Annotated in this window: 87 protein-coding genes, 4 pseudogenes and 1 riboswitch (1 of these 92 running past the window's edge); of the genes and pseudogenes, 33 read left to right on the top strand and 58 right to left on the bottom strand. The window is 73.0% G+C overall.

Annotated elements, in window-relative coordinates; translation table 11 throughout:
* Both HOY81_RS04880 and HOY81_RS04875 read left to right on the top strand, forming a co-directional pair.
* A protein-coding gene (locus HOY81_RS04880; protein WP_237318490.1) for a type II toxin-antitoxin system Phd/YefM family antitoxin crosses the window boundary here: on the top strand, positions 1–278 show its 3' portion. Its footprint begins 16 nt before the window's first position; the window shows 278 of its 294 coding nt (coding positions 17–294); its start codon lies beyond the left edge, outside the window; it ends in the stop codon at positions 276–278.
* A 183-nt stretch (positions 279–461) separates the two neighbouring features.
* Entirely contained in the window at positions 462–1,304 is an 843-nt protein-coding gene (locus HOY81_RS04875) for an isocitrate lyase/phosphoenolpyruvate mutase family protein (RefSeq protein ID WP_237318488.1), read from the top strand.
* Between the two features lie 49 nt (positions 1,305–1,353).
* Here HOY81_RS04875 and HOY81_RS04870 read toward each other — a convergent pair whose 3' ends face one another.
* The 6 genes from HOY81_RS04870 to HOY81_RS04845 all read right to left on the bottom strand — a co-directional run bounded on the left by HOY81_RS04870 (position 1,354) and on the right by HOY81_RS04845 (position 6,287).
* Positions 1,354–2,064 carry a 1-acyl-sn-glycerol-3-phosphate acyltransferase gene (locus HOY81_RS04870; RefSeq protein ID WP_237318486.1) on the bottom strand — a complete coding sequence of 237 codons (711 nt, stop codon included), beginning with the start codon at positions 2,062–2,064 and terminating at the stop codon, positions 1,354–1,356.
* Positions 2,065–2,236: 172 nt separating this feature from the next.
* Positions 2,237–2,392: a hypothetical protein gene (locus tag HOY81_RS04865; RefSeq protein ID WP_237318484.1), complete on the bottom strand. Its 156-nt coding sequence runs from the start codon at positions 2,390–2,392 to the stop codon at positions 2,237–2,239.
* Between the two features lie 98 nt (positions 2,393–2,490).
* A complete protein-coding gene (locus tag HOY81_RS04860; RefSeq protein ID WP_237318482.1) occupies positions 2,491–3,441 on the bottom strand; it encodes a cytochrome c oxidase assembly protein in 951 nt (316 codons plus the stop codon).
* A gap of 119 nt (positions 3,442–3,560) precedes the next feature.
* Complete coding sequence (locus HOY81_RS04855) at positions 3,561–4,289, bottom strand: type 1 glutamine amidotransferase (RefSeq protein WP_237318480.1); 729 nt, start codon at positions 4,287–4,289, stop codon at positions 3,561–3,563.
* 19 nt (positions 4,290–4,308) lie between these two features.
* Entirely contained in the window at positions 4,309–5,547 is a 1,239-nt protein-coding gene (locus HOY81_RS04850; protein ID WP_237318479.1) for a MurT ligase domain-containing protein, read from the bottom strand.
* 95 nt (positions 5,548–5,642) lie between these two features.
* The gene (locus tag HOY81_RS04845) at positions 5,643–6,287 is read right to left on the bottom strand and encodes a TetR family transcriptional regulator (RefSeq protein WP_237318477.1); all 645 of its coding nucleotides are present in this window, start codon (positions 6,285–6,287) and stop codon (positions 5,643–5,645) included.
* 169 nt (positions 6,288–6,456) lie between these two features.
* Between HOY81_RS04845 and HOY81_RS04840 the strand changes: the two genes are divergently transcribed.
* The 3 genes from HOY81_RS04840 (at position 6,457) to HOY81_RS04830 (ending at position 9,698) form a co-directional block, all read left to right on the top strand.
* Positions 6,457–7,686: an acyl-CoA dehydrogenase family protein gene (locus tag HOY81_RS04840; protein WP_237318475.1), complete on the top strand. Its 1,230-nt coding sequence runs from the start codon at positions 6,457–6,459 to the stop codon at positions 7,684–7,686.
* Between the two features lie 26 nt (positions 7,687–7,712).
* Positions 7,713–8,534: a hypothetical protein gene (locus tag HOY81_RS04835; RefSeq protein ID WP_237318473.1), complete on the top strand. Its 822-nt coding sequence runs from the start codon at positions 7,713–7,715 to the stop codon at positions 8,532–8,534.
* A 237-nt stretch (positions 8,535–8,771) separates the two neighbouring features.
* Positions 8,772–9,698 (top strand): helix-turn-helix transcriptional regulator, encoded by a 927-nt coding sequence (locus tag HOY81_RS04830; RefSeq protein ID WP_237318471.1) that lies wholly within the window; start codon positions 8,772–8,774, stop codon positions 9,696–9,698.
* 94 nt (positions 9,699–9,792) lie between these two features.
* Here the strand turns inward: HOY81_RS04830 and HOY81_RS04825 are convergent, their stop codons facing one another.
* From HOY81_RS04825 to HOY81_RS04815, 3 genes are all read right to left on the bottom strand, one after another.
* Complete coding sequence (locus HOY81_RS04825) at positions 9,793–10,494, bottom strand: class I SAM-dependent methyltransferase (RefSeq protein ID WP_237318469.1); 702 nt, start codon at positions 10,492–10,494, stop codon at positions 9,793–9,795.
* Positions 10,495–10,683: 189 nt separating this feature from the next.
* Positions 10,684–11,487, bottom strand: a complete 804-nt coding sequence (locus HOY81_RS04820; protein WP_237318466.1) for an SAM-dependent methyltransferase — start codon at positions 11,485–11,487, stop codon at positions 10,684–10,686.
* A gap of 241 nt (positions 11,488–11,728) precedes the next feature.
* A complete protein-coding gene (locus HOY81_RS04815; RefSeq protein ID WP_237318464.1) occupies positions 11,729–12,244 on the bottom strand; it encodes a lytic polysaccharide monooxygenase auxiliary activity family 9 protein in 516 nt (171 codons plus the stop codon).
* Positions 12,245–12,548: 304 nt separating this feature from the next.
* On the opposite strand from HOY81_RS04815, the gene HOY81_RS04810 reads away from it, so the two are divergent.
* Genes HOY81_RS04810 through HOY81_RS04800 form a run of 3 tightly spaced genes read left to right on the top strand, consistent with a single transcriptional unit; the run spans position 12,549 to position 15,751 of the window.
* Positions 12,549–13,067, top strand: a complete 519-nt coding sequence (locus HOY81_RS04810; protein WP_237318573.1) for a toxin-antitoxin system, toxin component — start codon at positions 12,549–12,551, stop codon at positions 13,065–13,067.
* A gap of 6 nt (positions 13,068–13,073) precedes the next feature.
* Positions 13,074–14,240, top strand: coding sequence for an MAB_1171c family putative transporter (locus HOY81_RS04805; RefSeq protein ID WP_237318462.1), 1,167 nt, complete (start codon positions 13,074–13,076; stop codon positions 14,238–14,240).
* Complete coding sequence (locus tag HOY81_RS04800) at positions 14,240–15,751, top strand: FAD-dependent monooxygenase (protein WP_237318460.1); 1,512 nt, start codon at positions 14,240–14,242, stop codon at positions 15,749–15,751. The genes HOY81_RS04805 and HOY81_RS04800 overlap by 1 nt, the downstream gene beginning before the upstream one ends.
* Positions 15,752–15,804: 53 nt before the next feature.
* Here HOY81_RS04800 and HOY81_RS04795 read toward each other — a convergent pair whose 3' ends face one another.
* From HOY81_RS04795 to HOY81_RS04785, 3 genes and pseudogenes are all read right to left on the bottom strand, one after another.
* On the bottom strand, positions 15,805–16,002 hold the full coding sequence (locus HOY81_RS04795) for a hypothetical protein (protein WP_237318458.1): 198 nt from the start codon (positions 16,000–16,002) through the stop codon (positions 15,805–15,807).
* Between the two features lie 53 nt (positions 16,003–16,055).
* Positions 16,056–16,217, bottom strand: a pseudogene (locus HOY81_RS04790) (glycosyltransferase); the annotation flags it as partial.
* Between the two features lie 98 nt (positions 16,218–16,315).
* On the bottom strand, positions 16,316–16,912 hold the full coding sequence (locus HOY81_RS04785; RefSeq protein ID WP_237318456.1) for a TetR/AcrR family transcriptional regulator: 597 nt from the start codon (positions 16,910–16,912) through the stop codon (positions 16,316–16,318).
* A gap of 211 nt (positions 16,913–17,123) precedes the next feature.
* On the opposite strand from HOY81_RS04785, the gene HOY81_RS04780 reads away from it, so the two are divergent.
* A complete protein-coding gene (locus HOY81_RS04780) occupies positions 17,124–18,008 on the top strand; it encodes an NAD(P)-dependent oxidoreductase (protein WP_308340953.1) in 885 nt (294 codons plus the stop codon).
* Positions 18,009–18,433: 425 nt separating this feature from the next.
* Here the strand turns inward: HOY81_RS04780 and HOY81_RS27720 are convergent.
* The 7 genes and pseudogenes from HOY81_RS27720 to HOY81_RS04745 all read right to left on the bottom strand — a co-directional run.
* Positions 18,434–18,913 (bottom strand): annotated as a pseudogene (locus HOY81_RS27720) (TetR/AcrR family transcriptional regulator); the annotation flags it as partial.
* A gap of 230 nt (positions 18,914–19,143) precedes the next feature.
* Positions 19,144–20,733 (bottom strand): phosphoglycerate dehydrogenase, encoded by a 1,590-nt coding sequence (gene serA, locus HOY81_RS04770; RefSeq protein ID WP_237318454.1) that lies wholly within the window; start codon positions 20,731–20,733, stop codon positions 19,144–19,146.
* 321 nt (positions 20,734–21,054) lie between these two features.
* Entirely contained in the window at positions 21,055–22,053 is a 999-nt protein-coding gene (gene ilvC, locus HOY81_RS04765) for a ketol-acid reductoisomerase (protein WP_237318452.1), read from the bottom strand.
* A 61-nt stretch (positions 22,054–22,114) separates the two neighbouring features.
* Complete coding sequence (gene ilvN, locus HOY81_RS04760; protein WP_237318450.1) at positions 22,115–22,639, bottom strand: acetolactate synthase small subunit; 525 nt, start codon at positions 22,637–22,639, stop codon at positions 22,115–22,117.
* A gap of 20 nt (positions 22,640–22,659) precedes the next feature.
* Entirely contained in the window at positions 22,660–24,516 is a 1,857-nt protein-coding gene (locus tag HOY81_RS04755; RefSeq protein WP_237318447.1) for an acetolactate synthase large subunit, read from the bottom strand.
* A gap of 238 nt (positions 24,517–24,754) precedes the next feature.
* Positions 24,755–27,865 carry a bifunctional diguanylate cyclase/phosphodiesterase gene (locus HOY81_RS04750; RefSeq protein WP_237318569.1) on the bottom strand — a complete coding sequence of 1,037 codons (3,111 nt, stop codon included), beginning with the start codon at positions 27,863–27,865 and terminating at the stop codon, positions 24,755–24,757.
* A gap of 591 nt (positions 27,866–28,456) precedes the next feature.
* Positions 28,457–29,440 (bottom strand): 2-hydroxyacid dehydrogenase, encoded by a 984-nt coding sequence (locus HOY81_RS04745; protein WP_237318445.1) that lies wholly within the window; start codon positions 29,438–29,440, stop codon positions 28,457–28,459.
* 81 nt (positions 29,441–29,521) lie between these two features.
* Here HOY81_RS04745 and HOY81_RS04740 point away from each other — a divergent pair, with 81 nt between their 5' ends.
* From HOY81_RS04740 to HOY81_RS04730, 3 genes are all read left to right on the top strand, one after another.
* Positions 29,522–30,517, top strand: coding sequence for an aldo/keto reductase (locus tag HOY81_RS04740; protein ID WP_237318443.1), 996 nt, complete (start codon positions 29,522–29,524; stop codon positions 30,515–30,517).
* Between the two features lie 112 nt (positions 30,518–30,629).
* Positions 30,630–31,808 carry a sorbosone dehydrogenase family protein gene (locus tag HOY81_RS04735; RefSeq protein WP_237318441.1) on the top strand — a complete coding sequence of 393 codons (1,179 nt, stop codon included), beginning with the start codon at positions 30,630–30,632 and terminating at the stop codon, positions 31,806–31,808.
* A 98-nt stretch (positions 31,809–31,906) separates the two neighbouring features.
* The gene (locus tag HOY81_RS04730; RefSeq protein ID WP_237318439.1) at positions 31,907–32,146 is read left to right on the top strand and encodes a DUF6191 domain-containing protein; all 240 of its coding nucleotides are present in this window, start codon (positions 31,907–31,909) and stop codon (positions 32,144–32,146) included.
* A 158-nt stretch (positions 32,147–32,304) separates the two neighbouring features.
* Here HOY81_RS04730 and HOY81_RS04725 read toward each other — a convergent pair whose 3' ends face one another.
* The 16 genes from HOY81_RS04725 to HOY81_RS04650 form a co-directional block, all read right to left on the bottom strand.
* On the bottom strand, positions 32,305–34,656 hold the full coding sequence (locus HOY81_RS04725) for an MMPL family transporter (RefSeq protein ID WP_237318437.1): 2,352 nt from the start codon (positions 34,654–34,656) through the stop codon (positions 32,305–32,307).
* Between the two features lie 160 nt (positions 34,657–34,816).
* Positions 34,817–36,085 carry an AAA family ATPase gene (locus HOY81_RS27655; RefSeq protein ID WP_237318435.1) on the bottom strand — a complete coding sequence of 423 codons (1,269 nt, stop codon included), beginning with the start codon at positions 36,083–36,085 and terminating at the stop codon, positions 34,817–34,819.
* Positions 36,086–36,307: 222 nt separating this feature from the next.
* On the bottom strand, positions 36,308–37,816 hold the full coding sequence (gene gatB / locus HOY81_RS04715) for an Asp-tRNA(Asn)/Glu-tRNA(Gln) amidotransferase subunit GatB (RefSeq protein ID WP_237318433.1): 1,509 nt from the start codon (positions 37,814–37,816) through the stop codon (positions 36,308–36,310).
* A gap of 15 nt (positions 37,817–37,831) precedes the next feature.
* A complete protein-coding gene (locus HOY81_RS04710; RefSeq protein ID WP_237318431.1) occupies positions 37,832–38,077 on the bottom strand; it encodes a hypothetical protein in 246 nt (81 codons plus the stop codon).
* Positions 38,074–39,573 (bottom strand): Asp-tRNA(Asn)/Glu-tRNA(Gln) amidotransferase subunit GatA, encoded by a 1,500-nt coding sequence (gene gatA / locus HOY81_RS04705; RefSeq protein ID WP_237318429.1) that lies wholly within the window; start codon positions 39,571–39,573, stop codon positions 38,074–38,076. The genes HOY81_RS04710 and gatA overlap by 4 nt, the downstream gene beginning before the upstream one ends.
* 5 nt (positions 39,574–39,578) lie before the next feature.
* A complete protein-coding gene (gene gatC, locus HOY81_RS04700; RefSeq protein ID WP_237318427.1) occupies positions 39,579–39,875 on the bottom strand; it encodes an Asp-tRNA(Asn)/Glu-tRNA(Gln) amidotransferase subunit GatC in 297 nt (98 codons plus the stop codon).
* 192 nt (positions 39,876–40,067) lie between these two features.
* Positions 40,068–42,173, bottom strand: a complete 2,106-nt coding sequence (locus tag HOY81_RS04695) for a bifunctional diguanylate cyclase/phosphodiesterase (protein ID WP_237318425.1) — start codon at positions 42,171–42,173, stop codon at positions 40,068–40,070.
* A gap of 245 nt (positions 42,174–42,418) precedes the next feature.
* Positions 42,419–44,602 (bottom strand): NAD-dependent DNA ligase LigA, encoded by a 2,184-nt coding sequence (gene ligA / locus HOY81_RS04690; protein WP_237318423.1) that lies wholly within the window; start codon positions 44,600–44,602, stop codon positions 42,419–42,421.
* A gap of 15 nt (positions 44,603–44,617) precedes the next feature.
* Complete coding sequence (locus tag HOY81_RS04685) at positions 44,618–45,652, bottom strand: methionine synthase (RefSeq protein ID WP_237318422.1); 1,035 nt, start codon at positions 45,650–45,652, stop codon at positions 44,618–44,620.
* The gene (locus HOY81_RS04680; RefSeq protein ID WP_237318420.1) at positions 45,649–46,338 is read right to left on the bottom strand and encodes an SDR family oxidoreductase; all 690 of its coding nucleotides are present in this window, start codon (positions 46,336–46,338) and stop codon (positions 45,649–45,651) included. Before HOY81_RS04680 ends, HOY81_RS04685 begins: the two co-directional genes overlap by 4 nt.
* Before the next feature lie 34 nt (positions 46,339–46,372).
* Positions 46,373–47,266 (bottom strand): MurR/RpiR family transcriptional regulator, encoded by an 894-nt coding sequence (locus HOY81_RS04675; protein ID WP_237318418.1) that lies wholly within the window; start codon positions 47,264–47,266, stop codon positions 46,373–46,375.
* A 207-nt stretch (positions 47,267–47,473) separates the two neighbouring features.
* Positions 47,474–48,682, bottom strand: a complete 1,209-nt coding sequence (locus tag HOY81_RS04670) for a M20/M25/M40 family metallo-hydrolase (RefSeq protein ID WP_237318416.1) — start codon at positions 48,680–48,682, stop codon at positions 47,474–47,476.
* On the bottom strand, positions 48,679–49,443 hold the full coding sequence (locus HOY81_RS04665) for an amino acid ABC transporter ATP-binding protein (RefSeq protein ID WP_272892355.1): 765 nt from the start codon (positions 49,441–49,443) through the stop codon (positions 48,679–48,681). Before HOY81_RS04665 ends, HOY81_RS04670 begins: the two co-directional genes overlap by 4 nt.
* Entirely contained in the window at positions 49,440–50,402 is a 963-nt protein-coding gene (locus HOY81_RS04660) for an amino acid ABC transporter permease (protein WP_237318414.1), read from the bottom strand. The genes HOY81_RS04665 and HOY81_RS04660 overlap by 4 nt, the downstream gene beginning before the upstream one ends.
* 2 nt (positions 50,403–50,404) lie before the next feature.
* A complete protein-coding gene (locus HOY81_RS04655; protein ID WP_237318412.1) occupies positions 50,405–51,352 on the bottom strand; it encodes an ABC transporter substrate-binding protein in 948 nt (315 codons plus the stop codon).
* A gap of 115 nt (positions 51,353–51,467) precedes the next feature.
* Complete coding sequence (locus HOY81_RS04650; RefSeq protein ID WP_237318410.1) at positions 51,468–52,037, bottom strand: TIGR00730 family Rossman fold protein; 570 nt, start codon at positions 52,035–52,037, stop codon at positions 51,468–51,470.
* A 55-nt stretch (positions 52,038–52,092) separates the two neighbouring features.
* On the opposite strand from HOY81_RS04650, the gene HOY81_RS04645 reads away from it, so the two are divergent.
* Positions 52,093–54,042: an NAD(P)-binding protein gene (locus HOY81_RS04645; RefSeq protein WP_237318564.1), complete on the top strand. Its 1,950-nt coding sequence runs from the start codon at positions 52,093–52,095 to the stop codon at positions 54,040–54,042.
* A gap of 66 nt (positions 54,043–54,108) precedes the next feature.
* Here the strand turns inward: HOY81_RS04645 and HOY81_RS04640 are convergent, their stop codons facing one another.
* Complete coding sequence (locus HOY81_RS04640) at positions 54,109–55,599, bottom strand: methyltransferase domain-containing protein (protein ID WP_237318562.1); 1,491 nt, start codon at positions 55,597–55,599, stop codon at positions 54,109–54,111.
* 557 nt (positions 55,600–56,156) lie between these two features.
* On the opposite strand from HOY81_RS04640, the gene HOY81_RS04635 reads away from it, so the two are divergent.
* Positions 56,157–56,633 (top strand): Dps family protein, encoded by a 477-nt coding sequence (locus HOY81_RS04635; protein WP_237318408.1) that lies wholly within the window; start codon positions 56,157–56,159, stop codon positions 56,631–56,633.
* Positions 56,634–56,765: 132 nt separating this feature from the next.
* Here the strand turns inward: HOY81_RS04635 and HOY81_RS04630 are convergent, their stop codons facing one another.
* Entirely contained in the window at positions 56,766–57,833 is a 1,068-nt protein-coding gene (locus HOY81_RS04630) for a hypothetical protein (RefSeq protein ID WP_237318407.1), read from the bottom strand.
* Positions 57,834–58,084: 251 nt separating this feature from the next.
* Here HOY81_RS04630 and HOY81_RS04625 point away from each other — a divergent pair, with 251 nt between their 5' ends.
* The gene (locus HOY81_RS04625) at positions 58,085–59,272 is read left to right on the top strand and encodes a cysteine desulfurase family protein (RefSeq protein ID WP_237318405.1); all 1,188 of its coding nucleotides are present in this window, start codon (positions 58,085–58,087) and stop codon (positions 59,270–59,272) included.
* Positions 59,273–59,472: 200 nt separating this feature from the next.
* Here the strand turns inward: HOY81_RS04625 and HOY81_RS04620 are convergent, their stop codons facing one another.
* Positions 59,473–60,096, bottom strand: coding sequence for an N-acetylmuramoyl-L-alanine amidase (locus HOY81_RS04620; protein WP_237318560.1), 624 nt, complete (start codon positions 60,094–60,096; stop codon positions 59,473–59,475).
* Between the two features lie 231 nt (positions 60,097–60,327).
* Here HOY81_RS04620 and mnmA point away from each other — a divergent pair, with 231 nt between their 5' ends.
* Positions 60,328–61,500, top strand: a complete 1,173-nt coding sequence (gene mnmA, locus HOY81_RS04615; RefSeq protein WP_272892354.1) for a tRNA 2-thiouridine(34) synthase MnmA — start codon at positions 60,328–60,330, stop codon at positions 61,498–61,500.
* A 139-nt stretch (positions 61,501–61,639) separates the two neighbouring features.
* Here the strand turns inward: mnmA and HOY81_RS04610 are convergent, their stop codons facing one another.
* Positions 61,640–62,488 (bottom strand): thioesterase family protein, encoded by an 849-nt coding sequence (locus HOY81_RS04610; RefSeq protein ID WP_237318403.1) that lies wholly within the window; start codon positions 62,486–62,488, stop codon positions 61,640–61,642.
* 205 nt (positions 62,489–62,693) lie between these two features.
* On the opposite strand from HOY81_RS04610, the gene HOY81_RS04605 reads away from it, so the two are divergent.
* Together HOY81_RS04605 and HOY81_RS04600 are read left to right on the top strand one after the other, a co-directional pair.
* Positions 62,694–64,169: an aldehyde dehydrogenase family protein gene (locus tag HOY81_RS04605; protein WP_237318401.1), complete on the top strand. Its 1,476-nt coding sequence runs from the start codon at positions 62,694–62,696 to the stop codon at positions 64,167–64,169.
* A 96-nt stretch (positions 64,170–64,265) separates the two neighbouring features.
* Complete coding sequence (locus HOY81_RS04600) at positions 64,266–64,871, top strand: trimeric intracellular cation channel family protein (protein ID WP_237318399.1); 606 nt, start codon at positions 64,266–64,268, stop codon at positions 64,869–64,871.
* 216 nt (positions 64,872–65,087) lie between these two features.
* On the opposite strand, the gene HOY81_RS04595 is transcribed toward HOY81_RS04600, so the two are convergent.
* From HOY81_RS04595 to HOY81_RS04565, 7 genes are all read right to left on the bottom strand, one after another.
* Positions 65,088–66,308, bottom strand: a complete 1,221-nt coding sequence (locus HOY81_RS04595) for an ABC transporter ATP-binding protein (protein WP_237318397.1) — start codon at positions 66,306–66,308, stop codon at positions 65,088–65,090.
* A 14-nt stretch (positions 66,309–66,322) separates the two neighbouring features.
* Complete coding sequence (locus HOY81_RS04590; protein ID WP_237318395.1) at positions 66,323–67,441, bottom strand: ABC transporter ATP-binding protein; 1,119 nt, start codon at positions 67,439–67,441, stop codon at positions 66,323–66,325.
* Positions 67,438–68,436: an ABC transporter permease gene (locus HOY81_RS04585; protein ID WP_237318394.1), complete on the bottom strand. Its 999-nt coding sequence runs from the start codon at positions 68,434–68,436 to the stop codon at positions 67,438–67,440. The genes HOY81_RS04590 and HOY81_RS04585 overlap by 4 nt, the downstream gene beginning before the upstream one ends.
* A gap of 115 nt (positions 68,437–68,551) precedes the next feature.
* Positions 68,552–70,309: an ABC transporter substrate-binding protein gene (locus tag HOY81_RS04580; RefSeq protein WP_237318392.1), complete on the bottom strand. Its 1,758-nt coding sequence runs from the start codon at positions 70,307–70,309 to the stop codon at positions 68,552–68,554.
* A 68-nt stretch (positions 70,310–70,377) separates the two neighbouring features.
* The gene (locus HOY81_RS04575) at positions 70,378–71,385 is read right to left on the bottom strand and encodes an ABC transporter permease (RefSeq protein WP_237318390.1); all 1,008 of its coding nucleotides are present in this window, start codon (positions 71,383–71,385) and stop codon (positions 70,378–70,380) included.
* A gap of 366 nt (positions 71,386–71,751) precedes the next feature.
* On the bottom strand, positions 71,752–72,552 hold the full coding sequence (locus HOY81_RS04570; protein ID WP_237318387.1) for an enhanced serine sensitivity protein SseB C-terminal domain-containing protein: 801 nt from the start codon (positions 72,550–72,552) through the stop codon (positions 71,752–71,754).
* Between the two features lie 95 nt (positions 72,553–72,647).
* Positions 72,648–73,424, bottom strand: coding sequence for an enhanced serine sensitivity protein SseB (locus tag HOY81_RS04565; RefSeq protein ID WP_237318384.1), 777 nt, complete (start codon positions 73,422–73,424; stop codon positions 72,648–72,650).
* Positions 73,425–73,671: 247 nt separating this feature from the next.
* Between HOY81_RS04565 and HOY81_RS04560 the strand changes: the two genes are divergently transcribed.
* Complete coding sequence (locus HOY81_RS04560) at positions 73,672–74,412, top strand: hypothetical protein (RefSeq protein ID WP_237318382.1); 741 nt, start codon at positions 73,672–73,674, stop codon at positions 74,410–74,412.
* 138 nt (positions 74,413–74,550) lie between these two features.
* Here HOY81_RS04560 and HOY81_RS04555 read toward each other — a convergent pair whose 3' ends face one another.
* A complete protein-coding gene (locus tag HOY81_RS04555; protein ID WP_237318380.1) occupies positions 74,551–75,195 on the bottom strand; it encodes an AAA family ATPase in 645 nt (214 codons plus the stop codon).
* Positions 75,196–75,350: 155 nt separating this feature from the next.
* Positions 75,351–75,447: riboswitch (glycine riboswitch) on the top strand.
* A gap of 147 nt (positions 75,448–75,594) precedes the next feature.
* On the opposite strand from HOY81_RS04555, the gene gcvT reads away from it, so the two are divergent.
* From gcvT to HOY81_RS04530, 5 genes and pseudogenes are all read left to right on the top strand, one after another.
* The gene (gcvT, locus tag HOY81_RS04550; protein WP_272892353.1) at positions 75,595–76,773 is read left to right on the top strand and encodes a glycine cleavage system aminomethyltransferase GcvT; all 1,179 of its coding nucleotides are present in this window, start codon (positions 75,595–75,597) and stop codon (positions 76,771–76,773) included.
* A gap of 121 nt (positions 76,774–76,894) precedes the next feature.
* Entirely contained in the window at positions 76,895–77,275 is a 381-nt protein-coding gene (gene gcvH / locus HOY81_RS04545) for a glycine cleavage system protein GcvH (RefSeq protein ID WP_237318379.1), read from the top strand.
* Between the two features lie 29 nt (positions 77,276–77,304).
* The gene (gene glyA, locus HOY81_RS04540; protein ID WP_237318377.1) at positions 77,305–78,579 is read left to right on the top strand and encodes a serine hydroxymethyltransferase; all 1,275 of its coding nucleotides are present in this window, start codon (positions 77,305–77,307) and stop codon (positions 78,577–78,579) included.
* 79 nt (positions 78,580–78,658) lie between these two features.
* Positions 78,659–80,041 (top strand): L-serine ammonia-lyase, encoded by a 1,383-nt coding sequence (locus HOY81_RS04535; protein WP_237318375.1) that lies wholly within the window; start codon positions 78,659–78,661, stop codon positions 80,039–80,041.
* Positions 80,042–80,266: 225 nt separating this feature from the next.
* Positions 80,267–80,769 (top strand): annotated as a pseudogene (locus tag HOY81_RS04530) (tyrosine-type recombinase/integrase); the annotation flags it as partial.
* 46 nt (positions 80,770–80,815) lie between these two features.
* Here HOY81_RS04530 and drmC read toward each other — a convergent pair.
* From drmC to HOY81_RS27650, 6 genes and pseudogenes are all read right to left on the bottom strand, one after another.
* Positions 80,816–81,577: a DISARM system phospholipase D-like protein DrmC gene (drmC, locus tag HOY81_RS04525; protein WP_237318373.1), complete on the bottom strand. Its 762-nt coding sequence runs from the start codon at positions 81,575–81,577 to the stop codon at positions 80,816–80,818.
* A 3-nt stretch (positions 81,578–81,580) separates the two neighbouring features.
* Positions 81,581–83,497 carry a DUF1998 domain-containing protein gene (locus HOY81_RS04520; protein WP_308340952.1) on the bottom strand — a complete coding sequence of 639 codons (1,917 nt, stop codon included), beginning with the start codon at positions 83,495–83,497 and terminating at the stop codon, positions 81,581–81,583.
* Entirely contained in the window at positions 83,494–87,255 is a 3,762-nt protein-coding gene (gene drmA, locus HOY81_RS04515) for a DISARM system helicase DrmA (protein ID WP_237318371.1), read from the bottom strand. The genes HOY81_RS04520 and drmA overlap by 4 nt, the downstream gene beginning before the upstream one ends.
* Positions 87,245–91,450, bottom strand: coding sequence for a DNA methyltransferase (locus HOY81_RS04510; RefSeq protein ID WP_237318368.1), 4,206 nt, complete (start codon positions 91,448–91,450; stop codon positions 87,245–87,247). Before HOY81_RS04510 ends, drmA begins: the two co-directional genes overlap by 11 nt.
* The gene (drmD, locus tag HOY81_RS04505; RefSeq protein ID WP_308340951.1) at positions 91,447–94,686 is read right to left on the bottom strand and encodes a DISARM system SNF2-like helicase DrmD; all 3,240 of its coding nucleotides are present in this window, start codon (positions 94,684–94,686) and stop codon (positions 91,447–91,449) included. The genes HOY81_RS04510 and drmD overlap by 4 nt, the downstream gene beginning before the upstream one ends.
* A gap of 247 nt (positions 94,687–94,933) precedes the next feature.
* A pseudogene (locus tag HOY81_RS27650) lies at positions 94,934–95,075 on the bottom strand (IS982 family transposase); the annotation flags it as partial.
* Positions 95,076–95,152: 77 nt separating this feature from the next.
* Here HOY81_RS27650 and HOY81_RS04495 point away from each other — a divergent pair.
* Complete coding sequence (locus HOY81_RS04495; protein WP_237318366.1) at positions 95,153–98,791, top strand: amino acid adenylation domain-containing protein; 3,639 nt, start codon at positions 95,153–95,155, stop codon at positions 98,789–98,791.
* 353 nt (positions 98,792–99,144) lie between these two features.
* A complete protein-coding gene (gene rox, locus HOY81_RS04490) occupies positions 99,145–100,602 on the top strand; it encodes a rifampin monooxygenase (RefSeq protein WP_237318549.1) in 1,458 nt (485 codons plus the stop codon).
* A 67-nt stretch (positions 100,603–100,669) separates the two neighbouring features.
* On the opposite strand, the gene HOY81_RS04485 is transcribed toward rox, so the two are convergent.
* The 4 genes from HOY81_RS04485 to HOY81_RS04470 form a co-directional block, all read right to left on the bottom strand.
* The gene (locus HOY81_RS04485) at positions 100,670–102,433 is read right to left on the bottom strand and encodes a ricin-type beta-trefoil lectin domain protein (RefSeq protein WP_237318364.1); all 1,764 of its coding nucleotides are present in this window, start codon (positions 102,431–102,433) and stop codon (positions 100,670–100,672) included.
* A 452-nt stretch (positions 102,434–102,885) separates the two neighbouring features.
* The gene (locus tag HOY81_RS04480; protein WP_237318362.1) at positions 102,886–103,128 is read right to left on the bottom strand and encodes a DUF6480 family protein; all 243 of its coding nucleotides are present in this window, start codon (positions 103,126–103,128) and stop codon (positions 102,886–102,888) included.
* Between the two features lie 22 nt (positions 103,129–103,150).
* Positions 103,151–103,687, bottom strand: a complete 537-nt coding sequence (locus tag HOY81_RS04475; RefSeq protein ID WP_237318547.1) for a Dps family protein — start codon at positions 103,685–103,687, stop codon at positions 103,151–103,153.
* Between the two features lie 259 nt (positions 103,688–103,946).
* Positions 103,947–104,714 carry a DUF1206 domain-containing protein gene (locus HOY81_RS04470; protein WP_237318545.1) on the bottom strand — a complete coding sequence of 256 codons (768 nt, stop codon included), beginning with the start codon at positions 104,712–104,714 and terminating at the stop codon, positions 103,947–103,949.
* A gap of 365 nt (positions 104,715–105,079) precedes the next feature.
* On the opposite strand from HOY81_RS04470, the gene HOY81_RS04465 reads away from it, so the two are divergent.
* Positions 105,080–106,246, top strand: a complete 1,167-nt coding sequence (locus HOY81_RS04465) for a phospholipase D-like domain-containing protein (RefSeq protein ID WP_237318360.1) — start codon at positions 105,080–105,082, stop codon at positions 106,244–106,246.
* 158 nt (positions 106,247–106,404) lie between these two features.
* Entirely contained in the window at positions 106,405–108,819 is a 2,415-nt protein-coding gene (locus HOY81_RS04460; RefSeq protein WP_237318359.1) for a hypothetical protein, read from the top strand.
* Positions 108,820–108,826: 7 nt separating this feature from the next.
* Here the strand turns inward: HOY81_RS04460 and HOY81_RS04455 are convergent, their stop codons facing one another.
* Entirely contained in the window at positions 108,827–109,327 is a 501-nt protein-coding gene (locus HOY81_RS04455; protein WP_237318357.1) for a GbsR/MarR family transcriptional regulator, read from the bottom strand.
* A gap of 332 nt (positions 109,328–109,659) precedes the next feature.
* Here HOY81_RS04455 and HOY81_RS04450 point away from each other — a divergent pair, with 332 nt between their 5' ends.
* The 5 genes from HOY81_RS04450 to HOY81_RS04430 all read left to right on the top strand — a co-directional run.
* Positions 109,660–110,172 carry a hypothetical protein gene (locus HOY81_RS04450; protein ID WP_237318355.1) on the top strand — a complete coding sequence of 171 codons (513 nt, stop codon included), beginning with the start codon at positions 109,660–109,662 and terminating at the stop codon, positions 110,170–110,172.
* 124 nt (positions 110,173–110,296) lie between these two features.
* Entirely contained in the window at positions 110,297–111,040 is a 744-nt protein-coding gene (locus tag HOY81_RS04445) for a 4'-phosphopantetheinyl transferase superfamily protein (RefSeq protein ID WP_237318353.1), read from the top strand.
* Positions 111,041–111,192: 152 nt separating this feature from the next.
* Positions 111,193–112,692 carry a PfaD family polyunsaturated fatty acid/polyketide biosynthesis protein gene (locus HOY81_RS04440; protein ID WP_237318350.1) on the top strand — a complete coding sequence of 500 codons (1,500 nt, stop codon included), beginning with the start codon at positions 111,193–111,195 and terminating at the stop codon, positions 112,690–112,692.
* Positions 112,693–112,717: 25 nt separating this feature from the next.
* Complete coding sequence (fabD, locus tag HOY81_RS04435) at positions 112,718–113,584, top strand: ACP S-malonyltransferase (protein WP_272892351.1); 867 nt, start codon at positions 112,718–112,720, stop codon at positions 113,582–113,584.
* 31 nt (positions 113,585–113,615) lie between these two features.
* Positions 113,616–115,343 (top strand): SDR family NAD(P)-dependent oxidoreductase (locus HOY81_RS04430; protein WP_237318348.1); only part of this gene is annotated, 1,728 nt, incomplete at its 3' end.

The following is a 115,343-nucleotide window of genomic DNA, read 5'->3' as shown; positions in this document are numbered from 1 at the left end:
CGGTGACGCAAGCCCGCGCCGAGCTTGCCGAGCTGATCAACCGGGTGGTCTACGGCGGCGAGCGCGTCGTCGTCACCCGGCACGGGCGGCCCCTGGTGGCCCTCGTCTCCGCCGCCGACCTGGAAGGACCCGAGGAGCCGCGGGAGCCCGGGGAAGACGAGGTGATCAGCACGGTCTCCCAGGCCCGGCGCCCGCCGTCCGCCGCCGGCGAACGCCGTCGGTTCGGCACCGCCGCCGAGCACCGGGACTCCGACGAGGGACGGCCCGGCCGCTGGTGAGGCACGCCGGGCGGCGTTCCTCGGCGTTCCTCAGCGACTCAGCGGTTCTCCGCGCGCCGTCCCGCCGCGGCGACCGGACCTCCCGGGTTCCCGTTCCCGCGGTGCGGCCGGGGTCGCGCCGCCCCCTGCCGGTGGGGCCTGCGAGGATGAGCCGGCGCAGGGACGACGACGAGGAGGCTGCGGATGACGGGGACGACGGGGGCGACGGGGCGGCGCTTCGAGGAACTGCACCGGCAGGACGGGGCGTTCGTGCTGGCGAACGCCTGGGACGCGGGAACCGCGCGGCTGCTGGCGGAGCTCGGGTTCGCCGCGCTGGGCACCACCAGCGCCGGGCTGGCGCACGCGCTGGGCCGGCCGGACGGGGCGAACGCCGTCGGCCGGGACGAGACGCTGGCGAACGCGGCCGCGATCGCCGCCGCCACGGAGCTGCCGGTCTCGGCGGACCTGGAGAGCGGCTTCGGCGCCACCCCGGGTGAGGTGGCGGAGACGATCCGGCTCGCCGCGGCGGCCGGGCTCGCCGGCGGGTCGGTGGAGGACGCGACGGGGCGGCCCGGGGAGCCGGTACGGCCGCTGGAGGAGGCGGCGGAGCGGGTGGCCGCCGCGGCCGGTGCCGCCCGGTCCCTGCCGCAGCCCTTCGTGCTGACCGCGCGGGCCGAGAACTTCCTGCACGGCCGCCCGGACCTGGAGGACACCGTCCGCCGGCTGCAGGCCTACGAGGCCGCGGGTGCCGACGTGCTCTTCGCTCCGGGACTCCCCGACGCCGAGGCGATCCGCACGGTCGTCGGCGCGGTGAACCGGCCCGTCAACGTGCTGATGGGCGGGTCCGGGCCCCGGCTGAGCACGGCGGAGCTCGCCGCGCTGGGCGTGCGGCGGATCAGCGTCGGCTCCGCACTGGCGCGCACCGCGACGGCGGCCGTCCGGGACGCCGCGCGGGAGATCCTCACCGAGGGCACCTTCGGCTTCGCCCGGTCCGCGCCCACGGTCCGCGACGTCAACGCCGTGATGGGGCAGGACCGCACCGCCTGACCTCCTCGGCCGCGCGGGGCCCGGAAGCGCGCGGGGCCGGTGCGGGTCCCTAGGCGGGGCCCGCCGCGCCCCCGCCGTGCTTCCGGGCCTGGGCCGCCTTCGCCTCGGGCGCGTACAGATCGACGTACTCCTGCCCGGACAGCCGCAGGATCGCCTGCATGATCTCGTCCGTGACGGCCCGCAGCACCACGCGCTCCTCCGCCAGGCCCGCGAAGCGGGAGAAGTCCAGCGGCTCCCCGAAGCGGATGGTCACCCGGCCCGGGCGCGGCAGCCGCCGCCCCGGCGGCTGGATCTCGAAGGTGCCGACCATCGCGCACGGCACCACCGGCACGCCGGCCCGCAGCGCCAGCACCGCCACCCCGACACGCCCCTTGTAGAGCCGTCCGTCGTGCGACCGGGTGCCCTCCGGGTAGATGCCGAGCAGCTCCCCGCGGCGCAGCACGCCCAGCCCCTCCTCGATCGCGGCCTGCCCGGCCGCCCGGCCGGAGCGGTCCACCGGGATCTGGCCCGCGCTGCGGAAGAACGCCGCGGTCAGTCGCCCCTTGAGGCCGGGGCCGGTGAAGTACTCCCGTTTCGCCAGGAAGGTGATGCGGCGCCGCAGCACCGCGGGCATCAGGAAGTGATCGGAGAAGGAGAGGTGGTTCCCCGCCACGATCGCCGCGCCCTCCGCCGGCACCCGCTCCACGCCCTCGATCCGCGGCCGGAAGAGGACCCGCAGCAGCGGGCCCAGCAGCACGTACTTCAGCAGGTGGTAGAACACACCGGCTCCTCCCGCCCCGCCCGGGCCTCGTCTCCTCGCGGGCACTCCCGCCGCCGGGGCGCGGACCGCGGTGACGCCGGGTCAGTCCGGCCGCCCTAGGGGTGTCTACCCGCTGTACGGCCCGGCAGGCTCCCCCCTTCCCGGGGCGGCCGCCCCGGGGCCTGCGGAGTTCTCATCCGCGGGCCACCACCACCCCCAGGGTCGTCAGCCCCAGCACGACCCAGGCGAACCAGAGCCAGCCGCTGCCACCCAGCGCCACCGTGTACGCCGTGACGACCACCAGTGCGGTCACCGTGCTCACCGTCATGACCTTCGCGGACCCAGGCATGGCGCATCCTCCTCCCCGTGGCGCCGCGCGGTGGCCCGGCGGGGCCCCGCGACGGGCCGTGGTCAGGTCTCCATGGTCACCGGCCGGGCCGGGAAACGCTACCGCCCGCGGGCCTGCAGCGACGCCAGGTACGCGTTGTACGCGGCGAGCTCCTTGTCCCCGTCACGGTCCGCCGCCCGGTCGGTCGCCCGCGCCCGGCGCTCCTCGGAGACGTACCACTGGAAGACGAGCGCCACCAGCACCACCACGGACGGGATCTCGCTGAACGCCCAGGCGATCCCGCCGGCCGCGTTCTGGTCGCCCAGCGCGGTGACGCCCAGCGACTCCGGAGGATGCGCATACGTGCCGATCAGCGGCTCGGTCGCCATCATCAGAGCGATCCCGAAGAAGGCGTGGAACGGCATGCCAGCGAAGAGCTCCAGCATGCGCAGCACATACCCCGGCCGGTGCGGGCCCGGGTCCACGCCCATGATCGGCCAGAAGAACACCAGCCCCACCACGAGGAAGTGCACCATCATCAGCCGGTGCCCGGCCGCCGACCCCATGAGGAAGTCGAAGAGGGGGGTGAAGTACAGCCCGTAGAGGCTGGCGATGAAGAGCGGGATGGTGAACGCCGGGTGGGTGACGACCCGGAGGTACCGGCTGTGCAGCAGCCTCACCAGCAGCTCCCGCGGCCCCGTGCGGCCGCGTCCGGCCGCCGGCAGCGCCCGCAGGGCCAGGGTCACCGGAGCGCCCAGCAGCATCAGGATCGGCGAGAGCATACTGATCACCATGTGCTGCACCATGTGCACGCTGAAGAGCACCATGCCGTACTCGTTCAGCCCGGTGCACATCACCAGCGCCACGGTCAGTACACCCAGCGTGAAGCCCACCGCCCGGCCCAGCGGCCAGGCGTCGCCGCGCCGCCGCAGCCGGAGGACCCCCCAGCCGTACAAGACCAGCGCCAGCACGCAGCCGGTCAGGAAGTACGGCTCCGCGGAGAAGGCCAGCCCGCGCCCGAGGGTGAACGGCGGCAGATCCATCGTCATGCCGTGTCCGCCGTGATCCATCCGCACTCTCCCGGTTCGCGCCGATCCGCCCGCACCAGGGTAGAACCGCCCGGTGCGGCGGACGCGCGCGGGGCGGGCCGGACGCCGTGGCGGGCCGCCCGGCGGCTGTCAGGCGGCTGTCAGGCGGGCTCGGTGGCCGCGGCGATCCGCTCGCCGCGCAGCGCCTCGTACCAGCGGTCGTCGACCGGCGGCAGCGCGTTCACGTCCAGGGCCAGCTTGATCAGCAGATCCGCGATCTGCGGATTGCGGGCCAGTACCGGCCCGTGCATGTAGGTGCCGAAGACCGTGTCGTGCCAGGCGCCCTCGGTGCCGTCGCCGGTGCCGTTGCCGTGCCCCAGCCGGGTGCGGGCCAGCGGGCGGGCGTGGCCGCCGAGGTGGGTGACGCCCTGGTGGTTCTCGAAGCCGGTGAGTTGCGGCAGCCCGAGGTGCTCGTCGATGTCGCCGAGCACGTCCCCGACGCACCGCTCGCCCTCCCCGCGGGTGCTGGTCACGTCCAGCAGCCCCAGGCCCTGGCTCTGCTCGCCCAGGTCGTTGACGAACTCGTGCCCGAGGATCTGGTACCCGGCGCAGACCGAGAAGACGATCGCTCCGTTGTCCACCGCGCGGTTGAGGCCGCCGTCGCGCCGCAGCCGTTCCGCCGCGAGCCGCTGCGGGCGGTCCTCGCCCCCGCCGATGAGGTAGATGTCCCCGGAGGTGGGCAGCTGCTGGTCCGAGCGCACGTCCTGTCGCTCGACCTGGAGGCCGCGCTGCCGCGCGCGCCGCTCCACCACCAGGGCGTTGCCCTGATCGCCGTACGTGCTGAGCAGGTCAGGGTAGATCCACACCAGCCGAAGGCCACGGTCACTCATGCTGTCTTCCCTCCGCGGGTCAGTTGCCGACGACGCGGCGCAGGTCCTGGAACGCCGTGTAGTTCGCGATCGCCTCGATGCGCCCCGGCGGGCACATCCGTACGGCCTCCTCCGGGCCCTGGCAGACCTGGAAGTCGACCCCGGCGACCTCGAGCCGCACCGCCAGGTCGAGCCGCCGGTCGCCGATCACGCAGATCGGGTGCCCGGCCAGCCGGCCGTAATCCACGTCCCAGAGCCACGAGGTGTCCGTGCCGTCCGCGCTCCGCGCGTTCACCGAAAGGATGACGGGGGCGGGTGGCGGGTCGATCAGCGAGAACGTCTCCAGCCAGCCGGCCGGGTTCTTCGCCAGCAGCAGCCGGACGTCGCGGTCCTGGTACTGCACCACGTCGTAACGGCCCGCCACCGCGGTGACCGCGTACATCCGCTCCAGCGCCACCTGCGGGGCCACGCCGAAGGCGGCGGCGACCGCGGCCGAGGTGGCGGCGTTGGCCTTGTTCGCCCGGCCGGGGAGCTGGAGCCGGATCGGCCACGCCGAGCCGTGCGGGTCCAGCACCTGGTCGCCGGAGAGCGCCCAGGTGGGCACCGGCCGGCGGAAGCCGCACTCGCCGCAGAACCAGTCGTCGCCCGGGCGCTGCATCACGCCGCCGCAGGCCGGGCAGGACCAGGCGTCGTCCTTCCACTCCTGGCCGGCCGCCACCCAGACCACGTTCGGCGAGTCGGAGGCGGCCCAGACGATCAGCGGGTCGTCGGCGTTGGCGATGACGACCGCCTTCTGCCCGGCCAGCCCCTCCCGCCAGCGCTCGGCCAGCATCCGGGTCTCGGCGGCGCGGTCGAGCTGGTCGCGGGAGAGGTTCAGCAGGGCGATGGCCTTGGGGGTGACGTCCCGCGCGACCGTGGCCAGATACTTCTCGTCCACCTCGATGACCGCGTACTGCGCCTCGGAGCCGCCGGCCAGCGCCGAGGTGATACCGGCGGGCATGTTCGCCCCCAGCGCGTTCGAGACGACGCCGCCCGCGGCGCGCAGTGCCTCGGCGATCAGCCGTGTCGTGGTGGTCTTGCCGTTCGTCGCGGACACCAGGATCACGTCCAGGTGCCGGGCCAGCCGCGCCAGCAGGTCCGGATCGAGCCTGAGGGCCACCTTGCCGCCGATCACCGAACCGCTGCCGCGCCCCGCAGCGCGCGACATGGCCGCTGCGGCCCTTCCCGCCGTCACGGCCAGCTTCGCCCGCGGCGACAGCGGCTCCGCGTTGCCTGCCATCGTTGTGGATCCTCCTTGCCCTCGGTCGCGGGGCAAGCCTATCGAGATCCCGGCCGCCTTCCGCACGCGCGGCACCCCTCGCGGAGCGTGCCGCGTCAGAACACCGGACCGCCCGTGCGGTCGCCGGCCGCCGCCAGCCGCCCCCAGAGCAGGTCCGTGAGGTGGGCGACCAACGCGTCGCGGGGGAGCGGTCGTTCACGCAGCCACCAGTCGCCGGCCGCGTGCATCATCCCCACGATGCCGTGGCCCCACACCCGGGCCACCTCGTCGCCGTCCGGGCCGAGGTCGACCCGTTCCGCGACGACCTCCGCAAGCTCCTCGCCCAGCCGCCGCAGCAGCGGCGCCGAGTGCTGACCGACGTCGAAGCCGCGCTCGCTGCCCGCACCGCCCTCGGCCGGGTGCATCAGGAAGCGGTAGACCTGCGGGCGGGCCTCGATCGCGGCCAGATACGTGTCCAGGGTGTTCGCCACCCGCGCCCGGCGGTCGCCGGGGGCGTCCAGCGCGCCGCGCAACGCGTCCAGCAGGGCGTCGGTGTGGCGGGCGGCCAGCGCCCGGTACAGCCCGCCCTTGTCGCCGAAGTGGCGGTAGAGGATCGGCTTGGTGATCCCCGCCTCGGCGGCGATCGCGTTCATGGAGGCGCTGGGGCCGTCCCGGAGCACCACCCGGTCGGCCGCCTCCAGCAGCTCGCGGCGGCGCCGCTCGGCGGCGCCGAGCCGGTCGTCCTGCCGTGTGGTTCCCATGCCTGCCTCCCACCCCTGGCGCTCGCGTCCCCCCTGCGCAACGTAACACCCCGCCCGCACCGGCGCCGGGCCGAGGGAGAGGAGTTGACACGGCTTACTGGCGGGTAACAGACTGCCGAGGTTACCGCTAGTAACTTACCGCTAGTGACGCATGTGGGAAGGGTCTGTCATGCCGGAGTTCGCGCTCGACCTCAACGAGGACCAGAAAGCCGTACGCGACTGGATCCACGGCTTCGCGGCCGACGTCATCCGGCCCGCCGCCGCCGAGTGGGACGAGCGGGAGGAGACCCCCTGGCCCATCATCCAGGAGGCCGCCAAGATAGGTCTCTACTCGCTGGACTTCTACGCCCAGCAGTACTTCGACCCCACCGGGCTCGGCATCCCCATGGCCATGGAGGAGCTGTTCTGGGGTGACGCGGGCATCGCCCTGTCCCTCGTCGGCACCGGCCTCGCCGCCGTCGGCGTCCTCGCCAACGGCACCGAGGAGCAGATCGGCACCTGGGTCCCGCAGATGTACGGCGACGCCGACGACGTGAAGGTCGCCGCGTTCTGCTCCTCCGAGCCGGATGCGGGCTCGGACGTCTCCGCCATGCGCACCCGCGCCGTCTACGACGAGGCCAAGGACGAGTGGGTGCTCAACGGCACCAAGACCTGGGCCACCAACGGCGGCATCGCCTCCGTACACGTGGTGGTGGCGGTCGTCGACCCGGAGCTGGGCACCAAGGGACACGCCTCCTTCATCGTGCCTCCCGGCACCCCCGGGCTCAGCCAGGGCCAGAAGTTCAGGAAGCACGGCATCCGCGCCTCGCACACCGCGGAGGTCGTCCTGGAGGACGTCCGGGTCCCCGGGCACTGCCTGCTGGGCGGCAAGGAGAAGCTGGACGAGCGCCTGGCCCGCGCCCGGGAGCGTGCCCGGAAAGGCGGGAAGGGGAGCGTGAAGAACGCCGCCATGGTCACCTTCGAGGCCTCCCGCCCCGCCGTCGGCGCCCAGGCCGTGGGCATCGCCCGTGCCGCCTACGAGATCGCCCTCGACTACGCCAAGACCCGGGTCCAGTTCGGCCGCCCGATCCTCGACAACCAGGGCGTGGCCTTCCAGCTCGCCGACATGCGCACCCGGATCGACGCCGCCCGGCTGCTGGTGTGGCGGGCCTCCTGGATGGCCGCGGCCGGCAAGCCCTTCGACTCCGCCGAGGGCTCCATGTCCAAACTCTTCGCGGGCGAGACCGCCAAGACCGTCACCGCCCAGGCCATGCAGATCCTCGGCGGCAACGGCTTCACCCGCGAGTACCCGGTGGAGCGGATGCACCGGGACGCAGCGATCTACACGATCTTCGAAGGCACCAGCGAGATCCAGCGCCTGGTGATCGCCCGCACCGTCTCCGGCGCCACCGTCCGCTGAGGTCCGTGCCCGGTTACGCTGCCCGTGTGACAGCGCGTGAGCAGCCCGGGCCGGACGGCACCGGCGCCTCCGGCCCGGACGGCGCCCCGGCACCGCAGGAGCCGGCGCTGACCGCCGCCCAGCGCCGGGCGGTCCGGGACGCCGACCCGGGCACCGGCGCCGTGCACGCCGCCGCCTCCACGCTGCGCCGGCTGGAGCGGCTGGGGCTGGCCCGGGCGTACGGGCGCGTCGGCGCCCACTACCTGACCGCCGCCGGTCGCGACCTGCGCGACCGGCTGCTCCGCCCGCCGCCCGGCTCCGCCGCGCCACCGCCCCGAGCCGGCTTCACCCCGGCCACCGGGGACGGCCCGCCTGGGGACGGCCCGCCTGGGGACGGCCGGGCAGACGAGAGCGCGGGCGGGCAGCACGCAGCGGCGGCCGCCCGGGCCTGGGAGGCCCTGCTGGAGATCCGCCGGGTGACCGGCGAGTCCCCGGAACGGCTGCCGCGCCCGCTCGGCGTGCCGGCGCCCTGGGAACGCGCCCGGCCGGTACACGCCGTCGCCCTGGCCCTGGAAGCCGCCGGGCTGCCGCCCTCGGCCGTGCACCCCACGGGGCGCCGGGTGCGTACCGGATACCGGGTCACCGAAGGCGACACCCCCGGCACCGCCCGCGTCGAGTGGCGCTACGCGGCCGGCGCCGCCCCGGACGGCGACCGCACCGACGACGCCCGCCGCCGGCTCGACACCTGCGCCGGCGTGCTCGGCGACCGCGGCTGGGACACGGAGCGTTACCTGGGCGCCGCGCGGCGTCCCTACCTGCTCGCCGTGCCCCGCCGGCCGGGCCGGTCCGCCGCCCCGGGCGGTAGGTGACACCCCCGGCGGCAGGTGACACGCCCGGAGTACTGACAACGCGCGCGAGGGTCCTTACCGTTGTGGGGAGGCCCGGAACGCCGGACTCCGGGAAATCCCCGGGGGCACGGGCCGGCGCCTCCACGCGAGGCCTGACACGCGCGGCCGCCCCCGCGGCCCCGGCCCTCCGCACGCCGGACCACGCCACGCTCAGGCCGTACCGTGGAGCGCGCGGCGTTTCGGACGGAGAGCGAGCACATGCGGAGTACACAGCAGCGCACCAGCGGCGACCCGCCGGCGGTGCTCCCGGAACAGCGGCGGGCCGGCCCGGCCGTCCCGCGGATGATCCTGGGCGCCCGGCTGCGGGCCCTCCGGGAGAGCCAGTACATCACCCGGCAGGAGGCCGCCGAGGCCATCCGTACCACCCACGCCCACATCGTCCGCCTGGAGCTCGGGCGTGCCGGGTGCCGGCTCCGGGACGTCTCCGACCTGCTCACCATCTACAGCGTCTCCGACGAGGCGGAGCGCGCCGTGCTGATGACCCTCGCCGAGCAGGCGAACCGTTCCGGCTGGTGGGACGCGTATCTGGACGTCGTACCGGAGTGGCTGCACACCTACCTGGGCCTGGAACAGGCCGCGGACGTGATCCGGAGCTACGAGGCGCAGTTCGTCCCCGGCCTGCTGCAGACGCCGGGATACGCCCGGGCCGTGGTGGAGCTCGGGCACGCCGGGGCCCCGGAGGCCCAGGTGCGGCGCCGGGTCGAGCTCCGGATGCGCCGGCAGCAGATCCTGCACGACCCGCGCCCGCCGTACCTGTGGGCGGTCATCGACGAGGCCGCGCTGCGCCGCCCGATCGGCGGTACCGCCGTCATGCGGGCCCAGCTCGAGCACCTGATCGCGATGAGCAGCCTGCCCCATGTGACCGTCCAGGTACTGCCCTTCCACGCCGCCGCCACGGTCGCCACCGGGGGCCCGGTCACCCTGGTGCGGCTCCCCGACCACGGTCTCCCGGACGTGGTCTACCTGGAGCAGCTGATCAGCGCCCACTACCCGGAGGATCCGGAGGACATCGAGTTCCACCGGCACGTGGTCGACCGGCTGGTCACCGCGGCCGAGCCCGCGGCCCGCACCCCGGCCCTGCTCCGCCGCATCATGCGCGAGGGACTGGAGGCCGGTACGGAGTGAGGCCTGCCCCAGGCGGCGGGACGGCACCGGTGTCCCGCCGGCCGGTGCGGGGCCGCGTGACGGGCGGTGCGAGGCCTGCCGGCCGGCACCGGTCTCAGAAGGCGCGGAAGTCCTCGAAGGACGGCTCGAACGAGGGGTCCGGCAAACGAAAGGCCTTGCAGCGAGCGCCTCGTCGGCCTGGAGGCCCGGCGCCGATCCCCTCGGCAGGGAAGGCGTCGGGTATCACTGACCATCCGAGGTTCCGCTCGTAGTAGTGCACGGCGGTGTGCACCGGTGGCCACCAGTCGTCGTCGATGACGATCAGGCCCCCGGGCCGGACGACCTTGCGCAGGAAGTAGAGGTCGACGAAGACCTCGTGGAAGCGGTGACTGCCGTCCACGAAGGCGGCGTCCGCGACGAAGCCCTCCCTCACCAGTTGCGGAAGCGCGAGGGAGGAAGGCGTGACCATGAGCGTGGCGATGGCATCCAGTCCGGCCGAGCACAGCAGGTCCCAGCCGGCGTTGAAGAATTCGGACTCCTGGAACGGGTCGATGATGACGTGCCGGGGGTTGGGGCGATCGGTGGTTGCCAACGCCTCGCCCACGGCGAGCGCAGAACCGGCGTAGGCGAGACCGACCTCGACGACCGTCTCGGCCCCCTCTGCGATCATCACGTCGCGAAGCTGGTCGCAGTGCTGCTCGGGCACCGTGACGGTCTCGAAGTCTCCCTCCTGAGCCCGCGTGCGGGGCGGACCGTCCCGAGCGAGTCGCCGGCGTACCTCGCGGACCTGCGCCGCACGTGCACCTGTGGTGGTCACCCTGGCATCCCTTCGCTGCGACAGCACCTCGATCCTCACCCCCCGACGGACTGTGCGACGAGTGCCGCACGCGGGGCGACACGGCAGACCGGCGTGCGGCCGGGCACCGAGGCGCCGCAGGCACGGCGGACCGGTTGCGTGAGGAAAGGGCAACGGGCCGGCACCCGGGTGTTCCGCCGGGCGACGGCGTCAGGGCTTGCGCGCCACTCCCGCGGCCAGCGACACACCGGGCGCCTCCGCGTCGCCGGGCTGCCGCCACAGGTCGGCCCGTACGACCCCCGGCTCCACCAGCTCCAGTCCGTCGAAGAACCGCGCCACCTCGGCGCGGGTACGGCCCACCACGAAGATGCCGCTGCTGCGGTAGAGCCGGGTGACGGCGTCCCGCACCTCCGGGTCCCGCTCCGGCGCACCGTGCGAGAGGGCCAGGTAGCTGCCCGGGGCCAGGGCCTCCGTCAGCCGGGACACCAGCCCGTACGGGTCCTGCTCGTCCGGTACGAAGTGCAGCAGCGCGTTGAGCGAGAGCGCGACCGGCTCCGTCAGGTCCAGCGTCGCGTGCAGCTCGGGAGCGTTCAGGATGCTCTCCGGGTCCGTGACGTCGCCGTGCAGGTAGGCGGTGCGGCCCTGCGGGGTCCCGTTCATCAGGGCACCGGCGTAGTTCAGCACGATCGGGTCGTTGTCCACGTAGACCACCCGGGCGTCCGGCACGGCCTGCTGGGCGATCTGGTGCAGGTTGGGCTCCGTGGGGATGCCCGTGCCGATGTCCAGGAACTGGCGCACGCCCGCCTCGCCCGCCAGCCAGCGGGTGGAGCGGTGCATGAAGGCGCGGTTGGCCCGGGCCCACGCCCGCACCCCGGGCCATACGGCGAGCACGCGTTCGGCGGCCTCGGCGTCGGCCTCGTAGTGGGTCTTGCCGCCCAGGTAGTAGTCGTACATGCGGGCCGAGTGCGGCCTGCTCGTGTCGATGGTGACGGCCTGGTTCTCTTCCCCCGGCATGCCGGTCTCCCTCCGTGTGTCCCGCGCTTCCGCGTCCGTCGCCGTGCTCACCCGGGCCGCGGGAGAGGGGCCGTCGCGCACGACGAGGATAGCGCTCCCGCGGCGCACGGGACGCGTCACCCGGTCTCCGCCGAACCCTCAACCCGCTTCTGATGCACGGAAGTTGCCGGACCTGGACGGTCCCCCCGCGGTGCCGCCGCACGCGGCGCCGCGGGGGACCGGGCCGGGGTGGCCGGGAAGGTCAGCGGACGTTGACGTCGATGCAGGCGTAGAACGCGTTGGCGGTGTCGGCGATGTTCCAGACGGCCAGTACCTTCTGCCGGCCGGTGTGGGAGCCGAAGTCCACCCGGTGGTGGACGGTCGAACCGGGCTGCGCACCGCCGTCGTCGAACTCCGCGATCTTGGCGCCGTTGGCGAAGTACTGCCAGGTGCTGGTGGCGTGCCGGGCCGTCAGGCGCCAGGTGAAGGTGGTGGTGCGGTTGACGGAGGTGACCCGCCATCCCTTGCTGTCGTCGTCGAGTTCGGAGAAGCGGGCGTTGCCGCCGCTGCAGCTCCGCAGGCCCTTGGGGCCCTCGACGCTCTGCGGTTCCCACTTGATGGGGCCGCACGGCACCGACCCGTCGGCGCACTGGGTCTGGCGGCTGGGCGGTGAGGACACGTAGCCGTGCGCGCTGGCGGTGCCGGCCGGCAGGCTCACCGCGACGAGCGGGGCCATTCCGGCCCCGATGACGGCTGCCAGCTTCCTCTTTGTGAGCATGTCAACTCCTCGCAGGTGGAAACCGTCGCCGAGGTGGGGAGGCGACGATCCCTCGGATGTGGGGGCTGGCGAGGGCGGAGGCTCCGCCGGAGCGAGGGTCGTCACCGGCCGCTGACGTGCACGTGTGCGGACGGTGACGGGGCCGGGAAGCCGGTTCCGCGCTCACCATTAGTCTAGACCTTAGCGCTTGTCCGGACGCGGTCAAGGACGGGGCGGCCTTCACCACCTGTCACGGCCCTGCTACCTTGCGACGTGACATGTCGGCGAGCCTGGCGGGTGACCACCGGTGACGAGGGGCAGGGAGATGCGCCGCCTCTGCGGCGAACTCGTCTCGGGGCTCGAGGGCCAGAGCTGGTCCGCCCCGCGCGACCTGTTCGGCGCCCTGTGCGCAGCCATGGGCCGGCGGCGCGAGCGGCCCGTGCACCTGCGCACCACCGCCTTCCCGCCCGGCACCGCCAGCGGTCTGTTCCTGGCGCTCCCCGACCGCGATCTGGTGGTGGTGGAGGAGCACACCCCGCCCGACCACCAAGTGGTCATCCTCGGCCACGAGTTGTGGCACATGCACGCCGGGCACGGCGGCCATGCGGCCGGCGGGGCCGCCGCGGCCGCCCGGCCGCTCGCCGGGGGAGCGGACCTGACCACGGTGGTCCGCCGGGCCGCCGCCCGTACCCACTTCGCGGAGAACGAGGAGTGGGAGGCCGAGCGGTTCGGGCTGCTGCTGGGCAGCGCCTGCCGCCCCCTGCTGGACGGCGGGCCGCCCCGGGGCGAGGGCCCGGTCGGGCGCATCGCGGCCTCCCTGTGCTACCGCAGCCTGCTCGGCTGACCGCCCGTGGAGGGACTCGACTTCTACATCCCCGCCGCGGTGGGCGGCGCCGCCTTCCTCTTCCGGCTGCCCGCGCTCGTCCGCCGCCGGCACGACCCGCTGCTGCGCTCCGTCGGCGGACTGCTGCTGGTCGCCTCCGCGGTGTTCGTCTTCGCCGCACCTCCCACCATCGCCTGGGTCAACCGCGTCACCGGCGTCCCCAACATCTCCGCACCGCTGGTCTACTGCCTCCTCACCGGCTTCTGCGCCTCCTGCCTGGTGCTCATCATCAACTGGCGCGGCGGCGACGCCGCCTCCCGCCGCCGCGCCACCCGCTGGTGCACCGGCGTCTACGCGGCGGTCATCGTCGCCCTCGCCGTGCTCTTCGCGCTCGCCGACGCCCCCGAGGAACGGCTCCGGGACCTCGACACGTACTACGCGACCACCCCGTTCATGCGCGAGATGATCGTGCTGTACCTGGTGGCGCACACCGCTGCCGTGCTGGTGACCACCGTCCTCTGCTGCCGCTGGTCGCGCCAGATCCACGGCTGGCTCCGCAGCGGCATCCTGCTGCTCACCGCCGGATACCTGCTGAACCTCGGTTACGACGGCGCCAAGTTCGCCGCGGTCGCAGCCCGCTGGGCCGGACGGGACTGGGACTGGCTCAGCACCGGGCTGGCGCCCCGCCTGGCCTCGCTCTCCGCGGTGCTCATCGGGATCGGGTTCGTCCTGCCGCTCGCCGGGCAGCGCGCCTCGCAGCGCCGCCGCGCCCGGGTCGCCTACCGCCGGCTCGGACCGCTGTGGCGGGAGGTGCGGCACGCCGTGCCGGGCAGCACGCCCGTACGGATGTCCCGCTGGTCCCCGCCCCAACTGCTGCTCACGCAGCGCACGTCGGCGATCCACGACGGCATGCTGCTGCTCGCGCCGTACTTCGACACCGCCGTACGTGACCGGGCGCACGCTGCTGCCCTGCGGCACGGCGCTCGGGCCGAGGAGGCCGCGGCCATCGCGGACGCGGCGCTGACCGTCGCCGCGCTGCGCGCCCGCAGCCGGGCCCCGGACGAGGCGGCCCGCGCCGGCCCCGTACCGGCCCGCGAGTCCCCCTTCGATCTGGTCCGGATGTCGGAGGCGCTGAGCCACCCCGTCGTCGCGGACGTCCGCCGGCGAGCGTCCCGCCAGGAGAGTGCCCCGTGATGAGGAAACCGGTCAGCGACACAGGACGGGCCGTGGTGGTCGGCGGCGGCTTCGCGGGCGTGCTCGCGGCCGCCGCCCTGGCCTGCCGGGTGCGGGAGGTGGTGGTCGTCGAGCGGGACGTGTACCCGCAGGGCCCGGGCCCCCGCAGAGGTGTGCCGCAGGCCCGCCACGTCCACCTGCTGTGGTCCGGCGGCGCCCGGGCGCTGGAGGAACTGGTACCCGGGGTGACGGACGACCTCCTGGCCGCCGGCGCGCGGCGGGTCCCGCTGCCGCGGGACATGGTGGCGCTCAGCCCGCGCGGCTGGTTCCGCCGCTGGCCCGCCTCGCACCTGCTCTACCTGTGCAGCCGCGACCTGCTGGACTGGACGATCCGGCGCCGGGTGCTGGCCGACCCCCGCATCCGGGTCCGGGAGGGCACCGAGGTGCTGGGACTGGCCGGCGACGCCCGGCGGGTGACGGGCGTCCGGCTGCGCGCCCCGTCCGGGGAGGAGTCGCTGCTGACGGCGGACCTGGTGGTGGACGCGGGCGGGCGCGGCTCACGGGCGCCCGTGTGGCTCGCGGCCCTCGGCGCCGGGCGGCCACGGGAACGCCGGGTGGACACCGGACTGGTGTACGCCAGCCGCGTCTACCGCGCCCCGGCCGGTACCGAGGACTTTCCCGTGGTCAACGTGCAGGCCGACCCGCGGGCCGGGACGCCCGGCCGCGCGGCGGTCGTCGCTCCCGTGGAGGGCGGGCGCTGGCTGGTCACGGTCGGCGGCACCCGCGGCGGCGAACCCACCGCCGACCCGGAGCACTTCGAGACCTTCGCCGCCGGCGCCCGGCACGGCGTGGTGGGCGCCCTGGCCCGGAACGCCGAGCCGCTGTCGCCGGTGGTGCTCTGCCGCAGCACCGTCAACCGGCGCCGGTACGTCGAGCGGCTGCGCGGCCGGCCGCGCGGCTTCGTGGTCCTCGGGGACGCCGTGGCCGCCTACAACCCGGTCTACGGCCACGGGATGTCGGTCGCCGCACAGGGCGCGCTGGCGCTGCGCCGCGCCGTACGTGCCGGGCGGGCTGGCGCCCCCGGCACGGCACGGCGCGCCCAGCGGGGGATCGCCCGGCCGGTCTCGGTGGCCTGGGATCTGGCGACCGGGCAGGACGTGTTCTACCCGGGGGCGGCGGACCGCCCGCCCTCCCTTTGGGAACGGCTGCTCGCCCGGGCGGTGGACCGGCTGCTCTACGTCTCGACCGGTTCCGGGCTGGTGGCGCGGGTGGTGACGGACGTGATGACCCTGGAGCGGCCTCCGGCGGTGCTGCTCCGCCCGGACGTGGTGTGGGCACTGCTGCGGGGGCCGCGCCTGCCGCAGCTCTCCGGGCCGCCGCTGACGGCGGAGGAGTGGGCCGCGGCGGGCGTCTCCGGAGCGTCCGCCGCGGACTCGGCCGGCGCCGGCGCGACCCGCGCCGCCCCGCCCGTACCGGCACCCGGCGGCCCGGCCGGGACCCCCGGCGGCACCGGGGCCCGGGGCGCGCCCTGAGCCCGCTCGCCGTGCGGCAGCCGGGCACAAGCCGGAGGGCCGGGTGGACGCCCTCAGCCGCGCGTGAGCCGGTCGACGGCCGCCAGTACGGGCGCGACGCCGTCCTCCGCGCGGAGCCGCGCGGCGAGTGCGGCCGCCCGCCGCCGGTAGGCGGGCCGGGCGGTGACCTCCCCGAGGCTCGCCGCGAGGTCCCCGGCGGTGAGCCCTGAAGAAGGCGTCGAACCGGACGGGGAGCGGCACCGGGGGGACACCGGCACGGAGGGTGGCGGCCGCGAGCGGAGTGCAGCAGCGCGTACGGGCCGACGGGCAGCGGGTGGAGGGGCACCCCCGCCGCGCGGGCGAGCGGGGCGAAGCGGTCGTGGGCGACGAGGGTGACCTCGTGGCCGGCGTACGACAGGACCTGGGCGAGGCCGGTGAACGGGGCGACGTCGCCGTACGAGCCGGCGGTCCTCAGGGCGACGCGCAAGGCCGCGGTATGGCCGCCGGCGCGGCGACGCGAGGCGCGGCGCGCGGGGCGGGCCGCGGGAGCCGCCCAGAAGGGCCCCTGGCCGCGCGGGCCCGGGGTCAGGGCCGGGCAGGCACCGCCGCGTCCAGCAGCGGAGCCAGCTCCTCCGCCACGGTGGTCAGGGCACGGACGTCCCGCTCGGCCCGGGCGATGATCAGCGCGCCCTCCAGCGCGCTGATCATCAGGGTGGCCAGCGCCTCGGACCGGGCCGGCGGCACCCCCGTGTCCCGGAGGGCCGCGGCCACCGGTCCGGTCCAGCAGGCGAACGCGGCCGCGGAGGCCTCCCGGGCGGAGGCGGTGCCCTCCGCGCAGTCCACCGTGGCCGCCGCGACGGGGCAGCCCCCGGCGAAACCGGTGTCCCGGAACTCGTCGGTCCACTGGCGCACCATCGCGGCGAAGAGCCCGCTGGGCGAGGGCTCCGGCAGCTCGGCCAGGAAGCGGGCGACGCGCTTCCCGGCGTAACGTCCGGCCCAGGCCACTGCCTCGTTGACGAGCTGCTCCTTGCCCCCGGGGAAGTAGTGCTGGAGCGAACCGCGCGGGGCCCCGGCGTGCGCGGCGACCTGCCGCATGCCCGTCGCGGTCGCGCCCTGGCGCCGGATGAGCTGGGCCGCGCTGAAGACCATCCGCTCGCGCGGTCCCCGTGCGGATGCGGCCATGTGTGCGTCCTCCCGCCGAACGGCCCGGCCGGGCCCGTCCTCTCGTCCCCGGCGGCGCCCCAGCGTAGCGGCGTGGGGAGCCCTGCCGGCGGGCCGCGCGGTCGGGACGTCCCGGCCACCTCCTATGACAGTCGTCATAGGTCCAGGCTACTATGACGTACGTCATAGTCGGTCGGGGTGCGGAGGCGCACCCCGGAGAGGGCGGTGCACGGTGACCACGGTGGGATTCCTCGGCCTCGGCGTCATGGGGCAGCCCATGGCCCTCAACCTCGCGCGCGCCTGCACCCCGCTGGTGGTCTGGAACCGCACGCACTCCAGGACGGGGCCGCTGCGCGCGGCGGGCGCCGAGGTGGCCGACGGCCCCGGTGAGGTCTGCGCCCGGTCCGGGGTGGTGCTCACGATGCTCGCCGACGGCGCCGCGACCGACGCCGCGCTGGGCCGCGGCACCCCCGCGTTCGCCGACCGGGTCGCGGGCCGCACCGTGGTGCACATGGGCACCACCTCGCCCGGCTACTCCGGTGGCCTCGAGGCCGACGTCCGCGACGCCGGCGGCCACTACGTCGAGGCTCCCGTCTCCGGCTCCCGGGCACCGGCCGAGACCGGCCGGCTGGTGGCCCTGCTGGCGGGCGAGGACGAGGCCGTGGCACGGGTGCGGCCGCTGCTGGCCCCGATGTGCCACACCACCTTCGCCTGCGGGCCGGTCCCGCACGCGCTCCTGATGAAGCTGTCCGTGAACCTCTACCTGATCAGCCTGGTCACCGGCCTGACCGAGGCGTTCCACTTCGCCGGCGGGCACGGACTGGACCCCCGGCTCTTCCTCGAGGTGCTGGACGCGGGGCCGATGGCCAGCGGCGTCTCGCGGATGAAGGCGCCCAAGCTGCTGTCCGGCGACCTGTCGGTGCAGGCTGCGGCTGCGGACGTGCTGAAGAACAACGAGCTGATCGCGGAGGCGGCCCGGGCGGCTGCTGTGGCCTCGCCCGTGCTGGACGCCTGCCACGCCCTGTTCCGGGAGACGGTGGAGCTCGGCCACGGCGCGTCGGACATGGTGGCCGTGCTGCGGGCGCTGGAGGCCCGTACGGACCGCGGCGCGCGCTGAGCGGGCGCCGGTGCGGGCCCGGCGCCCGCCCCGGGCCGGGGTGTGCGGGGGGCGGCCGGGTGCGCGCGGCGGGGGCCCGCCACGCCGCCCCGACGACTTCCGGTGGCCCCGGCGGCGGCATTCGGGGGCAGCGGACCGGAGCCGGCGGGGCGTCCGCGCCCGGGAGGTGCGCCGGCCTCGGGAGCGGCGGCGCCCCCGGCCCGCGCCTCCTCGCGCCCCGCGCCGGACGCCTCGCCGGTCCGCGCGGCGGACTCGGCGACCGGCTCCTCCGGGGGTGCGCCGGCCATCCGGCGCCGGATGCGGCGGAACCGGCCGACGCCGATGGCCGGTCCGGGGAGCCGCTGTGCGCGCGGCCAGGCGGCGGACGGGCGCAGCCCGTCGATGTAGATCTCGAGCTGGCGGTGGGCGAGTGCGCCGTCCTCGGGCAGCCGCGCACCCGGCAGCGGCCGGGTGAGCCTGATGATCATGAAGACGACATCACCCGGGACGACGTCCTGCCGCACCAGCGCGGCGCTCTGCGCCTCGCGGAGCATCTCCTCCAGCGGCTCCGCCGCGTCGTCGGCCCGGCGCAGGACGTCGTCGACCTCGATGCGCCCGAAGAGCGAGGGCATCACCGCACCGATCTTGAGGTCCAGTGCGGCGTGCATGAAGCGGCGCAAGGCCTCGAACGGGTCCGGCTCGTGCTCCGCCGCCGAGCGGGCGGCGGCGTGCAGCTCGCTCAGCGTGTGCACGGCGACGGCCTGCACGAGGTCCTCGCGGCGGGGGAAGCGCCGGTAGAGCGTGGCGACGCCCACCCCGGCCCGCCGGGCGATCGCGTCCAGCGGTGCGTCGGGGCCCTCGTGCACGAAGATCTGCCGGGCGGCACGCAGGATCTGTTCGCGGTTGTGCTGGGCGTCGGCCCGCATCGCCCACCTCCGGGAGGGGTCGGTCCGGTCAGGTGGAGTCTTTTTCTCCACCTGGATTCCACGGTAGGCGGAGAAGTGGAGAGAATTCATCCGTCTGACCGGAAGTGAGAGAGACCGGCGCACCCGCCCCTCACATCGGCCGTCCGCCGCCGGCGACGCCCCCGCATGCGCAGAAGGGCCCGGCCCGGCGCAGTGCCGGACCGGGCCCCTGGCCCGTGCGGTGCGGGTGTTCAGTCCGTCAGGTTGACGCTGCGCGCGGAGGTCGCCCCCACCTCGCCCGCGATCTCCGTCAGCACCGGAGCCGGGATGGTGTCGTCCACGGTGAGCGCCACCAGCGCCTCACCGCCCACGGTGGTACGGGAGACCTGCATACCCGCGATGTTGATGCCGGCCTCGCCGAGGATCCGGCCGAGCGTGCCGACCACGCCCGGACGGTCGCTGTAACGCAGGAAGGCCATGTGCTCCGCGAGGGCAAGGTCGACGTCGTACTCCCCGACGGCCACGATCTTCTGCTGGTGCTTGGGGCCGGTCAGGGTCCCGGAGACCGAGACCTCCTCGCCGCTGCCGAGCGTGCCGCGCACCGTGACGACGTTCCGGTGCTCGGGGGACTCGCTGGAGGTGGTCAGCCGCACCTCGACACCGCGCTCCTGGGCGAAGAGCGGTGCGTTGACATAGCTGACCGTCTCGTCCACGACGTCCTCGAAGACGCCCTTGAGCGCGGACAGCTCCAGCACCTTCACGTCGTGCTGGGTGAGCTCGCCGTACACCTCGACGTCCAGCCGGACGGCGACCTCGCCCGCCAGCGCGGTGAAGATCCGGCCCAGCCGCTCGGCCAGCGGCAGCGCGGGCCGCACGTCCTCGGCGATCACGCCGCCCTGGACGTTGACCGCGTCCGGGACCAGCTCGCCGGCGAGCGCCAGACGCACGGAGCGGGCGACCGCGATACCGGCCTTCTCCTGGGCCTCACCCGTCGAGGCGCCCAGGTGCGGGGTGCACACCACCTGGTCGAACTCGAAGAGCGGCGAGTCGGTGCAGGGCTCCGTGGCGTAGACGTCCAGACCCGCGCCGGCCACCCGCCCCTCCTTGAGGGCGGCGACCAGCGCGTCCTCGTCGACGATGCCGCCACGCGCGGCGTTGACGAGCCGGACGGACGGCTTGACCTTGTGCAGCGCCTCGTCCCCGATGAGGCCCAGGGTCTCCGGGGTCTTCGGCAGGTGCACGGTGATGAAGTCCGACACCTCCAGCAGCTCGTCCAGGGAGAGGAGCTTGACGCCCATCTGCGCCGCCCGGGCCGGCTGGACGAACGGGTCGTAGGCCACCACCTTCATCCCGAAGGCGGACATGCGCTGGGCGACGAGCACACCGATCCGGCCCAGGCCGACCACGCCCAGGGTCTTCTCGGAGAGCTCCACACCGGTGTACTTGCTGCGCTTCCACTCGCCGTTCTTGAGCGCGGTGTTCGCCTGCGGGATGTTCCGGGCGGTGGCGACCAGGAGGCCGCAGGCCAGCTCGGCGGCGGTGACGATGTTGGAGGTGGGGGCGTTGACGACCATGACGCCGGCCTTGGTGGCGGCCGGCACGTCGACGTTGTCCAGCCCGACGCCGGCACGGGCGACGACCTTGAGTCTGCCGGCGGCGGCGATCGCCTCGGCGTCCACCTTGGTGGCACTGCGCACCATGATCGCGTCCACGTCGGCGATGGCGGAGAGCAGCTCCGCGCGGTCGGCGCCGTTGCACTGCCGGATCTCGAAGTCCGGGCCCAGCGCGTCGACAGTGGCGGGCGAGAGTTCCTCGGCGATGAGTACGACGGGCTTGCTCACTTGAGTCTCAGTCCTCACTTGTCCTCTACGGACGGCCGCGTCCCGACGGCCGAAGGCGGTGGAGGTTGGCAGCCGCGTAAGACACACGACGCTGTGAGCCTGTGACGCGCTTCTGTCCGCAGTGTAGCCACCGGGAAGCCGTGCGCACCGCCCTTCGCGGGGATTGATCACCCGTGTGTGTACGGGCACGCCGCACCCGGGCGGGCCCGGGCACGGCCGGCCGCCGGGGCGGGCAGCCGCGGCAGCCGCCCCGGGCCACGGCGGCACGGTGCCGCCGCCGCGGTCCGGGGCGGACGGGGGCGCCGGGGCGCCCCCGCGCCGTCAGGCCTCCTCGTCGACCCAGCTCATCAGCTTGCGGAGCTTGCGGCCCGTGGTCTCCAGCAGGTGGTCGCCGTCGGCCTTCTTGTACTCGTTGTACTTCGGCAGACCGGCCTTGTACTCCTTCATCCAGTTGTCGGCGAAGGAGCCGTCCTGGATGTCCCCGAGGACCTTCTTCATCTCGGCCTTGGTCTGGTCCGTGATGATCCGCGGGCCGGTGACGTAGTCGCCCCACTCCGCGGTCTCGGAGACCGACCAGCGCATCTTCTCCAGGCCGCCCTCGTACATGAGGTCGACGATCAGCTTGAGCTCGTGCAGACACTCGAAGTAGGCGATCTCCGGCTGGTAGCCGGCCTCGACCAGGGTCTCGAAGCCCGCCTTGACCAGGGCCGAGGCTCCGCCGCAGAGCACCGCCTGCTCGCCGAAGAGGTCCGTCTCGGTCTCCTCGGTGAAGGTCGTCTTGATCACCCCGGCGCGGGTGCCGCCGATGCCCTTGGCGTAGGACAGGGCCAGCTCGAAGGCCTTGCCGGTGGCGTCCTGCTCGACGGCCGCGATGCACGGCACGCCGCGGCCCTCCTCGTACTGACGGCGGACCAGGTGGCCCGGGCCCTTGGGGGCGACCATGCACACGTCGACGCCGGCCGGGGGCTGGATGAAGCCGAAGCGGATGTTGAAGCCGTGGCCGAAGAAGAGCGCGTCGCCGTCCTTGAGGTGGGGCGCGATGGACTCCTCGTAGACCGTGGCCTGGACCGGGTCCGGCACCAGGACCATGATGACGTCGGCCTCCTTGACGGCCTCCGCCGGGGTGGTGACCCTCAGGCCCTGCTCCTCGGCCCGGGTCCGGGACTTCGAGCCCTCGTGCAGGCCCACCCGGACGTCGACGCCCGAGTCGCGCAGCGACAGCGCGTGGGCGTGGCCCTGGCTGCCGTAGCCGAGGACCGCGACCTTGCGGCCCTGGATGATCGAGAGATCGGCGTCGTCGTCGTAGAACAGCTCGGCCACTTCGGGAATCTCCTTGTTTCAGTGTGGTGCGCCCACCGTAGGGGCGGGCCCGGGGGAAGGGTCAGGCGGTGCGGTCCAGCGCCCGCAGGGAGCGGTCGGTGATGGAACGCGCGCCGCGCCCTATGGCGATCGTGCCGGACTGGACCAGCTCCTTGATGCCGTACGGCTCCAGCATCTTCAGCATGGCCTCGAGCTTGTCGCTGCTGCCGGTGGCCTCGACGGTGACCGCCTCGGGCGAGACGTCGACCGTCTTGGCCCGGAAGAGCTGGACGATCTCCACGATCTGCGAACGAGTCTCGTTGTCGGCGCGCACCTTCACCAGGACCAGCTCCCGCTGGACCGCGGAGCCGGGCTCCAGCTCCACGATCTTCAGCACGTTGACGAGCTTGTTGAGCTGCTTGGTGACCTGCTCCAGCGGCAGGTCCTCCACGTTCACCACGATGGTGATGCGGGAGATGTCGGGGTGCTCGGTGACGCCGACGGCGAGCGAGTCGATGTTGAAACCGCGGCGGGAGAACAGCGAGGCGATCCGGGCCAGGATGCCGGGGGTGTTCTCCACCAGGACGGAGAGGGTGTGCTTGGACATCTTCGCGGGTGCTCCGATCCTCAGTCGTCGCTGTCGCCGAAGTCGGGCCGGACGCCGCGCGCCGCCATGACCTCGTCGTTGGAGGTGCCTGCCGCGACCATCGGCCAGACCATGGCGTCCTCGTGGACGACGAAGTCGACGACGACGGGCCGGTCGTTGATGGAGTTGGCCTGCTCGATCACCGCGTCGAGCTGCTCGGGGTCCTCGCAGCGGATCCCCACGCAGCCCATGGCCTCGGCCAGCTTGACGAAGTCCGGGACCCGGGTGCCGCGGGCCGGCTCCTCCCCGTCGCCGTCGTGCAGCCGGGTGTTCGAGTAGCGCTGGTTGTAGAAGAGGGTCTGCCACTGCCGGACCATCCCGAGGGCGCCGTTGTTGATGACGGCGACCTTGATCGGGATGTTGTTCAGCGCGGCCGTGGCCAGCTCCTGATTGGTCATCTGGAAACAGCCGTCGCCGTCGATCGCCCAGACCGCGCGGTCCGGCATGCCGACCTTGGCGCCGAGGGCGGCCGGCACGGCGTAGCCCATGGTGCCGAGACCGCCGGAGTTGAGCCAGGTGGCGGGCTTCTCGTAGTCGATGTAGTGCGCGGCCCACATCTGGTGCTGGCCGACGCCCGCCGCGTAGACGGTGCCCTCCGGGGCCCTCTCACCGATCCGCTGGATGACCTGCTGCGGGGAGAGCGAGCCGTCCTCCGGCAGGTCGTAACCGAGCGGGTACGTCTCCCGCCAGCGGTTCAGCAGCTCCCACCATTCGGCGTAGCCCGCCGTACGGCCGGCCGCCTGCTCCGCCTGGACGGCGACGATCAGGTCGGCGATGACCTCGCGGGCGTCCCCCACGATGGGCACGTCGGCGGCGCGGTTCTTCCCGATCTCCGCCGGGTCGATGTCCGCGTGGACGATCCTGGCGTACGGGGCGAAGGAGTCCAGCTTGCCCGTCACGCGGTCGTCGAAGCGGGCGCCCAACGCGACGATCAGGTCGGACTTCTGCAGCGCGGTGACGGCCGCCACCGTGCCGTGCATGCCGGGCATGCCCAGGTGCTGCGGGTGGCTGTCGGGGAAGGACCCGATGCCCATCAGCGTGGTGGTGACGGGGGCGCCGGTGAGCTCGGCCAGCACCTTGAGCTCGGCCGTGGCGCCGGCCTTGAGCACGCCGCCGCCCACGTAGAGGACCGGGCGGCGGGCCTCGGTGACCAGCCGGGCGGCCTCCCGGATCTGCTTGGCGTGCGGCTTGGTCACCGGGCGGTAGCCCGGCAGTTCGAGCTGCGGCGGCCAGGAGAAGACCGTCTGCGCCTGGAGGGCGTCCTTGGCGATGTCCACCAGGACCGGGCCGGGACGGCCGGTGGAGGCGATGTGGAAGGCCTCCACGATGGTCCGGGGGATGTCGGCCGGGTCGGTGACCAGGAAGTTGTGCTTGGTGATCGGCATCGTGATGCCGCAGATGTCGGCCTCCTGGAAGGCATCGGTGCCGATCGCCTTGGAGGTGACCTGTCCCGTGATCGCGACCAGCGGCACCGAGTCCATGTGCGCGTCGGCGATCGGGGTGACCAGGTTGGTGGCGCCGGGGCCCGAGGTCGCCATGCAGACGCCGACCTTGCCGGTCGCCTGGGCGTAGCCGGTGGCGGCGTGACCGGCGCCCTGCTCGTGGCGGACCAGCACGTGACGGACCCGGGAGGAGTCCATCATCGGGTCGTACGCCGGCAGGATCGCTCCTCCGGGGATGCCGAATACGGTGTCGGCGCCGATCTCCTCGAGAGAACGAATGAGGGACTGCGCACCCGTCATGTGCTCGGTGGCGTGCGCCGGTCCGCCCGGCTGCTGCTGTCCGGCGCGGGGGGCCCGCGGCTGCGGTTTCGGGGCCCCGGTGGCCTGCTCGGTCATCGGCTGTCTCTTCTCGGAGAGTGAGGGTTGACGCTCGTCGTGGGCTGTTTGTCAGGTATGTGGCGAGTTGCGACCAGGTGCTGGTGCAACAAAAAACCCCCCGTGCCCGTGGGCAAGCGAGGGGAGCGCGCCGCTGGAGTCGCGGGGCCGGAACGGCCCCGGGTCAGCCGACGCGCTGTCCAAGTACGAGAATTCGGGTGCGCATGGCAATGACCATCCTCCGGGCGCGCTGTGAGTGTCAAGTGGGTGGGACGGAAGTCTCACTATGTGAGCGCAATGGCGGATGGGCGACCGCGTCCGGACCGGTGGTACCGCCTCGACGCACCGGCAGCGCGCCGGCGGCCACCATCGGGCGCCCCGCCCCGCCGTGCTCCGGCACCGGGCCGCTCCCCGCGGAGCCGCCCGCGGTCCCGGCCGGCACGGGCCCCGCAGGCGCCGGCCCGGCCGGGGCCCCCGCGCCTCCCGCTCCGGCCGGCACACCCGGACCCGCCGGACCCCCGGGAACCCGCCCCACCGGGAGCTGGCCTCCCGGTGTCCCGCTCCGCTGGGCGCGGGCCGCCGTGACCGGGCCGGCCTGCACCGGCACACCCGGCATCGGGTAGCCGCCCCGGCCGAGCGCCCGCCGCAGCCGGTGCTCGTCGAGGGCACCGGAGAAGGCGGCGCCCAGCGCGTGCGTGCAGCCCAGGGCGCGCAGCACCGAGACCTGCTCCGGCAGGTCGACGCCCTCCGCGACGGAGGAGAGCCCGAGCTCCTCGGCGATCCGCAGCAGCCCGGCCGTGATGGTGCGCAGCCGGGCCGACTCGGCGATCCCCTCCACCAGGCCGCGATCCAGGCAGAGCACGTCCAGCGGCAGGCGGCGCAGCGCGGCGAGGGCGGCGCCCCCGCTGCCGAAGCCGTCCAGGGCGATGCCCACGCCCAGCTTGCGCAGCAACGTCAGCCGCTCCTCCAGCTCGTCCAGCGGGATGTCCGGGTCGCTCACCGAGAGCTCCAGCACCAGCGCCTCGGGGGCGAGGCCGTGCCGGGACAGCAGGGCCTCCACCTGGCCGGGGCCGGCCGTCCCCTCGGCGAATCGGCGCGCGGAGAGGCGCACGGTCACCGGGACGTCGAGCCCGGCCTGCCGCCGCCGGGCGGCCTGCTCGACCGCCTCCTCCAGCAACCAGCCCCCCATCCGGGCCACCTGCTCGGCGGGCAGCTCGCCGCCTGGTGCGCCGTCCGCCCGGAGGAACTCGGCGGGCGTGAAGAGTATCCCCTGCGGTGACCGCCAGCGGGCCTGGGCGGCGACCGAGGTGATGCGGCCGCCACGCAGCTCGACGACGGGCTGGTGCAGCAGGGCGAACCTGCCGTCCCGCAGGGCCCCGCCCAGCCGGGTGGCCGCCTCGGCCTGGCGCACCACGTCCTCCTGGAGCTGGGGGGCGTACACCTCGACGCGGTTCTTGCCCCCCTTCTTGGCGCGGTACATGGCGAGGTCGGCGTTGCGCAGCAGCGTCGCGGGCGAGATGCCCGGTTCGGCGAAGGCGATGCCGATGGAGGCGGCCACCCGCGCCTCGGCGCCCTGGACCCCGTACGGCTCGGAGAGGGTCAGCCGGAGACGGTCGGCGATCTCCCGTACCCGCTGCTCGCGCTCCTCGGGGCCGCGGGCCTCCGGCGGGCCGTCGCCCAGGATGAGGGCGGCGAACTCGTCCCCGCCGAGCCGGGCGGCGGTGTCCCCGGCACGCACCGAGCGCCGCAGCCGGTGCCCGGCGGCCACCAGCAGTTCGTCGCCCGCCTGGTGTCCGATGGTGTCGTTCACCGCCTTGAAGCCGTCCAGGTCGATGTAGAGCACGGCGGCTCCCGCGTCGGCGCCACGGCGCCCGGAGAGCGCCTGCCGGACCCGCTCGGTGAAGAGCGCCCGGTTGGGCAGGTCGGTCAGCGGGTCGTGTGAGGCGTTGTGCTGGAGCTGGGCCTGGAGGCGCACGCGTTCGGTCACGTCGCGGCTGTTGAAGATGAGGCCGCCGTGGTAGCGGTTCACGGTGGACTCCACGTTGAGCCAGTGCCCCCTGCCGTGCCGGAAGCGGCACTCGATACGGGTGGACGGCTCCGTGTCCGGCGGCGCCGCGAGGAAGCGACGCAGTTCGTGCAGCACCCGCGCCAGATCCTCGGGGTGGATCAGGGAGGCCAGCTCCGAGCCGACGAGCTGGTCGCCCTCCCGGCCGTAGACGCCGACGGCGGCCGGGGAGACGTAGCGCAGCACGCCGGAGGGCGCGGCGATCATGATGACGTCGCTGGAGCCCTGCACCAGGGACCGGAAGTGGCTCTCCTTCTGGGCGAGCTCCTGGGTCAGCGTGATGTTGTCCAGCAGCATGATGCCCTGCCGCACGACCAGTGCCAGCACCACCGTGCAGCCGGTGAAGAGCACCACGCGGTCGACGGCGTGCCCCACCAGGGAGGTGTGGATGACGCCGAGGGTGCACACCGCGGCGGCGAGGTAGGGCGTGAGCGCGGAGAGCGAGCCGCTGATCGGCCGGCTGTGCGGCGGCGCCGGCGGGCCGGCCGCCGCGGGCCGGTCCCCGGCGGCGTACGGGTCGGGGAGGCTGCGCACCCGGCCCACCCAGGGCGCGTACGCGAGCAGGATGGAGCCGGCGAACCAGCCGGCGTCCAGCAGATGCCCCGACCGGTAGCTCTCGCGCAGCAGCGGCGAGGTGAACAGCGCGTCGCACAGGACCGTCAGCGCCAGGGCGCCGATCGCGGTGTTGATCGCCGGGCGGTCCGCGGAGGACCGCCGGAAGTGCAGCGCCAGCACCATGCTGACCAGCACGATGTCCAGCAACGGGTAGGCCAGGCCGAGTGCGGCGTACGCCACCGGTTCGCCCTGCCAGGAGCCGTGCGCGAGCGCCAGCGACCAGGAGAGCGTGAGCAGCGAGCCGCCGATCAGCCAGGCGTCCAGGGCGAGGCAGACCCATCCGGCCCGGGTCACGGGGCGTTTGGCGAGCACCAGCAGCCCGATGATGGCGGGCGGTGCGAAGAGCAGGAAGCAGAAGTCCGCGGCGGAGGGCTGCGGCACCGGCTGCCGCAGCACCACCTCGTACCAGCCCCAGACGCCGTTGCCCAGGCCGGCCATGGCGGAGGAGACGCCGAAGAGGAACCAGGCGGGCCGGAACCGGCTGCCGCGCTGGGTGCGCGCATACCACAGGCAGGAGCCCGCGGCGAGCAGGGCGGCGGCGCTCAGCCCGAAGTCGCCCATGACACGGGCGAGCACCGGGGAGCCCCAGCCGACGGCGGCACCCGCGGCGTATCCGCCGCACACCACGGTGACCAGCAGCCGGGCCAGCGTCCCCGCGCGACGCTCGGCGGGGCCGCCGGGCCGCAGCATCGCTCCGGGGCGGGCCCAGCAGTTCCCCGGCTGGGCCGCGCCCGGGGCGCTCATCGCGCCCTCCCCGGAGCACGGGGCGGGCGCCGGCTCGGCCGGTGTATCCGGTGCGCCGCACGCGTCCGGCGGGTCAGGTGGGTCGTCTGGGCCGGGTGGGTCGTGTGGGTCAGGTGCTTCCGGTGGATGCAGCACACTGCGTGCCGCATTCGGCGGTTCGTCCATTGGCCGCGCATTCGCCCGTCGCCCCCCTCGTGTCCTGGTTTCGCCCCCCGTCGGGACGATACACCAGGATGGTCACTCAGGGACATAGTTCCGATACAGAACGTGACGACCTGGAAAGATACTCGTTCTCCGGCTTTCTCCCCGGCCTTCGCCGGGGTTTTCCGGGCGCGTGGGGGCGCCCTGCGGGGCCGAAGACGCCCCGGGCGCCGCCCGGACTCCGCGCGCGCCCGTCCGAAGCCGTCAGCCCCGGCGGCCCCTCGGTGCAGTCTCAGCGCCCCCTCAGCGCTCCCTCAACACTCCCTCAGTGGATCTCAGTGCTCAGTGCTCCCTCAGCGTTCCGTGGGCGTTCCTCAGCGTTCCCTCAGCGTTCCGTCAGCGCCCCTGGGTGCCGGCCACCGCGACCACGTGCTCCACCGGCTCCCCGGCCGCCCAGCGGGTCAGCTGGGCCCGCAGCAGCCGCTTGGCACGCGGCAGGAAAGCCGAGGTGGGGCCGCCCACATGGGGGCTGATGAGCACACCGGGCGCGCGCCAGAGCGGGTGACCGGGCGGCAGCGGTTCCGGATCCGTGACGTCCAGCGCCGCCCGCAGCCGGCCCGTCGCCACCTCCGCCAGCAGCGCCTCGGTGTCCACCACTCCCCCGCGGGCCACGTTGACCAGCAGGCCGCCGTCCCGCATACGGGAGAGGAACTCCGCGTCCGCCAGTCCGCGGGTCTGCTCGGTGAGGGGCGTGCACAGGATCACGACGTCGGCGCGCGGAAGCAGTTCCGGGAGCGCACCCAAGCCGTGCACCGGCCCGCGGTCGGCCTCGCGCGCCGTGCGCGCCACCCGCAACACCTCCGCCACCTCGAACGGGAGCAGCCGGTCCTCCACCGCGCCGCCGATCGCCCCGTAGCCCACGATCAGCACCGTCCTGTCCGCCAGTGCCGGGTGTGTTCCCGGCTCCCAGCTCTCCCGCTGCTGCGCCCGTACGAACTCCGGAATGCGGCGGAGCGAGGCCAGCGTGAGGGCCAGCGCGAGCTCCGCCGTGCTGGCGTCGTGCACGCCGCGGGCGTTGCACAGCACCGTCCCGGCGGGCAGCCCCGGTACGGCGGGCGCGACGTGGTCGATGCCCGCGGTCAGCGTCTGCACGACCCGCACCTGCGTCATGTGGCGCAGCGGTCGTACGGCGACCTCGGCACCCTTCATGTAGGGCACGACGTAGAACGCGCACCGCTCCGGGTCGGCGGGGAACCCGGCGGCGCCGTCCCAGAAGCGGTATCCGGGTCCGACGGGGAGACCGTCGATCTCGTCGGGCGGTACCGGAAGCCATACGTCGGTGGCCGGCGGCAGGCCGGAGGCCGGAGATGCGGAAGCCATGGCCAGAGGCTATGCGAGGCGGGCCGGTGGCGTCCCGGCGGCACCCGCTAGTTTGGGGGCGTCAGGAGGGAGCTCGTCCAGGTGGAGCGCAGGAGAATCGGTGCGGCGGCCCTCGAGGTGGGGGCGATCGGCCTCGGCTGCATGCCGATGAGCTGGGCGTACTCCGCCTCGGAGCAGGACGGCGAGTCCTCGCTGCGGGCGGTGCACGCGGCGCTGGACCGGGGCGTGTCGCTGCTCGACACCGCCGACATGTACGGCCCGTTCACCAACGAGCTGCTGCTCGGCAGGGTGCTCAAGGAGCGGCGTGCGGACGCCTTCGTGTCCACCAAGTGCGGACTGCTCGTCGGCGACCAGCACATCGTCGCCAACGGCCGCCCCGGCTACGTCCGGCGGGCCTGCGACGCCTCGCTGCGCCGGCTGCAGACCGACACCATCGACCTCTACCAGTTGCACCGCGCCGACCCCGAGGTGCCCGTCGAGGAGACCTGGGGGGCCATGGCGGAGCTGGTCTCGGCCGGGAAGGTGCGGTCGCTGGGCCTGTGCGCCATGGGGGCGCGGGCCGACCGGAGGGCCGGCGCCGCCATCCACGAGGCGACGCTCCGCCAGCTCGACCGGGTGCAGCAGGTCTTCCCGGTGAGCAGCGTGCAGGCGGAACTCTCGGTCTGGTCGCCGGAGGCGCTGGAGGGGCTGCTGCCGTGGTGCGAGGCCCGCGGGGTGGGCTTCCTGGCCGCGATGCCGCTGGGCAACGGCTATCTGACGGGCACCCTGACGACCGGCGGCGGCTTCGAGCCGGAGGACGTACGGGCCCGCCACCCCCGGTTCACCGCCGAGATGATGGCCGCGAACCAGCCGATCGTCGCCGGGCTGCGCCGGGTGGCGCAGCGGCACGGCGCGGCCACCCCGGCGCAGGTCGCGCTGGCCTGGCTGCTGGCGCAGAGTCCGCTGGTGGTGCCGGTGCCCGGTACCAAGAAGGAGCGCTGGGCGGCGGAGAACGCCGCGGCGGCGGACCTGCTGCTCACCGCGGAGGACCTGCGGGAGATCGCCGCTCTGCCGCCGGCCCGGGGCTCCTGGGACTGAGCGGTCCCGGGCCGGCGCCGGACCGGTACGGCGCCACGGGCGGCCACGATGTGATGTGCTGGAGAGCGAGCCATCGGCCGGTGGCGGAACCGGCGACTCCGGGAGGACGATCGTGCGCCACTTCTCCAGGCGGTCCGTACGGGCGGCCGTCGCGAAGGGCACGGCTGCCGCGCTGGCCGCCGTGGTCTGCGCGGCGGGCTGCACGTCCGGCGGTTCCGGGGAGCCGGAGGGGGAGACGACGTCGCCGCGGCCCTCGGGCTCCGCCCCGGGAGGGACCGGGTCGCCGACAGCGCCACCGGACGAGGGCCGCGTGCAGGTCCGGGAGACCGTCACCGAGGACCTGGAGTCGCCCTGGGGGCTCGCGCCGCTCGCCGGCGGCGATCTGCTGGTCTCCTCCCGCGACACCGGCGACATCGTCCGGGTGGACACCGGGAACGGCGAGCAGACCGAGGTCGGCTCGGTACCGGGCACCGACCCCGGCGGCGAGGGCGGGCTGCTGGGCATCGCCCTCCCACCGGACGACGACCGCACCCTCTACGCCTACGTCACCACCGCCTCCGACAACCGCGTCGTCCGGATGCGCTACGACCCGGACGAGCAGCCCGGCGACCAGTTGAGCGCGCCGGACACCGTCTTCAAGGGCATTCCCAAGGGCACGATCCACAACGGCGGCCGGATCGCCTTCGGGCCGGACCGGATGCTCTACGTCGGCACCGGCGAGACCGGCGACCGCGGGCTCTCCCAGGACGACGACTCCCCGGCCGGCAAGATCCTGCGCATGACCCCGGACGGCGAGCCGCCCGGGCACGGCAACCCCGACCCGGACTCGGTCGTCTACTCCAAGGGCCACCGCAACGTGCAGGGGCTCGCCTGGGACGCCGAGGAGCGCCTCTGGGCCTCCGAGTTCGGCCAGGACACCTGGGACGAGCTCAACCTCGTCAAGCCCGGCGGCAACTACGGCTGGCCGGAGGTGGAGGGCAAGGCCGGCCGCGAGGGGTTCACCGACCCGGTGGCCCAGTGGCGCCCGGCGGAGGCGTCGCCCAGCGGCATCGCCACGGCGAAGGGCTCGGTGTGGATGGCCGCGCTCCGCGGCGAACGGCTGTGGCGCGTCCCGCTGCGCGGCACGGAACTCTCGGCCGAGCCCCAGGCGTTCCTGGAGGAGCGGTACGGACGGCTGCGCACGGTGGTCTCCGCCGGTCCCGGCGAGGTCTGGCTGGTGACCAGCGAGACGGACACACGGGGGACCCCGGAGAGCGGTGACGACCGTATCCTGAGGCTCACGGTGCGCTGAGGGAGGACGCCGGACCCCGGAGCACCCCGCGGGACGGCACCCGTCGTCCGGCACCGTCGTTCTGCCCCGAAGGGGGTGGGGGGAAGGAACTCGCGACCATGCTCGACCTGAGCCAGGAACTGTTCAACCCCAGCGCCAAACACACCGAGGACGAGCGGCAGCGGCTGGATCACACCCGGATGGTCGAGGGCGACCACGGGCCCGGCTGCGGGCCGGTGGACCTGGACTCCGGGACGGTGGTGATCGCCTCGCAGACCGACGCGGTGCTGCCGCCGCGGCCGCGGCCGGAGGAGGACTCCGCGACCACCGCGGACCCGGGGGACGCCGGGGACGCCTGACCCGCCGGGGCACGCCGACAACCGCGGGCACGCGAGGGGGCCCGCCGGGCAAGGAGGCACCGGGCCACCCGGGTCGCCGGGGATTCGGCGACCCGGCGGCTCCAGGCCGGGCAGCAGCCGGGCGAGGCCAGCCTCCCCGGGCTGCGGGCATGGGGGTCTTACGGCCGGGTCTCGGATCCCCGGACGGCGGCGGGGCCGCGGGCCCCGGTGGGCGAGGGGTGCTGCGGCGGAACCGCCGGGGAGGCCTCCGGAGCCGCCGCCCCGGGCCGCGCGGCGGCGTGTGCGCCGACCGCCGCGGAGGCCGGTGCCGGAGCCGGCGCGGCTGCGGGCGCGGGTGCGGGTGCGGGTGCGGCGGCCGGCGTCTCGATGCCGATGCGCGGCAGCCGGCGCTCCACCCAGGCCGGGAGCCACCAGTTGGCGCCGCCCAGCAGGTGCATCAGGGCCGGCACCAGCAGGGTGCGGAGCACGTACGCGTCCAGCGCCACGGCGGTGGCCAGACCGATCCCGAACATGGCGATGATCCGGTCCCCGCTGAGGACGAAGGCGCCGAACACGGCGATCATGATGGCGGCCGCGCAGTTGATCACCCGGCCGGTCTCCGCCAGGCCCACCCGGACGGCCCGCCGGTTGTCGCCGGTCGCCCGCCACTCCTCGTACATCCGGCTGACCAGGAACACCTGGTAGTCCATGGAGAGGCCGAAGAGCACCGCGATCATGACGACCGGCAGGAAGGGCTCGACGGGTCCCGCACCGCCGAGCCCGAGCAGGCCGCTGCCCCAGCCCCACTGGAAGACGGCCACCACCACGCCGAAGGAGGCGGCCACCGCCAGCACGTTCATCAGCGCCGCCTTGAGCGGTATGCCGACGCTGCGGAAGGCGAGCAGCAGCAGGGCGCACCCGAGAGCGACGACGGTCGCCAGGAAGGCGGGAAGCCGGTCCAGGACGGCGGCGGCGAAGTCGTCCTGCCCGGCCGTGGGCCCGCCCACGTGCACCCGCAGCGGGCGGTCCGCGACCGCTTCGGGCAGCACGTCGGTGCGGAGCCGCTCCACCAGCCGCGAGGTGGCCCCGTCCTGCGGCCCGGTCTCCGGTACGACCGTGACGGCGCCGACCTCCCCGCTGCCGTTCACCTCCGAACCGGTCACCCCGGCGACGCCCGGCACCTCGCGCAGCGTGCCGGTCAGTTCGCCGAAGGCCAGCTTCCCCGCTGCGCCGTCGAGCTCGGCGACGAGCGTCAACGGGCCGTTCACCCCGGGCCCGAAGCCCTCGGCCAGCAGGTCGTACGCCTGCCGGCCGGCGGACCCGGCGGGCTGGTCCGCCGGGCCGGGGGTGCCCAGCCGGAGCCCCAGCACGGGCAGCGCCAGGGCGAGCATGACCGCGGCGGCCAGCGCGCCCAGCAGCCGGGGGCGCCGCTCGACGAAGGCGGACCAGCGGGCGGCTCCGGTGGTGCCCTCCTCGGCGGCCGGGTCCGCCGCCCGCCGGCGCCGCTCGCGGCGGCTCAGCGCCCGCCGCCCGATCGCCCCCAGCAGGGCGGGCAGCAGGGTGACCGAGGCCAGCACCGCCAGCAGTACGGTCAGCGAGCCGGCCACCGCCACGCCGAACAGGAAGTCCAGGCGCAGCACCAGCATGCCGAGCAACGCGATGCAGACGGTCACGCCCGCGAACACCACGGCCCGCCCCGCGGAGGCCAGGGCGCGCTCGGCCGCCACGGCGACCGGCAGGCCCTCCTTCAGCCCGCGGCGGTGCCGGGTGACGATGAAGAGCGCGTAGTCGATGCCGACCCCGAGCCCGATCAGGGTGCCGAGCATGGGTGCGAAGTCGGCGACGGTGGTGACGTGCCCGAGGAGCTGGATGCCGAGATAGCCGGTGCCCACGCTGACCAGCGCGGTCACCAGCGGCAGCAGCATGGCGGCGAACGAGCCGAAGGCGAAGAGCAGCACCGCGGCGGCGGCCAGCACGCCGACCGCCTCGCTCACCCGGGCGGAGCCGCTGCCGGCCTCCGCGAGGTTCAGGCCGCGCCCGCCGAGTGCGACCTCTAGCCCGGGCACGTCCCCGCGGGCCTCGCGGGCGAGGCCGCGCACCGCGGCGACCTGGTCCTCCGGCAGGTCCTCGACGGGCCCCCGGAAGTGCAGCCGGGCGTAGGCGGTGTGCCCGTCGTCGCTGATCAGACGGGCGTCGCCGGATCCGTACGGGCCGGTGACCCGGGACACCGCGGGTTGCCCGCCGAGGTCGGCCAGCAGCCGGGTCATGCGCTGCTCGACGCCGGCCTCCCGTACGCCGTCCGGGGTACCGGCGGACCGCCACACCACCGTGCTGCTGTCACCTGCGCGGTCCGGGAAGCCCTCGGCGAGCAGCGTGGCGGCCCGGCCGGACGCGGTCTCGGGGACGGCGTAGTCGTTGGAGTAGGCGCTGCCGGCGGCGGTCGCGGCCGCCGCGGTGCCCGCGAGCGCCACCAGCCACAGCACGGCGACGAGGAGTCGGCGGCGGAGACACCACCGGGCGAGAGCGGCCATCGGCTTCCCTGACGGATCTGCAGTTCGTGGATCTTTCAGGGAGCGCGCCCCCCGGAGGACATGTGCTCACCCGCGCACACGTCCGACGTACTCTGGCACGTCGGGGAGATCGTTTGCAGTTCTCGTGTGCGTTCTCACATGCGTCCGCCGCCGGCCGGTCTCACACGGTGAGCCGCTGCATGCCGTCCAGCATCCGTGTGATCTGCTCGGCCGAGAGGGTCTCCCCCGGGTCCTCGCCGGGGCGCTGTTCCCGCAGCGGGTGGGCCCGGGTCACCATCGACTCCACCTGGTGCTTGTGGTCGGTGTGCGGCGTCTGCTCCAGGAACACCAGGTTGCCCGCCGTCTCGTGGCGCAGCGCCGAGAGCAGCGCCGGGGACTGGGTGGCGACGAGGAGCTGACGGAAGCCGCGGACCCGGGTGGCGCGCTCGGCCATGTCCGCGTAGCCGTCGATGCCCCGCCGCAGCCGGCCCACCAGCCCGACCAGGGTGGTCGGGTGCAGCCCGTTCTCCGGTTCCTCGACGGCCAGCACCCCGGCGCGCCGCTCGTCACGCCAGGCCGCCAGCAGCGCCAGCGTACGGAGCGTGCCGCCGGAGAGCAGGGCCGGCGAGGCCCAGCCGGTGTGGCCGAGGCGGACGTCGAAGTCGTACTCGCCGCGCCGCTCGTCGAAGAGCGGCCGGATGCCGGAGGTCTCCGGGAGCAGTGCGGTGAGGTCCTCCTCCAGCGGGTGCCGCTCGGTGTGGCCGAGCCGGTGCAGCACCGCGGCCAGGTTCGCCCCGTCGGCCTGCAGCGGCTCCAGTTCGCTGCCGGCGGAGGGGCGGCGCATCGCGGCCGGGTCCAGCGCCAGCGGCTGCCAGGTCTCGCACTCCCGGTGCAGCAGCGCGAGCAGCTCGCCGTCGCCGGCGCCGGCCGGGTGCTCCGCGTCGTCCAGGCTGACCCAGTCGGTGCCGGTGCGGCGCAGGAAGCGCTCGCGGGCCTCGGTCATGGCCGCGCTCAGCTCCTCCGGGATGCCCTGCCGGCGCATCCAGCCCGTGCGCTCCAGGCTGCTCACCCACACACTGCCGCGCAGCAGCGGCGCCGCGCCCAGCGAGCGGGGAGCGCCGCTCTCCCGCTCGATCTCCAGCCAGACGACCACGGGCAGCGGCCCGTCGGCGGAGGGCACGATCATCCCGACCTTGATGCTGATCACGGTGGCCGTGTGACCGCGGCCGCCGGTCTCGGCGTGGTGGAAGAGGGGGAGCGGCGCGTGCGGCGTGTCGGCGCCCGGCGTGGCGGGGAAGCCGCTCCGGACGGTGCGGCGGACGAGGTCGAGCGCCTCCAGCAGATTGGACTTGCCGGAGCCGTTCCCGCCCACGAGCACCGTGCACGGGCGCACATCCAGTTCGAAGTCCAGAAAGGACTTGAACCCGTCGATCTCGATCCGAGTGATCACGTCGCCCACCTTCCTCGCGGAACAGCCTGGTCGTACGGGGCCACGCTAGCGACCGCGACCCGCATCCGTCCCGGGTACGGGCGCAGCCGCGCCGTACGCGCCCCGGAGCGGCGCCCGCACGGCACGCGCACCGCCCGGTGTGCCCTGCCGGGCCCCGGAGACGCGCCGAGGGGCGGTCCCGGAAGCCGGGACCGCCCCTCTCCGTACCCGCAGGGTACGCGTTCAGCCCTGAACGCCCAGCTTCTCCAGGATCAGCTCCCGGACCCGGGCCGCGTCGGCCTGGCCGCGGGTGGCCTTCATGACCGCGCCGACCAGGGCGCCGGCCGCGGCCACCTTGCCGCCGCGGATCTTCTCGGCGACGTCCGGGTTGCCGGCGATCGCCTCGTCCACGGCGGTGCCCAGCGCGCCCTCGTCCGAGACGACCTTGAGGCCCCGCTTCTCCACCACCTCGTCCGGGCTGCCCTCGCCGGCCAGCACGCCCTCGATGGTCTGCCGGGCCAGCTTGTCGTTGAGCGAGCCCTCCGCGACCAGCGCGCAGAGGCGGGCCACCTGCTCGGGCGTGATGGGCAGGTCGTCCAGCTCGGCGCCCGTCTCGTTCGCCCGGCGGGCGAGCTCGCCCATCCACCACTTGCGCGCCTGGTCGGCCGGCGCGCCGGCGTCGATGGTGGCGACGATCAGGCCGACCGCGCCGGCGTTGAGCACCGACTGCATCTCGTGCTCGGAGATGCCCCACTCCTCGCGGAGCCGGTTGCGCCGCACCCGCGGCAGCTCCGGCAGCTCGGCACGGAGCTTCTCCACCCACTCGCGGGAGGGCGCGACGGGCACCAGGTCGGGCTCCGGGAAGTAGCGGTAGTCCTCCGCCTCCTCCTTGACCCGGCCGGAGGTGGTGGAGCCGTCCTCCTCGTGGAAGTGACGGGTCTCCTGGACGATGGCGCCGCCGTCGTCCAGCACCGCGGCGTGCCGCTGGATCTCGAAGCGCGCGGCGCGCTCGACGGAGCGCAGCGAGTTGACGTTCTTCGTCTCCGAGCGGGTGCCGAAGACGGTGCTGCCGTGCGGGCGCAGCGACAGGTTGACGTCGCAGCGCATCTGGCCCATCTCCATGCGTGCCTCGGAGACGCCGAGCGCCCGGATGAGCTCCCGCAGCTCCGCGACGTAGGCGCGGGCCACCTCGGGCGCCCGCGGCCCGGCACCCTCGATCGGCTTGGTGACGATCTCGATGAGCGGGATGCCCGCCCGGTTGTAGTCCAGCAGCGAGTGCGAGGCGCCGTGGATACGGCCGGTCGCGCCGCCGACATGGGTGGACTTGCCGGTGTCCTCCTCCATGTGGGCGCGCTCGATGCCGACCCGGAAGACCTCCCCGTCCTCGAGCTGGACGTCCAGGAAGCCGTCGTGGGCAATCGGTTCGTCGTACTGCGAGGTCTGGAAGTTCTTCGGCATGTCCGGATAGAAGTAGTTCTTCCGGGCGAAGCGGCACCACTCGGCGATCTCGCAGTTCAGCGCGAGGCCGATCCGGATCGCGGACTCCACGCCGGTCGCGTTGACCACCGGGAGCGACCCGGGGAGACCGAGGCAGGTGGGGCAGGTCTGGGTGTTCGGCTCGGCGCCGAGCGCGGTGGAGCACCCGCAGAACATCTTCGTCCGGGTGCCGAGCTCCACGTGCACCTCGAGCCCCATCACGGGGTCGTACCCGGCCAGGGCGTCCTCGTACGACACCAGTTCAGTGACGGTCACGGGAATTCTTGCCTCTCAGTCGTCCGCGAGGACATCGTCCGCGTCCAGGCGCCGCAGCTCCCGTACGAGCAGTGCGATGCCCGTGACGATGCCGGCGGCCGAGACGGCCACATCGAGCAGTTGCAGGGTGTCGCCCTCCTGGCGCGCCTTCTTCGCGCGCTTCACGGTGCCGACGGCACCGAAGAGGGAGCTGGCGATGGAGATGTACATGCCGGTCCTGGACTTCTTGAAGCCCTTGGCCTTCTGCAGCTTTCCGCTCACAGCGACGGTGCCTCCTCGAGCAACGGGTGTCCCCAACGTGCCTGGAAGGCGGCCTCGACGGCCGCACCGACACGGTAGAGCCGGTCATCGGCCATGGCGGGGGCGATGATCTGGAGCCCCACCGGAAGCCCGTCCTCCGGCGCGAGGCCGCACGGCAGCGACATGGCCGCGTTGCCCGCGAGGTTGGACGGGATGGTGCACAGGTCGGAGAGGTACATCGCCATCGGGTCGTCCGTACGCTCCCCGATCGGGAAGGCGGTCGTCGGCGAAGTGGGCGAGACCAGCACGTCCACGCTCTCGAAGGCCCGCGCGAAGTCCCGGGTGATCAGCGTCCGCACCTTCTGCGCCGAGCCGTAGTACGCGTCGTAGTAGCCCGAGCTCAGGGCGTAGGTGCCGAGCATCACACGGCGCTTCACCTCCGGGCCGAAGCCCTCCTCCCGGGTCAGCGAGGTGACCTCCTCGGCGGAACGGGTGCCGTCGTCGCCGACCCGCAGGCCGTACCGCATGGCGTCGAAACGCGCCAGGTTGGAGGAGCACTCGCTCGGCGCGATGAGGTAGTAGGCGGGCAGCGCCTTGGTGAAGACCGGGCAGGACACCTCGACGACCTCGGCGCCCAGCTCGCGCAGCAGCTCCACCGACTCGTCGAACCGCTGCATCACCCCGGCCTGGTAGCCCTCGCCGCGGAACTCCTTCACCACGCCGACCCGCAGGCCCCGCACGTCCGCCTGCCGGGCCGCGCCGACCACGTCCGGCACCGGCTGGTCGACGGAGGTCGAGTCCAGCTCGTCGTGCCCGGCGATCACCGAGTGCAGCAGGGCCGCGTCCAGCACGGTACGGGCGCAGGGGCCGCCCTGGTCCAGCGAGGAGGAGAAGGCGACCATGCCGTACCGGGACACCGCGCCGTACGTCGGCTTGACGCCGACCGTGCCGGTCATGGCGGCGGGCTGCCGGATGGAGCCGCCGGTGTCGGTACCGATGGCGAGCGGCGCCTGGAAGGCCGCCAGGGAGGCGGAGGAGCCGCCGCCGGAGCCGCCGGGGATGCGGGTCAGGTCCCACGGGTTCCCGGTGGGGCCGAAGGCGCTGTTCTCCGTGGAGGAGCCCATCGCGAACTCGTCCATGTTGGTCTTGCCGAGGACGACCACGTCGGCCTCCCGCAGCCGCCGGGTCACCGTGGCGTCGTACGGGGGCAGCCAGCCCTCGAGGATCTTCGAGCCGACCGTGGTCGGCTGCCCCTCGGTCGTGAAGATGTCCTTCAGCGCCAGCGGCACGCCCGCCAGCGGGCCGAGCTGCTCGCCGCGCTCGCGCTTCTCGTCCACGCGGCGGGCCGCGGCCAGCGCGCCCTCGCGGTCGACGTGCAGGAAGGCGTGCACCTTCTCGTCGACCGCTTCGATACGGGCCAGGTGCGCCTCGGTCACCGCCTCGGCGGTGACCTCGCCGCCGGCGATCCGCGCCGCGGTCTCCGCGGCCGTCAGCCTGGTCAGGTCGCTGTCGCTCATGGCGGTCACTCCTCCCCCAGGATCTGCGGCACCTTGAAACGCTGCTGCTCCTTGGCGGGGGCGCCGGAGAGCGCCTGCTCGGGGGTCAGGCTCGGACGGACGTCGTCCGGGCGCATGACGTTGGTCAGCGGCAGCGGGTGGGAGGTGGGCGGCACGTCCTCGTCGGCGACCTCGGAGACGGCGGCGACCGCGCCGATGATGGCGTCGAGCTGTCCGGCGAAGTGATCGAGCTCTTCGTCCTTCAGCTCCAGACGTGCCAGCCGGGCGAGGTGGGCGACCTCCTCGCGCGTGATGCCAGGCATGCGGATCCTCAAGGTGGGTGATGGTCGGTTGCGGCTTCTGCCCAATCCTATGGCGCGGCGCACCCGCGGTGCGAAACGGTTCGCGAGGGGCGCGGGTGAGGCGTGGGTGGGGCAGGGGGCGGTGCGGCCTGCGGCAGGGGTGGTGGACGCGGCCGGCGCCCGCCCCGGTCCCAGCCCCGGCCCGCGTCCCGGTCAGATCACCGGCTGGTCGGCGCTCTCCTCGGCGGGGGCGGGCACCGCGGGGATCTCGTGGGGCGAGCGCCCGGCCTGGCGGGACCGCAGCCAGGCGGTGGCCTCGGCGGCCGGCATGGCCGCGGCCACCAGCCAGCCCTGCACGGCGTCGCAGCCCAGGTCGCGCAGCCGCTCCCAGGTCTCGTCGTCCTCGACGCCCTCCGCCACCACCAGCAGCCCGAGCGAGTGCGCCAGGTCGACGGTGCACCGCACGATCTCCGCGTCCTCCGCGTCCACCGCCAGCCGGGCCACGAACGACCGGTCGATCTTCAGCTCGCTCACCGGCAGCCGCCGCAGGTGCACCAGAGAGGAGTACCCGGTGCCGAAGTCGTCGAGGGACATCTTGACGCCGTGCCCGGTGAGCGCGGCGAGGGTGTCCGCGGCCCGCTGCGGGTCCTCCAGCAGCACATGCTCGGTGATCTCCAGTTGCAGCGCCCCCGCCGGCACGCCGTGCCGGGCCAGCCGGGCGGCGACGGCCCCGGCGAAGCCGGGGCTGCGCACGTCGCGCGGGGAGACGTTCACCGCGACCGGGACGGTGAGCCCGGCGGCACGCCACCGGGCGACCTGGCCGAGCGCGGTCTCCAGCACGTACTCGGTGAGGCGCGGCATGAGGCCCGAGGTCTCGGCGATGGCGATGAACTCGTCCGGCGGCACCCGGCCGCGCTCCGGGTGCACCCAGCGGACCAGCGCCTCCAGACCGCAGATCCGCCCGTCGAAGCCGACCTTGGGCTGGTAGTGGAGTTCGACCTCCGCCGCGTCCAGGGCGCGGCGCAGGTCGGCGAGGAGACCGAGCCGGTCCGGGGTGTTGCCGTCCCGGGTGGCCTCGTAGACCTCGACGCCCGTCCGGTCCCGCTTGGCCTCGTACATCGCGACGTCCGCCCGGCGCAGCAGCCCCTCGGCCGAGCGGGCGTGGTCCGGGAAGACGGCGACGCCGGCGCTGGCCTCCAGCACCAGCGTCAGCCCGTCCAGGTCGAGCGGCGAGCCGAGCGCCGCGACCAGGGTGCGGGCGACCCGCTGCGCGCTGGTCGGCGAGTCGCACGCCGGGAGCAGCACCGCGAACTCGTCGCCGCCCAGCCGGGCCGCCTCCGCCTCCCTCGGGAGGGCGGTGCGGAGCCGGTCGGCTATCTGGAGCAGCAACCGGTCCCCGGCGAGGTGCCCGAGGGTGTCGTTGACGGAGCGGAAGCGGTCGAGGTCGATCAGGACGAGCGCGGAGCGCCCGCCGCGCCGGTCGGCGTGCTCCAGGGCGGCCCAGGCGCGTTCCATCAGCCACAGCCGGTTGGGCAGCCCGGTGAGCGGGTCGCGGAGCTGCTCCTCGGCGCGGACCCGGGCGATCCAGAGCGTGGAGTCCAGGGCGATCAGCGGGACCGCGAAGAGCGGCAGCAGCAGCGGCCGGTGCACGGCGACGACCACGATGAGCGGGGAGATGCCCAGCAGGGCGACGGCGACGAGCACCTGGCGCAGCAGCGCGGTACGCAGCGCCCGGTCGAGGCCGCGGCTGCGGCGGGCGAAGCAGTACCACAGCAGCAGCCGGGTGATCAGCAGATAGGCGCAGGCGGCGCCGACCACCTCGGGGACGGCGTAGAGGTTCCAGGAGCCGGGCTCCCAGGGGCGCTCCACGGAGGGGCGGGTGCCGACGGCGGCGAGCGCCAGGGCCGCGCCGCCGATGCCGATGATGTCGATGGCGCCGTGCACCAGCGCCTGCCGCCAGCGGTGCCGCCGCGCCGTGCCGACGAGCATGACCACGGCCAGCGAGACCAGCACGGCCGGCACCCAGCCGTAGAGCAGCAGGATGGAGAGGGTGAGCGCGGCGCCGGAGCCGGTACCGCCCCACCAGCGGTCCCGGCCGAGCGCGACCAGGTGGCCGACGACGACGCCGGTGAGGACCGCGAAGGACCAGCCGACCGTACCGGCGGGGAAGAGCGCACGCCCCTGGTCCAGCACCCGGAGCACGCCGGTGGCGAGCGCGGCGCCCGCGACGGCGACGACGGCCAGGGGCAGCCCGGGAACCCGGAACGACAGGAGCCGGTGCAGCCATGACGCGGCGTCGGCACCGCGGGATTCCTGCATGCCCGTCCCTCTCACAAACCGTCAGCGCCTGGCGCCGCCACGACAGGCTCACATGTCAACAGTAGGGCGCGGATGGCTGCGAGGGGCACCGATCGTTCGGGGTTGCCTCAATGCCGTCCGGATGCGCCGGCCCATCTGGTATGCGCCGTACGGGTGGTGTGCGCCGGTTTCCCGAACTGCCCGCGGGGGCAGACGAGTACGCGGGACGGACCGCGCTGTACCGGCTCTCCGCCCTCCTGGCTGCGCTATTCGGGTGGCGTGAGGGCGGCCTCGCGGGCGGCGTCCGGTCCGCGCTCCAGCAGGACGGTGAGGCCGTCGTCGTCCAGAATGGGCACCTTCACCTGCACGGCCTTGTCGTATTTCGAGCCGGGGTTGTCACCCACTACGACGAATCCGGTCTTTTTCGACACCGAACCCGTCACTTTTGCGCCACGCTGCTGGAGCGCCTCCTTGGCGGCGTCCCGGGTGTACGAGCTCAGGGTCCCGGTGACGACCACGGTGAGGCCCTCCAGCGGGCGCTCCGCCTCCTCGCCTGCCGGCTGCTCCTCCTCCATGCGGACGCCCGCGGCCCGCCAGCGCTCGACGATCTCCCGGTGCCAGTCCTCCGCGAACCAGTCCTTCACCGAGGCCGCGATGGTCGGTCCCACGCCCTCCGTCGCCGCCAGCTCCTCCTCGCCGGCCTCGGCGATCCGGTCCAGCGAGCGGAACTCCCGCGCCAGCGCCTCCGCGGCGACCGGGCCCACGTGCCGGATGGAGAGCCCGGTGATGATGCGGGCGAGCGGCCGGCTCTTGGCCGCCTCGATGCTCTCCAGCAGGGCCAGGGTGTTCTTCTTCGGCTCCCCCTGCTGGTTGGCGAAGAAGGTGACCACCTTCTCCTCGCCGGTCTTCGGGTCCCGCTTGGGCAGGCCGCTGTCCGGGTCCAGCACAGGGGACCGGATGGGCAGCAGCTCCTCCACCGTCAGGTCGAAGAGGCCGCCCTCGTCCCGCAGCGGAGGCTCGGCCGGCTCCAGCGGCTGGGTCAGCGCGGCCGCCGCGACATAGCCGAAGTGGTCGATGTCCAGACTCTTGCGGCCGGCCAGATAGTAGATCCGCTCGCGGAGCTGTGCCGGGCAGAACCGGGCGTTGGGGCACCGCAGGTCGATGTCGCCCTCCTTCATGGGGCGCAGCTCCGTGCCACAGTCCGGGCACGTGGAGGGCATGACGAACTCCCGTTCGCTGCCGTCCCGGAGGTCGGCGACCGGACCGAGGATCTCCGGGATGACGTCCCCCGCCTTGCGGAGCACCACGGTGTCGCCGATCAGCACGCCCTTGGCCTTCACCACCTCCTGGTTGTGCAGGGTGGCGAACTCGACCTCGGAGCCCGCGACGGTGACCGGCTCCACCACCGCGTAGGGCGTGACCCGGCCGGTGCGCCCGACGCCCACCCGGATGTCGACCAGCCGGGTGTTCACCTCCTCGGGGGGGTACTTCCAGGCGAGGGCCCAGCGCGGCGCCCGCGAGGTGGAGCCGAGCCGGCCCTGGAGCGGGATCTCGTCCAGCTTGACGACGACGCCGTCGATCTCGTGGCCCACGGAGTGCCGCCGCTCGCCGTACTCCGCGATGAACTCCCGCACGCCCGTCAGCCCGTCCACCACCCGGGTGTGCCGGGAGACCGGCAGCCCCCAGGAGCGCAGCCGCTCGTACGCCCCGGAGAGCCGGTCCTCCGGCAGCCCCCGGTGGGCGCCGACGCCGTGCACCACCAGGCGCAGCGGGCGCCCCGCGGTGACCTTGGGGTCCTTCTGCCGGAGCGAACCGGCGGCGGCGTTGCGCGGGTTGGCGAAGGGCTTGTCCCCCGCCTCCACCAGCCGGGCGTTGAGCTCCTGGAAGCCCTCCATCGGGAAGAACACCTCGCCCCGGACCTCCACCAGCTCCGGCACCCCGTCCCCGGAGAGCCGCTCCGGGACGTCGGCGACCGTCCGCACGTTCGGCGTGATGTCCTCGCCGGTGCGCCCGTCGCCCCGGGTGGCGGCGCGGGTGAGCCGGCCCTGCTCGTACGTCAGGTTGACCGCGAGGCCGTCGATCTTGAGCTCGCAGAGGAAGTGGTGGTCCACCCCCTCCAGCTCGCGCGCGATGCGCTCGCCCCAGGCGTCCAGCTCCCCGTCGTCGAAGGCGTTGTCCAGGGAGAGCATCCGCTCCCGGTGCGCGACCTCGGCGAAGTCCGTCTCGTACTGGCCGGCGACCTTCTGGGTGGGCGAGTCCGGGGTGCGGAGCTGCGGATGCTCCTCCTCCAGGCCCTCCAGCGCGCGCAGCAGCCGGTCGAACTCGGCGTCGCTGACGACCGGCGCGTCCTTGACGTAGTACCGGAAACGGTGCTCCTCGACCTGCTCCGCGAGCCGGGCGTGCCTCTCCCGGGCCTCCGCGGGCACCTGCGCCTGCTCTTCGCCAGCCACCGTCTCGTCCTCCCGTTACTCTGGGTCGTCGGCGAGTACCCCCGCCGCCCGGACGCAGTGCTCGAGCGCGGCCCGGGCGTACGCCGGCGAGGCACCCGCGAGCCCGCACGCCGGAGTGATCACCACCGACTCCGCGAGCAGCCCCGGGGACAGCCCGAGCCTGCGCCACAGCGTCCTGACACCCCCGACGCTACCCGCCGGGTCCGACAACGGCGTGGATCCGTCCCCGGCCCCCGGAAGCACACCGGCGAAGAGCGCCGTACCGGCCTCCACCGTCTCACCGATCGCCTCGTCATCACGCTCGGTGAGCAGTGCGAGGTCGAAGGAGATCCCCGCCGCCCCGGCGCGGCGCAGCAGCCCGAAGGGCACGCCGGAGGCGCAGCAGTGCACCACCACCGGCCCGTCGTGCATCGCCACCAGCTCCCGCAGCGTCCCCTCGGCCACCTGCCGGTCCACCGCCGGATGGCTGCGGTAGCCGCTGGCGGTGGGCACCCGTCCGGTCAGCACCGCCGGCAACCAGGGCTCGTCGAGCTGGAGCACCGGCTCCGCCCCGGGGACGCGCCGGCGCACCTCCGCGAGGTGGGCGCGCAGCCCCTCCGCCAGGGAGGCGGCCAGGTCACGGCAGGCGCCCGGGTCGCCGAGCATGGCCTCGCCGCCACGCCGCTGGAGCGTGGCGGCCAGGGTCCACGGGCCGACGGCGGAGACCTTGAGCGGACCGCGGTGGCCCTGGGCGAACTCCTCCAGCGCGTCCAGGTCCTCGCCGAGCCGGGAGCGGGCGCGGCGGGTGTCCCGGCCCGGCCGGTCGGCGATCCGCCACCCGCTCGGCTCCAGCTGTGCGTACAACTCGGCCAGCAGGCCCGCGGTGCGCCCGGTCATGTCCGCGCCGGGGCCGCGTGCCGGGAGCTCCGGCAGGAACGGCAGCGCCTCCAGGATGCCGGTGACCGTGCGCGCGGCCTCCCGGGCGTCCTCGCCGGGCATCGAGCCGACGCCGGTGGCCGCCGCGGCGCCCCAGGGGTGCCGGGCCGGCCCCGCGCCCGTCCCCGCGCTCATCCGGACGGCCGCACGGAGAGGTCGGTGACCTCGGCGTCGCGCGGCAGGTCGAGGGCGGTCAGCACGGTCGTCGCGACCGACTCCGGGTCCATCCACCGGTCCGGGTCGTAGCTCTTCCCCTCCTGCCGGTGCACCTTGGCCTGCATGGGCGTGGCGGTGCGGCCGGGGAAGACCGAGGTGACCCGGACGCCGTTGCCGCTCTCCTCCCAGCGCAGCGCGTCGGCCAGCGCCTTGAGCCCGTGCTTGCTGGCGGCGTACGCACCCCATTCGGCGTTGGCCCGCAGCCCGGCCCCGGAGTTGACGAAGAGCACATGGCCGCCCGCCGACCGGAGCTGCGGCAGCAGCAGCCGGGTCAGCTCGGCGGGCGCGACCAGGTTGGCCTCCAGGGTGGCGTGCCACACCTTCGGGGTGAGGTCGCCGATCCGCCCGAGGTCCACCACCCCGGCGATGTGGTGCAGCGAGTCCAGCCGCTCGGGGAGCTCCTGGTGGCTCAGGGCCCAGGAGAGCCGGTCCGGCACGGCGAGGTCGCCGACGAGCGTACGGGCGCCGGGGAAGGCGTCCGCCAGCTCCCTGGCGCGGCCCGCGTCCCGGGCGAGGAGCCAGAGGGTGTCACCGCGGTCCTGGAGACGCCGGGCGACGGCGGCCCCGATGCCGCTGCCCGCGCCGGTGATCAGATGTGTCGCCATGGGTTCATGGTCGCACCCGGCGGCACGCGCCCGGTCAGTGGAGCCCCAGTGCGCGGGCCGCCGCCTCGCCGGCCCGCATGTGGTCCTGTGCCGCCTCGCCGCGCTCCGCCAGCACTCCGGTGACCAGGGTCTCCACCAGCGCCAGGGCCGGGACCATGCTGTCGTACGGCGTGGTCGCGGGAGCCTGGGTGGGCAGCACGACGTCGGCCACCGCGGAGATCGGGGACAGCCAGCCGTCGGTGACCAGCACGACCTTGCCGTGCCGCTCGGCGACCAGCCGGGCCAGGTCGAGCAGCGGCTGCTCGTACCGCCGGAAGTCGAAGACGACCAGCACGTCGTGACGGCCGCCGGAGGCCAGCTCCGCGCTCCGCTCCACCGGGTGCTCGGGTAGCAGCCGCACGCCCGGGCGCAGTTGCAGCAGGTGCAGCCCGAGATAGCGGGCGTGCAGGCCGCTGAACCGGCCGCCGGTCAGCAGCAGCCTGCGCCGCGGGTCGGCCAGCAGGTCGACGGCGCCGCGCAGGTCGTCCGGGGGCAGCGCGGCGTAGGTCGCGTGCAGCGCCCGGGCGAGCGTGGACGGCGCGGCGGAGAGCAGCTCTTCGGTGCCGGTCTCGCCGCGCTCGGCGAAGCCGGTGGCGGTGTAGAGGGCCAGCGGCGAGGCTTCCCGCTGCTCCAGCTCCTCGCGCAGGGCCTGCTGGAACTCGGGGAAGCCGCGGAAGCCGAGCCGGTGGGCGAACCGCACGACCGTGGGGGCGCTCACCCCCGCGCGTTCGGCGATGCGGGCGACCGTCTCGAAGCCGGCGGAGGGATAGCCGGAGAGCAGCACCCTGGCCACCCTGCGCTCGGCCGGGGGGCACTCGCCGAGCCGCCGGCGTATGGCGTCCGCGATGCCCGCCACGCGCCCGCCGTGCGGCGGCCCCGTCTCGGTCAACACTCACTCCTCACTGCTCCGGGGCGGCGCCGCCCCGGAGCGAGCCTACTCGGCGGCCCCGGCCGGCGCGCAGGCGCCGCTCGTCACCGTCCCGGCGACGCCGCCGGGACGACGGGGTGGTGCCGCGGCCCGCCGCGGGGAGCCGGCCGGGGCCGCGGCACCGTCCGGACCACCGCAGGGAGGTCGCGGTGGTCCGGAGAACACGGGTCAGCGCGGCGGTTCCGCGCCCAGCCGGGCGAGCAGGGCCGCCAGCAGGGTGCCCCGGGGCACCACGCTGGTCAGGTCCAGCCATTCCCCCGGGCTGTGGTCGCCGCCGCCGACCGGGCCCAGCCCGTCCAGCACGGGCAGGCCGGCGCCGGCCGCGAAGTTGGCGTCGGCGACCCCGCCGGTGGCGGCCGCCCGGGTACGGATGCCCAGCCCGGCCGCGGTCCGCAGCGCCTCCTCGGCCAGCGCGACGGAGGCGGGGGTGCGTTCCATGGGTGGGCACTCCTCTCCCGCCGTCACCTCCGCCGCGGTGCCCGCCACGGGCGTACGGGCGGCCACCCGGGCGACCTCGGCCCGGGCGGCGGCGAGCCCGGCCCGGGTGGCGGCCCGCAGCTCCACGTCGAGGACGGCCTCGTCGCACACCACGTTGGTACGCGCCCCGGCCCGCACCCGGCCGACGTTGACACCGACACCGTCGATGCGGCCGTTGAGTTCCTGGAGCCCGACCACCAGATGGGCCGCTGCGAGCGCCGCGTTGGCGCCGCGCTCCGGCTCGACTCCGCTGTGCGCGGCCCGGCCGGTCACGGTGATCCGCAGGTCGACCACGCCCTTGCGCTCGCCGACCAGGTCGCCGTTCTCCCGGGCGCACTCCAGGCACAGCCCGGCGTCCGCCTCCGCGGCCAGGGCCTCCGTGACGGGGCGGCTTCCGGGCGAGCCGATCTCCTCGTCGGGGGTGCAGAGGAAGACCAGCTCCGCCCAGTCGTCGGCGCCCAGGTCGCAGAGGGCGCCCACGGCGGCCAGGCCCAGCAGCAGACCGCCCTTGTCGTCACACACACCCGGGGCGTAGGCGCGGTCGCCCTCGCCGCGGAAGGGCCGGGCGGCGGCCGTGCCCCTCTCGTAGACCGTGTCGAGGTGCGCCATCAGCAGCAGCCGGCGGCCGGACGGGCGGCGCCCGGGGCGGCGGGCGACCAGCACCCGCCCCACGGGGGCCGCGAGGTCCGGCACGGGTACCGGCTCGTGGCGGACGGTGAAGCCGAGCGCCCGCAGCCGCTCCGCGGCCAGGCGGCCGACGGCGTCGACCCCCTCGGGGTCGTGGGAACCGCAGTCGACGGCGGTCATGCGCCTCAGGTCGGCGAGGAACGCGGGGTAGCGGGCGCGGACCGCCGCACGCAGCAGCTCGGGGGAGACGCGGGAGTGGGGCGGGGCGCTCACCGGACCTTGCCCAGGAACTCGCGGGTGCGTGTCTCGGCGGGCCGGGTGAGGACCTCCCGCGGGTCCCCGGCCTCCACCACCACCCCGCCGTCCATGAAGACGGCGGTGTCGCCGACCTCGCGGGCGAAGCCGATCTCGTGGGTGACCACGATCATCGTCATGCCGTCCGCCGCCAGGCCGCGCATGGCGTCCAGCACCTCGCCGACCAGCTCGGGGTCGAGGGCGGAGGTGGGCTCGTCGAAGAGCATGAGCTGGGGGCGCATGGCCAGGGCGCGGGCGATCGCCACCCGCTGCTGCTGCCCGCCGGAGAGCTGTGCCGGGTACTTCCCGGCGTGGCCGGCCAGGCCGACCCGGTCGAGGAGGGCGTGGGCGCGTTCGCGGGCCGTCGCCTTGGTCTCCCCGGCGACACGGACGGGCGCCTCCATGACGTTCTCCACCGCGGTCATGTGCGGGAAGAGGTGGAAGCGCTGGAAGACCATGCCGATGTGCCGCCGCTGGCCGGCGATGTCGCGCTCCCGGAGCTCCCGCAGCACCGGGCCGCGGCGCCGGTAGCCGATGCGCTCGCCGGCCACGGTGATGCTGCCGCCGTCCGGGCGCTCGAGCCGGTTGACGCAGCGCAGGAACGTGGACTTGCCGGAGCCGCTGGGGCCGAGCAGGCAGCACACCTGGCCGGTGTCCACGGTCAGGTCGATGCCCCGGAGCACCTCGTGGCGTCCGAAGCGTTTGCGGACGCCCTCGGCGACCACCATGGGTGCGGTCATGACGCTGCTCCCCCCTGGGATCCCGCCGCCCCGGGGCGGAGGCGTACGGCCAGCAGGCGGCGGAACGGGGAGTCGGCGACCCCGGCGCCGCGGCCGAACCGCCGCTCCAGCCAGGCCTGCGGCACGCTCAGCGCGGAGACCAGCACCAGGTACCAGAGGGCGGCCACCAGCAGCAGCGGGATGACGTTGTAGTTCTGTGCGTAGATGTCCTGGATGTTGGACATGAGGTCGTGGCCCGCGATCACGGAGATCAGGGCGGTGGTCTTGAGCATGGTCACGGTGTCGTTGCCCATCGGCGGCACGATGACCCGCATGGCCTGCGGCAGGACGATGCGGCGCAGCGTCAGGCCGGGGCGCATGCCCAGCGAGTGGGCGGCCTCGGTCTGCCCCTTGTCGATGGACTGGATGCCGCCGCGGATCACCTCGGAGGCGTAGGCGACCTCGTTCAGGCCGAGGGCCAGCAGGGCCGCCACGGTGGGCGTGACGAGCTGGGAGGTGGGCGCGGACCAGAAGGTGACGCCGGTGAACGGGATGCCGATCATCACCTGCTCGTAGAAGGCGCCGAGGTAGCCCCAGAAGATGATCTGCACGAGGATCGGGGTGCCGCGGAAGGCCCACACGAAGAGATAGGCCAGCGTGGAGAGCACCGGATTGTCCGACAGCCGCATCACGGCGACCACGGTGCCGCCGATCTGCCCCATCACCATGGCGGCCGCGGTCAGCCAGATCGTGGTCCACAGGCCGCTGAACACGCTCGGGTGAAAGAGGTACTCCCCGACCGTGGGCCAGTCCAGGTTGGGGTTCTTGCCCAGGGACCAGAGCGTTCCGCCGGCCGCCACCAGGGCGACCGCGGCGGCGGCCCAGCGCCCCCAGTACCGCACGGGGACGATACGCGGTTCCTCGCCGGCGGCGGGTCCGGTGACCTTCCCGGGCGGGGAGGCGGTGGTCTGCGGGGCCATGCTCAGTCCACCGCCGCGTTCTGGGTGGCCTTGTCCAGGCCGATGGCGGAGACCCCGTACTTCTCCAGGATCCTGTCGTACACGCCGTCGTCCATGAGCTGCTGGAGCGCCGCCTGGATGGCGTCGGCGAGGCCGTCGTGGCGGCGGGAGACGCCGATGCCGTTGGGCGAGGCGTTGTAGCCGCCCTTCGCCTCCGGGTCCTCGACCAGGTCGAAGGTGTCGCCACCGCCCACGGTCTTGGCGATGTAGCCGGCGGCGGGTTTGGTGATGACGGCGGCGTGGGCCTTGCCGCTGCTGACGGCGAGCTGGGTGTCGGAGTCCTTCGGGTAGGTCTGCAGCGAGATCCGCGGCTTTCCGGCGCTGCGGCACTCGGGCTGCTGCTCCTCGACGAAGTCGGCCTGGTTGGTGGCCGCCTGGGCGGCGACCTCCAGCCCGCACAGGTCGAGCGCGGTGGAGACCTTCTCGGGGTTGCCCTCCTCGACCAGGATGCCGGTGCCGGAGACCGAGTAGTCGACGAAGTCGAGCACCTTCTGGCGCTGCTTGTTGTCGGTCATCGCGGACATCGCGACGTCGTACTTGCCGGCCTGGATGGCGGGGATGATGCCGTCGAACTTCTGCGGGCGGAAGTCGAACTCGACGCCGAGCTTGGCGCCCAGAGCCTGGGACAGGTCGAAGTCGAGCCCGGTGATCTCCTTGCTGCCCTCCTTCACGAACATCTCGAAGGGCGGGTACGGCACGTCCGAGGCGACCCGCACGCGGCCGGCCTCCTTGATCGCCTCCGGAAGGGTGTCGTGCAGCTCGGGATCGGCTCGCACGGTGACCCCGGCGACCCGTACCGGCCCCCCGGAGGCCGCTTCGGCCTTCGTGTCCGCCGAGCCGCAGGCAGTGAGCGGGGCGCCGAGCAGCAGAGCTGTGCCGAGCGCCACCGTGGTCCGCGTCGTTGTGTGCATGGTCGTCACCTCGAAGACCTCGATGGGGGTAACGGACGTTACACACCGCGCACCGAGATGCATAGACGTAACGCACATGACATTGCGGCAGGGGCGCCGGCCCCGCGACGGCGGCTCAGCCCTCCAGATGTGCCACCGCGGCGGCCGGGTCCGGGGCGAAGGCGACCAGTCCGCTTAGCGGCACGGGCAGGAAACCCTCGGCGTCCATGCGGGCGAGCTGCGCCTGGAGACCGTCGTAGAAGCCCGCCGTGTTGAGCACCACCACCGGCTTGCCGTGCATCCCGTGCTTCTTCAGCTCCAGGATGTCGGTGGCCTCGTCCAGCGTGCCGGTCCCGCCGACCAGCACGGCGACGGCGTCGGCGTGTTCCAGCAGCAAGGCCTTGCGCTCCGCCAGCGTGGGGGTGACGATCATGCGGTCGGCGTTCGCCCGCGCCTTGTGGTGGAGGAAGTCCACGGAGATCCCGACGAGGCGGCCGCCGGCGTCCTGCACACCGTCCGCGATCACCTTCATCAGGCCGACGTCGGAACCGCCCCAGACCAGGGTGTGGCCGCGCTTGCCGATGAGCCCGGCGAACTCGCGGGCAGCCGTCGTGTAGACCTCGTCCAGCTCGGCGGCGGAGCAGAAGACGCAGACGTTCAGGGACTTCCTGGGCTTCAGGGGGGAGGCACTGTCCGTGGTGACCATGGACGGCAGCGTAGGCGGCGGGGACCGGCACGGGAACGGCGAGCCGCGACCGCACATGATCGTCTGCGGGGACAACGCGCTGGCCCAGCGGCTCACCCGGGAGCTCGCGGGCGTCTACGGGCAGCGGGTCACCGTGGTGCTGCCCTCGCTGCGCGGCGGCGACCACGGCCCGCAGATCGCCGCGCTCATCGGGGCGCCGGGGCTCTCCGTGCGGGCCGTCGAGGCGCGGGTACCGGACGAGACGGCGCTGCGGGACGCCGGCGTGGAGCACGCCGCGGCGCTGGCCCTCACCTCCGGGGACGACCAGCTCAACATCCACGTCGCGCTGCGGGCCCGCCGGCTCAACCCGCGGCTGCGGCTGGTGATCCGCATGTTCAACCGCACCCTGGGCGGCTACCTGGAGAACCTGCTGGACCGGGCGGTGGAGGTGCACAGCCCGGAGCTGGACGCCGCCGCCGTGGACGCCTCCACCACGGTGCTCTCCGACTCCGACACGGCCGCGCCTTCCCTGGTGGCGGCCGCAGTGGTCGGCAGCGACAAGATCGTGCACGCCGACGGGCTGCTGCTGCGCGCCAAGGAGCGCACCGTCGGCACCGCCGGGCGCCGTGACCCGCTCTGCACCCTGGCGCTGCTGCCGGGCTCACCCGGCAGCGGCGAGGGCGGCGGCGAGGGCGCCGCGGGAGGCGCCCGGGCCCCGGGCGGCGCGGACGGGACCGGCGGCCGGGGCGGCGACGCCGGCGACGAGCCGGTCCTGCTGCCCGGCGACGACGCGCTGGCCGGGCTGCCGCCGCGGCGCGGCGCCGTGGTGCTGGAGGCCATCACCCGCTCCACCCGGCACGGCCCGGTGACCGGCAGGCTGCCGGCGATGCCCGGGCTGCCCGCGCTCCAGCACCTCAACGAACTCTTCTCCCGCCGGCTGCGGATCTCGCTGGCCGCGATGGCCGGCGTGGTCGCGGTGCTGGCGTGCGCCAACTGGTGGGTGAGCGACACCACCTGGCTGCACGCCGCCTATCTCACCCTGCTCGACTTCTTCGCCATCAACGACCCGAACGTCGGCGAGCCCCCGGACACCCAGGTCCTGCAACTGCTCGCGGGCCTGGCGGGGGTGATGCTGCTGCCGCTGCTGCTGGCCGTGGTGCTGGAGAGCTACGGCGCCTACCGCCGGGCGTCGGCGCTGCGCGGAGTGCCCCGCGGGCTCTCCGGCCACGTGGTGCTGCTGGGTCTGGGGAAGGTCGGCACCCGGGTGCTCGACCGGCTGCTGGAGCTCGGCATCCCGGTGGTGTGCATCGAGCGCGACCCGGAGGCCCGGGGCATCGCCCTGGCCCGCGCCCGCCGGGTGCCCACCCTGATCGCCGACGTCACCGAGGACGGCGGCGTGCTCTCCGAGGCCCGCCTCCGCCGCAGCCGCGCCCTGCTCGCCCTCACCAGCGACGACGGCACCAACCTGGAGGCCGCCCTCTACGCCCGCGAGCTGAAGCCGGAGCTGCGGGTGGTCATGCGGTTGTTCGACGACGAGTTCGCCACCACGGTGTACCGCACGCTGCGGGACACCTACCCCCTCGCCCAGACCCGCAGCCGCTCGGTCTCCGCGCTGGCCGCACCCGCGTTCGCGGGAGCCATGATGGGGCGGCAGGTGCTGGGCGCCATCCCCGTCGGCCGCCGCGTGCTCGTCTTCGCCGCGGTGGACGTACGGGAGAACGCGCTGCTGGAGGGCCGTACGGTCGCGGAGGCGTTCCGGCCCGGCGCCTGGCGGGTGCTGGCCCTGGACGTCGCACGGCCGCCGGAGCGCCGGGCCGACCTGGCAGCGGGGCCCGCCGGCACCGGCGAGCTCGCCTGGCGGCTGCACCCGGGATACGTGCTGCGCCCGCACGACCGGGTGGTGGTGGCCGCGACCCGGCGCGGGCTCAGCACGCTGCTGTCGGCCGGCCCGGCGCCGGCGCCCTATCTGCCGGACACGGGCCGGCACCGGGTGCCGCGCCCGCCCGCGCCGCCGGAGGGCGGCTGAGCACACCGCGCGGACGGCGGGGCGGCGTGCCCACGGCACGCCCCCGCCCCACGCGGCTCCGCCGGGTCAGCGGCGGAAGTGGAAGATGCCCCAGGTGAGGTCTCCCTCCCGGCCGCCGTGCACCCAGTCGGCCAGGCCCTTCTTCATCCGGGTCAGGTACTCCGCGCTGACCTTCTCGGCGAGCCCCGCCGCCTCCTGCCGCTCGGTCTCCTCCAGCACCCGCCCGTAGTGGGTGGCGAGCTGCTCGCGGTGCTCCTCGAAGCCGCCCGCGGACGCCTCCGTGAAGCCCAGCTTGGTCAGCTCGCGCCGGTAGAACCCCGGCGAGCCCATGGTCTCCAGGTGGATGCGGTCCAGGATGGGCTGCAGCCGGGAGGTCTCGGCGCCGTCCGCGGCCATCGGGTCGGTGAAGATGAGCTGCCCGCCGGGCCGCAGCACCCGGGCGATCTCCTTCAGCACCCGCACCCGGTCGCCGCTGTGCAGGAAGGCGTCCTGCGACCAGACGACGTCCACGCTGGCGTCGGGGTACGGGATGTTCTCGAAGGAGCCGTCCACCACCTCGATGGCCCCGGCCAGGCCGCGCTTCTCGTTCATCGCCCGGTTCCGCTCGTTCTCCACCTCGCTGAGGTTGAGCGCGAGGACGCGGCAGCCGTGCGAGGCCGCCAGGTACCGCGCCGAGCCGCCGTAGCCGGACCCGAGATCCAGCACCGTGGTGCCCGGGGCGGGGTCCGCCTTGGCGGCCATCCGCTCCACGGTGCGGCGGCTGGCGTCGGCGATCGGCTCGTCCGGGCGGTCGTAGAGGCCGATGTGGATGTCCTCGCCGCCCCAGACGGTGGCGTAGAACGTGTCGGCGTCCGACGAGTTGTAGTAGGTCCGGGCGGTGCTGACGGCCTCCGAGTAGCTGCTGTCCTCGTCGGCGTCCATGCGGTACTCCTTCTCCGCGACATGGACGAAGAAGTCCGGCTGCTCATCACGGTACGTGTGCTGGAAGTCACCGTACGTCTCGATGTGCTGGAAGCCGACTTCCGTCATCAATCTGCGAGTGTAATCCTTGCGCAGCGGATACATGTTGAGGTGGTACACCGCGTCGTCGGCAAACGTGTACCGCATGCGGCACAGTCCGTCGTCGAGATATTCCGGTTCCACCGCGACATCCTCGCCGCAGTAATAGTAGGTGTGCTTGCTGGAGAATCCGCGATCCAGCATCGCATCGTAGTTGCGGTGATCCAGGATGAGAATCCCGTCGTGCTTCAGCATCGCGTAGAACTCGGCCAGCGCCTTGCGCCGGTCGCGCTCCGAGAAGAGATGCGTGAAGGAATTCCCGAGACACACGATGGCGTCGTACTCACCATGCACATCCCGATTCAGCCAGCGCCAGTCGGCCTGCACCACACGCAAGATGTGATCGCCGTACCGGACGCCGTTCTCGAACGCCTGGGCGAGCATCTCCGCACTGCCGTCCGCGCTCACCGCCTCGAACCCCGCGTCCAGCAGCCGCACCGAGTGGAAGCCGGTGCCGGTCGCGACATCGAGCACGCTCTTGACCCCCCGCTTGCGCAGCAGGTCGATGAAGAAATTCCCCTCGCTCTCCCTCCTCTTCTCCCAGTCTATGAGTGAGTCCCATTTCTCGACGAAACTGGGAACATACTCCTCGGTGTAGTGACCAGTTTCGCGAACGTCGACCGGATTCTCTCCGAACTCCTGCACAGGACGCGCTGAAATGACGAAACCTCCGGTGGTTGAGACGGCGGTGCCGCGCGCGCGGCCACCCTCTGCCCGGAGGTCGGTGTGGGGAACCACGCACGGGCTCCGATGCATCACTATCCAGCCGGACACCCTTTTATGCCCCCCTCCTCCGTCAACCCGCGGCGCACCGGCGCCGATTGCCGCCTCGACCAGGTGCTTTGCAGGTCAGAATTCTTTCGGGACGCCCCGCTCACAATTCACCGCGATGCCGGGCGAACCAGTGGAAAACCGCTCATACACTGCCGGACTTCCCGTGTGAGCCCCCGGAGGCGGGGAACACGGCGCAGCGAGGACCACACGGCAGCCGCACCCGGCCGGCCCAGGAGGGAGACGGCCGTACGGGTGCCCGACGAGAGAAAGCGGTAACGATCGTGGCGTACGAAGTGAAGAGCACGCTCCCCGAGCAGGACCTCAAGATCATCGGCGAGGCGCTCCAGGGCTCCCTCGTGGACCTCGTGGACCTCGCCCTGGTCACCAAGCAGATCCACTGGAACGTGGTGGGGCCGCGTTTCCGCTCCATCCACCTGCAGCTCGACGACGTCGTGAGCACGGCGCGCAAGCACTCCGACGTGGTGGCGGAGCGCGCCTCCGCCCTCGGCATCTCGCCGGACGGCCGGTCCGGCACGGTCTCCGCCGGCAGCGCGATCGGCCCGGTGAAGGAGGGCTGGCAGCAGGACCGGGAGGCCGTCCGCACGCTGGCGGAGGCGCTGTACTCGGTCATCGTCAAGGCCCGCGAGCGGATGGCCGCCGTGGGCAGGGTGGACCCGGTGACGGAGGACGTCTTCATAGCGCTCGTGGGCGACCTGGAGAAGCACCACTGGATGTTCGTCGCCGAGAACGACTCCTGAGCCCGGACCGGCCCGCGAACGCCGGCCCGCGGTTTCCCGCACCGGAACGCCGCCGCCCGCCGCGAAACGGGCGGCGGCACCCCTGTGCGCTGCAGAAATACCCCGCCGGCCGCTCGGTTCTGCCGGAGCCGTTCAGCGGTCCCAGACCAGAAGCTTCAGATAGCACTTCCCGAAGGTGACCTCGCCCTCGCCGAAATGCGTCACCTCCAGCTTCACTCGGCGCCCCCGCCCCACGTATCCCGTGACCGGAAACGCGTAGAAGGTGGATCCGGAAGAACCCGTTCCTTCTCCGATCGGGTGATGCTGCACGGTGCGCCCGTCCTCGTCGTCCTCGACCAGCCGGGCCTGCAGGGTGGCACCCTCGGGAAGGCCGCTCACCCGGAGATAGACGGTGCCGGTGTACCGCCCCGGTCCCGCCACGAAGGTCCGGCCCCGGTCGTCGTAGTGCTCGTCGAGCGGATCGCCGAACTCCCGGTCCCAGGCGAGGGCTTTCCATTCCCCGCGGGCCAGCGTCGGGCCGGCCTTCAGACCGAGCGAGAGATAGCTGGGCACGTCGTCCTCCTCAGCGCTGCCTTTGGCGTGTTCGAGCACCCGGGCGAAGTCGAGATCCCCCGGGTCCCCGTGGCGGTTCTCCGGCACGTGCTGGTGTCCGAGCCAGCCGTAGTAGTTCAGCCACTGGGAGCCGGAGAGGCGGACGCCGTTGCCGATGCCGTAGGAGCCGGGGTAGGCCTTCCAGCGGACCGTGCAGCGCATCCGCACGTCGTGCTCCTCGTGCGCCCAGCGCACGAACTTCGCCAGCTCGGCCAGGGCCCAGTCCGGGGCGTCCGGCCAGTACAGGTAGTCCCGCCCCGCCCGCGCGCCGCCCCAGGTGCTGCGGTAGCGCGGGTCGCAGGTGCCGACCAGCTCGATCTGGACGGCGTTCATCGTGTTGGTCTCCACTCCGCCGGAGGCGTTCACCAGCGCACGCGAGGAGACGTCGAAGTCGAAGTGCTGGTACCAGCGGAGGCGTCTGGCCCCGATGTCCGGGAGCGCCGTGAAGTTGGGCGCGTACGAGCCGCCGCCGTAGGACGGCACGGATCTGCCCTCGGTGGTGTGGACGACACCGACGTTGGACTCCATCGCGTCGCCGGGATAGCTGTCCTGGTACCAGTGGGCGCCGCGTGTCGCGCCCGGATACTTCTGCGGACCGGATCTGGCCATGCGCACACCCCGCCATCGGCACACCCGGCCGCCCTCCGTGCGCGACCGGTCGCCCTCCGTGAGGGCCTTTCCCGCTTTGTTCCCGCACTCGTCGGGGCGAACACCTCCCCGGACACGCGGAGTCGGGACGTTCACACGGTCCGTGCACCACGCACACCGCGGTGCCGCACGCCCAGGGGCGCGTACGGTCGGCGCACGCGCCGGAGCGCCCGCCGTGCGCCCCCGGCAGGGCTCGTAGAATCGAGGGCACCATGGCAGACACCGCCCCCACCGCCTACTTCGATCACGCCGCCACCACCCCCATGCTCCCCGAGGCCGTGCGGTCGATGACCGCACAGCTCGCGGTCACCGGCAACGCCTCCTCGCTGCACGGCTCCGGCCGGCGGGCCCGGCGCACCGTCGAGGAGGCCCGCGAGGAGCTGGCGGAGGCGCTGGGCGCACGCCCCAGCGAGGTGGTGTTCACCGCGGGCGGCACCGAGTCCGACAACCTCGCGATCAAGGGCCTGTACTGGGCGCGCCGCGCCGCGGACCCCGCCCGGGTCCGGGTGCTGGCCGGCCGCGCCGAGCACCACGCGGTACTGGACGCGGTGCAGTGGCTCGCCGACCACGAGGGCGCGCGGGTGGAGTGGCTGCCCGTCGACGGGTACGGACGGGTGCACCCGGAGGCGCTGCGGGAGGCACTGGAGCGGAACCCGGCCGATGTGGCGCTGGCGACCGTGATGTGGGCGAACAACGAGATCGGCACCGTCCAGCCGGTGCCCGAACTGGCCGCGGTCGCGGCCGGGTTCGGGGTGCCGTTGCACACCGACGCGGTGCAGGCGGTGGGCCAGACCCCGGTGGACTTCGCGGAGTCCGGGGCGGCCGCGCTCACCCTCACCGGGCACAAGATCGGCGGCCCGTACGGCATCGGGGCGCTGCTGCTGGGCCGGGAGCACGCGCCCGTGCCGCTGCTGCACGGCGGCGGGCAGGAACGGGACGTGCGGTCCGGGACGCTGGACGTGCCGGCGATCGCCGCCTTCGCCACGGCAGCGGTGCTGGCCGTGGAGCGGCAGGCGGACTTCGCCCGGGACGTCGGCGCGCTCCGGGACGCGCTGATCGCGGCGGTGCGCACGGCCGTGCCGGACGCGGTGCTCAACGGCGATCCCGGCCCGGCCGGACGGCTGCCCGCGAACGCGCACTTCTCCTTCCCCGGCTGCGAGGGGGACTCGCTGCTGCTCCTGCTGGACGCGCAGGGCGTGGAGTGCTCCACGGGGTCGGCCTGCACGGCCGGGGTGGCGCAGCCCTCCCACGTACTGCTGGCCGCGGGGGCCGACCCGGAGCTGGCGCGCGGGACGCTGCGCTTCTCCCTGGGACACACCTCCACGAAGCACGACGTCGAGGCGCTGGCCTCGGTGATCGGGCCGGCCGTGGAGCGCGCCCGCGCGGCCGGGCTGAGCTAGGGCCTGTCCGCGCGGGAGCCTGCGTCTCGGGAGCCGGGCCGGTGCAGTGCGGAACCCGCGCGGTGGACCGCGGTTCGGTGTGGGGCGGCGCACCGGCGCTTGCCGCCCGGCGCGGAGCCCGCGCGGTCCGGCGCCCCGTGCGGCGCGGACGGCGCGCTGCGGCCCCGTGGGGCGCGGGAGCCGGCGGGGCCGGCGGCTGCTCAGCCGCCGCCGCGGCCCAGTTCGGCGCGGACGAGCCGCAGATACCGGTCCCAGTCCCAGTGCTCCCCGGGGTCGGTGTGGTCCGCTCCCGGCACCTCGTGGTGGCCGACGATGTGCTCGCGGTCGGCCGGTATGCCGTACCGGCGGCAGACGCCCGCGGCCACCTGCGCGGAGGAGCGGTACAGGGCGTCCGTGAAGTCGTCCGGCCGGTCCACGAACCCCTCGTGCTCGATGCCCACACTGCGCAGGTTCCAGTCGAGGTTGCCCGCGTGGTAGCCGACGTCGAGCTCGCGGATCATCTGCGCCACGTGGCCGTCGCGCCCGCGCACCACATAGTGCGCCGCCGCGCCGTGCGCCGGGTCCTGGAAGACCTTGAGCGCCACGGCATAGCTGCCCTGCACGACGTGCACCACGATCCGGTCGATCTCCCAGTCGTACGGGCGGTCCGCGGACCGCAGGTTCTCCCCGGAGGCCGGGATCCACTCGGCGCCGGGATGGTCGACGGCGCCGGGGGTACGCTCGCGCGCGTTCCCGGGGATCCGCCACCACCAGCGCTCCAGGCTCTCGTGGAAGAGCGCCGCGGCACCGCCCGCGCCGGCCAGGGCCAGGCCCCCGGCGAGCAGCGTCCGCCGGCCGATCGCGCGCCCGCCCGCCGGTCCGGTCGCTCCTGCCGGCCCTGCGGCTCCCGCCGCCCGCCGCGTTCCCTGCTCCACCGCTCCCCCGCTCTCCCGCTTCCGCTCCCGCTCCCGCTCCCGCTCCCGGCCACGGCGAACGCCGCCGGTGCACGGGACAACGCGTTCACTCTGCCACGGAGTTCCGCGGCACCCGCCGGGGCCCCGTACCCTGGAGTCGTTATGCCTGCCACGCCTGCCTCCTCCGCCGATCCCGCGCCCCGCCAGGGCGCCGCGCCGGGCCGGCGCCTGCGCGTCCTGGCCGCCATGTCCGGCGGCGTCGACTCCGCCGTCGCCGCCGCCCGGGCCGTCGAGGCCGGTCACGAGGTGACCGGCGTCCACCTGGCGCTCTCCGCGAACCCGAAATCCTTCCGTACCGGCGCCCGCGGCTGCTGCACCCTGGAGGACTCCCGGGACGCGCGCCGGGCGGCGGACAAGCTGGGCATCCCGTTCTACGTGTGGGATCTCGCGGAGCGCTTCCGCGAGGACGTGGTGGAGGACTTCGTCGCCGAGTACGAGGCCGGCCGTACGCCCAACCCGTGCCTGCGCTGCAACGAGAAGATCAAGTTCGCCGCGCTGCTGGACAAGGCGCTGGCGCTGGGCTTCGACGCGGTGTGCACGGGGCACTACGCGACCGTGGTGGAGCGGGCGGACGGCTCCCGGGAGCTGCACCGGGCGAGCGACGCCGCGAAGGACCAGAGCTACGTGCTCGGGGTGCTGGACGACCGGCAGCTCGCGCATGCGATGTTCCCGCTGGGCGACACCCCGGCGACCAAGGACGAGGTCCGCGCGGAGGCCGAGGAGCGGGGACTGGCCGTGGCCCGGAAGCCCGACAGCCACGACATCTGCTTCATCGCCGACGGCGACACCCAGGGCTTCCTCGCCGGGCGGCTGGGCCGGGCCGAGGGCGACATCGTGGACGAGTCCGGGGAGAAGCTCGGCACCCACGAGGGCGCGTACGGCTTCACGATCGGGCAGCGCAAGGGGCTGCGCCTGGGCCGCCCGGCCCCGGACGGCAAGCCCCGGTACGTCCTGGACATCTCGCCGGTGGACAACACGGTCACGGTCGGTCCGGCGGAGGCGCTGGACGTGGTGGCGCTCACCGCGGTGCGCCCCCGCTGGTGCGGCGCCGCTCCGCAGGGGCCCGGCGCCTACACCGCGCAGCTCCGGGCGCACGGCGGCGAGACGCCGGTCACCGCGGAGTGCGCCGGGGAGGAGCTGCGGGTGCGGTTCGCGGAGCCGGTGCGCGGGGTGGCGCCGGGGCAGGCGATCGTGCTCTACGACGGCACCCGGGTGGTCGGTTCGGCGACGATCGCCGGCACGGAGCGGACGGCTTCGCCGCCGGTCTCCGCGTAGGGAACGGGCGGCTTCGCCGCCGGTCTCCGCGGAGGGACTGCTCGCGGGCCGGGGAGCACCGGAAGCCGCCACCGTCCGGCGGGCCCGGAGGCCGGTCCCCGGCGGCCCGCCGGGGCCGGGCGTCTCCGGGCCCGGACGGTCAGCGCCGCCCGAGCGCCGGGCGGGCGAGTTGCCGGGACTGGGCGACCAGCCGGTCCGCGCTGTCCCAGACCTCTGCGTCCTCCTCCATGAAGCCGCCCGCGAGGTTGCGGGTGGTCAGGGCGACCCGGAGCGGTCCGGGCGCGGGGAGCGCGCGGACGTGGACGGTGAGTTCGACGGTGGGCACCCAGCCGCCGAGCCCCATCTCGAAGGCGGTGGGCGGCAGGGCGTCGACGGCGAGCAGCAGCGACAGCGGGTCCGGTGCGCGGCCGTCGGCCAGCCCGAACCAGGCCCGCATCTCCCCCTTGCCGGAGGGGGCGCCCAGCGCCCAGCCCACCGTGGCGGGGTCCAGCCGCATGTCCAGACGGCCGGCCATCACGGGCTTGGTGTCGCCGGGGGCGTCCGCGGTGTTCACGCAGTGCTCGATGGGCGGGATCTCCGGCGGCTTGGCGGTGGTCCGCACGTCCGCGGGGAGGGCGGCGAGGTCGCCGTAGGTGGCCAGCACCCGGATGCGCTCGGTCTCGGTGCCGTCCTCGGCGGTCTGGCAGAGGGAGGCGGTGCCGGTCGACAGGCTGCGCCCGGTGCGCACGGTCTCGGTGCGCACGACGGCCGGCCCCGGGGTGCCGGCGCTCAGGTAGTGGGCGCTGATGGTGAAGGGGTCGGGGTGGGGCAGGGTCGCGCGGAGCGCCCGGCCGAGCACCGCCAGCAGATAGCCGCCGTTCACCGCGTGCCCGATGACCCAGCCCGGGGAGAGCTCCGCCTCGTAGCAGCCGGGCTCCCGCGGGCGTACGGCGGTGTCACGGTCGAACTCGCTGGTGCCGGCGTCGGGGCCGGTACGGGGGTCGGACATGCGCTGCACGGTACATCGACCGGGTGACTCCCCGGTAGGACGACCGTCACCCGGCCGTGCGCCGCCGGCTGCGGGCCGGACTTCTGCGTACCGGGTGCGGCGATCACCGTGAACGGCGGTCAACTCCCCCTCTCCGTACGTAGCATGGTGCATCTCGACCGATGATGTGCGTGGCTGAGCACGGGTGAGCACGGAGAGGCAAGCGATGTCCCCATTCGCGGTTTTCACGGGTACGGCGGATCCGGCGCAGCAGTACATCGACGGGGCCTGGCGCCCGGGCTCGGGCTCCTGGGACATCATCGACTTCGACCCGTACACGGGCGACAAGCTGGCGGCGATCACCGTGGCCACCGCAGCGGAGGTGGATCTGGCCTACCGCGCGGCCGAGCGGGCGCAGCCCGCCTGGGCGGCGGCCGGGGGCTATGCGCGACGGGCGGTGCTGGAGCGGGTGCTGCGGCTGCTGGAGGAGCACGAGGAGGAGCTCGCCGAGGCTGTCGTCACCGAGGTGGGGGCGACCCGTGCCCGGGCCGCGTACGAGCTGAGCCAGTCCCGGGACGTGCTGCGGGAGGCCATCGCCCTGGCGCTGCGCCCGACCGGGCGCATCCTCGCCTCGCCCGTGGACGGCAAGGAGAACCACGTGCGACGGGAGCCGGTCGGGGTGGTGGGCGTGGTCAGCCCGTTCAACCTCCCGCTGCTGGTCTCGCTCAAGTCGGTGGCGCCGGCCCTCGCGCTGGGCAACGCGGTGGTGCTCAAGCCGCACCAGAACACCCCGGTGGCGGGCGGCACCCTGGTCGCCCGGCTCTTCGAGGCGGCGGGGCTGCCGGCGGGCCTGCTCAACGTGGTGATCACGGACATCGCGGAGATCGGCGACGCGCTGCTGGAGCACCCGGTGCCGAAGGTCGTCTCCTTCACCGGCTCGGACCGCACCGGCCGGCATGTCGCCACCGTCGCGGCGGCGCACTTCAAGCGCCCGGTGCTGCAGTTCGGGGGGAACAGCGCGTTCCTGGTGCTGGACGACGCGGACGTGGAGTACGCGGTGGACGCCGCGGTCTTCAGCCGCTTCCTGCACCAGGGCCAGGTGTGCATGGCGGCCCACCGGCTGCTGGTGCAGCGGGGCGTGGAGCGGGAGTTCACCGAGCGGTTCACCGCCCGGGTACGGGCGCTGCGCACCGGCGATCCCCGGGACCCGGAGACCCATCTCGGACCGCTGATCAACACCTCGCAGGCCGAGGGGGTGCTGGCGGTGTGCGAACAGGCGCTGGCGGAGGGTGCCACCGCCCTGGTGCGCGGCCGGGCCGACGGCTGTCTGGTGGAGCCGATCGTGCTGACCGGCGTGCCGGCCGGGTCCGCGGTGCTGCGGCAGGAGGTGTTCGGGCCGCTGGTGTTCCTGCAGTCCTTCGACGAGGTGGCGGAGGGCATCCGGATGGCCAACGACACGCCGTACGGGCTCTCCGGCGCCGTGCACACCGCGGACACCGTGCGCGGGGTGGAGATCGCACAGCGCATCGAGACCGGGATGTTCCACGTCAACGACGCCACGGTGCCGGACGAACCGCTGGTGCCGTTCGGCGGGGAGAAGCACTCCGGCATGGGGCGGCTGAACGGGGACGCGATGGTGGAGGCCTTCACCACCCAGCGGTGGATCTCGATCCAGCACGGCCGGAGCAGCTTCCCGTTCTGACCGGGTCCCGCTGCGGGAGTCCCCTGCTCCCCGGTGCGGTCGCGGGCCGGGGCCCGCTGCCGGTCCCTGCGCGGAGCGTGCTGCGAGAATCGGCGCATGCTCCACGTGCTCTACCTGATCGGCGTCTCCGCGTTCGCGGCGAGCGGCGTGCTCGCCGCGCACCGGGCGAACATGGACCCGTTCGGCGGGATCGTCCTGGCGTACGCCGCGGCGGTGTCCGGGGGCACGCTGCGGGACCTGATCCTGGACCGCAACCCGCTGTACTGGACGCACGACTGGGTGCTGCTGACGGTGGTCGGCTGCGTGGGGCTCGCCACCATGGTCTTCCTGCGGTTCCGTACGCTGCCGCAGCGCTCGCTGCTGGTGGTGGACGCGGTGGGGCTGGCGGTGGTGACGGTGATCGGGGCCCGGGCGGCGCTGGACGAGGAGGTGACCCCGCTCGCCGTGCTGATCCTGGCGGTGCTCACCGGGGTCGCGGGCGAGGTGATCCGGGACGTGCTGTGCGGGGAGTTCCCGCCGCTGCTGCTCCGGGAGGACTTCTACGCGACGGCGGCACTGGCGGGCGCGCTCAGCTATCTCGGGCTGGACGCGGGCGGGTTGGGGGCGACCCCCGCCGCGGCGGTGGCGGCGGGGGTCGTCTTCGCGCTGCGGCTCGGGGCGATCTTCCTCGGCCTGCACCTGCCGCGGCCGCGCGACCTGTGACACCGGTGCGCGAGGCGCGGGCCGGGCTCGGGATGCGGCCCCCGGGGACGGGCACCGGCGGCCAGCGGGCGATGACGCCACGCCGGCCCCGGCGGCGGGGCGGACCGGAGCGGGCCGTGCCGGCCCCGACCGCCGCACGGCACCACCACGCCGGACCTGGGGCCCGAGGACGCGCAGCCCGGCGTCGAGTGGTCCCGGCCGGCCCCGCCGGCCCGGCTATTCCTTGCCGAGCGACTGCGCCTCGGAGTGCGCCGCCTCCTCGGCCTGGACGTCCGCGGCGTGCTCGCCGGCGGCCTCGGAGGCCGCCTGGTCCGCGGCCTTCTCCGCCTGGGAGAGCAGCACGGTGTCCTCGGGGCGCTGGTCCTCGGCGTTCTCCGGGTGGTGGCAGGCCACCTGCTGCCCGGTGCGCAGCGGCACCAGCGGCGGTTCCTCGGTCTTGCACACCCGGGTGGCCTTCCAGCAGCGGGTGTGGAAGCGGCAGCCCGCCGGCGGCTTGATGGGCGAGGGCACGTCGCCCTCCAGCAGGATGCGCTCCGCGCCGCGCCGGGCCTTGCCCCGCGGGTCCGGTACGGGCACCGCGGAGAGCAGTGCCCGGGTGTACGGGTGCATGGGCGTCTCGTAGAGCGTCTGCCGGTCGGCCAGCTCGACGATCTTCCCGAGGTACATCACCGCGATGCGGTCCGAGACATGGCGGATGACGGACAGGTCGTGCGCGATGATGACGTAGGTGAGGCCGAGTTCGGACTGGAGGTCGTCCAGCAGGTTGACCACCTGGGCCTGGATGGAGACGTCCAGTGCGGAGACCGGCTCGTCCGCCACCACCAGCTTCGGGCTGAGCGCGAGCGCACGGGCGATGCCGATGCGCTGCCGCTGGCCGCCGGAGAACTCGTGCGGATAGCGGTTGTAGTGCTCGGGGTTGAGCCCGACCACCGACAGCAGGCGCTGCACCTCCTGCTTGATCCCGCCCTCCGGCTTCACCTTCTGCAGCCGGAACGGCGCGCTGACGATGGCGCCGACGGTGTGCCGGGGGTTCAGCGAGGAGTACGGGTCCTGGAAGATCATCTGCACGTCACGGCGGAGCGGGCGCATGCCCGCGGTGCCCAGGTGCGTGATGTCCCGGCCCTCGAACTCGACGGTGCCGCCGGTGGGTTCCAGCAGCCGGGTGATGAGGCGCCCCATCGTGGACTTGCCGCAGCCGGACTCGCCGACGACGCCGAGGGTCTCCCCGGAGCGCACGTCGAAGTCGAGGCCGTCGACCGCCTTGACCGCGCCGACCTGGCGCTTGAGCACGCCCTTGGTGAGGGGGAAGTGCTTCTTCAGACCGGTGACGCGCAGCAGGGTCTCACCGGGCGCGGTCTCCGGTACGGCGGCCCCGGCCTGCGCGGTCGCCGCCGCGGTGCCGGCCGCCGGTCCGCCCGCCCCTTCGGGGATCGTCATGTGCTCGTCCTCGCTCACAGCTTCGGGGCAATCTCTTCGTTCCAGATCCGCTCCCGGTCCTCCTGCGCCATGTGGCACGCCGAGAAGTGCCCGGGGGCGGTCTCGCGCAGCTCGGGACGTTCGGTGCGGGTGATGCCGCCCTTCGGCACGTCCGCGTACGGGCAGCGCGGGTGGAAGGCGCACCCGTCGGGGATGTTGATCAGACTGGGCGGGGAGCCCTGCACCGGGGTCAGGCGGTCGCTCTGGTCGCGGTCGATGCGCGGCATGGAGCCGAGCAGACCCCAGGTGTAGGGGTGCTGCGGCTCGTAGAAGACCTTGTCGGCGGTGCCCTGCTCGACGCAGCGGCCGCCGTACATCACCAGGATGTCGTCGGCGAGTTCGGCGACGACGCCCAGATCGTGGGTGATGACGACGACGGCGGAGCCGAACTCCTTCTGCAGGTCCCGGATGAGGTCCAGGATCTGTGCCTGCACGGTGACGTCCAGCGCGGTGGTCGGCTCGTCGGCGATCAGCAGCTCGGGGTTGTTCACCAGCGACATCGCGATCATGGCACGCTGCCGCATGCCGCCGGAGAACTCGTGCGGATAGCTGTCCACGCGCTGGTCGGGCTGCGGGATGCCGACCCGGTCGAGCATCTCGACCGCCCGCCGGCGGGCGGTCTTCTTGTCCACGTCGTGGTGGATCCGGTACGCCTCGACGATCTGCTTGCCGATGGTGAAGTACGGGTGCAGAGCCGAGAGCGGGTCCTGGAAGATCATGGACATCTCACGGCCGCGCATCCGGCGCACCTGGTCCTGCGGGGCGGTGAGCAGCTCGGTGCCGTTCAGCCAGATCTCCCCGGATATCCGGGCCTTCTTCCGGCCGTACTGGCCGACGGTGTGCAGGCCCATGATGCCGAGGGAGGTCACCGACTTGCCGGAGCCGGACTCCCCGACGATGCCGAGGGTGCGCCCCTTCTCCAGGGAGAAGGAGAGCCCGTCGACGGACTTGACCAGGCCGTCCTCGGTGGGGAAGTGCACATGCAGGTCGCGGACCTCGAGGAAGGCGGTGGGCGCGGGGGAGGAGGCGACGGGCTCGCCCGGCACCGCACCGGTCTTGGTGAGTTCCGCGCCGGAGGTGTTCTGGTCGGTCATGCGAGCCTCACTCGCGGGTCGATGACTCCGTACAACAGGTCCACGACGAGGTTCGCCAGGACGACGGCCATGGCCGTGATCAACGTGACGCCGAGGATGACGGGGAGGTCCCGGGTACTGATGGCCTGGAGTGCGGCCTGTCCGAGGCCGGGGAGGCTGAAGGTCGTCTCGGTCAGGATCGCGTTGCCCATGAGCATGCCCAGGTCGACACCGAGCAGGGTGATGACCGGTGTCATGGTCGAGCGCATGGCGTGCTTGCGGATGACGACCGGCTCCCGGACGCCCTTGGCCCGGGCGGTGCGGATGTAGTCCTCGCCCATCACCTCGAGCATGGTGGCCCGGGTGAGGCGGGCGTACATCGCCCCGAAGAGGAAGGCGAGCGTGACCCAGGGCAGGATCATGCCGCTGAACCAGTCGGCGAAGTTCTCCTCGATGGCCGTGTACTCGTGTTTCACCAGCTCGAGCTGGTACGAGAAGACGGCCAGGGAGATCAGGCCGGTGAAGTAGATGGGCAGCGAGACACCGGCCAGGGCCATGGACATCAGCCCGCGGTCCCAGAGGGTGCCCCGGCGCAGGGCCGAGACGATGCCGGCGGTCAGGCCGATGATCAGCCACAGCACGGCCGCGCCGACGGCCAGCAGGAAGGTGACCGGGAAACGGTTCTGCAGGAGCGGCCAGATGGCCTGCTCGGTCTTGAAGGAGTAGCCGAAGCAGGGGGCGTCGCAGTGCTGGGTGGTGCCGCCACTGGTGTAGTCCCGGCCCACCAGGATGCCTTTGAAGAACTCGAAGACCTGGACCAGGATCGGGTCCGCCAGCCCGAGCTTCTCCCGTACCGCCTCGACGGCCTGGGCGTCGGACTGCTTGCCGACGTACATCGTGGCGGGGTCGACCCCGGTCCACTTCGGAATCAGGAAGAAGATGCTGAAGACCGCCAGGATGATGACGACCAGCATCACTGCGGCGGCGAACAACCGCCTGATGAGATATGTGAGCACTGCTCTTGCGGCCCGGTGACGGCCCGGGAGCCGGGGGGATCGCCCCTCGGCTCACCGGGCCGTCACCATGGCCCTCACCTGCCCTTCGTGCCTAGCGGCGGGTGTGCCGGTCGGATTACTTGACGCCCAGGGAGGCGAAGTCCACCTGCCCGCTGTAGGCGTAGGAGGAGAAGACGTTGGTCAGCCGGTCGGACCGCCACAGCAGGCGCTTCTCGAAGGTGAAGGGCAGGTAGTACGCGCCCTCCATCACCCGGTGGTTGATCTGCTCCGCGATCTCGGCCTTCTTGGTCGCGTCCTGCGTCTCGATGAAGTCCTCGAAGGCCTGGTCGATCTTCGGGTCGTCGATGTGCGCGTAGTTGTTGTTGCCGTTGTCCAGGAAGTAGTCGCTGTGCCACAGCGGCTTGCCGTAGCCCTGGACGGACGGGAAGTCCGGGCCCCAGCCCATGATGATGATGCCGTAGTTCTTCTTCTTGACGATCTCCGGGTTGCCGATGATCCCGGAGGTCTGGGCACCGTCGTACTGGTCGAGCTGGGCGTCGATGCCGACCTTCTTCAGCGACGCCTGCAGGGCCTCGGCGCTGTCCACCTCGTCCTGCTTGTTGTTCCGCACGGCGATGGTGGTCTTGAAGCCGTTCGGCTTACCGCACTTCTTCAGCTCTTCCTTGGCCTTCTCGGGGTTCGGCGCACCGTCGTTCTTCGCCAGGCCGTAGGGGTCGTAGCTGGGGTCCGAGCCCGGGACCATGGGCGGCAGCATGTTGGTGCCGATGTCACCGCCGGCCATCGGGCCGCCGCGCGCGGTCTGGATCGACTTGTGGTCGGCGCCGTAGATGACCGCCTTGCGGCAGTGGATGTTGTCGAAGGGCTTCACGTCCTGCGGGAAGACCGCGTAGCGGATGTAGCCCATCGTGGCGTTGTCCAGGTTGCCCTTGTGCTCCTTGATGGCGGTCGCACGGCCGGAGGCGCCCAGACCCGTCTGCGCCAGGTCGAGGTCGTAGTCCCCGGCCAGCAGGCGCTTGTCCATCTCGTTGGGGTTGGTGATGATGTCGACGGTGATCTTGTCCGGCAGGGCCTTGCGGACGTCGTCCGAGGACCGGACCCACGCGTCGTTGCGGACCAGCACCAGCTTCCGGTTCGGCTGGTAGTCCTTGAACTTGTACGGCCCGTTGGAGAAGGGGTGCAGGTTGTACTTGGACTTGGTGTCCTTGTCCTTCCGCACCGGGGAGGCCGACGGCATCGCCAGCATCTCTTCGAAGTCGCTGTTGGCCTTCGGGAGGTGGAAGACGATGGTCTTGTCGTCCGGGGTCTCGATCGCGTCGAGACCGTCCTTGTCCTTGTACGGGCCCTTGTACTCGCCCTCCGGGTCCAGCGTGTTCTTGATGTAGACCGGACCGCCGGAGAGCACGTCCTGCGCCCACTGGCGCTGGATGCCGTACTTGATGTCCTGGGAGGTGACGGGCTTGCCGTCCTCCCAGGTGATGTCGTCCTTGAGGTGGTACGTGTACGTCTTGCCGTCGTCGCTGACCTCGGCGAGGCTCTTGGCCAGGTCCGGCTGGAGCTCCAGGGCCTTCTCGCCGGGGGCGGCGGCGGGCGTCACCAGCTGACGCGTGTAGTACCGCATGAAGTTCCACGCCATGCCGTAGTAACCCCGGGTGGGGTCCCAGAAGTCGGCGTCCTGCGTGCTGATGAACTTCAGCGTGCCGCCCTTCTTGTCGGACGGGTTGGCGACCTTGCCGACGCCGGCGTTGAAGCCGGCGGCCTCTCCGTCGTCCTTGCTCTCGCCTCCGCCGCCGCAGGCAGCCGTGGTGAGCAGGGCCGCGACGACCACGGCCGACGCCGCGGTCCGCCGACGAGACGATGTACGTGGGAGTCTCACGATGCGCTTCCTCCGTGATGGTCACGGCCCGTACGGTCTGCCGAGCCGGGGGGTGGGGGGGTGGGGGGTCAGCGGGTGCCCTTCGGGTCCAGCGCGTCCCGCACGCCGTCTCCGAACAGGTTGAAGGCGAGCACGGTGACGAAGATGGCGACGCCGGGCACGATCATGTAGAAGGGGTCCTGCTCGTAGTAGTCCACGGCGGTGGAGAGCATCTGCCCCCAGGAGGCGGTCGGCGGCTTGACTCCCGCGCCGAGGAAGCTGAGTGCGGCCTCGGTGAGGATGTTGGTGGGGATCATCAGCGTGGTGTACACGGTGATCGGGGCGATCAGGTTGGGCAGCAGTTCCTTGAAGAGGATGTAGCGGCGCCCGGCGCCCAGGCTGCGTGCGGCCTCCACGTACTCCCGCTCCCGCAGGGACAGGGTCTGACCGCGCACGATACGGCCGATGTAGGGCCACCCGAAGAAGCCGATGACCAGGATCATCACCATGAGCCGGACACCGGTGCCCGTCAGGCCCAGCAGGTCGTTCGGCATCACCGCGATGAGCGAGATGATGAAGAGGAGCTGCGGGAAGGCCAGCAGCATGTCCATCACGCGGCTGATGACCGCGTCGACCCAGCCGCCGAAGTACCCCGCCAGGATGCCCAGGACCGTGCCGATCACCACCGCCACCATGGCCGAGAGGAAGCCGACGAGCAGGGAGATCCGGGCACCGTAGATGATCCGGGCGAGGACGTCCCTGCCGTTCACCGGCTCCACTCCGAGCAGGTGCTCCGAGCTGATCCCGCTCAGCGCGCCGGTGGGCGTGCCGAACAGCGGATCGATCAGGTCCTGGTGATACCGGTTCGGTTCCTGGCCCAGCAGGGCGGTGAGCACGGGGGCGAACACGGCGACCAGGACGAGGAAGACCACGGTGATGCCACCGGCCAGCGCGAGCTTGTCCCGCTTCAGGCGGGTCCAGGCGATCCGGCCCAGTGAACGGCCTTCCACGGCCTTCCCGGTGGCGGCGGGGGTGGATCCGGCGTCTTCGCCCTGCTCCCCCTCGGCCGGGACCGTGTCGTGCAGTGGTGCCGTCATCGTGGTGAGGACCCCTCTCGGCCGGCGGTGGCCGGCCCAAGCCCGCCGCTGTAGCGGCTCGTTCATCACAGGTTTCGTACAGGAGGCCGACGCCTCATGGCTCGGGAGTCTTCATCTCCGTCGCGATCACTCGCCAGACCCCGCCGGGAAAGGATGCGCAACTGTGATGTGGTGCAGGGGCTACCGTTATACGGACGCGAGGACGGCGTGAGCGGTGAGTGGCCGGAAACTATGTCCCGTTCTGTGCAGTGTCATCGCCGCGCGAGGAGGGGTGCTGGGGGCGCGTACGGACCGGCGCGCCCCGGCCCTCCACGGGACGCCCGGAAGCGCGCCGGAGCGTCCCGGGTGGCGATGCCGCGGGCCCGTTCAGTACGTCCGGGGGTAGCCGTAACCGTGCCCGGGCCCCGCGGGCGGCACGCCGGGACCGGCCGGCTGGGTCACCGGGGCCTGCGCCTCGCGGTCGAAGAACGGCCGGGCGTGCGCCCGCAGCCACATCGCCACCGGATCGAGCGCGTCCGCCATGGCCACGCTGGAGACCGGCAGCCCGTCGGGGACCGCGGAGACGGCCTCCCGCATCATCCGCGCCGCGGAGTCGGCCGCCTGCGCGCCGGTGTCGTAGAGGTCCAGCCCGATCGCCAGATACGGCGATCCCAGGGCCGGCTGCACCCAGGCGCGGCGCAACGACCGCACGGCCGGGGTGCGGTGGGCGCACTGGGTGAGCAGGGCGTAGAACTGCGGGAGATCGAGGGACGGATCACCGATGCGCAGCGGGCCGGCGGGCGCCCGGTCCAGACCGATGGCGATGCGCCGCAGATCGGGCCAGGGCACACCCATCCCGCCGCCCGGAGCGTGCGGATTCAGCCAGATGCCCCAGCGGTTCCGGTGGAGCGCACCGGCGATCTCCCGGCCGCCGGCCACCTCGTGCGCCCGGGCCCAGCCGGATGCGGCCAGCTCCTGCTCGGAGGTCACACAGGGGGCGTAGCCGTACCCGGCCACCCGCATGTTGCCGTACTGGGCGTCCGGCGAGCCCGGCCGGCCGTGCCAGAGCAGCATCCAGAGCCGCCCCGCGGCCAGCGCCCGCAGCAGCTCCTCGTACGTCTCGTAGAGGTCGTGCCGGCCGGGCGCCACCCGTCGCAGCAGCTCCTCGACGCTCTCACCCGCGCTCACGTGGGCCCGCCCCCCTTCATCCGGTCACTCGTCCGAGGGCGTGCCGCACTGCGCCCACGGCACACCAGCTTACGAGGGACCGCTCCCCCGCGACCTCAGCCGTGCGCTTCCCGTGTGTAGAACGGCCGCACGCACTGGCGCATCCAGGCGGTGACCGGGTCGTCCGCGGCGTCCAGCAGCACCAGTTGCACCGGCCAGGGCACCTGCGCCTGCCCCAGCGCACGCCCCAGCGCGTCGTGCGCCTCCTGGCGTGCGGCGGGCTCCAGCAGGTCGAGTTCGACGCCGATGAAGAGCGCGGGCGGGTCGCCCTCGGCGCTCGCCAGCGCGCGCCGCGCGCTCCGCACCGGTCCCACCAGCGCGAACTCGCCGGCGGCCGCGGCCAGGAAGTCCACCGGCTCGTCCTGCCAGTCCGGCTCGTACAACCGCATCCGCGCCCCGGAGGCCACACCCGGCACCCGGCTGCCGGGGGTCTCCCGGCAGAGCTCGGCCACCGCCTCGGGCGGCAACGGGACGCCGACCGCACCCTCCGGGTTGACCGCGAGACCGACCTGGGGCGGCAGCCCGCGGGCGAACTCCCGCGCGGGCGCCACCGTGAACGGGACGTGGGACCCGACGACGGCGAGGAACTGCTGCTCGGAGCTGAAGACCGGGACGTAGGGGGCCCCGTCCAGGTCGACCGTCGGCACGTCCAGCCCGGGGCTGTCCGGGCCGCCGCCCTCCGGCAGCGGCACCCAGACGCTGCTCCGCCCCAGCACCTCCAGCAGCCGGGCCCCGGCGTGCGGCGTGCCCAGCGCCGCGGCGAGGGTCTCCTCCAGCTCGTTGCCGGGCCATCCTCCGCCGTGGCCGGGCCCGTAGTGCTGCGGCATGGTCATGCCGACACCCTAGAACCCGGCCTGCCACCGCCCGGGAGGCGGGGCCGTGCCGGCGCACGGGAACACCGGGCGCCCGGGCACCGGTGCCACGCGTGCCCGCGCAGCGGGCCTGCCCGGGGGACCGGCGCGAGGGCGCCGGCGGGTCACCCGTTTGCTCACTCCGTGCGATCTCCCGGTTGCGGAGTGCAGTACCCCGGCGAAGAGTGGTTTGCGTCCGCGCACCCCCGAAAATGGAGGAATCGTCCCCATGCGCGTCAAGAAGACCACCTCTCTCGCCCTCGCCGCGGCACTGAGCGGCTCGCTCGCCCTCGGCGGCGTCGGCGTCGCCACCGCGGTGGCCGCCGACCACGACCCGCAGCCGCAGGCAGCCGTACAGGCGCCGCTCCCGGAGGCGCAGAAGTTCCGGCAGCAGAACGAGGCCCTGCAACAGACGGCCGGTCTGCTCAATCCGGTCACCGAGCTCATCGACGCGATCCTGGACGCGGAGAACGGCGAGTTCACCCGCCAGGAGGCGGCCCAGCACCGCCAGGCCGTCGAGCAGGCCCTCGAGTCCCTCCAGGTGCAGGCCCCGGCCCAGCAGGACGCCCGTCAGCAGACCCGCCGGCAGGACGCGCAGCGGCAGGCCGCCCAGCAGGACGAGGGGCTGCGGCAGGAGATCGAGGAGCAGGCCTTCCCGGAGCTGGCGCAGGAGCAGGGCCGCGAGCAGCGCCGGCAGCAGGACCGGGGCGCGCAGCAGGCCGCGCCGCAGGAGCTCGTGCAGCAGGCCAAGGCCGACCTGCGCAAGCAGGTCAACCGGCTGCTGCGGGTCGCCCAGCACGGTGACGCCCAGCAGGTGGCCAAGCAGATCCGGGCGACCGTCCTTGCAACCGTGAACGTCACGCAGGCGGTCATGGCCGAGAGCGGCCTGCCCAAGGCCACCCTGCCGGGCCTGCCCGGCGTCTCCGAGGCCCCCCGTACGCTGCCGGACCTGACGGCCCAGGTGCGCTGACGCGGCACGCGCACTGTCCCCGTACGCGGTCCGCCGCCCCACCCGGGGTGGCGGACCGCGTGCGCCTGCCCGCCCTGCGCACCGGCACGACGTCCACGGCGCCGTGCCGCACGGGTGCGCCCGCCCGGGCGGCGCCGCTCACTCGAAGGCGACCCCGCGCAGCGCCCCCGCCGAGCGCCGGTCCAGCAGCACCACCGAGGAGCAGCCCTCCGGCAGCCGGCCCCGGCGCACCTCCGCGAGGAGCCGCCCGGCGGCCCGCCGGTGCCGCGCGAAGGCGTACGCGCTCACGCCCCGGCCGCGCTCGGCCTGCCCCCGCAGCGCCGTCTCCGGGGACACGTCGAGCAGCACCAGGTGGAGCGCCCGCCCCCGCCGCCGCGCATCCACGGCCAGCCAGCGACGCACCCACCGCTGGGTGCCGCAGTCGTGCACCACCACGCTGGCGCCCGAGGCGAGCGCACGGTGCAGCCCGGCGTAGTGCGAGACCCGGACCAGGGGCCGGTAGACGCCGTACGGCAGCCAGGAGGGCATCCGGCGCTCCCAGCGCTCCCGGGCGTCCTGTGAGTCGATGCGGCAGACCGTGTCCGCCACCGCCACCGTGCGGCGGATCAGGGTCGACTTGCCGCTGCCGGGCAGCCCGGAGACCACCACCCGGTCGCCCGCGGGGAACCGGAGGGTACGGGCCGCAGCGGTGCCGCGGAGGTCCCGCCCGGCGGGCCGGGGCACGGGCTGGGCGGGCACCGCCGCCCCGGCTGCTGTGGCATACGCACTGCGCAGGCTCTCCACCCTGACCTCCACCCCTGTCGTGACCGCGTGGTCGCGGTCTTCCCCGAGAGTGTCAAGAAAAAGTAATGGGCTTCAAGACGATTGCGCGCCGTCCGGGGGTTCCCCTGTGCTCCGGTCGTGCGATGATGAGCCCACTCAACTCCATACCGGCCGCTTGAATCCGCGCGGGAGAGTTCCCGGCCACGACGCCGGGGCGCCGAAGGAGCAAGATCCTCCCTTGAATCTCTCAGGCCCCGTTACCGCGCAGGACGAGGCAGATCTGAAAAGCGGACCCCGGTGCAGCCGGGGCCCCACCCACGGTGCAAGCCCCCGCCCGCCCACGCGGGCTTGTGGCGAACCTCTCAGGTTCCGATGACAGATGGGGAGGACATCCGAGTCACCCGTCCCTGGGAGCCCCACATGACCACCACGCCCGGTAACGACGCCGGCGCCGCCGCGTCCGGCGGTGCCTCCCCCGACGCGCCCCGCAGGACCGCCCTGGACGCCGTCCACCGCGCCCTGGGCGCGACGATGACCGACTTCGCCGGCTGGGAGATGCCGCTGCGCTACGGCAGCGAGCGCGACGAGCACCTGGCCGTGCGGTCCCGCGCGGGCCTCTTCGACCTCTCCCACATGGGCGAGATCACCCTCACCGGGCCGGACGCGGGCGCCCTGCTGGACTACGCGCTGGTGGGGAACCTCTCCGCGCTGAAGACCGGCCGCGCCCGCTACACCATGATCTGCGACGAGCAGGGCGGCATCCTGGACGACCTGATCGTCTACCGCACCGGGGAGCGGGAGTACCTGGTCGTCGCCAACGCCGCCAACGCGCAGACCGTGCTGGACACGCTCACCGAGCGCCAGGCGGGCTTCGACGCGGCCGTCCGCGACGACCGCGACGCCTACGCGCTGATCGCCGTGCAGGGCCCGGAGGCCGCGGGGATCCTGGCCGGGCTCACCGACGCCGGCCTGGACGGCCTGAAGTACTACGCCGGGCTGCCCGGCACCGTCGCCGGCGCCCGCGCGCTGATCGCCCGTACGGGCTACACCGGCGAGGACGGCTTCGAGCTGTTCGTCTCCACGGACGACGCGGTGGCCGTGTGGGAGGCGGTGTCCGCGGCGGGCCGCGAGAAGGGCCTGGTCCCGTGCGGGCTGAGCTGCCGGGACACCCTGCGGCTGGAGGCCGGCATGCCGCTCTACGGTCACGAGCTGACCACCCGGACCACCCCCTTCGACGCGGGGCTGGGCCGGATCGTGAAGTTCGAGAAGACCACCAACGAGGGGCGTTTCGTGGGGCGGAAGCCGCTGGAGGAGGCCGCCGAGCGGGCCGCCTCCGCGCCGCCGCGGAAGCTGGCCGGGCTGATCGCGGAGGGCCGCCGGGTGCCGCGCGCCGGCTACCCGGTCGTCACGGCGGACGGCACCGTGATCGGGGAGGTCACCTCCGGCGCCCCCTCGCCGACGCTGGGCCGGCCGGTCGCCATGGCGTACGTGGACGCCGCGTACGCCGAGCCGGGCACGGAGGGTGTGGCGGTGGACATCCGCGGCAGCCGGGAACCGTACGAGGTCGTGGCCCTCCCCTTCTACCGCCGCCGGAAGTGACACCGCTCCGCCGCCGGACGTGAGACCGGCGGCGCGCCGGGAACGCGCAGAAGCACCTCACGTGACCCGGGTCGCACCCCCGCCCGCCCCCGCACACCCCGCTATCCAGGAGAATCGCACCATGAGCAACCCCCAGCAGCTGCGTTACAGCAAGGAGCACGAGTGGCTGTCGGCCGCCGAGGACGGCGTGTCGACGGTCGGGATCACGGCGCACGCCGCCGAGGCGCTCGGCGACGTCGTCTACGTCCAGCTCCCGGAGGCCGGCGAGACGGTCGCCGCGGGCGAACCCTGCGGCGAGCTGGAGTCGACCAAGTCCGTCAGTGACCTGTACGCACCCGTGACCGGTGAGATCACCGAGATCAACCAGGATGTCGTGGACGACCCGTCGCTGGTGAACTCCGCCCCGTACGAGGGCGGCTGGCTGTTCAAGGTGAAGACCGAGGGCGAGCCGGAGGGCCTGCTCTCCGCCGACGAGTACGCCTCCTTCACCGCTGGTAACTGAGCACCTGCCCGCTCCTAGGGAAGATGGACATGTCTCTTCTGAACAGCTCCCTCCACGAGGTGGACCCGGACGTCGCCGCCGCCGTCGACGCCGAGCTCCACCGGCAGCAGTCCACCCTCGAGATGATCGCCTCGGAGAACTTCGCCCCGGTCGCCTCGCTGGAGGCCCAGGGATCCGTACTGACCAACAAGTACGCCGAGGGCTACCCGGGCCGTCGCTACTACGGCGGCTGCGAGCACGTCGACGTGGTCGAGAACATCGCCCGGGACCGGATCAAGGACCTCTTCGGCGCCGAGGCCGCCAACGTGCAGCCGCACTCCGGCGCGCAGGCCAACGCCGCGGCGATGTTCGCCCTGCTCAAGCCGGGCGACACGATCATGGGTCTGGACCTGGCGCACGGCGGCCACCTGACCCACGGCATGAAGATCAACTTCTCCGGGAAGCTCTACAACGTCGTCGCCTACCACGTCGACGCGGAGACCAGCCGGGTCGACATGGACGAGGTCGAGCGCCTCGCCAAGGAGCACCGTCCGCAGATGATCGTCGCCGGCTGGTCCGCCTACCCGCGGCAGCTCGACTTCGCCGCCTTCCGCCGCATCGCGGACGAGGTCGGCGCCCTGCTCATGGTCGACATGGCCCACTTCGCGGGCCTGGTGGCGGCGGGACTGCACCCCTCCCCCGTGCCGTACGCCGATGTGGTCACCACCACCACGCACAAGACCCTCGGCGGCCCGCGCGGCGGCGTGATCCTCTCCAAGAAGGAGTACGCCAAGAAGATCAACTCCGCGGTCTTCCCCGGTCAGCAGGGCGGCCCGCTGGAGCATGTCATCGCGGCCAAGGCGGTGGCGTTCAAGATCGCGGCGAGCGAGGAGTTCCGGGACCGGCAGCAGCGGACCCTGGACGGCGCCCGCATCCTCGCCGAGCGGCTGCTCCGGCCGGACGCGGTCGAGGCCGGCGTCTCCGTGCTCTCCGGCGGCACCGACGTGCACCTCGTCCTGGTCGACCTGCGGAACAGCGAGCTGGACGGGCAGCAGGCCGAGGACCGGCTGCACGAGGTCGGCATCACCGTCAACCGCAACGCGGTGCCGAACGACCCGCGCCCGCCCATGGTCACCTCCGGCCTGCGCATCGGCACCCCCGCGCTGGCCACCCGGGGCTTCGGTGAGGAGGACTTCCGCGAGGTCGCGGACGTCATCGCGGAGGCGCTCAAGCCCGGCTTCGACCAGGACAAGGCCGCCTCCCTGGCCTCCCGGGTCACCGCGCTCGCCGAGAAGCACCCCCTCTACCCGGGCCTGCAGAAGTAACACCCGCACCACCGGGAGGCCCTGCGGCACCGCACCGGCCGCCGCGGGGCCTCCCGCACACGGACAAGGGAGTCCGCCCATGGCCATCTCCGTCTTCGACCTCTTCTCCATCGGCATCGGCCCGTCCAGCTCGCACACGGTCGGCCCGATGCGCGCGGCCCGCATGTTCGCCCGCCGCCTGAAGAACGAGGGCGTGCTGGCGCAGACCGCGTCCCTGCGGGCCGAGCTCTTCGGCTCGCTGGGGGCCACCGGCCACGGGCACGGCACCCCCAAGGCCGTACTGCTCGGCCTGGAGGGCCACGGGCCGGCCACCGTCGACGTCGACCAGGCGGACGCCCGGGTGCAGCGCATCCGGGAGACCGGCAGGCTGCGGCTGCTCTCCACCGATGTCGGCGACGCCCACGAGATCCCCTTCGACGAGCCCACCGAGCTGATCCTGCACCGGCGCCGCTCACTGCCCTACCACGCGAACGGCATGACCCTGTGCGCCTACGACGACGCCGGGCTGCCGCTGCTGGAGAAGACCTACTACTCGGTCGGCGGCGGCTTCGTGGTGGACGAGGACGCCGTCGGCGAGGACCGCATCAAGCTGGACGACACCGTGCTGCGGCACACCTTCCGCACCGGCGACGAGCTGCTGCGCCTCACCGAGGAGACCGGCCTCTCCATCTCCGCGCTGATGCTGGAGAACGAGAAGGCCTGGCGCACCGAGGAGGAGATCCGCGCCGGGCTGCTGGAGATCTGGCAGGTGATGCGGGCGTGCGTCTCCCGCGGCCTGACCCGGGAGGGCATCCTGCCCGGCGGGCTCAAGGTGCGCCGCCGCGCCGCCACCTCCGCCCGGCAACTCCGCGCCGAGGGCAACCGGGACGCGCACGCCATGGAGTGGGTCACCCTCTACGCCATGGCGGTGAACGAGGAGAACGCCGCCGGCGGCCGCGTGGTGACCGCCCCCACCAACGGCGCCGCCGGCATCATCCCGGCGGTGCTGCACTACGCCATGGAGTTCGTGCCCGGCACCGACGAGGAGACCGTCATCCGCTTCCTCCTCGCCGCCGGGGCGATCGGCATGCTCTTCAAGGAGAACGCCTCCATCTCCGGCGCCGAGGTCGGCTGCCAGGGCGAGGTCGGCTCCGCCTGCTCGATGGCGGCGGGCGGTCTCGCGGAGATCCTCGGCGGCTCCCCCGAACAGGTGGAGAACGCCGCGGAGATCGGCATCGAGCACAACCTCGGCCTCACCTGTGACCCGGTCGGCGGGCTGGTGCAGATCCCCTGCATCGAGCGGAACGGCATGGCCGCCGTGAAGGCCGTCACCGCCGCCCGGATGTCGCTGCGCGGCGACGGGCGCCACCACGTGTCCCTGGACAAGGCCATCAAGACCATGAAGGACACGGGCGCCGACATGAAGGTCAAGTACAAGGAGACTGCCCGGGGCGGGCTGGCGGTGAACATCATCGAATGCTAGAGAAACAGGCCCTGACCAGCGCGTTCGTACCTTTCAGCGCTGTCAGGGCCTTCCCTGCTTTCGCGGCGGAAAGTCCCTGAAACCTCCCTGGGACAGACGTGAAAGTCCCTGAAAAGTCCCTGGGATGTCCCCGCTGCGCCGTGCTCTTGAGATGGTTTGCGCCGCCTCCGGGGGCCATGCCGCCCCATTGTGGAGCACGCACCTGGCCGCACACGGGCATGTCAGCTCATCGCGTTCCGAGGACTCCGACGCGGCGAGGGGTGCGGCCCGCGCTGGGTGGACCACGACTACGCGAACTCCTCGCTGGCCGTGGCGACCCAGCTGGCCCAGGACGGCTGGGAGGTCCGCGAGCAGCAGGAACGGGACCGCCTCGAATGGGGCGACGCCTGGGTGGAGACCGGCCGCATCTTCACCGAGGAGGACGGCTCCCTGCTCCACCCCGGCAGGGGCTCCGACCTCTTCGAACGCCTCGTCGCAGAAGCCGGTCTCCCGCCCATCCGCCTCCACGACCTACGGCACGGCGCCGCGACGCTCATGCTCGCCGCCGGAGTGGACGCCAGGTCGTCTCCGAGACCCTCGGTCACAGCGACACCCGCATCACCCGCGACATCTACCAGACCATCCTCGACGACCTCGTCCGCGCCGCCGCCGAAGCCGTCGTCCAACTCGTCCCCCGGTCCCGTGGCCAACGCCACCTCCAGGCCGTCCCCGATCAGTCAGCCGGCTGACGGTCGGCAGTTGCGTCCACGCCGCGCCCGTCGGGCCTCGCCTGTCTCATAGGCGGGTCAGAACGCCTGTCGTCTGGAGTTGCCGTACGTGTTCAACGGCGCGCTCGGGAGCGGTGCCGCCTCGGATGAGGATTCCGGCCTCGATGTTCTTGGTCGCCCCGGAAGCCGTGAGGTTGGCGCTGGTGATCAGGAGTGTGGTGCGGTCTGCGGCGGCGAGCTTGGCGTGAAGCTTGGCCCCGGGCTCGGTGCGCTGCTCCGGGGGCCAGTGCCACAGCTCGACTCCGGTGAGACCGGCGAAGGCGAGGGCCGGCTCGTCCCCGCTGATCGCGCTGCCCGCCCCCTGGAGCGTTTCCACGACCACGGTTACGGCGACGCCCCTCCCGACGGCAGCGGTCAGCGCCTCGCGCACTGGCTGGTAGGGCCTAGCCGAGTACGTCATCAGCACGAGCTCGTGCTGGGCGGCCTCGATGACCTTGGTGAGCACAGCAGCCGTGGCTTGTACCGGAACGGCGTGGGTGGTCGGGCCGCTCCACACGGCGTCGACCTGGCACCGGGCTTTCTGGTGGGCGTAGCCATCGGCGATACCCCGCAGATACCAGGTGGCGGGCTCGATGCCGATGCCCGCTTCGGTCAGGGTGTCCAGGAGGGCCTGGACCGCTGCCCCTTCACCGGGGCCGGTCGCCGAGGCGCGTAGTGATTCGTCTGGCCAGCCCGCGGACATCCGGTCAGCGAGCTCCCGGATTCGGGCGGGGCCGAGTAAGGCGAGGACGGCGCCTGCCGCGATGGTGAAACTGTCGGGTGTTGTCATCGGTCAGCCGATTCCTGGGATCAGGGCCAGCTTGTGGTCGTCTCCGATGGGGACGATGAAGCGGCGGTCGAGGAAGCGGTTGCCGCGCTCGCAGGTGGTCTCGGAGACGAACATGCAGGCGTGGCAGGCGGCCCCGTGAAGGAAGTCGGCTCCGTGGTGGGGCAGCCGCTCGGCGCAGAGCGGATCGGAGGAGCAGCGCAGGGCGTCCTTCCAGGCGCGGCGGACGATCCGCTCCCAGGAGTGGGCCTCGGCGAGGGCGACGAGGCCGCCCAGGGTGCCTTCCGCGTCCGGAACGGCGGTGTAGATGAGGATGCCCGAGCGCGGGTCTTCGTCGGTGCCGGCGTAGATGCGCTCCGAGAGGCTGGCCGAGCCGTACCCACATTCCAGGGCGATGGTGCGGATCAGCAGGTGGGACAGCGTGTGGAGGGCGATGTAGCGCAGGCCCGGCCAGCCGGCCATGAGGTCGAAGTCGTCGCGCTTGATGCGGTCCGAATAGCGCCGGTGGCGGAAGTACTTGTAGGCGGTCTGGTGTGCCAAGGCAGGTTCCGAGTTCGCGACGTGCTCGTGCCAGTCGGCGAGGAGGGGTTCGGAGACCCGCAGGAAGATGCCTTCGCCTCGCACTTCGCTGGCCGGAACCCAGGTGGGCGTGTCGCGGGCGAGCTCCACGAGGCTGACCAGGTCCGGCTCATCGGGGTCGGGGGCGTCCAGGCGTGTGAAGCCGGTGAGCGCGCGCACCTCGCGCAGCCGCTCGACCTGGGCGATGTCGGAGAAGATGCCGGACAGTGTCTCCGGCACGCCCTTCGCGTCCCGGCGGAGCGTGAAGTCGGCGGTGGAGTCAGGGGGATTCGGCGTGGTGAAGATCTCCCACTCCGGGGTCAGCAGGTCGATCGCGGTTGGCTGTTGCGGGCTGCCTCCGTTGTCGGTTGCTTCCAGCTCGGCGCGGTGGACCGCGATCGCTTCGTAGACCTCGGCCTGCTCCCACTGGTGCAGGGTGATGTAGGCCGACTCGTCCCAGAGCAGGTCCAGGTGGTCGGGGTTCTTGATCTTCTGGAGCTTGTCCCAGAGCTGCTCCACCTTGGCTGCCAGCGCGCTCTGGCCGGTCGCTGGGACGGCGAGGGCGGTGAGTGTCCGGGCGAACCACTGGTTGGACGCGCCGACGACGACCAGCCGTGGCTGCTCCTTGCAGCCCGTGGCGGCGAAGGTGCCCAGGTGCGGGTGCCGGCCCCGGCAGCGCGGGAGTTCGGCGAGTCCCCGTTCACCCGTGGCCTGGTTCATGTTCCGGGTCGCGTGGCAGTTGGTGCACTGGATGCTGACGTTGGCGCCCTGGTTGCCTCCGTGGTCCTCCATCCGCAGTGTCGGGTGCGTCGTCTCAGCGCAGGGTGCGCCTTGGTGAACGAACCACTGGTAGGGGAACTCGTCGAGGTGCCCGTCGGTGCACGCCAGCAGGAAGCGGGCGGTGACGGCGAGCGGCTTCTTGCGCTTCGACGGGCAGGAGGTGTGGAAGAAGCGGGCCAGGTCCGGCCGCCGGGGCTGGGCGTTCTCGAACGTCCACCAGGTGGTGTCGAGAGCGGCCAGTGTGTTGCAGGCCGTGCAACGCAGCCACGCCGGGAAGGGCACTGTCGGTACGCCGACGCGGGCGGCCGGCCCGTTCGGGTCGGTGTCCAGGCCGTCCATCCATGGTGCGGGCCGGAGCTGCGTGACGTTGTGGTTGCGGGTGGTGCGGCGGACGGCTTCGAGGAGCCGGGGCTCGGCGAGGGGTTCCCACTCGATGTTGTCGTAGGACCAGTCGTCCAGCCCCCGTACCAGGACGGCGAAGTTCGGCAGGTCCACGAGGGAGCCGACGCCGGCGGTGAACATCAGGTGGCTGGGCCGCACGGAGCCGACGCGGCGGCGGTGGCTCGGGGAGGTCGGCGCGATCACTCGGTACCTCCGTGTTCGTCGCCGTTGTCGTCGCTGGTCTCGGTATCGCTGTCGGGTGGTGACTCCTGTGCCCCTGCGGTCCATGGGGGTGCGCCGTAGGGTGCCTGGGTCAGGGTGCTGATGCTGCCGGGCACCAGGAGGTTGATCTCGTTCTCCGTCTCGCGCATCGACATGGGGACGGTGAGGTCGGTCCAGGCTCCGTTGCCCGCGGACTGGAGCAGCCCTGCCATCTGCTGCTTGTTCTCGCTGCGGGCCTGGTAACCCAGCCGGGCGGAGGTGCCCTTCGCCTGTTCCCAACGCTCCTTGACCACGGCGAGGCGTTCAGCAAGGTAGCCCTGGCCGCGTTCGCCACCGCCGCCGTGGAAGGCCCGCTGGAGGAAGCGCTCGGTGATCCGCTCTGCTGCGGGCGAGTCCATGCCGACGTCGTAGGCCGCCCGGTTGGCGGAGTGGGCCTCCTCGGCGTTGCGCAGCGCGGCGATGAACGCGGCGGCGGTACCGCGGTCGAGTGACCGGCGGGAGTAGGGCGTGACCGAGAGCGCCTCGACCTGCCGGTAGAACGTCGCGTGGTAGTGCTCGAAGTCCTCGTAGTGCGCGAGGTCGCGCGGCCGGGTCCAGTTGTAGAGGGTGACCACGAGACCAGGGCGCGCGGCGTCACGGCCCACGCGGGACGACGCCTGGATGTACTCCGCGGTGTTCTTCGGCTGCCCGGTGACCATCATCAGGCCGAAGCGGGAGACATCCACACCGACCTGCAGCATCGAGGTGGCCAGTACGACGTCGACCGGCTGGCGCTCGAAGTCCAGCTCGGGAACGACCGGCGCCCGCTTCTCCTTCTTCGCTGCCCTCAGCTCAGCGGCGATCGCGGCCCGGCGCGCGGAGGTGCGCAGCTCCGGGTCGAAGGAGTTCTCCAGCTGCTTGAGGACCTCGGTGATGTCCGCCGAGGAGATCCGGGAGGTCAGCTCCTGGACGGTGAGCATTCCTGTGCTCGCCAGTCGGTCGGACAGCGCCCCGGCGTCCCGCACTCGGCGATGCCCGTTACGGCGCACTCTGGTCGTCACATCGTCGTCCAGGAAGCGGCGCATACCGGCGAGTTCACGGGTGGCGTTGAAGTAGCCGACCAGCGTCATATACGGGTCCGCGTCGCGGCCGTGCTCGTCGAAGAGGGTCTGCCCGGCCAGCAGCAGGATCTCCGCGATCCGGATCTCCGCGGACTTCATACGGACGCCGTGCGCACACACACCGAAGTAACGGCGACCCGGTGTCCTCTCGGTCACCGGCACCTGCCGGGAGAAGAAGGTGTCCCCGACCTCCAGCACCTGCGGCGGGAAGATCGCCAGACCGCGGCCGAACACACCACGTACCTGCTGCGCCGCGCGCTTCGTCGTCGCCGTGGACGCCACGATTTTCGGCCCAGTGGCTACCACGGTCCCGTCCTCCTGGACGGTCTCCCAGGTGCACAGCTCATCCACGGCCGACTCGAACAGGCCGACCGTGGTCCCCAGTGCCCCAGAGATCAGGTGCAGTTCATCCTGGATGATGAGGTCCGGCGGCCGAAGCCGCGAGACCGGTTCAAGCTCCTTGGTACCGGGCTGGGCGCCCTTCTTCGGGTGCTTGCCAGTGCACTCGATCCGCCGGCCCAGGTCCGGATGCCAGTAACCGTGCCGCGCGCAGCGGCGGCTCACCCGCCCGAACAACATCCCGGCATAACCCTGCCAGGGGAGCTGCGCCATCTTGTCGACCGTGGCGATCACCAGAGCAGGCAGCAGCCGGTAGATCTCCTCATCCACCGTGAGGATCGGCAGCCCCTCGCCCTTCGCCTTCACATACGAGAAGCGGCACGCCTGCGCGCCCTCGCTGTTCGCGCAGTACAGGAGGATGCGCCGCCGCTCGCCGTCCGTGGTCTTGGCCGACACCTCGATCCGGGAACCGCACCACGGGCACAGCTTGGTCTGCAGCACACTCGCCCGCTTGGTCGTCGCACTGTCCAGGGCATCCGAGATCTGCTTCGCCGCGTCCTTGTACCAGTTCGGCGCGACCCCGTACCCGACCCACATGCCGATCCGGAAAGGCTCGGTCCCCCAGCGGTTCACATCCCGCTGCCGGAGGACCTCGGCGGCGCACACCAGGGTTGACGCGCGCTGAAACTGCTGGGCAGTCAGCAGCCGAAGGGTGTACCGCATCAGAACGGCAACGCCCGCCCGGCCGTCACGGGCCTGAGCCCCGGCGCCTTGGACGCCCTGGAGGCGGCGGATCGCGAAGGTGAAAGCCGCGAGCCCGAGGTACGCCTCGGTCTTACCGCCGCCAGTGGGGAAGAACAGCAGATCGACCGTCGCCGTGTGGTCCGCCCGTCGTTCGGAGTGAGCGGGGTCGGTCAGCGCTGCCAGATTCAGCAGGACGAAGGCCAGCTGGAAGGGTCGCCAGCTCGCCGCCTTCGCGCCCTCCTGCTCGATGGCCGCCTTAGCCTCCGCGTAGCCGAGCCCGGTCGCTTCACGCAGCGCCACGATCTGGGTGTGTCGGCGCTGCATCGCCATCGCCTCGTTGGCGAACCGGAAAGCGGCCAGGGCGTCCGCCTGGAGCGGGCTCTTCTCACCGGTCAGCACAGCGATGCCGGCCTCGATCCGCTGAGCGATCTGCCGAGCCGTGAACACCGCAGCCTCGGCCGTGGGCCGAAGAGCCGCGGGCAGCTCCGAGATCTCAGCCTCGCGGTCGTCCAGCCACGCGGCATAGCCGGACGACAACGGACTCAGACCGGTGACCAGCTGTGCGGGCTCCAACTCCGCCAAGGCGTCCATGGACAGCACGAGCCCGGCCAGCTGCTCCGAATCCTGCGGCGCGATGGTGGCCGGCACGTCGTAGTACGGCAGCCACCGCGTCTCCAGCCGGTGGGCATGCCGCTCCCCGTCATGCACCTCCGCGTGTACCGCGACGTTGCGACCGTTCGCGTGCCGCAGCTCGTTGCGGTACAGGAGCCGAAGGTGTTGCTCCTCGGGGTCCTCGCTGTGCGCCTCGATGTCGTCCAGCGGGTCATCAACCGGCGCGAACACGGCCTGCGCACCGTCCAGCGCCACCACGGTCAGCTGCGCCTGAAACAGCCACGCGGTGTCCTTGTTGTTCTGCGGCTCCTCCTGCGCGTTGACCAGCGCCAGCTCCACCACGCGCAGACCGCCGGCCTGCTGCCGGACCTCGACAGCGAGAAACACCTCCGGCTGGGCGCCGTCCCCCTGCAACGGCACCCAGTAGGAGGCGACGCCGTCGAGGGCGACCTCCTTGTCCAAGGACACCGGCTCCCGCGACCACACGCGACGGGAGACACCCGCCTCGTCCAGCGCCTCTGACTTTGTGTACCGCCCCCACGACGCGGTGACGCTGAGCTTGTCGACGCCGGGAATCACGGCGAAGGACAGCCCCATGGACGAAGCCCACATCCGGCCCGCGTTCTGCGGCGTGAGCAGATCGGGCAGCTCCCCGTCGTCACCGTTCACATCGCCGCCGAGCTCGCTGTCCAGCCCTCCCAGCGAGGCGTCCGCCGCCGACTTGGCCACTTCCCGCGGCCCCAGCTTCCCCACCAGATACCGGTCCCCCGGACCACTGGCCCTCGGCGCGAACGACTCCAGCGACCCGTTCCACGGACCAAGCAGGTCATCCTCGATGACCTGCTGAAGCTTGTCCCGCACCTGGTAAGACGACGCCTCAGCGAACTCCTGCGGCACCTGCCACGCCGGGACGTCCCCCGTGGCCTTCACCGGCTCATTCGACATCGAACAGCCCCTCCCCCTGCGGAGCGGGCTTGGCCACCCGCTTCTTCGCCTTCCTCCCGGCGCCCTTCTCATGCAGCCCGGCCGCCTTCTCGGCGGCGTACCGCTGGTGATTCTCCTCCAGCAAGCGGTCAAGAACTTCCAGTTGGACGGCCGGAGCGATGGTGTACCGCGTGCCCTGGCGCGTCTCGTGGTGACCATGCCCCAGCCCGGCTGAGAGCAGATCGTCCCAGCCGTAAGCGCGGAAGGCGGCCTCATCGATCAACCGATGGATCTCGCGGAGGTTGAAGATATCGCCGTCACCGTTGGCCGGAGAGTGCACCAGGTTGTAGGTGTCGGTCAGTCCCACATCACGGGCGAGCATCATCTCCCGCCGCTCGGTGTCAAGCCGAGCACCGAGGCCACGAAGCTCTGCCGTGAATGGCGGAAAAGGGAATGAATAGAACACATCAGAAGGACTGTAGCTGAGGTCAGCCTTCATTGTCGCACTACGATTAATCGCCCACCAGTAGTGGGGAGCAGCAGAAAGAACAGCCAACATCCCCGGGTCATCCGAAGCAAAGATCACTACCTTATGAGAGAATACCTGGCCAGTAGGGACGAGAACGGGCATAACCGTCTTACTCACCTGGGCCATCACAAGAACGCGGTCAAGGTCAGCGATAGCAGCCACCAGGGCAGGTCGCTTGTCAGCGTACTGCCAGAAGCGCTCAGGGAGAGGATTGCGCAGCACATAGCTTCCGTCCGGCTTCTTGCGCCGCCTTTCCGGTCGCACCTTTTTCTCAATAATGGACCACACAACTGAGTACTGCTCAGATCTCTCACGAGGCCAGTCATGGAAGTTGATGACCCACCGACTTGCTGAGCTATCAGGGCGCTGATTCAAATCCTTGCCGTTAACATACGGGAAAATAACTTCAGCATTTCTCGCATCCTCCTCGATGAGGTCGCGAGCTTCCCGCTGAGACAAGGTGAATCCCATACCGAGAACATAAGACCCAATGAAGGAAATATCGAGGTTCACGGCAAGGCGCTCAGCAGGCCCCGAGACCCTCGACTTCGCATCGAGCCTTGGCGTGATCCCGGAAACAACGAGCCCGTCCAGCACAGACTCCGCCGATACTCCAAGCGCCTCTCGACTAGTCCAGATCGCACAGTACTCCAAGGTTGCTGATGCTGAAGGCCAAGGCTCACTCTTGACGGCTTGGCGGATCACAACCCCAGATTTATTCAGGCTATCTAGCCCAACTTCCGCCGTGTCTCCTTGCGCCAGCGTGTTCGTGGCGATGAGGCCTGCCTGCCCGTCACTGTTGAGTATTTCATGCGCTCGCAGAACCATGTAGGCAACCAGATCGGCATGACCGCGCACTCCACGCGCGATGGACCCTACCAAGTACTCACGATATGCCGTGCCAAGAGCCCCGGTAAGCTTCTTCCCGCCCAGGAAGGGTGGATTTCCGATTACAGCATCAAACCCTCCCTTTTCGAATACCTCGGGGAAGACGAGCGGCCAATGGAGCGGCTCACGGCACAGCGCACCTTCGGGTAGATCCACCGCGAGCCAGGCATTGGCAAGTTCCCGTGCACGTTCCCACGTGGCGCTGCCAGGTCCGGCACCATCCTCAGCCACTGCCGTCGCGACTTCGACTGCTTCGAGTAGGCGGTGCTCCGTGCTCCGTTCCTTAGCTTCTTCCCGCTCCTGGTACTTGTAGTAGGGGATGCCCTCGTCCTTGACGTGAGCCGCCAGCGCGGCCCCGGTCACAAGGTCTGCAAAGAGAGCAGCTTGGGCGGTCTTCTCTCGCACCTTGGCGAGAATCTCCCTTTTCTTGCCCAGTTCCTCGAGGTCCTTACCGTCCATCTCGACCAGCTGTTGTCGCATGTTCACGACCTCAGTCATAAGGTCTGCGACGCCCGTCGCCCAGACGTACAGGTCTCCGCTCGCCTCGCCAGCCCCCTCAGGGTTCATGTTCATGGACGTGAGCTGCTCATAGGACGTGATACCGAGCAGGGAGTCGCCGGCGACGAGGCGGTCGTCCAGGAAGGTGAAGGGACGCTGGGGGTCCATGGAGACGAGCCAGAGGGACAGCTTGGCCATCTCCACGGCCATGGGGTTGATGTCGGCTCCGTAGAGGCAGTGCTCGATGACGAGCCGGCGGGCGCGGACGACGATCGGGGCTACATCGGTCTCCACGGAGGCGTCCGCGATCAGCTCACCGCTCAGGAAGTCGATCGCGTCTGGCTCCCCCTCCTCTGCCCACGCCTTGACCAAGCGCTCGGCGAGGTAGCGGCAGGCCCCGACGAGGAAGGCACCGGAGCCCATGGCGATGTCCGCGACCTTCAGGCCGAGAAGCTGCTCGCTGCCGAGCGGCTTCCACTCGTCACGATTCGCCGTCTGCAACGGCCCGGGAGAGAAGACCAGGGGTTCCAGGGCGCCTTCGACAACGGTCTCCGCCAGGTCCCTCGGGGTGTAGTGGGTACCAGTCTTCTTCCGCTGTTCGGAGTCGGTGACGTAGACCATGCCGCTGAGGATGACCACTGGGTCACCGCGAAGGTCGTCGCGGATCAGTCCGGCGTAGGGCAGCAGCCGCTCTACGAGTTCCCGGTCTCCGTTCGTGACGCCGAGCAGCCGGCGTACGAATTCCTCGCGGTCCTTCTCGGAGCTGAAGGGCTTCTTCAGGCGTGCTGCGATGGCTCTGGCGGAGCCAATGCCGGAGTCCTTGTAGGTCTCGGCGAGCTTCTCGGCCAGGCCCTCGGTATCCCGCGATTCGCCCGTGCCGAAGGGCCGTGCGAGCTCATCGAGCTCGGATAGCCCCACCTCGTCTTCGTCTCCAGCCTTTCCTCTCAGGCCGAGGACGGTTTCGGTGGCTCTGGTGCCCTCGTAGGCGAGCAGGCCCTCGTAGACGTAGCCGATCTGCTCGACGTCGAGGGTGCGGAAGCTGAGCTGTCGCAGTTCCTTGTTCGCGCCGGTGCCCAGTTCGACGACCTGGACAGCGGTGAGCATGTGGAGCACCGTGCGGTCGTCGATGCTCAGCTCGTCCAGCCACGAGTAGGCGTCCGGGGAGAAGAGCGAGCCGTCGTAGGAGGGGAGGGGCAGTTCCGGGTGGTCGATGCCTCCGTAGACGGCGTGGAACAGGGCGATCAGGCGGTGCCAGGCGGCGCTGCTGTGCCCGAGTTCGATCTCGCTGGTCTGGTCGGCCTGGTCCTTGAGCTCCTTGCGCAATCCGCTGGCGGAGTAGGAGAGGGCGTATATCGGGTTGCTCGCGGGAAGGAGCTCCCGTTCCTCCGCGTAGAAGAGGAAGACGATGCGCATCATGACCGCGACGGCGCCGCGGTAGGCGTCCTGGGCATCGATGGCGGGGTTGGCACGGCCGATCGCGTCAACGAGCATCTCGACGGCCTGGCGGACCTGTCGTCCCAGCCCCTCGGTGAGGTCGGCGCCCTTCCTGAGGCTCTTGGCCATGAGGGCGGGGAGTCGCTCGTCCTCGGGGACGGAGAAAAAGCGGCTTCGGCGCAGCAGGGAACGGAACGCTCGTACGACGTCGCGGTCGGCCTGCTCGGGCCAGCTCATCGCGTCGAAGACGGCCGTGCTGGTGACGCCCTGGCGTGGGGCCCAGGTCAGGGACCACCAGCGGCCGTCGGTGGCAAGGCCGAGTTCCACGCCGTGGTGTCGGCAGAGCTGGGCGAGGCGGTCCACGGGAGTCGCCGACCAGGCCGAGCCCTTGAGGCGCCGGGTGGGGTCGGTGCCGTTGGGCAGGGTCAGGCCGAGGAGCGCCGCCTTGTTGGTGCCGGGCTCGATCAGTGCGAAGTCGGGGCGGATCTGGGTTTCGTGCTGGGGGACGTCCAGTGCCAGCTTGTCCAGTTCCGCGTTGTCCGTGGCGAAGGGGTCGTCGCCGTCGGCGATGCGCAGGGCGTCCTGCCATTCCAGCAGTTCCCGCAGTACGAAGGTGATCCACTCGCCTTGCCCGGGGGCTCCGGCCTGCTGCCACTGTTCGTGGGCATCACGCAGGGACTGCCGTGCTGGGCGTTCCAGGGCGTCGAGGCCCGGATCCCAGTGTTCTAGTAGCACGGGCAGAGTAAGGAACGGCCCGGAGACGTCGACCAGTTCGAGCCAGCTCAGGTGGTGCCGTCGAGGGTCGACTGGCGGCGGCCCCTTGCGCTGTACCGGACGCCTGCCGCGCGGCTTGCTGCTGGTGCTCAACGGATGGCCTCCCGCTTCGGGATGACGAACACGACGGCGACGGGGAAGAGGTAGTCCTGCATGTTCTGGTACCGGCGGGCGACGTGTGCCAGCTCCTGGTCACGCTCGGCGCCCAGCTGTGTGAGGCGGGTCTCCCACGCCTTCCGGTCCTCCTGCCACTGCTTCAGCTCGCGGGCCACCTTGAGTTCGGTGGTGGAGAAGAGCGTGTCTCCTTCTTCTTCGGCGAGCGCCGCGCGTAGGGACGCGGCGAACTGGTCGAGGTTGGCGGTGATCCGTCCTTGCTCGGACTCGCGCCGCTCCCGCAGCTCACGTTCCAGAGTGCTCAGTCGGTTTCGCTTGCGCCATTCCAGCGCGGACAACAGTCCCTCGCTGACCTTGGGCCAGTTGCCGACGAGGCGTTCGCGTACGGAGGGGGCGGCCTCGGTGCCATCGGCGAGGGCGCGACTCAGAACGGATTCGAGCGTGCTGAGGTTTTCCAGGCGTACGAAGGGGCGGGCGGTGTCACGGACCCATCCGCCGGCGTGAAGGACCTCTTCGTGCAGTCGTACGCCGTCCCCGCCGATGAGCACGTACTGCGCGAAGGCGCCGACGAGTACGGACTCCAGGGCCGGGTCGTCACTGACGACCGCCGTCACCCGGTGAAGGTCCGAAGAGCCCGCACTGGTGCCGGCACTGCTCCAGATCGCCTTCTTCAGCAGCCGGGTGGACTGTGCCACCAACGGGTGCGCCAGGTGGGCGAGCACCACGCCGCGGCGGCCCCGTGCCTGCTCGGGATCGAAGGTGATGGGACGCAGGGCGCCGGTCACCGGGTCGGCCAGGTCCTTGACCGTGTGGACCCAGGTATCGGTCAGCGTGCCAACGTCGAAGAGCTCACCGTCGTGCAGCAAGTCGCCCTCTGCCGGACGCAGTGGCTGCTGACCATCGAGAGCCAGGGCCGTGGACACCACGCGCTCGACCGACTCGGGGATGAGGCCCAGGGCCTTCCTGGTCTCGTCCAGTTCCCGCCGCAGCCGCCGGACTTGCTCGGTGACCTTCCGCTCGGCGGGCACCTTGCCGCCGCTGCGCCGTCGCCGGTCGGTCGGGACTGAAGCACGCTCCACGTCGTAGTCGCTGATGTCGCCGACGAGTCGGCGCTGGACCGCGTCGGCGAGGACGGCGTTCACCGAGCCGAGGTCTTCCTCCATCTGCCCGACCTTGCGGGCGATGCGGGAGAGGAACTCCAGGTCGGCCTCGTAGGTGTCGGTCGACTTCTCCCAGCCGACGCCCACGAAGTGGCAGATTTCCGGTGCGTGGCGCTGCCCGTAGCGGTCGATACGTCCGATCCGCTGCTCCAGCTTGTTGGGGTTGAAGGGGATATCGAAGTTGATCAGACGATGGCAGTGCGCCTGCAAGTCGATGCCCTCGCTGGCCGCGTCGGTGGCCAGCAGAATGCGCACCTTCGCCGCGGGTACTCCCAGTCGTTCCTCCGCCGGATCGGTCTGGAAGGCCAGGCGGAGGTCCTCTCGCTCCTGCGGGCTCATTCCGCCGTGCAGGGTGGCGAGCCGGTCGCCCGCCAGCCCCTCCTGGGTGAGTATCTGCACCAGCCAGTCCTGGGTGTCCCGGTACTCGGTGAAGACGATGACCCGCTCGTTGGTCCAGAACCTGCCGTCCGAGGTCCGGCACACGGCCTTGAGAAACGTGATCAGCTCGCGCGCCTTCGCGTCTGGGTTGGCGTCGTGCGCGATACCCCACTCGGCCATGCGTTCCAGGAGCGCGAGCTCATCCGGCGCTCCGGCCGGCTGGATTCGGCTCGCCCGGTTGAGGGCGTCGTCCTCTGCCTCCGCCAGCTGGTCGTCGTCGAAGTCCGCGATGTCCTCCTGGAATTCCTCCAGCCAGAGGGGAACCTCGGCCGGGGCGGCCTCCTCCGCCCGTGCCGCCTGTTCCCGTGCGGACTCCAGATAGGCCGTAACTGTGTTCTTGAACGCCCGAGGGGAAGAGAACAGGCGCTTCTTCAGCAGCAGAGTCACCAGGTTGGCCGCCTTGCGGCCACCGCGTCGTGCGGGGGCGATGCGCTTGCGTCGCAGCGCCGCGTACTCGGTCAGCAGCGCGTGGACCTCGCGTTCGCTGGCCGGATACTCCACGGGTAGGGGGATGGTCTTCCGCTTGGGGAAGCGGCGCACGGGTTCGCCGTCGATAATGTCGACGATGTCGTCCTTCAGGCGCCGGACCACCACCTCCTCCTGGGCCTTCTCGTCAGGGTCCATACCGCGGGCGAAGCGCTGGTTGTCGATCAACTCCAACAGCGCGGTGAACGACGCCTGGTAGCCGTTGTGCGGGGTCGCGGACAGAAACAGCCGGTGCTCGAAGTGCGGGGCGAGCCTGCGGATCAGCCGGGTCTGCTGAGAGTCCACCGCGTAGAACTGCTTCGGTGCGGCGGGAGCCACGTGATGGGACTCGTCCAGGATCAGCAGGTCGAAAGCTCGGGGGTAGGTCGGACCGTCCGGGGGCAGCACCTCGTCCAGCAGCCGCTGCGCCTTCGCCCCGCGCAGCCAGGGGAGGCTGACGATGGCCAGCGGGTACACCTCGAACGGGTTCGCGCCGCTGCCGTGCGTCCTGCGGAGCCGCGTCACCTGTGCGGAGTCAACGATCGTGAAGTCAAGGCCGAACTTCTCAGCCATCTCGTCGCGCCACTTCAGCGTGAGTCCCGCCGGGCAGACGATGAGCACGCGCCGCGCCCGATGGCGCAGCAGCAGCTCCTGCGCCACCAGCCCCGCCTCCACGGTCTTGCCCAGACCGACATCGTCCGCGAGCAGCAGGTTCACGCGGGGAGCGTCGACGGCACGGGCCACCGGCTCAAGCTGGTAGTTCTCCACTGCCACACCGGAGCGGAAGGGCGCCTGGAGCATCTTGGTCTTCGCTGACGTCACCGCCGACCAGCGAACTGCGTCCAGGAACGCCGCCAACCGCTGCGGGGAGTCGAAGGTTCCCGGCCCCACCTGCGGCAGCGAACTCTGCGGCAGCACCTCGCGGCGGGGCTCGACCTCCCAGATCACCGAGAGCGACTCCCCGTAGCGACCAAGCACGCTCTGCAGCTCTACCAGTGTCGACCCGCTGCCGTCGGACGCCGGGGAGACCTGACTTACTACCCAGAGCTGCCCTCGGACCCGGACCAGCTGCCCCGCTTCGGGAGTCGCGGCCCGCTCATTGGCACGGGAAGCCGTTCGCCTGTCGGCACTCTGTTCTGTGACGCGCGGCACGCACGTACTCCCTATCTGTCCGTCCAATGTGGCAACGGGTGTATCTCAGCATCTCAGACAGTAGCTGTCCGGCGAACAGAGATCCGCAGTTCACCGATGAACCGGGCCTCGCCCCGGATGGGACCGTGGGAGTGATCACCGTGAGGCACTGCGGTCGGCGCCGGGGGCGGCGTTCGGCAACCTCACAGAGCGAGGGGGCTCGAATCGCACGTTTGCTCGACGATGAGGTCGGTGAGGAGGTTCCGTGCAGCGTCACCAGCTCCGCATCGCTGAGCTGCGGGTGCGATGCCCACCTCCGGCCGGTACGGAGACAACCGCGGCGAATCCTTCAGCAGGTCGTCGGTCTTCACGTAGAGTGCGGTCGCGAGGGAGTCCAAGTCCGGGGTCACAACCGAACGTTGGACTCCCTCGCCGCATGCGCGCAGCCCATCCCTAGAAATCGATATCCAGTCATCGGGGGCAGAAGATGCATCACGCCGACCACGAGGCCGCCCGCGGGAGCGCCCCGGCCCGCAGGGACGCGCGCGTACCCGCTGCGGGCGGTGGTCCGGACGAGACCGTCTGGGAGCTGTTCGAGGCCCGGGCGGCGCACCAGGGGAGTCGGATCGCCGTCGTGGACGGGACGGTCAACATCGACTACGAGCGGCTGCGGGCCCGGGCGGAGGCGATCGCCGGGGAGCTGGCAGCGCGGGGCGTGGCGCCGGGGGCGCTCGTCGGCGTGTGCCTCGGCCGGACGTGGGAGCTGGTCGCAACCCTGCTGGGAGTACTGCGGGCAGGCTGCGCCTATGTGCCCGTGGACCCGGCCTACCCGGCCGAACGGGTGCGCTACATGATCGAGCATTCCCGGGTGGCGTCGGTGGTCGTCGACGCCGGTACGGCGGCGCTGTGCTCGGCGGCCCCCGATCGGGTGCGCCTCGACGAGGTGCCGGACCGCCCGGCGGCATCGCCGGCGGCCTGCTCGGCCGGTGATCTGGCGTACGTCATCTACACCTCGGGGTCGACCGGGAAGCCCAAGGGCGTGGCGGTCGAGCACCGCAGCGTGGTGGCGATGGCCGCCTCGATGCGCCGGCTGCTGGGCGACGAGGACCTTGCGGGCGTCCTGGCCGCGGCCTCGGTCTGCTTCGACCCCTCGGTGATGGAGATTCTGGGGACTCTCCTCCTCGGCGGCACGGTCGTCCTGTCCGAGAACGTGCTCGCCCTGCGCGAGCTGCCCGCAGCGCACCGCGTGCGTACGGCCGTCATGGTGCCGTCCGCGATGAGGGCGCTGCTCGCGACCGGGCGGCTGCCCGGTGGGTTGCGGTGTGTGGTGCTGGGTGGCGAGGTCCTGTCCCGTTCTCTGGTGGAGCAGTTGCACGCTGATCCTTGTGCGCCGCGGGTCGTGAACGTCTACGGCCCGACCGAGGCCACCGTGTTCGTCACCGCCGCCGAAGCGGGAAGCGGGCCGATCACCATCGGCAGCCCGGTCCCGGGCGCGCGGACGTACGTGCTGGACGAGTCCCTGCAGCCGGTGCCGGCGGGCACGGCGGGAGAGCTGGCTCTCGCCGGCGACCAGCTGGCCAGGGGGTACCTCCATGACGACGAGCGCACCCGGCAGAGCTTCCCGGCCCTCGCGCCGGACGGCCCGGTCCCGGAGCAGCGGATCTACCGGACCGGCGACCTGTGCCGGTGGACGGAAACAGGGGAGCTCGAGTTCCTCGGCCGCGCCGACCGGCAGGTCAAGATCCGGGGCCACCGGATCGAACTCGACGAGATCGAGGCCGTGCTGGCCTCGATGCCCGGAGTGCACGAGGCTGCAGTCGTCGCCACCACAGTCGAGGGCAAGAGCCTCCTGACGGCGTACGCGGTGCGCCGGCAGGAATCGGTGACGGCATCGACCGTGCGCTCCTGGCTGGCCGGCCGCCTGCCGAGATACATGGTCCCGCACCACGTCATGCTGCCGGCCGCGATGCCGAAACTGCCCAACGGCAAGGTCGACCGGCTTCGGCTCCCCGCCCCCGCGCACCACGGCGACGAGGTGGCTCCCGAAGGGAAGGCGGGCGGCGACGGCCCGGCCGCCTCGCAGACCGGACCCGGTGCGCTGCCCTCGCCGCACGAGCAGCGGCGCTCGGTACTGCTCGCCATGGTGAGAGAGGAGGCGGCGCTGCTCATCGGTGCCTCCGGCCCCGATGCGATCCGGCCGGACGAGCCGCTGGCCGCGCTGGGGTTCGACTCGCTGGACATCGCGGAGCTCACGGCGCGCCTGTCGCGAGGGCTGGCCACTGACCTGCCTGCGTCCACCCTGGTGGAGCAGATGACTCCCGAGGAGGCCGTCGACGGGCTGCCGGCGGTGCTGGGCCGTGCGCCCGGCGGCGAGGCGCGCGGGCGCCCGCAGGGCGTCGGGGCCGCGGACCGGCTCGAGGTGTTCCAGGACCAGGTCCGGTCCGGGCACCCGCCGGCCTTCGCCGCCAAGGCGCCGGCCTGGTCTGCGACCGACCGGGGCGCGCTCGTCCGGCATTTCCGGGGCCTCCTGGCGCGCTCGGGGCTGGACCCGTACGGAAAGGTCGTCCGCACCGGAAGCGCCGAGCGGGGTGTCGTCGCCGACCCGGGTACGGGCGAGGAGCATGAGGCGCTCATCTGGACCACCAACCTCTACCTCGGGCTCAACCGCGACGAGGGAGTGATCGAGGAGGCACGCAGCGCGCTGGGCCGGTTCGGTACCGGGATGGGTATATCAGCGGCGGGCTCGGGGCAGACCGGCCTCCACACGGATTTCGAACAGGAATTCGCCGCCATGGTGGGCAAGCCGGCCGCCTGCCTGTTCCCCACCGGGTTCACCGCGAGCCTCGGAGCCGTCGCCGGAATCGTGGGCGACCAGGACGTCGTGGTCATGGACCAGCTCTGCCACGCCTCCCTGGTGGACGGGGCCCGCCTGAGCGGCGCGAGGGTGCGGACCTTCCGGCACAACGACGCGGCAGACCTGCGGGCGGTCCTCACCGCGGAGTCCTCGCCCTACCGAACGACGCTGGTGGTGCTCGAGAGTGTGTACAGCATGGGTGAGGGGGCGGCGCCGCTGCGGGAGATCGTCTCCGCCGCGAAGGAGTCCGGCGCGCTCGTCCTGGTGGACGAGGCCCACTCGTTCGGGCTCTACGGAGTGCGGGGAGCCGGACTGTGCGCCGCGGAAGGCGTCACCGAGCACGTCGACTTCGTCCTCACGACCCTGAGCAAGGCCCTCGGGAGCATCGGCGGTGTGGTCGCCGCCCGGGAGGAGCACATCGCCTTGCTGAGGGCGTCGGCGAGGTCGTACGTCTTCCAGGCGAACATCTCACCTGCCGACGTGGCGGCGGCCCTCGCCGCCTTGCGCAGGGTCGCTGCGGGCGACGCGCTGCGGGCCAGGCTGTGGGATACCGCGCACTACATGCGGAAGCGTTTCTCGGACGCCGGCTACGAACTCGGCACCGGGGACGGGTTGATCATCACTCCCTTCTTCTCCGACGGCGAGAAGCTGCACGCGATAGCCCGAGGGCTCTTCCGGCGGGGCGTCCATGCCGCTGCCGTGACCTACCCGATCGTCGAGCGCCGGCGAGGCCGCCTGAGGTTCATCTGCTCGGCGTCCCACACCCGAGCCGACGTCGACGCGACGCTGCAGGCCCTGATCGACGCCGATGCGGAAGCCGCGGCAGTTCCCACGTCGCACGACGATATGGACCTGCGAGAGGAAAGGGACGAGGAGTCCACACGACCCGACGTGGCGGACTGGGCCGACGCGTTCACCACCCATCTGGAATCCGTCGTGGCCGAGCTTCCCGCACCGGCGCCACATCTCACGGTCACGATCGCACCGCCAGGAGGGCAAGGGGATCTTGTCATCCGGATCAACGAACACGGGGTCACCCGGGAACCCGGCAGCACCGCCGCGACGCCTGCCTGTTCCCTTCGCCTGGTCGACGATGCGGCAGCAGCCGCGCTGTGCTCACGGAACGTGGAGAGCCTGCTGGAGAGCGTGATCGCGGGCACCTGCGTGCTCACCGGCCATACACAGCCGTTCGTCTGGCTCATCGGACGACTTGGTGACTGGCAGAGTTCGACCTGCCCCGCGCCGGCCTCGCCGGACCCGCACGGGACGTGAATCTCCTCGCCCCCGGGGTGGCCGCCGAGCCGGACGTGGTCGCGCTCGTCCGCAAGGCCGCTGACCCGCAACAGCAATGGCAAGGAGACACAGCTCTCCTTGCCATTTTCAATGTATAGCAGATGGGGGGCCTTGCGGCAATACCCCCGTGGTGCCGCAGAATTACCGGCCGAAGCCGGAATCCGCGGAATGCGGAGATATGCGCCGTACGCCGGATATGCGTGCGCCGTACCGCACGAAGCGGCCGGCCGGGCAATCCATCGCACCGAAGGGGGGCCGTCGTGAACAACGGGACCGACGGGACCGACATGACCGATACGACCGACCGGATCAACGTGGCCGACGTGGCCGACGTGGCCGACGTGATCGTGGCCGGGGGCGGACCGACCGGCATGATGCTCGCCGCGGAGCTGCGGCTGCAGGGCGTCCGGGTGGTCGTACTGGAGAAGGACACGGAGCCGACCAGGCAGGTCCGTGCGCTCGGCCTGCACGTACGCAGCATCGAGGTGATGGACCAGCGCGGGCTGCTGGAGCGCTTCCTCGCGGCCGGCCGGCAGTACCCGGCCGGCGGCTTCTTCGCCGGCATTCCCAAGCCGCCACCGGAGCTGGACACCGCACACGGCTATGTGCTCGGCATGCCGCAGACCACCGTCGACCGGCTGCTGGCCGAGCGCGCCGGCGAGCTCGGAGCCGGGGTCCGCCGCGGCTGCGCACTGACCGGGCTGAGCCAGGACGAGGAAGGGGTGACCGCCGAGCTGGCCGACGGCACGCGGCTGCGCTCGCGCTACCTCGTCGGGTGCGACGGCGGCCGCAGCACGGTGCGCAAGCTGCTCGGCACCGGATTCCCGGGCGAGCCCGCGAAGAACGAGTGGCTGCTGGGCGAGATGGAGGTGGCCCTCCCGCCGGAGAAGATGGACGCCGCGGCGGCCGAGCTCGGCACGACCCACCTGCGGGTACGGTTCGGCCCCGCACCGCACGAGGAGGGGCTCTACCGCTTCGTCGTGGAAGCCGGGGACGTGGCCGCCGACCGCACGGCGCCGCCGGCCTTCGAGGAGTTCACCCGGCGGCTGCGGGAGCTCGCCGGCACCGACTTCGGCGTGCACTCCCCGCGCTTCCTGTCCCGCTTCGGCGACGCCACCCGGCAGGCCGAGCGGTACCGGTCCGGCCGGGTGCTGCTGGCGGGGGACGCGGCGCACATTCACCCGCCGATCGGCGGCCAGGGCCTCAACCTCGGCATCCAGGACGCCTTCAACCTCGGCTGGAAACTGGCCGCCGAGGTGCACGGCTGGGCCCCGGAGGGACTGCTGGACAGCTACCACGCCGAACGCCACCCGGTGGCCGCGGACGTGCTGGAGAACACCCGCGCACAGAGCGTCCTGATGTCCCCCGACCCGGGCCCGCAGGCCGTGCGCCGGCTGCTGTCGAAGCTGATGGACTTCGAGGAGGTGAGCCGGTATCTGACGGAGATGATCACGGCGACCGGGATCCGCTACGACTTCGGCGAGGGGCACCCGCTGGTCGGGCGGCGGATGCGGGACATGGAGCTGAAGCAGGGGCGCCTGTACGCGTTGCTGCACGACGGTCGCGGACTGCTCCTCGACCGGACCGGCCGGCTCTCGGTCGCCGGGTGGGCCGACCGGATCGACCACGTGGTCGACACCGGTGAGGAACCGGACGTGCCCGCCGTCCTGCTGCGGCCGGACGGACACGTGGCCTGGGCCGGCGAGGACCAGGCGGACCTGCTCCGCCAGGTACCGCGGTGGTTCGGCGCCCCCTCCGGCGAAGCGGGCCGTCCTGGCCCGGAGCGGTGACGGCCCGGACCGGTGACGGCCCGGACCGGTGACGGCCCGGAGCGTGACGGCGGGGGCCGCGGGGACGTCAACCTGTCGTCCAGCGCTGGTCCGCGTCGTTGCCGGCGGGTTCCAGGCCCAGTGGGGCGCCGGGGGCGGAGCCGTCGGGCGAGAGCGCGAAGCCGGGGGCGATGGCGGGCCGGATCACCCCCAGGGCGTCGGTCACGAAACGCAGGTTGACGCCGTTGTCCCCGTCGGCCGACGTACAGGGCCAGATGCCGACGCCCCGGTCGGTGTCCCCCCGCGAGTCCAGGCAGAAGGAGGGGTCGGCGTACACGTGGACGAGCCCCCGCTCGTCCAGCCGCCATCGCTGGGTCGGACGGGAGGCGCACCGGGCCATGACGACGTCGGCGCGCTTCTCCGGCGTCCCGTCCGCCACCTCCAGGCAGAGACCCGAGCCGAGGTTGACGAGCGGGGTGTAGCCGTCACCCACGCCGGGTGGCGGTGCGGCGGTCGCGCCCGGCCGGGAGGACGCTGTCGGACTCGGCCGGACGGACGGGCTGCGGGTGGGCGCCTCCGCCGACTCGTGTTCCCCGGGTTCCCCGGGCCCGGTGGACGCGTCCGGGACGCTCGTGGTGACCGTCACGGTGGGCGCCGGGGCGGCAGGCGGGAACACGGCGTCGCCGGCCGGGGTCCGGTCGTACGGGTCGGCGACGACCAGGGCGGTGGTCAGGAAGGCGGCCGCCGTGACGCCGCCCACCACGGTGACCGCTCCGAGCGGCGGCGGCCACGGGAGCCGGAGGCGCCGCCCGCGAGCGGCACGCGGGCTGCCACCGTCCCCATCGTCCTGGTTCCCCGGCGGGGCGGGACGTTTCGGTCCCGCGGCCCGGCCGGCGCCCTTCGCGGCGTGCCGGGGCTCCGAGCCGTTCCGGCGGCCCGCGCCGCCGGCGGCACGTAACGGCGCCTGGGGCGGGGCGTCGGGGCCGGCTCCGGACGGGTCGGCGCGCGGCGTGGCCTCGTCCTCCGGTGGCGTGGCGACCGGGCGCTGCTCGAGGTAGGTCTGGCCGCCCCAGCGGAGCAGTCCGTCCGCCAGCACGGCCCGCGGCTCGCGCAGCAGCAGCCGCAGCATCGTGACGGCCGTGCGGCAACATGTGCAGGTCGTCAGGTGGTCGTTCAGGTCCGCGCTGTACCGGCCCGCGGAGACCGACACCTCGATGATGCGCCGGAATCCCTGGCAGTCGGCCTGCCCATGGCGCCTGAGGTGGACCTCGAGATACGCCCGGGCGAGGGCGTCGAGGCCCCGGGACTTCAGGGTTCCCACCTCGCCGGGTGCGACGCCCAGCAGCAGCGCGGTCGTCGCGTCCGTCTCCCGGTCCACGACGCCGTACCACAGGGCGCCCCGGGTGCGGGCGGGCAGCTCGTCGTATCCGGCCGGCAGGGCGGACGCCTGCGCCGGGCGGTCCGTCTCCGCACCGCGCAGCCAGTCGGCGAAGGCGGGATCGAGCCGGTCGCCGTGTCCGTCCGCGGTCCACTGGCCGGCCGCCCGGTGCACCAGCAGCATCAGCCGGTGCCGCCACGGCCCCGGGTGGTCGAGTCCCTGCCGCACCTCGCGCACGCCCAGGGCGAAGGCCCGCGACCAGAGTTTGTCCCCGGCCTGCGGCGTCGCCCCGCAGAGGCGCGCGTAGGCGAGCACGGCGGGCAGGTGTCTGCGGCGTAGTTCCCGGGCCGCGCGGGACCGCTGGGCCCCGTGGCTCCGCAGCAGCTCCGTGAGCCCGGCGTCGGGGCTGCTCGCGCAGGCGTCGTCGGCCGGACCTCCGGCCGTGAACGGACCCGGATGGTCGGTCTCGAGCACGGTGGCACCCCCCTGTCCGTGGAGCCGTTCCGGCAGTCGCCGTCGCCGGCGACCGGCCGGTGCGCGTGCCCATAGTGGTGGATGACGGGGGGTGAGGAAAGGTCTCTGCCGCGCTGCGCACTGTGCCCGTGCACAGCGTTGGGGGTGCGGGGGCCCACCCGGGCCGCCACCGGTCCAGGCACGGCGGCGCCCCCGGTTGTGCGCCCGCGCAGCTCCGGCCGCGGCGAGCGGGGGTGTGCCCCGGGCGCCGCCGCGTCGTCGGCCCTACCGGCAGAGGTTCCGGAGAGGGTCGGGAGGCTCCGTGCAGGGGCGTGACGGTCGGGGCCATGGCGGCCGGGGCCGTGGCGGCCCGGGTCGCCCACGCTCACGCGACGGGCGGCCTGCGGGCGCGTCCATGACGGCGAGCGGCACCGGGCGGCCCCTGGGGCGGAGCCGCCGGCCGGGGCCGGGCGTCACCACATGTGGATCAGCCGGCCGACGAAGAACCCGGCGATGAGCAGGCTGAAGACGGCCAGCACGATCAGCGGGCCGGCGGACCAGCCGCGGACCGGGTTGTACTTCTCCTGGGGTCCCGTCTCCAGCGTGCTGCCCTCCGCCGGCGGCGTGTCCCCCTGCCGGAACTGGCTGCCGGGGGTGAGACCGGGGGTGTCGGAGGGGTCCGGGTCGGCGCTCTCGGAGCCGTCGCTGTGGGTCATGTCCGGTCCGTTCCGGGGAGGTTCAGGGCTGCTTCTTGGCCTGGCGGGCTGCGCGCTCGGCGGCGTCCCGTTCGGTGTCGGCGCCCGCGGTGCTCAGGGTGCCGCCGGCGCTCTCCAGATGCGCCCGGACGAACCACTGGAAGAGCTCCAGCTCGCGGAGCTGCTCGATCAGCAGGTCCTGGGTGATGGGGTCGGGCTCGTCGGTGGCCCGTACGGCCTTCCGGTGGTCCTCGATGATGCCGGTGTAGACGAGGTCGAGGGCGCCCAGGTGTTCGATGGACTCGGCCCGGCCGACGGCGTAGTCCTCCCAGCCGCGCTCGGCGACGAGCACGCCGGGGGTGCCGGGCGGGGAGCCGCCGAGGGTGGAGATCCGTTCCGCGGTCTTGTCGATCATCTCCCGTACGGAGTCGACCTGGGGGTCGAGCATCTCGTGCACCGCGATGAAGTGCGGCCCGACGACGTTCCAGTGGATGTGCTTGAGCGTCAGCGCCAGGTCGTTCAGGGCGTGCAGCCGGCCGCGCAGCAGCGCGATGACCTCTCCTCCCTGAGCGCCCGTCATCCCCGGGACGGTGTACTTCGGCGCGGGCGCCTCTCCTGCCACAGGGCACTCCTCTCGGACGGTACGGCCGCGGCGGGCCCGCGGGCGCCCGGACAGTCGACCACCGCGGGGCGGCCGGGTGCCGCACCGCTCGCCGGGGGTTGGGCCGGTCGGCGCACACGCGGCATCCGTTGGGGCGGGCCGGCCACCGGGCGCATCCGGACGGAGGGACCGCGGGTGCTCCTCCGCCGGAGCGTCCCGCTCCGGCCGCCGGGCGCCGTCAGGTCCGGCGCCAGCGGGCGACGGCGAAGGAGAAGGCGCCGAACAGCGCCAGCCCCAGCGCGATCGCGGCCAGCAGCCAGGGGCCCGCGGGGCTGTCCGCGAAGGTGCGGAGGGTGTCGTCCATGCCCTTGGCCTCGTCCGGGTCGAAGTCCCGGGCCGCCTGGAACGCGAAGACACCGGCCGTCGCGAAGACGACGCCGCGGGCGATGCCGCCGGGCACACCGGTGCCGTCCACCAGCCGGCGCGCGTTCCGCGTCATCGCGCCCCAGCGCAGGTCCTCGTGGTACGTCCGGCGGGCGGCCCGGACCGCGATCCACACGCCCGCACCGACCACCCCCGCGGCCGCGACGCCGACGATCCACCGCCCGCCGGGCAGCCCCAGGGCCTGCGCGGTCACGTCCTGGGACCGCCGGTCGCTGGAGCCGCTGGAGCCGTCACCGGCCGCGAAGCGCAGCACCGAGTAGGCGACGAAGGCGTAGAAGGCGGAACGGGCCGCGGAGAGCGCACGCGTCGGGGCCTTGTGCCCGCCCGGCCCGGAGGCCCCGAACCAGGCCTCGCTGAGCCGCCACACCGCCATGCCGGCGAGCCCGGCTCCCAGTGCCCAGAGCAGGAAGGCACCGAACGGCTGCCCGGAGAGCTGCCGCAGAGCACCGCCCCGGTCGGCCTGGTTGCCGGTGTCCTGGAAAGCCACCTGGAGCGCGAGCAGCCCGACCAGCAGGTAGATGACGCCGCGTGCCACGAAGCCCGCGCGGGCCGCCCGGTCCATCGCGGAGCTGCGGGCCGCCCGGCGCGCACGCGCCCGGCCCTGACGGATCACCGAAGTCGTCAACTCACCCTCCTGTGCCGGGGGCCGGCCCGGGCCGGCCCGGGCTCCTCCCCGGAGGACGCCGGACGGGCGAGCGAGGCCCGCCCGTCCGGCGTCGCAGGGCCGTACGAAGCTCCTTGTGGCCGCAGAAGCGGTCGGCAAACCCCCGGCTCCGGGAAGGGAGACTCCGGCCACACCGGCGCATCGGTGCCGCGGAACGGGGAACGAGAGCTCTCCGGACCCCACGGCCGCGGGCCTCCCACCCACCCCTCCGGCCGCCACGCCCGCCGTCCGTACCCCCGCGACAGAGAGAGGACCGTACCGCCGTGACCACGACCGCAGCCCGCCCCCAGCGCCTGCGCCGAAGACTGGAGCGGCTCATCGGAGTCGCGGCCACCGAGGGGAACGCCGTCCGGCCGCTGCGCAACGGCGACGAGATCTTCCCCGCCATGCTCGACGCCGTCCGCAGCGCGGAGCACACCGTCGACATGATGACCTTCGTCTACTGGACCGGTGACATCGCCCGGCGGTTCGCGGAGGCCCTGGCGGACCGGGCCCGGCACGGCGTGCGCGTCCGGCTGCTGCTCGACGGCTTCGGCAGCCGGCCGATCGAGCGGGACCAGCTCGCACTGATGGAGGAGGCGGGCGTGCAGGTGGTGTGGTTCCGGCGCCCCGCCCGGCTGTCCCCGATCAGACAGAACCACCGCTGCCACCGCAAGGTGCTGATCGTCGACGAACGGACCGGCTTCACCGGCGGGGTGGGCATCGCCCGGGAATGGTGCGGCGACGCCCGCGACCCCGGGGAGTGGCGGGACACCCACATCGAGGTCCGCGGCCCCGCCGTGGACGGCCTGGCCGCCGCCTTCGCCCAGAACTGGGCGGAGTCCGGACTCGACCTGTTCGACGCGCGGGACAGGTTCGTCGAGGTGCCCCCGCAGGGAGACGCGGTGGTCCAGGTGGTCCGCGGCTCGGCGGGCTTCGGCTGGCAGGACATGGAGACCCTGATCCGCGTGGCGCTGGACTCCGCCGAGCGGCGCTTCCGGCTGGCCACCGCCTACTTCGCACCGGACTCCTACTTCGTCGGGAAGCTCTGCGACGCCGCCCGGCGGGGCGTGGAGGTGGAGATCCTGCTGCCCGGTCCGCACACGGACAAGCGGGTGTGCCAGCTCGCCGGGCAGTGGCACTACCGGCCGATGCTCGACTGCGGGATACGGATCTGGCAGTACCGGCCGACCATGATGCACGCCAAGGTGATCACCGTCGACGGCATCGCCTCCCTCGTCGGCTCCACCAACTTCAACCGGCGTTCGCTCGACCATGACGAGGAGGTCATGCTCTCGGTGATCGACGCACCGCTCACCGCCACCCTGGACGCCCATTTCGACGAGGACCTGGCCCGCAGCGAGCCGATCGACCCCCGCCGCTGGAGACGCCGCTCGCTCGTGCAGCGCACCCGGGAACTGGCGGTGCTGCCGGCGCGGCGCTTCCTGTGAACGCGCGGCACCGGCCGGCCCGCGGCCGGTGACCCGCCGGCCGGTCGTGCCCCCTCCCACATGCCGGTCGGGAGTTGCCTGGGGAACGACGGACCGGGAACGCTGAGTACGGCCGCGCGACGCGGCCGGGACGACGGAGCGCCGAAGGGAGACCCACGTTGACCGCGCCGGGTGCCGAGGACCGTACGAGTCCGGGAGCGGCAGGCCCCCGGGGGTGGCGCCGCGCCCGCTGGGTGGCGCCGGCCCGCGTGCTGGCGGCGGTGCTGGCGGCGGTGTGCGTGACGGCCCTGGTGGGCGCGCAGACGGTGCGCAGCACCGTGCTCGACCGCGGCTTCTACCAGGGTGTGCTGGACGAGCAACGGGCGTACGACCGGCTCTACGACGAGGTGCTGGTGGACCCGGAGGCCCGGCCGGTGACCCGGAGCCTGCTGGCCCGGCTGCCGGTTCCGGAGTCGGTGGTGACGGCGAACCTGAAGACGGTGCTGCCGCCGGCGACGGTGCGTCAGCTCACCGACGAGCAGATCGCCGCGCTGGTCGGCTATCTGCGCGGGGACGACCGGACGCTCGGCGTCACGGTGGACCTGGCACCGGTGCTGGCGAACGTGCACCGGTTCGCCGGGGTGTATCTCGGCGAGCTGGTCTCCGCTCCGCGGGGCGGGCGGGAGGCCGACATGTCGGCCGTGGTGAAGCGGATCGACCGGGCCCTGGAGGACGTCGCGGCGGGCCGCCGGCCCGCAGACGTGCCCCGGGTGGACCTCGGCGACCGGGCGGCGGAGAAGGTCACCTCGGTGCTGCTCTCCGCGGTGCCGCGGGACGAGCGGGACGCGCTGCGGCCGCAGGTCGAGGGGGCGCTGCGGGTGGGAGACGTGGCGACGGCGCTGGCCGCCGTCGGCCCGCACCTGCCCGGCAGCCGGGCCCGGAACGGTGCCGACCAGGGGGAGCGGGAGCTGCTCCGGATCACCGAGGGCGGCCGGTGGAACGTGGTGCAGGACCTGGAGAGCGCGGGCGCGGACCTCGCCGCGCTGGAGTCGGCGCGGGACGTCACCCGGCTCGCGCTCGGGCTGGTGCAGGTGGTCGCCGTGCTGGCCGGCCTGGCGGCGGTGGCGTTCCTGTGGCTCTCCGGGCCGCCCGCGCGGACCCGGCGGCTGTATGCGGTCGGCTGGGCGCTGGCCGGGGGCGGCGCCCTCGCGGCCGTCGCCTTCCAGGCCGTACGGTGGCGGGCCGGGGCGCTGGTGTGGCAGGCGCCGGAGTCCTGGCCGTCGTCCGTCGCCGCCCTGGTGGAGGACCTGGAGCGGGGCGCCGTGCACGCGGTCACCACGGCCGGCCTGTCCGCCGCCCTCGCCCCGCTGCTGACCGGCCTGCTGCTGGTGGGCGCGGCCGTCGCCTGGCAGCGCTACCGGGCCGCGCGGGAGCTGCCCCGGCGTACCCGCACCGGGCTGCTGGGCGGGGGCGCCGCCGTCGCCGCCGCGGCGCTCGCGCTCGGCGTCGCGCTGGCCCCGACCGCGGCCCGGGGTTCGGACGAGACCCACTGCAACGGCTCCGCCGAGCTGTGCGAGCTCCGCTACGACCAGGCCGCCTATCTGGCCACGCACAACGCGATGTCCTCCACCGCCGACCGGTTCATCAGCCCGCTCCAGGACGGCGACATCACCACCCAGCTCGACGAGGGCGCCCGCGCCCTGCTGATCGACACCCACACCTGGGAACGGGCGGACGAGATCGCCGAGCGGCTGCGGGTCTCCGAGTTCGCCCCCGGCATGCGCCGGGAGATCACCGGCGTCATCAACGAGGCGAGCCCGGCCCGGCCGGGCCTGTGGCTCTGCCATGCGGTCTGCCGGGGCGGGGCGATCCCGCTGGTGGAGACCCTGCGCGAGATCGGGGGCTGGATGGAGGACCACCCGGGGGAGGTGGTCACGCTGATCGTGCAGGACGGCATCACCGGCGAGCAGACGGCCACCGCGTTCGAACAGGCCGGTCTGGAGGATCTGCTCCACACGCCGGACGACGATCCGGGAGCGGCGTGGCCGACGCTGGGCGAGATGGTGGAGGAGAACCGGCGCCTGGTGGTCTTCGCCGAGCGGGCGGACGGCCCGGCGCCCTGGTACCGGAACTTCTACCGGTACGGGATGGAGACGCCGTACGCCTTCGCCTCCCCGGAGGAGATGAGCTGTGCGCCGCACCGGGGCGGGACCGGCAAGCGGCTGTTCCTGCTCAACCACTTCGTCACGGACGCCGGCGGCAGCCGGCTCGCCGCCGGCCGGGTCAACGCCGAGGAGTTCGTGCTGGACCGCGCCCGCCGCTGTGCGGAGGTGCGCGGGCGGCCGGTCACCTTCGTCGCGGTGGACTTCGCCAACCTCGGGAACGCCCGCGGCGCCGTGGAGACGCTGAACGCCGCGCGGGCCGACGATCCGCCCGCGGCCCCGACGCCCTCCGGCACGCCCTCGCCCACGCCGCCGGGGACGCCCACGGGCACGCCGGCGGGGACGCCTGCGGGCACCCGGCCCGGGACGCCGTCCCCCACGGGCTCCCCCGGGCCCCCGGACGCGTCGCCGGGGTCGCCGGGCGCCTCCTGAGAGCGGGTCAGGGGGTACGGCCGGTGCCGCGTTCCTCCTCCCACCGCTTCCAGAGGAGCGGCATCTCCTTCGCCAGCCAGGCGTAGAAGTCGTGCATGGTGCGCAGCCGTTCCTTGCGCGACTCGGGCGCGTCCCGCAGCACGTGCAGGCCCTGCTCGGTGATGTCGACGAACGACTGGTAGTGCTCGGACTGGGCCTTGGCCAGGGAGGGCCAGACGCCCTCCTTGATGCGGTAGTAGTCCCGGCGCTCCCCCGGCCGGGAGAACTTCTCCACCATGCCGCTCGGCACGAGGAACCGGGTGGCCGCGCTGATGGAACCCTTGCTCGCCTGGAGGACCTCGACCAGGTCGCCCGCCGTCTGCTCCGGCGGGTCGCAGATGAGCAGCCAGCCGAGGACCCGGCCGGCCATGCGGAACAGCCCCTGGCGCTCGAGGCTGAGGGCGGCCTCCTCGACGAAGGCCAGTTCCTCGTCCGTAGCGACGCGCTTACTCCGTGCATCCTGTTCCATTCGTTCAGGATACACCGAACATGGGGAACGAGCGGCTCCCCGGCGCCACGGACCGCCGCTCGGGACCACCGGGGGCGTCCTCCGCCGAAAAGGCCGGACACGACCGCGACAAGACTGCGCGAAGGCACCGCGAAAAATGCGTCAGCGCATACCAAGAGAAACCACCGAGAAAATCTCAGGCCGTCGCCAGAGAAAGCGCAGGAGAATGTAAAGCGCCAGGTGGGAAGGGGTGCTTCACAGTCACGAAAACGTCAGTAAAAGCACAGGCGAGGCCCTTCCGGCGGCCGCTCACATCGCTTGACCGGCGCATTTCGGCGACAATACTCGGGGGCATGACAGAAAACATCGAGGGCGCCCTTTCGCCGCGCTCCACCCTCACCGAGGCAGAGAAGAGTTTCGTCCACAAGGTCGCCGCGCACTACCACGACACCGACGGCATGGAGTGGGAACGCGGCTATGTCATCGGCTGGGTGATCATCAACTACCCGGCCAAGCAGAGCGCCGGCGACATCGCCAAGGCGCTGGACATCCCCCGTGCCCCCGTGGACTGGATCGCGGACCTGCTCACGCCGCCCGGCGTGCTGATCCGCGAGGACATCCCCGGCGGCGACGACTACTACATCACCCTCAACGACTCCGCCTGGCCGGTGGCCGTGGAGCACTCGTTCCGCAAGATCCCCAACTTCCACTCCGTGATGCGTCACGGTCTGGAGGTGCTGCGCGACGAGCCCGCGGAGCGCCTGGAGCGGCTGGTCCGCATGGAGCAGCTCTACGGCGTCATCTCCAAGGAGCTGGACGGCGTCTTCGACATCTTCGACGAGCACAGGAAGGAGCAGGCCGGCTGACGGCCCGGCCCGCCCGTCCGCGGGTCCCCCGGGGGCGCCGGCCCCCGGGGGACCGCCCCCAGCAGATGCGCAGCAGCCCAGGGCCACGGGGCACGCCACCGGGTCCGGAGAGCCACGAGGGACCATGACCGGGGAATCCCGCGCCACGCTGAACAGGACGGACGTGCACCTGTGGATCGCGCCCTCCACGGGACCGTCCGGCGAGCCGCGCCGTCTGCGCGAGTACGCCGCGGACCTGTCGCCGGAGGAACGCCACCGGGCCGACCGGTTCTACTTCCTGCACGACCGGGCGCAGTTCGTGACCGCCCGCTCCCTGCTCCGGCGCTGCCTCTCGCAGTACGCCGACATCGCGCCGTCCGAGTGGGAGTTCGAGTTCAACAGCTTCGGCAAGCCGGCCGTCCACCGCCGGCTCGGCGTCGACCTGGACTTCAACCTGTCCCACTCACGCGGGATGTGCATGCTCGGCGTCACCCGCGAGCGGCCGATCGGCGTCGACGTGGAGAAGCGGGACGCCCGGATCTCCCTGCCGGACCTGCTGCACCAGGTGCTCTCCGAGGCCGAACTGGAGGAGCTGCGGCACCTGCCGGCCCGCGCCTGGAAGAGCCGCTTCCTGGACGTCTGGGTCTTCAAGGAGGCTTACGCGAAGGCACGCGGGCAGGGCATCTCGCTGCCGCTCCGCGACATCTCCTTCCTCTTCGCGGGCGGCCCGCAGCCGCGCCTGACCCTGAAGCCGTCGCTGGGCGACCGCCCGGACGACTGGCTGTACGACTTCGTGCGGGTGCCCGCCGACTTCCACGCCGCGGTGTGCATCGGGCGGCGCGGCGACGAGCGGCTCCGGCTGGTCCTGCGCGAGCCGCCCCGGTACTGAGCCCCCGCCCGCACCGGCCTCCCCCACGCCCGTCGCGCCGGCTGCCCGTACGCGCGCCTTGCCCGCACGTCCGCCCGTACGCACCACCGCACGCCCCGCCGCACCCGCGGGCAGCACGAGCCCGCCGACCCGACACGCCCTGGAGGACTCCCGTGCACAGCCACACCCGTACGACAGGCAGCCGGGCGGCACCGGCGCCCGAGGCGCCGCTGCGCCCGGAGGACCTCGGCAGCCCGGCGTTCCGCGCGGACCACGGCGTGGCCTACGCCTACGCCTCGGGATCGATGTACAAGGCCATCGCCTCCGTCGAGCTCGTGGTCCGGATGGGCCGCGCCGGGCTGCTGGGCTATCTCGGCACCGGCGGCCTGAGCGAGGACGAGCTGGACTCCTCGCTCCACCGGGTGCGGTCCGCGCTCGGCGACGACCGCCCGTACGGCATGAACCTGCTCTCCTCCCGGCCGGAGCGCGAGGACCGGACGGTGGACCTCTTCCTCCGGCACGGCGTGCGCCGCGTGGAGGCCGCCTCGTACGTGCAGATGTCGCCCGCGCTGGTGCGCTACCGCCTCACCGGGGCCCGGAGGCTGCCGGACGGCACCGTGCGGCCCGCCCACCTGGTGCTGGCCAAGGTCTCGCGGCAGGAGGTGGCCGAGGCGTTCCTCTCGCCACCCCCGCCGGAGGTGGTGCGGGAGCTGGCCGCGGCGGGGCGCATCACGCCGGACGAGGCCGCACTGGCCGGCTCCCTGCCGATGTGCGACGACCTCTGCGCGGAGGCCGACTCCGGGGGCCACACCGACCAGCGGCCCATGCTCGCCCTGCTCCCGGCGATGCTGACCACCCGGGAGAACCGGGCCGCCCGCTTCCCGGCCGCCGCCCGGGTGCGGGTCGGCGCGGCCGGCGGCATCGGCACGCCGGAGGGCGCCGCGGCGGCGTTCGTGATGGGCGCCGACTTCGTGCTGACCGGCAGCATCAACCAGTGCACGGCCGAGGCCGGCACCAGCGACGCCGCCAAGGACCTGCTGCAGTACGCGCAGGTGCAGGACACGGCGCTGGTGCCGGCCGCGGACATGTTCGAGATGGGCACCAAGGCGCAGGTGCTCCGCCGCGGCCTGTTCTTCCCCGCGCGCGCCAACAAGCTCTACGAACTCTGGCTGCGGCACGGCTCCCTGGACGACCTGGACGAGACCACCGCCGACCACGTGCAGCGGCGCATCCTCGGACGCTCCTTCGCCGAGGTCTGGGCCGAGGTGCGGGAGCGCTACGCGCGGAACCGGCCGGAGGTCGTGCGGCGCGCCGAGGAGGACCCCAAGCGCCGGATGGCGCTCGTCTTCACCTGGTACTTCGCACGGGCCACCCGCTTCGCCCAGGAGGGCAGCACGGACAGCCGGGTGGACTTCCAGATCCCCTGCGGCCCGGCACTGGGCGCGCTCAACGAACGGCTGCGCGGCACCGCGCTGGAGGACTGGCGGGACCGACACCCCGACGACCTCGCCCGGCTGATCATGAGCGGCGCCGCGCAGCTCCTCACCCGTGCGGGACGCCCCGCCGGAGCCCCGGACCCGGCCGGCGGCTTCCCCGCCCCGGCCGGGTCCGGCGCACCCGCGACCCCCGCCGCACCCGCAGCGCCCGCACCCCGCCCGATCGCCGTGGCCTGAACCCCAGACCGAGGAGAACCGGACCATGACGCTCATCCACCTGTTTCCCGGCCAGGGCTCGCACCGCCCGGGGATCGGCCGGGACCTGTTCCCGAAGTTCCCGCACCTGGTGCGGCAGGCCGACGCGGTGCTCGGACGCTCCGTCGAGGACCTGTGCCTGCACTCCTCCGCCGCCGAACTCACCGACACCCGCAACACCCAGACCGCCATGTACGTCGTCGGCGCCCTCTCCTACCTCGACCGGGTGCGCGAGACCGGCGAGATCCCCGACGTGGTCGCCGGGCACAGCCTCGGCGAGTACGTCGCCCTCTTCGCCGCCGGCACCTTCGACTTCCTCACCGGCCTGGAGATCGTGGCGCAGCGGGCCGAGCTGATGGCCCGGGCGCCGGAGGGCGGCATGGCCGCGGTGCTGGGCGTGGAGCCGGACCGCATCCGCGACCTGCTGGCACGGCACGCGCCCGAGGTCGACGTCGCCAACCTCAACGCACCCGGCCAGACCGTGGTCTCCGGCCCGCGCGCGGACATCGGCCGGCTGGCCGAGGTCTTCGGCGACGAGGCCCGGGCCGTGGTGCCGCTGAACGTCGGGGGCGCCTTCCACTCCCGCCACATGGCCGCGGCCGCGGAGGAGTTCGGCGCGTTCCTGACCCAGTACCGGCTGGCCACGCCCCGTCTGGAGGTCGTCTCCAACGTGACCGCCGAGCCGTACGGCACCCAGGACCCCGCCACGCTGCTCACCCGGCAGATCGCCGCCCCGGTCCGCTGGTCCGACTCGGTCGCCGCCCTGCTGGAGCGGCCGGAACCGGAGTTCCACGAGGTCGGCCCCGGCCAGGTGCTGACCGGCCTCGTCGCCCAGGTGCGGGCCGGCCACCGGGCGCCCGCCCCGTCCGCCTGAACCGCACGAGCGAGTGAGTCGAGAGGCGATCATGGAAGATCAGACGACGCCGACCCGGGTGCGGGCCTCCGCCGACGTGGTCGCTGCGTTCCGGCGCGCGAGCGCCGACGAGAACCCCCTGCACGTCGACGCCGGCTACGCACGACGCACCGCGTTCGGCGAACCCGTGGTCTACGGCGTGCTCGGAGCGCTGCTCGCCCTGGCCGGGCTGGAGCCGCGCCCCGACCGCGCGCCTGCCCGCGTCCGGGCCCGCTTCCAGGCCCCGGTACTGGCCAGGCAGGAGTGCTCCCGGGACGTCGTCGAGGACACCCCCGGCCGCGCCGTCGTCCGGCTGCGGGACGGGGAGCGGGTGCTGCTCGAGGTCACCGTGGACTTCCGTACGGGCCCCGGCGCCGCGCCCGTGCCGGTGCCGCCCGACGCGGGAGAGGGCCGCGCACCCCGCACCGAGGCGCGGGACGCGGCACCCGCGGACCTGGTCCCGGGACTGCCCGTGGGCGCCGGCTACGCACCGCGCTGGGCGGCCCTGCGGGAACTGACCGGCACCCTGGACCTGACCGGCCGGGGCCTCGGCCCGGTGGAGGCGGGCGTGCTCTGCTGGATCAGCTATCTGGTGGGGATGGAGGCACCCGGCCGTGCCGCGCTCCTCTCCGAACTGGACGTCGCCTTCGAGGCCCCCGCGTCCTCCGAGACGTCCTCCGCTGAGGCCCCGGAGGCACCGGAGGCCCCGGAGTGCGCCGGGGAATCCGCCGGGGAGACCGCGACTCCGGACGGTGCTGCCACCGACCGGCCGGGGGCCGCGGGGCCGTTCGTCACCCGGGCCACCGTCACCGAGCTGGACGAGCGGTTCCGGCTGCTCCGGCTGGAGGGCACCGCCGAGGCGCCCGGCCTGCGGGCCCGCGCCCGGGTCCGGGCATTCCACCGGGAGGACGCGCCCGCCACCGACGTGGCCCGGCTGGCCGCGCTGCTGCCGGAGGGCCGGCCGCTGGCCGGCCGGACGGCCCTGGTGGTCGGCGCCAGCCGCGGCCTGGGCGCCGCCGTGACCCAGGCCCTGGCCCTCCAGGGCGCCCGGGTGTACGCGGGATTCCACCGCAGCGCCGACGACATGACGGCGGTGGCAGCGGCGCTCGGCGAGGACGCGGCGTCCCGCATCCACCCGCTGCGCGGCGACGCGGCCGACGCGGAGTGGTGTGCCGCCGCGGTGGACCGCATCCACGCCGAGTCCGGGCGCCTCGACCTGCTGGTACTCAACGCCTGCCCCGCACCCACCCGGATGCCGCTGGCCCCGGACGCCTCGGCCCGTGCCGCGGACCACCTGGCCCGCGCGGTCGCGCTCGCCCGTGAGCCCCTGGCCGCCTGCGCCGCCCGGGTCGCCGCGGACGGCGGCCGGGTGCTCGCGGTCTCCAGCGCGTGGGCGGCCGACCCGCAGCCCGGCTGGTCCGCGTACGTCACCGCCAAGTCCGCCGTCGAGGGGCTGGTACGGGCCGCCGCGGCCGAGTTCCCGGAGGCGTCCTGGACTCTCGCCCGGCCGCCCCGGCTGCGCACCGCCATGACCGCCACCCCGCTGAGCACCGGGCCGACCGCGCCCGTCGAGCCCGTGGCGGCGGCACTGGCCCGCGCGGCGGCGGAGCCGGCCGCACCCGGCCGCACGGAGGTGCTGGAGTTCGCGGAGGACGGCACACCGGCCACGGACGGCGCGGCGGAGCCCCCGGCCGCCCGTCCGGACGGCGCCGGGCTCGGCGGGGCTCCCGCCGCGGGGGCC

The sequence above is a fragment of the Streptomyces sp. JJ36 genome (assembly GCF_021696945.1).
Classification (GTDB): domain Bacteria; phylum Actinomycetota; class Actinomycetes; order Streptomycetales; family Streptomycetaceae; genus Streptomyces.
The sequence above is the reverse complement of the archived record's forward strand: the minus strand, read 5'-3'. Positions and strand labels throughout refer to the sequence as shown.

Bases quoted from the DNA above. Each gene is read 5' to 3' on its own strand.
- HOY81_RS04875 (WP_237318488.1), top strand. From the start codon at position 462: ATGACGGGGACGACGGGGGCGACGGGGCGGCGCTTCGAGGAACTGCAC.
- HOY81_RS04865 (WP_237318484.1), bottom strand. From the start codon at position 2,392: ATGCCTGGGTCCGCGAAGGTCATGACGGTGAGCACGGTGACCGCACTG.
- HOY81_RS04860 (WP_237318482.1), bottom strand. From the start codon at position 3,441: ATGGATCACGGCGGACACGGCATGACGATGGATCTGCCGCCGTTCACC.
- HOY81_RS04855 (WP_237318480.1), bottom strand. From the start codon at position 4,289: ATGAGTGACCGTGGCCTTCGGCTGGTGTGGATCTACCCTGACCTGCTC.
- HOY81_RS04850 (WP_237318479.1), bottom strand. From the start codon at position 5,547: ATGGCAGGCAACGCGGAGCCGCTGTCGCCGCGGGCGAAGCTGGCCGTG.
- HOY81_RS04845 (WP_237318477.1), bottom strand. From the start codon at position 6,287: ATGGGAACCACACGGCAGGACGACCGGCTCGGCGCCGCCGAGCGGCGC.
- HOY81_RS04840 (WP_237318475.1), top strand. From the start codon at position 6,457: ATGCCGGAGTTCGCGCTCGACCTCAACGAGGACCAGAAAGCCGTACGC.
- HOY81_RS04830 (WP_237318471.1), top strand. From the start codon at position 8,772: ATGCGGAGTACACAGCAGCGCACCAGCGGCGACCCGCCGGCGGTGCTC.
- HOY81_RS04820 (WP_237318466.1), bottom strand. From the start codon at position 11,487: ATGCCGGGGGAAGAGAACCAGGCCGTCACCATCGACACGAGCAGGCCG.
- HOY81_RS04815 (WP_237318464.1), bottom strand. From the start codon at position 12,244: ATGCTCACAAAGAGGAAGCTGGCAGCCGTCATCGGGGCCGGAATGGCC.
- HOY81_RS04810 (WP_237318573.1), top strand. From the start codon at position 12,549: ATGCGCCGCCTCTGCGGCGAACTCGTCTCGGGGCTCGAGGGCCAGAGC.
- HOY81_RS04800 (WP_237318460.1), top strand. From the start codon at position 14,240: ATGAGGAAACCGGTCAGCGACACAGGACGGGCCGTGGTGGTCGGCGGC.
- HOY81_RS04785 (WP_237318456.1), bottom strand. From the start codon at position 16,912: ATGGCCGCATCCGCACGGGGACCGCGCGAGCGGATGGTCTTCAGCGCG.
- ilvN (WP_237318450.1), bottom strand. From the start codon at position 22,639: ATGTCCAAGCACACCCTCTCCGTCCTGGTGGAGAACACCCCCGGCATC.
- HOY81_RS04755 (WP_237318447.1), bottom strand. From the start codon at position 24,516: ATGACCGAGCAGGCCACCGGGGCCCCGAAACCGCAGCCGCGGGCCCCC.
- HOY81_RS04750 (WP_237318569.1), bottom strand. From the start codon at position 27,865: ATGCTGCGGCCCGGCGGCCCCGCCGAGCGTCGCGCGGGGACGCTGGCC.
- HOY81_RS04745 (WP_237318445.1), bottom strand. From the start codon at position 29,440: ATGGCTTCCGCATCTCCGGCCTCCGGCCTGCCGCCGGCCACCGACGTA.
- HOY81_RS04730 (WP_237318439.1), top strand. From the start codon at position 31,907: ATGCTCGACCTGAGCCAGGAACTGTTCAACCCCAGCGCCAAACACACC.
- HOY81_RS04725 (WP_237318437.1), bottom strand. From the start codon at position 34,656: ATGGCCGCTCTCGCCCGGTGGTGTCTCCGCCGCCGACTCCTCGTCGCC.
- gatA (WP_237318429.1), bottom strand. From the start codon at position 39,573: ATGAGCGACAGCGACCTGACCAGGCTGACGGCCGCGGAGACCGCGGCG.
- gatC (WP_237318427.1), bottom strand. From the start codon at position 39,875: ATGCCTGGCATCACGCGCGAGGAGGTCGCCCACCTCGCCCGGCTGGCA.
- HOY81_RS04695 (WP_237318425.1), bottom strand. From the start codon at position 42,173: ATGCAGGAATCCCGCGGTGCCGACGCCGCGTCATGGCTGCACCGGCTC.
- HOY81_RS04685 (WP_237318422.1), bottom strand. From the start codon at position 45,652: ATGAGCGCGGGGACGGGCGCGGGGCCGGCCCGGCACCCCTGGGGCGCC.
- HOY81_RS04680 (WP_237318420.1), bottom strand. From the start codon at position 46,338: ATGGCGACACATCTGATCACCGGCGCGGGCAGCGGCATCGGGGCCGCC.
- HOY81_RS04665 (WP_272892355.1), bottom strand. From the start codon at position 49,443: ATGACCGCACCCATGGTGGTCGCCGAGGGCGTCCGCAAACGCTTCGGA.
- HOY81_RS04660 (WP_237318414.1), bottom strand. From the start codon at position 50,402: ATGGCCCCGCAGACCACCGCCTCCCCGCCCGGGAAGGTCACCGGACCC.
- HOY81_RS04655 (WP_237318412.1), bottom strand. From the start codon at position 51,352: ATGCACACAACGACGCGGACCACGGTGGCGCTCGGCACAGCTCTGCTG.
- HOY81_RS04650 (WP_237318410.1), bottom strand. From the start codon at position 52,037: ATGGTCACCACGGACAGTGCCTCCCCCCTGAAGCCCAGGAAGTCCCTG.
- HOY81_RS04645 (WP_237318564.1), top strand. From the start codon at position 52,093: ATGATCGTCTGCGGGGACAACGCGCTGGCCCAGCGGCTCACCCGGGAG.
- HOY81_RS04630 (WP_237318407.1), bottom strand. From the start codon at position 57,833: ATGGCCAGATCCGGTCCGCAGAAGTATCCGGGCGCGACACGCGGCGCC.
- HOY81_RS04625 (WP_237318405.1), top strand. From the start codon at position 58,085: ATGGCAGACACCGCCCCCACCGCCTACTTCGATCACGCCGCCACCACC.
- mnmA (WP_272892354.1), top strand. From the start codon at position 60,328: ATGCCTGCCACGCCTGCCTCCTCCGCCGATCCCGCGCCCCGCCAGGGC.
- HOY81_RS04610 (WP_237318403.1), bottom strand. From the start codon at position 62,488: ATGTCCGACCCCCGTACCGGCCCCGACGCCGGCACCAGCGAGTTCGAC.
- HOY81_RS04605 (WP_237318401.1), top strand. From the start codon at position 62,694: ATGTCCCCATTCGCGGTTTTCACGGGTACGGCGGATCCGGCGCAGCAG.
- HOY81_RS04600 (WP_237318399.1), top strand. From the start codon at position 64,266: ATGCTCCACGTGCTCTACCTGATCGGCGTCTCCGCGTTCGCGGCGAGC.
- HOY81_RS04595 (WP_237318397.1), bottom strand. From the start codon at position 66,308: ATGACGATCCCCGAAGGGGCGGGCGGACCGGCGGCCGGCACCGCGGCG.
- HOY81_RS04590 (WP_237318395.1), bottom strand. From the start codon at position 67,441: ATGACCGACCAGAACACCTCCGGCGCGGAACTCACCAAGACCGGTGCG.
- HOY81_RS04575 (WP_237318390.1), bottom strand. From the start codon at position 71,385: ATGACGGCACCACTGCACGACACGGTCCCGGCCGAGGGGGAGCAGGGC.
- HOY81_RS04565 (WP_237318384.1), bottom strand. From the start codon at position 73,424: ATGACCATGCCGCAGCACTACGGGCCCGGCCACGGCGGAGGATGGCCC.
- HOY81_RS04560 (WP_237318382.1), top strand. From the start codon at position 73,672: ATGCGCGTCAAGAAGACCACCTCTCTCGCCCTCGCCGCGGCACTGAGC.
- gcvT (WP_272892353.1), top strand. From the start codon at position 75,595: ATGACCACCACGCCCGGTAACGACGCCGGCGCCGCCGCGTCCGGCGGT.
- gcvH (WP_237318379.1), top strand. From the start codon at position 76,895: ATGAGCAACCCCCAGCAGCTGCGTTACAGCAAGGAGCACGAGTGGCTG.
- glyA (WP_237318377.1), top strand. From the start codon at position 77,305: ATGTCTCTTCTGAACAGCTCCCTCCACGAGGTGGACCCGGACGTCGCC.
- HOY81_RS04535 (WP_237318375.1), top strand. From the start codon at position 78,659: ATGGCCATCTCCGTCTTCGACCTCTTCTCCATCGGCATCGGCCCGTCC.
- drmC (WP_237318373.1), bottom strand. From the start codon at position 81,577: ATGACAACACCCGACAGTTTCACCATCGCGGCAGGCGCCGTCCTCGCC.
- drmA (WP_237318371.1), bottom strand. From the start codon at position 87,255: ATGTCGAATGAGCCGGTGAAGGCCACGGGGGACGTCCCGGCGTGGCAG.
- HOY81_RS04495 (WP_237318366.1), top strand. From the start codon at position 95,153: ATGCATCACGCCGACCACGAGGCCGCCCGCGGGAGCGCCCCGGCCCGC.
- HOY81_RS04480 (WP_237318362.1), bottom strand. From the start codon at position 103,128: ATGACCCACAGCGACGGCTCCGAGAGCGCCGACCCGGACCCCTCCGAC.
- HOY81_RS04475 (WP_237318547.1), bottom strand. From the start codon at position 103,687: ATGACGGGCGCTCAGGGAGGAGAGGTCATCGCGCTGCTGCGCGGCCGG.
- HOY81_RS04470 (WP_237318545.1), bottom strand. From the start codon at position 104,714: ATGGACCGGGCGGCCCGCGCGGGCTTCGTGGCACGCGGCGTCATCTAC.
- HOY81_RS04455 (WP_237318357.1), bottom strand. From the start codon at position 109,327: ATGGAACAGGATGCACGGAGTAAGCGCGTCGCTACGGACGAGGAACTG.
- HOY81_RS04450 (WP_237318355.1), top strand. From the start codon at position 109,660: ATGACAGAAAACATCGAGGGCGCCCTTTCGCCGCGCTCCACCCTCACC.
- HOY81_RS04445 (WP_237318353.1), top strand. From the start codon at position 110,297: ATGACCGGGGAATCCCGCGCCACGCTGAACAGGACGGACGTGCACCTG.
- fabD (WP_272892351.1), top strand. From the start codon at position 112,718: ATGACGCTCATCCACCTGTTTCCCGGCCAGGGCTCGCACCGCCCGGGG.